This is a genomic window from Shewanella sp. Koi 1 (assembly GCF_052907445.1).
Genome location: NZ_JBREJM010000001.1, coordinates 1380424 through 1495766 on the forward strand (window position 1 = coordinate 1380424; position 115343 = coordinate 1495766).

90 protein-coding genes, 1 other RNA gene and 2 pseudogenes (2 of these 93 only partly in view) are annotated in these 115343 nt (G+C 47.6%); 56 read left to right on the top strand and 37 right to left on the bottom strand.

Annotation, left to right across the window (positions count from 1 at the left end; translation table 11 throughout):
* A protein-coding gene (locus ACUZ8J_RS06145; protein ID WP_446693350.1) for an HPP family protein crosses the window boundary here: on the bottom strand, positions 1–35 show its 5' end (the start). Its footprint begins 445 nt before the window's first position; only the first 35 of its 480 coding nucleotides appear in the window; it begins with the start codon at positions 33–35; its stop codon lies beyond the left edge, outside the window.
* Between the two features lie 251 nt (positions 36–286).
* Between ACUZ8J_RS06145 and ACUZ8J_RS06150 the strand changes: the two genes are divergently transcribed.
* Positions 287–895: a TetR/AcrR family transcriptional regulator gene (locus ACUZ8J_RS06150; RefSeq protein WP_446693351.1), complete on the top strand. Its 609-nt coding sequence runs from the start codon at positions 287–289 to the stop codon at positions 893–895.
* A gap of 8 nt (positions 896–903) precedes the next feature.
* Here ACUZ8J_RS06150 and ACUZ8J_RS06155 read toward each other — a convergent pair whose 3' ends face one another.
* The 4 genes from ACUZ8J_RS06155 to ACUZ8J_RS06170 all read right to left on the bottom strand — a co-directional run bounded on the left by ACUZ8J_RS06155 (position 904) and on the right by ACUZ8J_RS06170 (position 3791).
* Positions 904–1254: a DUF1294 domain-containing protein gene (locus ACUZ8J_RS06155; RefSeq protein ID WP_446693352.1), complete on the bottom strand. Its 351-nt coding sequence runs from the start codon at positions 1252–1254 to the stop codon at positions 904–906.
* 115 nt (positions 1255–1369) lie between these two features.
* The gene (locus ACUZ8J_RS06160; RefSeq protein WP_446693353.1) at positions 1370–2614 is read right to left on the bottom strand and encodes a DUF418 domain-containing protein; all 1245 of its coding nucleotides are present in this window, start codon (positions 2612–2614) and stop codon (positions 1370–1372) included.
* Positions 2615–2759: 145 nt separating this feature from the next.
* Positions 2760–3197, bottom strand: a complete 438-nt coding sequence (locus ACUZ8J_RS06165) for a nucleoside deaminase (RefSeq protein WP_023268173.1) — start codon at positions 3195–3197, stop codon at positions 2760–2762.
* A gap of 99 nt (positions 3198–3296) precedes the next feature.
* Positions 3297–3791, bottom strand: a complete 495-nt coding sequence (locus ACUZ8J_RS06170) for a hotdog fold domain-containing protein (RefSeq protein WP_011626844.1) — start codon at positions 3789–3791, stop codon at positions 3297–3299.
* 238 nt (positions 3792–4029) lie between these two features.
* Here ACUZ8J_RS06170 and ACUZ8J_RS06175 point away from each other — a divergent pair.
* Positions 4030–4943: pseudogene (locus ACUZ8J_RS06175) on the top strand (DUF368 domain-containing protein).
* A 200-nt stretch (positions 4944–5143) separates the two neighbouring features.
* Complete coding sequence (locus tag ACUZ8J_RS06180) at positions 5144–6742, top strand: hypothetical protein (RefSeq protein ID WP_446693354.1); 1599 nt, start codon at positions 5144–5146, stop codon at positions 6740–6742.
* 78 nt (positions 6743–6820) lie between these two features.
* On the opposite strand, the gene ACUZ8J_RS06185 is transcribed toward ACUZ8J_RS06180, so the two are convergent.
* Genes ACUZ8J_RS06185 through ACUZ8J_RS06195 form a run of 3 tightly spaced genes read right to left on the bottom strand, consistent with a single transcriptional unit; the run spans position 6821 to position 9221 of the window.
* Positions 6821–7501, bottom strand: coding sequence for a helix-turn-helix transcriptional regulator (locus ACUZ8J_RS06185; protein WP_086903341.1), 681 nt, complete (start codon positions 7499–7501; stop codon positions 6821–6823).
* Positions 7502–7542: 41 nt separating this feature from the next.
* Positions 7543–8817, bottom strand: coding sequence for an L-cysteine desulfidase family protein (locus ACUZ8J_RS06190; RefSeq protein WP_086903342.1), 1275 nt, complete (start codon positions 8815–8817; stop codon positions 7543–7545).
* Between the two features lie 20 nt (positions 8818–8837).
* Positions 8838–9221, bottom strand: coding sequence for a RidA family protein (locus ACUZ8J_RS06195; RefSeq protein WP_086903343.1), 384 nt, complete (start codon positions 9219–9221; stop codon positions 8838–8840).
* 255 nt (positions 9222–9476) lie between these two features.
* Here ACUZ8J_RS06195 and ACUZ8J_RS06200 point away from each other — a divergent pair, with 255 nt between their 5' ends.
* The 6 genes from ACUZ8J_RS06200 (at position 9477) to ACUZ8J_RS06225 (ending at position 17475) form a co-directional block, all read left to right on the top strand.
* Positions 9477–10748 carry an amino acid permease gene (locus tag ACUZ8J_RS06200; protein WP_133180958.1) on the top strand — a complete coding sequence of 424 codons (1272 nt, stop codon included), beginning with the start codon at positions 9477–9479 and terminating at the stop codon, positions 10746–10748.
* A 248-nt stretch (positions 10749–10996) separates the two neighbouring features.
* Complete coding sequence (locus tag ACUZ8J_RS06205) at positions 10997–12136, top strand: transglutaminase domain-containing protein (RefSeq protein ID WP_446693355.1); 1140 nt, start codon at positions 10997–10999, stop codon at positions 12134–12136.
* Positions 12137–12152: 16 nt separating this feature from the next.
* On the top strand, positions 12153–12470 hold the full coding sequence (locus ACUZ8J_RS06210) for a hypothetical protein (RefSeq protein ID WP_086904600.1): 318 nt from the start codon (positions 12153–12155) through the stop codon (positions 12468–12470).
* Positions 12467–12769 carry a heavy-metal-associated domain-containing protein gene (locus ACUZ8J_RS06215; protein WP_086904592.1) on the top strand — a complete coding sequence of 101 codons (303 nt, stop codon included), beginning with the start codon at positions 12467–12469 and terminating at the stop codon, positions 12767–12769. Before ACUZ8J_RS06210 ends, ACUZ8J_RS06215 begins: the two co-directional genes overlap by 4 nt.
* 761 nt (positions 12770–13530) lie before the next feature.
* Positions 13531–15765, top strand: coding sequence for a hypothetical protein (locus tag ACUZ8J_RS06220; RefSeq protein WP_446693356.1), 2235 nt, complete (start codon positions 13531–13533; stop codon positions 15763–15765).
* A gap of 9 nt (positions 15766–15774) precedes the next feature.
* Complete coding sequence (locus ACUZ8J_RS06225) at positions 15775–17475, top strand: toxin-antitoxin system YwqK family antitoxin (RefSeq protein ID WP_446693357.1); 1701 nt, start codon at positions 15775–15777, stop codon at positions 17473–17475.
* 357 nt (positions 17476–17832) lie between these two features.
* Here the strand turns inward: ACUZ8J_RS06225 and ssrA are convergent.
* Positions 17833–18187: a transfer-messenger RNA gene (gene ssrA / locus ACUZ8J_RS06230) on the bottom strand.
* A 72-nt stretch (positions 18188–18259) separates the two neighbouring features.
* A complete protein-coding gene (gene smpB, locus ACUZ8J_RS06235; protein ID WP_011071661.1) occupies positions 18260–18751 on the bottom strand; it encodes an SsrA-binding protein SmpB in 492 nt (163 codons plus the stop codon).
* 253 nt (positions 18752–19004) lie between these two features.
* Here smpB and ACUZ8J_RS06240 point away from each other — a divergent pair, with 253 nt between their 5' ends.
* Positions 19005–19442 carry a type II toxin-antitoxin system RatA family toxin gene (locus ACUZ8J_RS06240; protein WP_011623526.1) on the top strand — a complete coding sequence of 146 codons (438 nt, stop codon included), beginning with the start codon at positions 19005–19007 and terminating at the stop codon, positions 19440–19442.
* Complete coding sequence (locus ACUZ8J_RS06245) at positions 19432–19767, top strand: RnfH family protein (protein WP_011623525.1); 336 nt, start codon at positions 19432–19434, stop codon at positions 19765–19767. The genes ACUZ8J_RS06240 and ACUZ8J_RS06245 overlap by 11 nt, the downstream gene beginning before the upstream one ends.
* Positions 19768–19838: 71 nt before the next feature.
* Here ACUZ8J_RS06245 and ACUZ8J_RS06250 read toward each other — a convergent pair whose 3' ends face one another.
* Positions 19839–20330 (bottom strand): outer membrane protein assembly factor BamE, encoded by a 492-nt coding sequence (locus ACUZ8J_RS06250; protein WP_039978606.1) that lies wholly within the window; start codon positions 20328–20330, stop codon positions 19839–19841.
* Positions 20331–20733: 403 nt separating this feature from the next.
* On the opposite strand from ACUZ8J_RS06250, the gene ACUZ8J_RS06255 reads away from it, so the two are divergent.
* The 4 genes from ACUZ8J_RS06255 (at position 20734) to ACUZ8J_RS06270 (ending at position 25566) form a co-directional block, all read left to right on the top strand.
* Positions 20734–21525, top strand: coding sequence for an SAM-dependent methyltransferase (locus ACUZ8J_RS06255; protein WP_446693358.1), 792 nt, complete (start codon positions 20734–20736; stop codon positions 21523–21525).
* Positions 21526–21570: 45 nt separating this feature from the next.
* On the top strand, positions 21571–21783 hold the full coding sequence (locus ACUZ8J_RS06260; RefSeq protein ID WP_086904596.1) for a hypothetical protein: 213 nt from the start codon (positions 21571–21573) through the stop codon (positions 21781–21783).
* A gap of 63 nt (positions 21784–21846) precedes the next feature.
* Complete coding sequence (locus tag ACUZ8J_RS06265; protein ID WP_446693359.1) at positions 21847–23574, top strand: diguanylate cyclase; 1728 nt, start codon at positions 21847–21849, stop codon at positions 23572–23574.
* Between the two features lie 222 nt (positions 23575–23796).
* A complete protein-coding gene (locus ACUZ8J_RS06270; protein WP_446693360.1) occupies positions 23797–25566 on the top strand; it encodes a monovalent cation:proton antiporter-2 (CPA2) family protein in 1770 nt (589 codons plus the stop codon).
* Between the two features lie 68 nt (positions 25567–25634).
* Here ACUZ8J_RS06270 and ACUZ8J_RS06275 read toward each other — a convergent pair whose 3' ends face one another.
* The gene (locus tag ACUZ8J_RS06275; protein ID WP_446693361.1) at positions 25635–28082 is read right to left on the bottom strand and encodes a TonB-dependent receptor; all 2448 of its coding nucleotides are present in this window, start codon (positions 28080–28082) and stop codon (positions 25635–25637) included.
* Positions 28083–28917: 835 nt separating this feature from the next.
* Here ACUZ8J_RS06275 and aceB point away from each other — a divergent pair.
* From aceB to ACUZ8J_RS06290, 3 genes are all read left to right on the top strand, one after another.
* Positions 28918–30567: a malate synthase A gene (aceB, locus tag ACUZ8J_RS06280; protein WP_011626816.1), complete on the top strand. Its 1650-nt coding sequence runs from the start codon at positions 28918–28920 to the stop codon at positions 30565–30567.
* A 143-nt stretch (positions 30568–30710) separates the two neighbouring features.
* Positions 30711–32033 carry an isocitrate lyase gene (gene aceA / locus ACUZ8J_RS06285; protein ID WP_086904378.1) on the top strand — a complete coding sequence of 441 codons (1323 nt, stop codon included), beginning with the start codon at positions 30711–30713 and terminating at the stop codon, positions 32031–32033.
* Between the two features lie 374 nt (positions 32034–32407).
* Positions 32408–32776, top strand: a complete 369-nt coding sequence (locus ACUZ8J_RS06290) for an acyl-CoA thioesterase (RefSeq protein ID WP_011623516.1) — start codon at positions 32408–32410, stop codon at positions 32774–32776.
* A 37-nt stretch (positions 32777–32813) separates the two neighbouring features.
* Here ACUZ8J_RS06290 and ACUZ8J_RS06295 read toward each other — a convergent pair whose 3' ends face one another.
* The 3 genes from ACUZ8J_RS06295 to yiaY form a co-directional block, all read right to left on the bottom strand.
* Entirely contained in the window at positions 32814–33026 is a 213-nt protein-coding gene (locus ACUZ8J_RS06295; protein ID WP_446693362.1) for a hypothetical protein, read from the bottom strand.
* Between the two features lie 314 nt (positions 33027–33340).
* Complete coding sequence (locus ACUZ8J_RS06300) at positions 33341–33715, bottom strand: cytoplasmic protein (RefSeq protein ID WP_086904376.1); 375 nt, start codon at positions 33713–33715, stop codon at positions 33341–33343.
* A 691-nt stretch (positions 33716–34406) separates the two neighbouring features.
* On the bottom strand, positions 34407–35555 hold the full coding sequence (gene yiaY / locus ACUZ8J_RS06305) for an L-threonine dehydrogenase (RefSeq protein WP_088210573.1): 1149 nt from the start codon (positions 35553–35555) through the stop codon (positions 34407–34409).
* A gap of 327 nt (positions 35556–35882) precedes the next feature.
* Between yiaY and ACUZ8J_RS06310 the strand changes: the two genes are divergently transcribed.
* Positions 35883–36359 (top strand): MarR family winged helix-turn-helix transcriptional regulator, encoded by a 477-nt coding sequence (locus tag ACUZ8J_RS06310; protein WP_041408827.1) that lies wholly within the window; start codon positions 35883–35885, stop codon positions 36357–36359.
* 59 nt (positions 36360–36418) lie between these two features.
* On the opposite strand, the gene ACUZ8J_RS06315 is transcribed toward ACUZ8J_RS06310, so the two are convergent.
* Positions 36419–37054 carry a peptidylprolyl isomerase gene (locus tag ACUZ8J_RS06315; RefSeq protein ID WP_088210574.1) on the bottom strand — a complete coding sequence of 212 codons (636 nt, stop codon included), beginning with the start codon at positions 37052–37054 and terminating at the stop codon, positions 36419–36421.
* A gap of 509 nt (positions 37055–37563) precedes the next feature.
* Between ACUZ8J_RS06315 and malQ the strand changes: the two genes are divergently transcribed.
* The 14 genes from malQ (at position 37564) to ACUZ8J_RS06385 (ending at position 60190) form a co-directional block, all read left to right on the top strand.
* Positions 37564–39969 (top strand): 4-alpha-glucanotransferase, encoded by a 2406-nt coding sequence (gene malQ / locus ACUZ8J_RS06320; protein WP_446693363.1) that lies wholly within the window; start codon positions 37564–37566, stop codon positions 39967–39969.
* 17 nt (positions 39970–39986) lie between these two features.
* Positions 39987–42227 (top strand): 1,4-alpha-glucan branching protein GlgB, encoded by a 2241-nt coding sequence (gene glgB, locus ACUZ8J_RS06325; protein ID WP_446693364.1) that lies wholly within the window; start codon positions 39987–39989, stop codon positions 42225–42227.
* Entirely contained in the window at positions 42224–44482 is a 2259-nt protein-coding gene (gene glgX / locus ACUZ8J_RS06330) for a glycogen debranching protein GlgX (RefSeq protein WP_446693365.1), read from the top strand. The genes glgB and glgX overlap by 4 nt, the downstream gene beginning before the upstream one ends.
* Before the next feature lie 2 nt (positions 44483–44484).
* Entirely contained in the window at positions 44485–46998 is a 2514-nt protein-coding gene (locus ACUZ8J_RS06335) for a glycogen/starch/alpha-glucan phosphorylase (RefSeq protein WP_446693366.1), read from the top strand.
* 118 nt (positions 46999–47116) lie between these two features.
* Positions 47117–48379: a glucose-1-phosphate adenylyltransferase gene (gene glgC, locus ACUZ8J_RS06340; protein ID WP_011623506.1), complete on the top strand. Its 1263-nt coding sequence runs from the start codon at positions 47117–47119 to the stop codon at positions 48377–48379.
* 67 nt (positions 48380–48446) lie between these two features.
* Positions 48447–50033 carry a glycogen synthase gene (locus tag ACUZ8J_RS06345; RefSeq protein ID WP_446694907.1) on the top strand — a complete coding sequence of 529 codons (1587 nt, stop codon included), beginning with the start codon at positions 48447–48449 and terminating at the stop codon, positions 50031–50033.
* Positions 50034–50223: 190 nt separating this feature from the next.
* Complete coding sequence (locus tag ACUZ8J_RS06350; protein ID WP_446693367.1) at positions 50224–50763, top strand: curlin; 540 nt, start codon at positions 50224–50226, stop codon at positions 50761–50763.
* Between the two features lie 24 nt (positions 50764–50787).
* Positions 50788–52245: a beta strand repeat-containing protein gene (locus tag ACUZ8J_RS06355; protein ID WP_446693368.1), complete on the top strand. Its 1458-nt coding sequence runs from the start codon at positions 50788–50790 to the stop codon at positions 52243–52245.
* A gap of 82 nt (positions 52246–52327) precedes the next feature.
* Positions 52328–52831: a CsgE family curli-type amyloid fiber assembly protein gene (locus ACUZ8J_RS06360; RefSeq protein ID WP_446693369.1), complete on the top strand. Its 504-nt coding sequence runs from the start codon at positions 52328–52330 to the stop codon at positions 52829–52831.
* 11 nt (positions 52832–52842) lie between these two features.
* Positions 52843–53244: a curli assembly protein CsgF gene (locus tag ACUZ8J_RS06365; RefSeq protein ID WP_446693370.1), complete on the top strand. Its 402-nt coding sequence runs from the start codon at positions 52843–52845 to the stop codon at positions 53242–53244.
* A gap of 2 nt (positions 53245–53246) precedes the next feature.
* Positions 53247–54110, top strand: coding sequence for a CsgG/HfaB family protein (locus ACUZ8J_RS06370; RefSeq protein WP_446693371.1), 864 nt, complete (start codon positions 53247–53249; stop codon positions 54108–54110).
* Positions 54111–54337: 227 nt separating this feature from the next.
* A complete protein-coding gene (locus tag ACUZ8J_RS06375; protein ID WP_446693372.1) occupies positions 54338–57367 on the top strand; it encodes an EAL domain-containing protein in 3030 nt (1009 codons plus the stop codon).
* Between the two features lie 213 nt (positions 57368–57580).
* The gene (locus ACUZ8J_RS06380) at positions 57581–58969 is read left to right on the top strand and encodes a DEAD/DEAH box helicase (protein ID WP_446693373.1); all 1389 of its coding nucleotides are present in this window, start codon (positions 57581–57583) and stop codon (positions 58967–58969) included.
* A 123-nt stretch (positions 58970–59092) separates the two neighbouring features.
* Complete coding sequence (locus ACUZ8J_RS06385) at positions 59093–60190, top strand: CobW family GTP-binding protein (RefSeq protein ID WP_446693374.1); 1098 nt, start codon at positions 59093–59095, stop codon at positions 60188–60190.
* Positions 60191–60227: 37 nt separating this feature from the next.
* Here the strand turns inward: ACUZ8J_RS06385 and ACUZ8J_RS06390 are convergent, their stop codons facing one another.
* On the bottom strand, positions 60228–61004 hold the full coding sequence (locus ACUZ8J_RS06390) for a substrate-binding periplasmic protein (RefSeq protein WP_086904367.1): 777 nt from the start codon (positions 61002–61004) through the stop codon (positions 60228–60230).
* A gap of 335 nt (positions 61005–61339) precedes the next feature.
* On the opposite strand from ACUZ8J_RS06390, the gene ACUZ8J_RS06395 reads away from it, so the two are divergent.
* The gene (locus ACUZ8J_RS06395; RefSeq protein WP_446693375.1) at positions 61340–61861 is read left to right on the top strand and encodes a DUF3087 domain-containing protein; all 522 of its coding nucleotides are present in this window, start codon (positions 61340–61342) and stop codon (positions 61859–61861) included.
* Positions 61862–61977: 116 nt separating this feature from the next.
* Here the strand turns inward: ACUZ8J_RS06395 and ACUZ8J_RS06400 are convergent, their stop codons facing one another.
* Entirely contained in the window at positions 61978–63522 is a 1545-nt protein-coding gene (locus ACUZ8J_RS06400; RefSeq protein ID WP_446693376.1) for an MFS transporter, read from the bottom strand.
* A 418-nt stretch (positions 63523–63940) separates the two neighbouring features.
* On the opposite strand from ACUZ8J_RS06400, the gene ACUZ8J_RS06405 reads away from it, so the two are divergent.
* From ACUZ8J_RS06405 to ACUZ8J_RS06430, 6 genes and pseudogenes are all read left to right on the top strand, one after another.
* Positions 63941–65293, top strand: coding sequence for an MATE family efflux transporter (locus ACUZ8J_RS06405; RefSeq protein WP_109285424.1), 1353 nt, complete (start codon positions 63941–63943; stop codon positions 65291–65293).
* A 228-nt stretch (positions 65294–65521) separates the two neighbouring features.
* Positions 65522–67033, top strand: a complete 1512-nt coding sequence (bdpA, locus tag ACUZ8J_RS06410; RefSeq protein ID WP_011717784.1) for a BAR domain-like protein A BdpA — start codon at positions 65522–65524, stop codon at positions 67031–67033.
* Between the two features lie 1282 nt (positions 67034–68315).
* Positions 68316–68639 carry a DMP19 family protein gene (locus tag ACUZ8J_RS06415; protein ID WP_279769491.1) on the top strand — a complete coding sequence of 108 codons (324 nt, stop codon included), beginning with the start codon at positions 68316–68318 and terminating at the stop codon, positions 68637–68639.
* A gap of 83 nt (positions 68640–68722) precedes the next feature.
* Entirely contained in the window at positions 68723–69235 is a 513-nt protein-coding gene (locus tag ACUZ8J_RS06420; protein WP_037425858.1) for a hypothetical protein, read from the top strand.
* 121 nt (positions 69236–69356) lie between these two features.
* The gene (locus tag ACUZ8J_RS06425) at positions 69357–69788 is read left to right on the top strand and encodes a DUF2441 domain-containing protein (protein ID WP_446693377.1); all 432 of its coding nucleotides are present in this window, start codon (positions 69357–69359) and stop codon (positions 69786–69788) included.
* A 387-nt stretch (positions 69789–70175) separates the two neighbouring features.
* Positions 70176–70303: pseudogene (locus ACUZ8J_RS06430) on the top strand (transposase); the annotation flags it as partial.
* 100 nt (positions 70304–70403) lie between these two features.
* Here the strand turns inward: ACUZ8J_RS06430 and ACUZ8J_RS06435 are convergent.
* The 7 genes from ACUZ8J_RS06435 to nadK form a co-directional block, all read right to left on the bottom strand.
* Positions 70404–71582: an AAA family ATPase gene (locus ACUZ8J_RS06435; RefSeq protein ID WP_446693378.1), complete on the bottom strand. Its 1179-nt coding sequence runs from the start codon at positions 71580–71582 to the stop codon at positions 70404–70406.
* A gap of 514 nt (positions 71583–72096) precedes the next feature.
* The gene (locus ACUZ8J_RS06440) at positions 72097–72666 is read right to left on the bottom strand and encodes a LutC/YkgG family protein (protein WP_446693379.1); all 570 of its coding nucleotides are present in this window, start codon (positions 72664–72666) and stop codon (positions 72097–72099) included.
* 1 nt (position 72667) lies between these two features.
* Positions 72668–74062 (bottom strand): lactate utilization protein B, encoded by a 1395-nt coding sequence (locus ACUZ8J_RS06445; protein WP_446693380.1) that lies wholly within the window; start codon positions 74060–74062, stop codon positions 72668–72670.
* Positions 74063–74072: 10 nt separating this feature from the next.
* Positions 74073–74816 (bottom strand): (Fe-S)-binding protein, encoded by a 744-nt coding sequence (locus ACUZ8J_RS06450; protein WP_011623487.1) that lies wholly within the window; start codon positions 74814–74816, stop codon positions 74073–74075.
* Positions 74817–75118: 302 nt separating this feature from the next.
* Positions 75119–77923: an FAD-binding and (Fe-S)-binding domain-containing protein gene (locus ACUZ8J_RS06455; RefSeq protein ID WP_089067340.1), complete on the bottom strand. Its 2805-nt coding sequence runs from the start codon at positions 77921–77923 to the stop codon at positions 75119–75121.
* A 62-nt stretch (positions 77924–77985) separates the two neighbouring features.
* On the bottom strand, positions 77986–79632 hold the full coding sequence (locus ACUZ8J_RS06460) for an L-lactate permease (RefSeq protein WP_446693381.1): 1647 nt from the start codon (positions 79630–79632) through the stop codon (positions 77986–77988).
* Between the two features lie 748 nt (positions 79633–80380).
* A complete protein-coding gene (gene nadK, locus ACUZ8J_RS06465; RefSeq protein WP_084789193.1) occupies positions 80381–81259 on the bottom strand; it encodes an NAD(+) kinase in 879 nt (292 codons plus the stop codon).
* A gap of 99 nt (positions 81260–81358) precedes the next feature.
* Here nadK and grpE point away from each other — a divergent pair, with 99 nt between their 5' ends.
* A complete protein-coding gene (gene grpE / locus ACUZ8J_RS06470; protein WP_086902308.1) occupies positions 81359–81970 on the top strand; it encodes a nucleotide exchange factor GrpE in 612 nt (203 codons plus the stop codon).
* Between the two features lie 126 nt (positions 81971–82096).
* On the opposite strand, the gene dxs is transcribed toward grpE, so the two are convergent.
* Genes dxs through xseB form a run of 3 tightly spaced genes read right to left on the bottom strand, consistent with a single transcriptional unit; the run spans position 82097 to position 85110 of the window.
* Entirely contained in the window at positions 82097–83965 is a 1869-nt protein-coding gene (dxs, locus tag ACUZ8J_RS06475) for a 1-deoxy-D-xylulose-5-phosphate synthase (RefSeq protein WP_446693382.1), read from the bottom strand.
* 21 nt (positions 83966–83986) lie between these two features.
* The gene (ispA, locus tag ACUZ8J_RS06480) at positions 83987–84868 is read right to left on the bottom strand and encodes a (2E,6E)-farnesyl diphosphate synthase (protein ID WP_086902310.1); all 882 of its coding nucleotides are present in this window, start codon (positions 84866–84868) and stop codon (positions 83987–83989) included.
* 2 nt (positions 84869–84870) lie between these two features.
* On the bottom strand, positions 84871–85110 hold the full coding sequence (gene xseB, locus ACUZ8J_RS06485; protein WP_011623480.1) for an exodeoxyribonuclease VII small subunit: 240 nt from the start codon (positions 85108–85110) through the stop codon (positions 84871–84873).
* A gap of 314 nt (positions 85111–85424) precedes the next feature.
* Here xseB and pomA point away from each other — a divergent pair, with 314 nt between their 5' ends.
* The 3 genes from pomA to thiI all read left to right on the top strand — a co-directional run bounded on the left by pomA (position 85425) and on the right by thiI (position 88787).
* Positions 85425–86192: a flagellar motor protein PomA gene (pomA, locus tag ACUZ8J_RS06490; RefSeq protein ID WP_011717762.1), complete on the top strand. Its 768-nt coding sequence runs from the start codon at positions 85425–85427 to the stop codon at positions 86190–86192.
* A gap of 3 nt (positions 86193–86195) precedes the next feature.
* On the top strand, positions 86196–87116 hold the full coding sequence (locus ACUZ8J_RS06495; protein ID WP_011623478.1) for a flagellar motor protein MotB: 921 nt from the start codon (positions 86196–86198) through the stop codon (positions 87114–87116).
* A 216-nt stretch (positions 87117–87332) separates the two neighbouring features.
* Positions 87333–88787: a tRNA uracil 4-sulfurtransferase ThiI gene (gene thiI, locus ACUZ8J_RS06500; protein WP_011717761.1), complete on the top strand. Its 1455-nt coding sequence runs from the start codon at positions 87333–87335 to the stop codon at positions 88785–88787.
* 129 nt (positions 88788–88916) lie between these two features.
* Here thiI and ACUZ8J_RS06505 read toward each other — a convergent pair whose 3' ends face one another.
* Positions 88917–89150 (bottom strand): hypothetical protein, encoded by a 234-nt coding sequence (locus ACUZ8J_RS06505; protein ID WP_011717760.1) that lies wholly within the window; start codon positions 89148–89150, stop codon positions 88917–88919.
* A 176-nt stretch (positions 89151–89326) separates the two neighbouring features.
* On the opposite strand from ACUZ8J_RS06505, the gene ACUZ8J_RS06510 reads away from it, so the two are divergent.
* From ACUZ8J_RS06510 to rlmM, 4 genes are all read left to right on the top strand, one after another.
* Entirely contained in the window at positions 89327–90238 is a 912-nt protein-coding gene (locus tag ACUZ8J_RS06510; RefSeq protein ID WP_023268106.1) for a transcriptional regulator GcvA, read from the top strand.
* Entirely contained in the window at positions 90219–90890 is a 672-nt protein-coding gene (locus ACUZ8J_RS06515; protein ID WP_446693383.1) for an alpha/beta fold hydrolase, read from the top strand. Before ACUZ8J_RS06510 ends, ACUZ8J_RS06515 begins: the two co-directional genes overlap by 20 nt.
* Before the next feature lie 87 nt (positions 90891–90977).
* The gene (locus tag ACUZ8J_RS06520) at positions 90978–91370 is read left to right on the top strand and encodes a DUF423 domain-containing protein (RefSeq protein ID WP_446693384.1); all 393 of its coding nucleotides are present in this window, start codon (positions 90978–90980) and stop codon (positions 91368–91370) included.
* 153 nt (positions 91371–91523) lie between these two features.
* Complete coding sequence (gene rlmM, locus ACUZ8J_RS06525; protein ID WP_446693385.1) at positions 91524–92609, top strand: 23S rRNA (cytidine(2498)-2'-O)-methyltransferase RlmM; 1086 nt, start codon at positions 91524–91526, stop codon at positions 92607–92609.
* 134 nt (positions 92610–92743) lie between these two features.
* Here rlmM and ACUZ8J_RS06530 read toward each other — a convergent pair whose 3' ends face one another.
* Positions 92744–93754 (bottom strand): isocitrate dehydrogenase, encoded by a 1011-nt coding sequence (locus ACUZ8J_RS06530; protein WP_011623471.1) that lies wholly within the window; start codon positions 93752–93754, stop codon positions 92744–92746.
* Between the two features lie 254 nt (positions 93755–94008).
* On the opposite strand from ACUZ8J_RS06530, the gene ACUZ8J_RS06535 reads away from it, so the two are divergent.
* Positions 94009–96825, top strand: coding sequence for a prolyl oligopeptidase family serine peptidase (locus ACUZ8J_RS06535; protein WP_446693386.1), 2817 nt, complete (start codon positions 94009–94011; stop codon positions 96823–96825).
* A 926-nt stretch (positions 96826–97751) separates the two neighbouring features.
* On the opposite strand, the gene ACUZ8J_RS06540 is transcribed toward ACUZ8J_RS06535, so the two are convergent.
* Positions 97752–98474 carry a FadR/GntR family transcriptional regulator gene (locus ACUZ8J_RS06540; protein WP_374918601.1) on the bottom strand — a complete coding sequence of 241 codons (723 nt, stop codon included), beginning with the start codon at positions 98472–98474 and terminating at the stop codon, positions 97752–97754.
* 422 nt (positions 98475–98896) lie between these two features.
* Between ACUZ8J_RS06540 and ACUZ8J_RS06545 the strand changes: the two genes are divergently transcribed.
* The 3 genes from ACUZ8J_RS06545 to ACUZ8J_RS06555 all read left to right on the top strand — a co-directional run bounded on the left by ACUZ8J_RS06545 (position 98897) and on the right by ACUZ8J_RS06555 (position 102383).
* Positions 98897–100138 (top strand): OprD family outer membrane porin, encoded by a 1242-nt coding sequence (locus ACUZ8J_RS06545; RefSeq protein ID WP_446693387.1) that lies wholly within the window; start codon positions 98897–98899, stop codon positions 100136–100138.
* Positions 100139–100314: 176 nt separating this feature from the next.
* The gene (locus ACUZ8J_RS06550) at positions 100315–101976 is read left to right on the top strand and encodes an FAD-dependent oxidoreductase (protein WP_446693388.1); all 1662 of its coding nucleotides are present in this window, start codon (positions 100315–100317) and stop codon (positions 101974–101976) included.
* 65 nt (positions 101977–102041) lie between these two features.
* The gene (locus ACUZ8J_RS06555; RefSeq protein ID WP_109285411.1) at positions 102042–102383 is read left to right on the top strand and encodes a cytochrome c3 family protein; all 342 of its coding nucleotides are present in this window, start codon (positions 102042–102044) and stop codon (positions 102381–102383) included.
* A gap of 101 nt (positions 102384–102484) precedes the next feature.
* Here ACUZ8J_RS06555 and ACUZ8J_RS06560 read toward each other — a convergent pair whose 3' ends face one another.
* From ACUZ8J_RS06560 to ACUZ8J_RS06580, 5 genes are all read right to left on the bottom strand, one after another.
* Positions 102485–102913 (bottom strand): DUF3192 domain-containing protein, encoded by a 429-nt coding sequence (locus ACUZ8J_RS06560; RefSeq protein ID WP_089067348.1) that lies wholly within the window; start codon positions 102911–102913, stop codon positions 102485–102487.
* Between the two features lie 110 nt (positions 102914–103023).
* A complete protein-coding gene (gene xni, locus ACUZ8J_RS06565) occupies positions 103024–103806 on the bottom strand; it encodes a flap endonuclease Xni (RefSeq protein ID WP_446693389.1) in 783 nt (260 codons plus the stop codon).
* A 14-nt stretch (positions 103807–103820) separates the two neighbouring features.
* Positions 103821–105176 carry a nucleotide 5'-monophosphate nucleosidase PpnN gene (gene ppnN, locus ACUZ8J_RS06570; RefSeq protein ID WP_374916573.1) on the bottom strand — a complete coding sequence of 452 codons (1356 nt, stop codon included), beginning with the start codon at positions 105174–105176 and terminating at the stop codon, positions 103821–103823.
* A 56-nt stretch (positions 105177–105232) separates the two neighbouring features.
* A complete protein-coding gene (locus ACUZ8J_RS06575) occupies positions 105233–106789 on the bottom strand; it encodes a GGDEF domain-containing protein (protein WP_086902319.1) in 1557 nt (518 codons plus the stop codon).
* A gap of 149 nt (positions 106790–106938) precedes the next feature.
* On the bottom strand, positions 106939–109101 hold the full coding sequence (locus ACUZ8J_RS06580) for a tetratricopeptide repeat protein (RefSeq protein ID WP_446693390.1): 2163 nt from the start codon (positions 109099–109101) through the stop codon (positions 106939–106941).
* A gap of 140 nt (positions 109102–109241) precedes the next feature.
* Between ACUZ8J_RS06580 and ACUZ8J_RS06585 the strand changes: the two genes are divergently transcribed.
* On the top strand, positions 109242–111053 hold the full coding sequence (locus ACUZ8J_RS06585) for a M61 family metallopeptidase (RefSeq protein WP_446693391.1): 1812 nt from the start codon (positions 109242–109244) through the stop codon (positions 111051–111053).
* A gap of 221 nt (positions 111054–111274) precedes the next feature.
* Here ACUZ8J_RS06585 and rdgC read toward each other — a convergent pair whose 3' ends face one another.
* Entirely contained in the window at positions 111275–112189 is a 915-nt protein-coding gene (gene rdgC, locus ACUZ8J_RS06590) for a recombination-associated protein RdgC (RefSeq protein WP_011623462.1), read from the bottom strand.
* Between the two features lie 292 nt (positions 112190–112481).
* On the opposite strand from rdgC, the gene ACUZ8J_RS06595 reads away from it, so the two are divergent.
* The 3 genes from ACUZ8J_RS06595 to phoR form a co-directional block, all read left to right on the top strand.
* Entirely contained in the window at positions 112482–113426 is a 945-nt protein-coding gene (locus tag ACUZ8J_RS06595) for a porin (protein ID WP_164717875.1), read from the top strand.
* 185 nt (positions 113427–113611) lie between these two features.
* Positions 113612–114301, top strand: coding sequence for a phosphate regulon transcriptional regulator PhoB (gene phoB / locus ACUZ8J_RS06600; RefSeq protein WP_011623460.1), 690 nt, complete (start codon positions 113612–113614; stop codon positions 114299–114301).
* An 80-nt stretch (positions 114302–114381) separates the two neighbouring features.
* Positions 114382–115343: the 5' portion of a phosphate regulon sensor histidine kinase PhoR gene (phoR, locus tag ACUZ8J_RS06605; protein ID WP_446693392.1), read on the top strand. Its footprint extends 337 nt past the window's final position; the window shows 962 of its 1299 coding nt (coding positions 1–962); its start codon is at positions 114382–114384; its stop codon lies off the right edge, out of view.

The following is a 115343-nucleotide window of genomic DNA, read 5'->3' on the forward strand; positions in this document are numbered from 1 at the left end:
GCCGATTTTAATTGCTGTTGGCTTATCACTTTCATTATCTGTCCTTTGAGCCCAACTTGGCTATCGCGCAAGGGCTATGGTTTATATGGTGAATATCAATGGCTGCGGCTTTGGGAGGGCAGTGTTGAGTTGCCCGTTGACTCTATCCCAGTGGCCGCGTTGCACTTAATTGTGTTGAATCTTTAACGGGTAGACCAGTCTGTCTACTTGATATCATCGCATTGGTAGACTGAGTTGTCTACCTGTGAGAAGATACGTTTAAATCCTAATTGCAGAGGAAGGCGATATGCCGCAACCCGAAGTGTTGTCAGATATACCCTTAGATAAACGTCAACAGCTCATCAGCACTGCATTTAAACTGTTTTATTTTCAGAGCGTACATGGGGTAGGCATTAACCAGATTTTGCAGGAATCGGCGATTGCCAAAAAAACCTTGTACCATCATTTTGCCAGTAAGGATGAGTTGGTCGAAGCTGTGGTGCTGTACCGCGACCAAGTGTTTTATCAATGGTTAAGCGAGCGAGTGCAGGCGGCCGAGACGGGTAAGGCGGGGATCCGCGCGTTATTTATGGCGCTCGATGACTGGTTTAATCAAAGAGTGCCGCAGTTGTGTGAGTTTCGGGGCTGTTTTTTTATCAATGTGAGTGCCGAATTTACCGATGCCAGCCATCCAGTGCATCGTTTGTGCGCCGAGCATAAACAGCGGGTGGCAGATTTAATCGGTCAGCAAGTGGCGGCCTTGGGCTTGTCCGAGGCAAAAGCGGCTTATCTTGTCGATACCCTATGCCTATTGAAGGAAGGCGCCATAGTGTCGGCGCAGCTGCGCGGCGACACAGGTGCTGCTATGCAAGCGTTAAGAGTTGTCGAGCAATTGATTGAAATAGAAACGAATTAACGTGACGGTTAAATCAATCTATCCATGAAGCCCGTTTGGATCCCATAACCCAGCAGGGCTAAGTTGGTCACGACCGTAAGCCAAAACAGTTGGCGAAAGGCGGCTTTGACCGATTTATGCCGTAGTAGCTGCTGGGCAAACAGTGCGCCGGGCCAACCACCGAGGAGAGACATTAGATGCAGGGTGCTTTCCTTGGTGCGCCAGCGGCCTTTACGCGCCGCCGATTTGTCGAAGGCGTAGGCGATAAAGGTGCATAAACTCAGCAGCAGATATAAACCCACAATCGCGATGGGCAGCATGTGCCACCAAGCGGCGCCGATTAACATCGCCAGAAAAACCAGCGCTAATAACAAAGGCATCGAACTCTGACGCGAGCGCACGGCTCTGGGCTTAGCGGCTCTTGATTTTGTGGTTCTAGATTGAGTCACTCTTCTTTGAGTCGCTTTTCGTTCATGTACTGGAGCGGACGGCGTTTTATTGGCTCTTTTGTTGTTCATTGTTCGAGTTCAAATGGCTACTAGCGTTGATGGACTTAAAGGCGAGCTGGCGCCAGAGTTTTTCGAGTGGCCCTTGGTTAAAGTAGCGTAAATACAAGCTTGCGAGTAGTAATTGTAGCAGCGAGTAACCCAGCGCTATCGCAATATAGCCGCTTCTATCGAGTGTTAATAGTAACTCGGGGGCAAAGTGGCGAAAGATAAACACCCCGACAATGGATTGCAATATATACAGGCTAAAGGCGAGTTTGCCGACATTTTGCAAAGGCCTTAGCACCGCCGAGCGGTTTTGGCAGATTCTAACCAATATATGGATGTAAATCAGTGCCGTAGGGATAGCACTTAGCATGACTAAAATGTCCGAAAACATCACCAGTATCGGGTTTTGAGTTAAACTGAGCAGGGTATCTAGCGCTGAGAGCACTAAGCTGGCTAAAACCAGCTTGATTAAGGTGTTACGCTCAAACCCCTGCTCGAAGCTACCTTGTCCATAGAGCGCCATACCGAGTAGCATCAGGCCACCCGTGAACCACATTAGTGTAAAGGGAATAACCAGCGCCATGTAACCGACCTGCATCACATGCAGAAGCAATTGATTGCTATAACTCGATGTCCAAGCGCTGTATTGCTCGGCGAATAAGGGCGATTCGCGGGTAAATAGTTCGTCACTGCCCATGATGCTGATTAAGCAGATAACCACTAACGAGCTGAAAATAAAAATATTGGCCTTACGTTTTAACTCGGCGATGCTGGCATCTCGGTAGCAGAGTGCTAAAAAGCCGCTGATCCCATAGGTCAGTAAAATATCACCGGGCCAGATAATGATGCCGTGGATCAGGCCAAAGACAATCAACCATTTCAAGCGTGAACGCAGCAGCGAATAGGCCGCTAAGCCTTTATCGCTAAATCGTTGGTACTGAATATAAAGCCCGACACCAAATAAGATGGAAAACAGGCTGATAAAGCGCCCTTCAATAAAGAAATTGCTAAAGGCTTCGAGCACTTGGTCCGAGAGCAATGGGATTTGATGGGGCGCATAGCCATAAAAGCTGATCCCCATAAAATAGATATTCATAAAAAATATCCCCAATACCGCTAACCCTCGTATTGCATCGAGGTTGGCATTACGTCCAATTGGGATTGGTTGATGGGGCATGTGAGTCGCATCGACGGGATTTCCCCAAGGGTCCTTGGCTGCTTGAGTGATAGGTTTGATAGCAGTCATCCTTTTGCTATTGGGGAAAGTTAGCCGAGTCAGCTCGGCGTGATTCGAGTTGATAATACAAGGCGTTAGCTTAATAGGCGCTCAAACCAAGGAACACTCAACTAATTAAAACGTTAGGCGCGAGGATCGCTTTGAAAGATATTGGCTATTCACCAATATCTTCGTTCCATAGCTGTGGCTTGGCGGCGATAAAATCGCGCATTAACTGCTTGCACTCTTGATTGTCTACCACTGTCACCTCTACTCCGCGCGACTGTACATAGGCCTCCGGTCCTTGAAAGGTGACATTTTCACCGACCACTACCTTAGGAATACCGTAGAGTAAAATCGCGCCACTACACATATCGCAGGGTGAGAGGGTCGAATAGAGCGTGGCCTTTTGATAATCGGCGGCGGTCAATCTGCCAGCATTTTCAAGGCAATCCATCTCGGCATGCAGCACCGCGCTGCCTTGTTGCACGCGTTTGTTATGGCCGCGGGCGACAATTTTTCCGTCGATTACTAATACTGAACCAATGGGGATACCGCCTTCGGCTAATCCTTGTTTGGCTTCATCAATGGCGGCCTGTAAAAATTCATCCATTTCGCACCCCTATCTTAGGTTGTTTGGCTTAGCATAGCAGCCCGCAAGCATTGAGCAAGACAACCTAAGTGGTGATTTCGATTGATGATTAAGCCTGATTTACTTTTGCGGCTTTTCTGAAATCCATAACTTGATATGCCCCTTCACGACCACCACGCCTTGGGTGTCGTAGGCGGTAACGGGCACCAACATATCGCCGGGCGTCCACTGCTCTGGCGTGACTTCGGCAACACATAAAATATCACTGCCCGCCTTGGCGGTGTAATCGAGGCTCATGCCCTTAGGGATCCAACGCAGATGGGCTGGAATCGATGCTTCGGCCATCACGCCCATCGCCATTTCTAAGCCGTTACAGATGGCGATAACATGCACGGTTTTTATATGGTTATGAACGGCATGACGTTTTTTAATCAGGCAAGCGCAGCGGTTAAGGCGTAATTCAGTGATCAGTGGTTTGATGGTGCCAAAATAAGGCGCCATGCGTGATACCATGATGGAAAAGATTTTTTGGCCAAAGGGTAAGCCTTGGGTTTTATGGTAGAGCGCGAGAACCTTATTGGGCTTAGCGTTTGGGGTTTGTGCGTTAGGGCTCATGGTTATCCTTCATCGGAGTGCAAACTTAAGGTGTTAGTCTTGGGCCGCTGATATTTTTTAATGCTTAGCGGCGTGCCTGTTTCTTTCTGGTCGGATGAGTGTAACATTGGGATAACATTAAATGCCAGTCGGCCGAATTAAGTAAACTTCATTTCGCGGTTTTTACGCTAACACCGTATAATCACGACAAATTTGTCATCAATGACACGTCATAATGATTTAACTACAAGGACTCACAGTGAAATATTTGCTGACCTATTTTAAGGGAATGGCCATGGGGCCGCCGATGTGGTGCCTGGGGTTTCGGGTGGCACTATCGCCTTTATCACCGGTATTCTCGATACCCTGCTCGAAAGCGTTAAGCGTATTAATCCGTCACTTTGGGGCGTGATTAAGTCGCAGGGGATTAAAGGCGCGTTTGAACATATTAATGGTGGATTTTTACTGAGCCTATTAGCGGGCATCCTGACCAGTATTTTTACCTTCGCTAAACTGATTTCTTGGTTGCTGGTGGCACATCCCATTCCGATTTGGTCATTCTTCTTTGGCCTCATCATCATCTCTGTGGTGCACATGCTTAAACAGGTGAGTGGTTTTACGCTGGCGCGTTTGGGATTATTTGCCTTAGGGGTTCTGGCTGCTTGGGTGATCACTGTACTGAACCCTGTATCGGTCGAGGCCAGCTATTTAAATATTTTCTTCGGCGGTGCGATTGCCATTTGTGCCATGGTATTACCGGGGATTTCGGGCAGTTTTATCTTATTACTGCTCGGCTTATATCCAGTGGTACTCGCGGCGGCAAAAAATATCCAAATCGATATCTTGGCCTGTTTTGCCGTTGGCGCTTTGCTGGGGATTTTAAGCTTTAGCCATTTACTCTCGGCCTTGCTGCGTAAATACCATGATGCGACCGTAGTGTTTCTCACGGGCTTGATGCTCGGCACCTTAGGTAAAATTTGGCCTTGGAAACAAACCTTAACCTGGCGTACTAACTCCCACGGTGAACAAGTGCCGTTATTGGAGCAAAATATTTCGCCGCTGAATTTTGAACAAGTGACGGGCCAACCTTCACAGCTGATGTTAGCTGTTGTGTGTATGTTGGCGGCCATCGCCTTAGTTTGGGGTTTAGAGAAGGTCGGCAAACGGGATTAAGCCAATCCTGTGGATGATATAAATAAAAGCAGCGATATTCGCTGCTTTTATGTTTTAAGGCCGATGGAATGTACTCGACTTTTGGGCAATGTTATTTTGCTGGTCCGTTAAGTTACAATCGCGCCTCAGAGTGCACGCAGTCGATGTTGTGCATCCGTTTAAACTCAGTGAGAGTTTGCAGTTACGATAAGGATATAGTTGTGGAAAAAAAACAGGTCCCCTGGGTTGGCGTGGCGCTAGCCATTTTTGCCTTAGGTCATGTGGTTAACTTAATCATAGATAAGCAAGATTCTGAAATATCCCCAGAGTTAAAGCAGCAAATTTCTGACACTATTCAGGCTCACAGAACACCCGCTTTCGCGAATAATGTCTTGATTCATGAGCCAAACACCCCTGAGATTGCTGAGACTTCGTCCAAAATCCCTATGCCTGCAGAATTAGCCGATGTGAGTCAAATCTACAGCAATCTCAATGCATTTGCGGCGCTCAAACGAGACGGTACTGTAGTCACATGGGGTGATGGCGAGTGTGGTGGCGATAGCAATAACGCCGCCGAGCCTCTACTTAATGTCAAACAGCTGTATGCGGCAGAGGATACCTGCGGCTTTGCCGCGTTAACCCATGACCACAAACTGATCCCTTGGGGAATGGGGGATGAAACTATGCCTTGGACTCGAGGAGTGAGACCTGTACTGCATGATGTGCGCGATTTTGTTGTGGCTAAGGGGCTCTATGCCGCCATTAAGCAAGATGGAAGTGTCGTCAGTTGGTCTTTTGAAGATGCATCAACTGCCGAGCTAAGCTCTGGTAAGCACGCCGCGCCTGCGATGACTAACGTCGTGTCTGTATCTGTTAACTATCGGGCTTTTGCCGCCTTAAAACGGGATGGAACAGTAGTGACATGGGGGCAGGCTAATTATGGTGGCGATAGTCGCGAAGTCGCCTCAGAGCTTAACAATGTGAAACTACTCTATGCTAACGATGATGCTTTTACCGCGATGACTGCGACGGGCAGATTGGTGTCATGGGGGAAGGTAAGAGAGGATCAAAAAGTCCGTGAGCAAGTGGCAAAGCTTAGCCAGCTTGCGCCTGCCGTGAAAGTTGTTCCTTCTAAAAATGGCTTTGCGGCGTTACTGGCTGACGGTAGTGTTTATGCGTGGGGGGAAGGGGAGTTAACTGAGTATGATGTGCCATTCCCTGCTCGTTTATCTCGCCCAAATCGCGCCAATAAAGTGATTGATATTTTTGCCAATAATGACACGTTTGCCGCCTTAACCATAGGTCGTCAACTTATCGTTTGGGGCAGTAAATACCATGGTGCTGATACGACAGTCCTTAAGGATAAGTTACAAAGCGTGCATAAGGTTTATCCCATTGATGAAGGATTTGTCGCGCTACGTAGGGATAATACGGCTATCGCTTGGGAAGGATGGGAATTGGCAGAAAACCAGCCGCGTTATCAAGAGGTCACTCAGGTAAGCAAAGTGGTGACTTATGAACGTGAGTTTGCCTTTTTAAAGCAGGATGGCACTGTGGTTGATGGCCACTCTGGCCCCAAAACTGACATTACTCAAGCAACGGATATTTTCCCTACGGGGTTAGGCTTTACGGTTAAACGCCAAGATGGCTCGATTGCAGTATGGATGCGGGAAGATCCCGCGGTGACGCTAGATAAGCAAGCCGTTGATTTGAGTCACATGCGCGATATTCGCAGTAATTTACTGGATGTGATTGCCCTAATGGACGATGGCACGGTACAGGCTTGGGATGTAACAGGTAGAGCGAGTAATGTGCTCTAAGCCAATGAGCAATCCCATTTGAAGCTAGCAAGCTGATAAAAACAAAGGGCTAAGATGAACATCTTAGCCCTTTTGTTTTTAAGCGAGGCTTTTCTCGCTTTCCGCCTGATTGGCTTTAATTTCACGCAAATAGCGGTAAATGGAATGCACTGAAATCCCTAATCGCGTGGCGGCCACTTGGGCGCTATCCTTGAGTTCGAAAATCCCTAACTCATGGAGTTGATTGACAATTTCGCGACTCTTTTGTGAAGGGGAAATCGCAGGATTCGCACGCACCTCGTGGTTAACACTATCGATAGTGCTGTGCAGCGCCTCATCAATATTGCGCGCAAACACCTCGGGCGAACTGGTCAATTCGCTGCCGAGGAGCTGCTCTGGCATCATAGTGCGCAGCACAGATTGCAGCGGCGCATCCATATCGGTATTGATGCACAGCAACCCAATCGGCAGGTTTTTAGGATTACGGATCACTGTGGTTATCGAACGTAATGTCTTACCGTTGGCACACTTGGTAAGGTAAGAGTTGGAAATATCCTGACCCGTTTTGAGCTTAAGCAAGGCCAGGTTCGTGATGGGCGCACCGACCTCACGGCCAGTGACATGACCATTGGCAATTTTGATCACAGAAGGGTGCTTAGCATCTAAGCTGTGCAGCACAACCTCTGTATGTTGGCCATACATGGCGGCAATCCCATCGACGATATTTTCGATGGACTTGAGTATATCCAGATCGCTTTGGGTTAAGTCTTGCAATTTCACAATATTCGGCCTTTTTCAGCAGCTTATCAGGAATAACCGTCTTATTCAGACATGATGTTAATGATAGTGACATCCGTAGATGACATGCCATTTAGTACCATCTTGCCTATGTTCTTAATGGTTTTCTCAACATCTTTGGCGATGATACCTTGGCCTGAAACGTTTTGGCTGTTGAGCGCCATTAAGAAGGATCGCACCGCCGCACTCGATGAGGTACTGACCTTCATCGCGCAGGAGGCTTTGGCACCATCACAGACCATGCCTGAGCTATCGCTGATGACGTTTTGAATCGCAAAGCAGGATTGCTCGAAACTGCCGCCCGCTAAATACACCATGGCCATAGAGGCGGCGGCACTGGTGACCGTATTGCCACAGAATGCCGATAACGGCGGATAGTGGGACTTGATATAAATCGCCCCGAGGTGGCTCATGATCAGCGCGCGAGCTAGCTTCTCTTCGCTGACTTTATAACACTGGGCGGTGATCACTACAGGGATTGTCGCCGCAATCCCTTGGTTACCACTGCCTAAATTGCTCATGGCGGGCAGATTGGCACCGCCCATACGCGCATCCGAAGCCGCAGCGGTGAGCATCACAATCTTATTGAGTAAGTCCTCACCGATGATCCCTGCGGCAATGCCGTTCTTCATGGTTCGACCGACTTCCAAGCCATAGGGTTTGGACATGCCTTCATCGGATAATTTACTGTTTAATTCCGAGGCTTTAAGAATAAATTGGATTTCTTCGAAGGGCACTTCTTGGGCGAAGCGGTAAATCGATTCAATATTGATATCGACGCCGTCGCAGATTGAGCCTGTGGCCTTGGTTTGGGCGCTATCGGCGGTAAAGACTAACTCACCATTTAAGCGCTTCTCGGCAATTAAGGTATGGCCGCCGCAGATTTTCACCATGGCTTCTTGTTCGCCGGCGGTTAAGCTCACGCAGCAATAGATAAATTCGTCGGTCTCGGTACGTTCGACCTTCACTTTTCCCGCATCGATAAGGGTTTGCGCCTGTGCCACTTGTTCAGGTGTCACGTTGGCCAAGACTTCTAATCCCGCATCGGCATTGCCTGCAAGCGCGCCTGCGGCTGCGGCGATAGCAAGACCGATTTTACCTGTGCCTGGGACATAAACGCCCATCGAGTTTTTATACAAGTTATCAGAAACTTGCACCGCAATTGACTCGGGTTCTACCGGTAATAAGGTGCGTGCTACAGCCGCCGCATAGGCCGCGGCAATCGGCTCGGTACAGCCTAAGGCGGGTTTAACCACTTGGTTAATGATCTGAATGTATTGCTGCCATAGAGGTTTCATCGGGCTACAACCTTACCAATTTATGCGTGAACGTGGGCGATGGCTTCTACTTCCACTTTGACACCCAGTGGAAGATCTTTTACCGCAAAACAGCTACGGGCAGGGCAGTCGGTTTTGAAGTAGGTTTTATAGACTTCATTAAAGGCGGCAAAGTCACTGATCTCACTCAAGTAACAGGTGGTTTTAAGCACGGTTTCTAGGCTGCCACCACCGGCTTCAATCACGTATTTCAGATTCTCAAGGCATTGCACAGATTGTTCGCTGATCCCGCCATCGACAACGCCGCCTTTCTCTTTGCATACAGGCAGTTGTCCAGAGGTAAAAATCAGGTTGCCATAACTGGTGCCGTGGGAATAAGGGCCAATCGCGGCTGGGGCACGTTCTGCATGAATGATGCTTTTCATTATCTCTCCAATCTGCAAATAAAATTGAATGCTGTTGAATTTCTATGTGCAATATTATTTGCATATTTTGGTTTGGTTGCAATTATTTTTTAATGTTTCATGCCGTAAAGACGAGTTTATGCGTCTTTCGGCGGGTTTTGGACTGAATTGTGAGCGACGGCACTTTGTTCAACAAAAGTTGAGTATTTTGTTTGCTGAGTTTGTTTTGTTCAAATATATTTGCAAAAAATAACATCAACTCGGTTAGGATGAGATATGGATGCAAGGCTAACGGCGGCACAATGGAAAGAGGATACCCGCTTCGATAGTACGGATTGGGGCTGGATCATTATGAGTATTGGCATGGCGATTGGCGCCGGGATCGTATTTTTGCCAGTGCAGGTGGGGTTGATGGGCTTATGGGTATTTTTGCTCTCCAGCGTGATTGGTTATCCAGCCATGTATTTGTTTCAGCGATTATTTATCAATACCTTGGCCGAGTCGCCCGAATGTAAGGATTATCCGAGTGTGATTTCGGGGTATCTGGGCAAAAACTGGGGCATCTTACTCGGCGGCTTGTACTTCATTATGTTGGTGATTTGGGTGTTTGTGTATTCCACGGCCATCACTAATGATAGTGCCTCCTTTTTACAAAGCTTTGGCGCGACCACGTCATTGTTGTCTGAAAACCCCTTCTATGGTCTAGCGCTGATCTGCGGTTTAGTCGCATTGGCCTCCCGTGGTGAAAACCTGTTATTTAAGATCTCCACCTTTATGGTGCTGACTAAGCTTGGGGTAGTGGCGGTGCTGGGGCTGATGATGGTCGATAAGTGGGATATCAATAATATCGGTAGCGTACCCAGCGCCGGTGATTGGCTAAAGGATGCGATTGTGATGTTGCCCTTTACGCTGACATCGATTCTATTTATCCAAAGTTTAAGCCCTATGGTGATCTCATACCGCTCGCGGGAAAAATCCCTTGCCGTTGCCCGCTTTAAGGCGATGCGTGCGATGAACATTGCCTTTGGGGTGTTGTTTGTGGTGGTGTTTTTCTACGCTGTGTCTTTTACTCTCGCCATGGGGCATGAGCAGGCGGTGCGCGCTTCCCATGAAAATATCTCCGCTTTAGCCATGGTGGCCCAGGGCATGCCAGGACAAACCTTAAAACTGCTTAGCTTGACCTTAAATATCTTTGCGGTAATGACGGCTTATTTTGGTGTGTATTTAGGGTTTAGAGAGGCGTGTCAGGGATTGACCATGAATATGCTGCGCCGAGTGATGCCCGAAGAGCGGATCAATAAGTCGTTAGTGGGTTACGGCATTATGATCTTTACTATTTTGCTGTCGTGGGGCGCGATTGTATTAAATGCCCCTGTGCTGAGTTTTACCTCTATCTGTAGTCCAATCTTCGGTTTAGTGGGCTGTTTGATCCCGGCCTATTTGGTCTATCAAGTGCCTGCGCTGCATAAATATAAAGGGGTGTCGCTGTATATCATTATCGTCACCGGCTTGCTGTTATGCGTCTCTCCTCTGCTTGCCTTTAGTTAATGATTTACCTCCTTTACAAACAGGTATGGCAGTCGTGCTGTGCCTGTTTTTTTGTCTGGGATTGGGACAAATTGTCTTAGTTGTCCCCTTGGCAATGGGGGACTCTGTGCGCTGGTAGTGGTTTTTGTCATGCTGTTCGCGCTGGATGAAATTTGGTGATTGTGCCCGATCGATAACTTTCTATAATCCTTGGCAACTACTTTAGTGGTATCTTTTTTTCTAATGCTTATCAAACTAAGGAATGCCTAATGCAAAGACGTGATTTTTTAAAGGGTGCAGCCATTTTGTCGGCGGCAGGAACCGTGATGCCAGTGTTGGCGGCGTCGACGCAAGCCCATGCGATGGCCGATAAAACCTGTGGTCGCCGTCGTTTTACCTTAACCAATACCTATCAGCTCGTCGCGCCAGAAGGCTCTGCTGGCGTGGTGAAGTTATGGGTGCCACTTCCTGAAAACACGGCTTTCCAGCAGGTTGAAAAACTTAACTTTAGCGGGACTTATCAAGATGCCTATATCAGTGCCAATAACCACTATGGCGCTAAAACTCTGTTTGCCACTTGGCCCGATGCCAAGGGCAAGATGACCCTAACACTAGAATTAGTGATAGAAACCCAAGATTGGGAACCCGTTAAAAGTGGCGAGTTGACCCATTACCGTGCGCCAGCTAAGCCTGAGTATCCTGCCGACGTCGCCATTTATCTTAAGCCAACCAAGCATATGCCAGTAGACGGTATTGTGAAGCAAACGGCGGATAAGATTGTGGGCAAAGAAACCGAGCCGCTTAAGCAAGCACAGTTAATTTACAACTGGGTGAGCGCCAACATGTATCGTGATAACGATGTCATAGGTTGTGGCAGTGGCGATGTGGCCGCCATTCTTGAAAGTGGCAAACTCGGCGGTAAGTGTACCGATATCAACTCAGTATTTGTGGCGCTGATGCGCGCTGTCGGTGTGCCTGCCCGTGAAATGTTTGGTATTCGTCTAGGGCAAGCTATCAAAATGGGCCATTATTCCAAAAAAGCCTTTGGCAGCGCTGATGATAATGGCTTTGCCGATGTGACGGGTGGTCAACATTGCCGTGCCATGTTCTACTTAGCGGGTTATGGTTGGTTACCCGCCGACCCTGCAGATGTGACTAAAATGCGCCTCACTGAGAAGAAGGAACATAGCGACCCTGCGGTACAAGCGGTGAATGATTACCTGTTTGGTAACTGGGAAATGAATTGGGTTGGCTTTAACTATGGCCGCGACTTTGACTTATTCCCCGTGGCGGAGCAGACTCCACTGAACAATTTTGGTTATCCCTATGCCGAAGTGGACGGCGATCCTGTTAATTACTATGAGCCAAAAGTCTTTGCCTATGACTACAAGTCAAGCGAGCAGCGCTAAACCGCTGCTTGCCACCATGGCCGCCGCCGTTGTTGCGGCGGTTGCCTCTAGCCTTTGCTGCATCGCGCCCTTAATCTATTTAGTGTTTGGCGTGTCTGCGGCGGGGCTGTCGGGGTTATCGAGTTTAGCTTGGTTACAAGTACCCATGTTGCTCCTATCAACAGGGTTGATCTTGCTGGGTTTTTGGCGCTTGTACTTTGCGAAAAAGCCGCTCTGTACCGGTACATTTAGCCGAGGACAAATGCTATTAGCCTATTGGCTGACTGTGCCTATTGTGCTGGCGTTCCAACTGTATCCCTTTGTTTTACCTTGGCTACTTGAGGTGTTCGAATGAAGCCACTATCACGTATTGCACGACTTGTGCTCATCACATCGTTGGGGTTTACCCCATTCACTTGGGCGGATAACGTGCAGGTGACACTCGATGTTAAAGGCATGACCTGCCCACTGTGTGTTACCGTCGTTAATCAAGCGCTGCGCAAAACCGATGGGGTGATCAAAGCCAAGGCGAACCTGAAAACCGAGCAGGCTGTGGTCACAGTCGCCGATGATTTTAACCTCGATAAGTTGATTACCGCCGTCGATGCCACAGGTTATAAAGGTAGCATCAATAAGGTCGAAAAGCAGAGCTGATATTGGCTCAATATCGCTTCAGTATTTAATCTAAAAGGCACAACTTAATTGGGTTGTGCTTTTTTATTAGCGGCTATCAGGGCTGGGTTCTATCAAGCGGAATAATATTAATATTGAGCTATTTCGTTCATTCACACAGTCATGGTTAATATTAATTAAGTTAATACTTTTGACTGAATAAAATTTCTGGTTATTAATGTGGCTATTTTACTGCCAGCAATCATATGCGATATCGCCCATGGCCTGTTATTGACACCAATAAACAGCATTGCATTATGTTGAGCTAGAGGCTTATCGATGCTGCTTAGTAAATATACTTGGATGAGGAAAGAATCTAATAGCATGCTTACAAGATGAATATTTGCGATTGATAAGTATAATTTTGATTTTATAGTATTTTTGTCATATCTTGCTGCGGGTTGAGCTTGTGATGGATATTATTAAATAATTTCAAAAAATATATGTCATTATCTTTTTTACAACCTTTCTATTACCTTGTTCAATCGCTTTAGTCGCTAGCGTCGTCATCGAATATTATCTATAAGTTGTTGCAATCCTATTTTGGGATGCTTGGTATAGTTCTTTTTACCGTCGAATTCCTACCGCGGCACAGCGCAAATTGAATTCGAAATTGCGCCCACTATCCATCAATAATATGCTTCGCTCAAATAGAGAACCCGATAAAAATCGCCTCAAAAATGTATTTATGCCCAATTAACAGGCATAATGCGGCGTTTTAATATTCAGTACAGGGAATAACCATGAAGTATTTGGTTAGCGTAGTTACATGTTTTCTCTTATCAGCCTGCTCATTTGGCGATGCCGACGTGGAGTTTAAGCCACAAAAAGGCGATGAGCGCGCGTATCAAGTCTATAGCACTGCCCGCATCTCGGTCGAGGCCGGTGGCCGTAATGAAACGGTGGACAGCACATCCCATCAATTACTGCGTTATAAGGTGCTCGAGGCAGGTAAAAATAGTCGCTTCGAAGTGCATGTCGATTACATGAAAATGCAAGATGGCCAAGGGAGTGGCGTGAGCAGCGGCGAACGGGCTGACCTAAATCCCGAAATGCATGCCATTTTCTCTCAGGGCTTTGAATTTTCATTAGATTTAGACGATGGCAGCGTTAAAGAATTTAGCGCGTTAAATAAACCAGCCTGGCAAGCCATGCTGGCAGAGCGCGGCCTGGAGCTGGAACAGGAACTTAAAAAGCTTTTTAGCTCATCGGTTTTTATTAATTCGATACCCGCTGAAGTGGGGGCTGTGGTGATGCTTCCGGCCTATCAAGGCCATGCTAATTCAAAGCTTACCGTGTTAAAGGTCACTGACACCCATGTTCTGGCTCAGGTGGAAAGCGAAGGTGAGCAAGCCAAAATATACGGCCAACTGATGCTCGAGCGCGACCGAGGATGGCTTGTGCAGATGGGGCTAGTGGCTGAGGTGCCTTTTGAGCGTTACGGCTTTAAGGGGACGATGCGCAGCAATGTGATTATGGTGCCTAAGGAGCGTGAGCTGGGCGACCTGTCGCAGCGAGTGGCTTTTGATTATGACTTCCCACCGGGTGAGTATGAAAAACAGCCCGAATTATCACTTGAAGAGGCCAATAAATCTTTAACCCAAGAGGCGGTATTTGCCTACGATGCAGGTTACTTTGACCTTTATGATGACCAACTCAGCCTTACCTATCAACATGATTTTTCAGGTTTAAAAGCATCGGGAGAGTTTCATCTAACCGATATTACGGCGCACAGTGCAGATGGCAGTGTTTTACCGATACAACTCAGTAAGATTTATCGCTTTAATTTCGCTGAAAAGGATGGTTTTTATAAATCCGTAGAGCAACATTTACTCGTCGGTTGGAATGAACCCTCCGAGCTGTTTTCCCAAGTGACTGAGTTTCGTGCTAAGGCCCACTATCAGGGCGCTAAGCTGGTTAAACTGGCATTAACACCCGATCCAAACAAAACGGTGTCCTTGCAGTATAAAGATTTACAGCTGGAATTTGCTCCCATCCCCGATAAGCCCTTCTCTTATGTACTGACATCGCGCGACCCAACCCATAAATCTTGGTTAGCGGGGCGATTTGACGGTGCCGAAGGCGCCATGATGAAGTACCAATCACCGTCGGTAGCAGGGCCTGCTTGGTTAACCGCAGCCGAACGCAATATGTTGGGGTTAGCAGCATCGATGCAATTTGAACCCACCACCTTGTTTAGTTTTCCGGCCGAACCACAGGCGCTAACCATCTATGTGAATACACCGGATGAGAATAGCGAACTAACCCAAGATGTTCGTTTTATTCCAATGGGGGATTACATGAAGAACGTCGCTTATCCCCCCGTGGATCAGCGCACGCTTTACCGTGATGATATGTATGCGCGCTACGATAAGCCGCAAGAGACATTAGTCGCCGACCCCGCCTTACTCGAACCCCAAATGGTGGCTAAGTATGGCGTGAGCCTACAGTTAAGCGCCGAGCAAGCCGCCGTGTGCTCGCTAACTGTGCTGGACGCCCCCCAAGTTGACGGCCACAGCTTGCAATGGACGCAGATTAAATCCGACAACAGTATGGCGGAACATCTTGATAAGACGGTTCTATATCAACTCACCAGTGCCGATGGGATCCGTCGTAATTTTTACGATATTAAAGTCAGCAGTGCCTTGAGCTGTACGGGGACGCCCGAATGGCATGCGCTTGCGTATCAACCTAAGCAAGGTTGGCTGATTGATACCACTCAATTGCCAGAACTCGATACCACGCAAACCGTGGGTGAGGTGATGCGCCGTTATCGTTTTTTAAATGCGCAGAACATTCCTCTCGCGCCTTTTATGCCAGGGGAGCGCGACGATTTTTATCAACGGCCGTTACAGCAAGTGCTTCATCAAGACCGTTGGTTTGAGCTGCAAGGGCGAGTGCAGGCGATTGAATACCTGAAGGTTAGTGGCGAGCCCGTCAATAAACAGTGGGTTACTGCATTCCCAGCCTTACCTTAAGGAACTGATATGAGAGCCTTATTACTATTATCTACACTATTTCTATCGTTTAATGTGCTGGCTGAACGCATCTTACTCGACGAACAATGGCAGCCTAGCGCGGTGCCTAGTGAGGCAATTTACTACCAGAAACAGCTAGCGACTGAGCAAGAGGGCGTGTGGCCAGTAACGCTTTTTTATATAGAGACGGATAAACCGGTTTTTAAGGGGACTGTCAACGGCCCCAATTTAGCGGAGAGTGTTATCGTCGGTGATTTCGAATTTTATCACCCTAATGGTCAACTCTCTCGCAAGGGACGTAGCGATGCACAAGGGCGTTATCAGGGAACGCATCTGTATTATTGGGAAGATGGAACACGCTCGGGTGAGTACCAATATCTGAATGGCAGGCTCCACGGTGAGCAAAAACGTTACCACCTCAATGGTCAATTACGCGACCATCAACATTATGCGAATGGTGTGGAGTCTGGATTAGCGCAAAGTTATTTTGACAATGGCCAGCTGCAAACACGGGTAACCTATGGCGCTAAGGGAATGGAAGGCTTATATGAAAGCTTCCATAGCAATGGTCAGCCAGAGCAAACCGTGAATATGGTCGCGGGTAAAAGAGAAGGCGAGCGCCTTTACTGGACAAAAGAAGGCTGGTTATTCACTAAAGAGTTTTACATCAAAGGAAAATTACACGGTGAAGTGTTGGTTTACCAAGCCGCTGATATGCCTAGAGAAATTAAACATTATCAGCATGATAAGCAGGTAGGGATACAACAACGTTTTGATCCGCAAGGGCGGTTAGCCCAGCAGCAGAAATACGATGCAAAAGGCCGTGAAATTCAGGATATAACCTATGCGAGTGTGGGCCATGTAACCTCCCAAATTGACACTCAATATCTCGCGAAAGGCCATATAACCCACGAGCAGCGCTTCGATGAGAGTGGAAAGCTAACTTATCAATATCAGCGCGATACCGTAAAAGACTGGAGTCTGCGTCAGCGTTTTGATAGGACAGGCTCGCTGCTTGAACGAGAAGAGCGAGTTAAAGGCAGCTACGACGGGGTGTATGTCGGCGTAGGCTGGAATGGCTCTGTTAGGCGGATAAATTACAGTAAAGGCAAAATGCATGGTGCGTATCGTGAAGATAATGCCGAAAATGGCAGTTTTGTCACAGGGCAATATCAATCGGATCTAAAGGTCGGTAAGTGGGTCACCCAAAATCCTGATTCGACGCGTATCGAACAGTTTAATTCACAAGGACAGCTCAACGGCGAGCAGAGCGATATCGCCGCCGACGGCACGTTAATGTATCGAGCGTTTTATCAAAACGATAAGCTGCATGGCGCTTTTTTACAGCGAGGCTTCGATAAACAACTGCAAGCCCAAGGCCAGTACGTTAACGGCCAGCGTGAAGGCAAATGGTTAGTACAAGACGAGAGCAGCTACAGCGAGGTGAAGTTATGGCACGGCCAATACCAAGCGGGGCACGAAGTGGGACCGTGGCGAGCCATGTCCGCTAACGGCCACTTATTGGGTACGATGCAATACGATAACAAAGGCCTTTTGCAAGGGAAAAGCTACAGCTTCAATGAAGACGGCAGCCTGCAGCGAAGCGAAGAGTATGTCGATAACCAGTTACACGGCAAGTTGGTTTACTACTTCAACGGCGAAGTCTCATCTGAATACCATTATCAAAATGGTGTCGATGTGGGCCAATAATGTATCTGTACTCGCTCAGATCTAAACTGGCCGTTGCCCATTTTTTAGTGGGCCGCTGTCAGTTTGGATTTGAGCTAACCTCTTAAGCCTAAACAGTTTTCCCGTCGAAATATATCTCTTGAGTCGTCCCATTTGCGGCTATATTGGCCATATCTTGATGCATTTTTTTGGGGGGGGGCAAAATAAACAATCAAAGTGCATTAGTTAAACTAAAAAATGCACTAGGTCATCTTTTGGGTACAAGAAAATAATGAGCATTAAATCTTAAGAGCTAAGTGGGCAATATCTCGATGTAGCCATTTTGTCGCCACTGAAAAGAAAAAGGACTTAGCATTTCTGCTAAGTCCTTGTTTTATTTGGTGGAGGCGGCGGGACTTGAACCCGCGTCCAGAAAACCTACATCCAAGGCGCTACATGCTTAGTCTTTCTATTGTTTAACCGTTTGAACTCCGAAAGACAGGATCCCACACGGTGAGTCCGGTACTGTTTCGCGGTTCACCCCCGGACAGGGTTCCCTCGCTAGCACGATGTGAGATGACCATCAAATCCACTGCCCATGTGCGAAACGTGTGGTAGATGGCTAGCGGCATTAAGCGGCTAGAGCGTAGTTATCGTCGTTTGCAACTATAACTTTGCGGCTTTTAACGAGGCCAACCGCCCCTCGGCATGCTCCCAGGGTTTCGTGAATCCTGTCGAATCCAGAATCGCCCCCAAGAAAGTTGATTGTAACTCGTAGCGTGGCGATAACCTAGTATCATTTGCTGCAAGTTCAATCGTTTGTTCATTATCCGCGCGTTTTTTCCTTTTTCATTACGCGGGCTTTTTCCACTTCCCACTCACGCGCTTTAGTATCTTCACGCTTGTCGTGGTCTTTTTTACCTTTACCTAGGCCGATTTCCACTTTGACCCAAGCCCCTTTACGCCAGTACATGGAGATAGGGATAATCGAGTAGCCTTGGCGCTCAACAAGACCGGCTAGTTTGTCTAACTCTTTACGACTTAACAGTAATTTTTTGAGTCGTATAGGGTCGCACACCACATGGGTGGAGGCGGTATTGAGCGGAATAATGGTACAGCCGTGCATAAAGGCTTCGCCATTTTTTAAGAAAACGTAGCAGTCCGATAGGTTCACTTTACCCATGCGGATAGACTTCACTTCCCATCCCATGAGGGACAGGCCGGCTTCCATTTTTTCTTCGAAACGGTATTCGAAGGTTGCGCGCTTATTACGTGCGATCGTCGCAGGCGCGGCTTTTTTTGAGTTTTTCTTTACCATAGTGGCGCCATTATACGCACGGTGAATCAATTTGAAATGGATATAAGGGTTTATTTGAGCTATTTCAAGCCCTCATCAATTTATTGCTGTTTTTTTATGCGGTTTTGCTTAGTCATCATAGGGATATGTGAGGAGTGCGTTTTTTAAGTATCGTGGTAGAATCCAAACCAATTTTGTTCGCTTCCCTAGAGATTAGGGCGCGCGGAGTTCGCTTGAGACAGCGTGTTTACTTAGATTGAGAGTGCCAAGCCCTATGCCGCAAATTTCTCGGAGTGTGTTAGTTCGTTTTAGTGCGATGCAAATGTATGATTTAGTCAATGATGTTGAGTCGTACAAAGAGTTTTTACCCGGTTGTGTTGGCGGTAAAGTGCTTGAGTTTGATGGTAAAACCATGGTGGCCTCGGTCGATGTGAGTAAGGCGGGGATCCGTAAGACCTTTACCACGCGCAATCAGGTGGTGCCGGGAAAGAGTATCGAGTTAAGACTTGAAAATGGGCCTTTTAAACACTTATTCGGCCAGTGGCGTTTTACCGAGTTGACGGAAGATGCCTGTAAAGTGGAGTTTGACTTAAATTTCGAGTTTTCCAGCTCATTGGTCGATATGGCTTTTGGTAAAGTGTTTAATGATCTTATGGTGTCTATGGTGACGGCATTTACCAGCCGCGCTAAGGTAATTTACAGTGACAAATGAAGCAGATAAGTTCGTCGTCGATGTTATTTATGCGCTGCCGACTCAGCAAAAGGTGATTTCGGTTAGCGTATTGCCCGGCACGAGCGCGATTGACATAGTGCGTCAGAGCAATATGGTGAGTTTTTTCCCTGAGATTGATTTAGAAACGGTAAAGCTTGGGGTGTTTAGCAATGTGGTTAAGCATGACCAAGTGATTTTACCGGGGCAGCGAGTGGAGATTTATCGCCCGCTGATCGCCGATCCTAAGGATGTGCGCCGTCGCCGTGCCGATAAGGCCAAGGATGAAGGTCGTGCCAATAAAGTGACCGGTGGACGGGTGTCTTAATCTATCGGCAACACAAACAAAAAGCGCCATGGGCGCTTTTTGTGTTTAAGGCAAGTGTTAAACCAGTATGCTTACTTGATTGGCTTTTGAACTTGCGCTTCGGTTTGATTTTCTTTCACTAATGGCTTTTCATCTGGGCGCTGTGCTGGCACGAGCGGCGCAGACTCAGCGGTGTTGGCCATAGGTAACTTACTCTGCTCAAGCGGTGTATTAAACTCTGGGCTTAATTCATAGTCGCCCTTCACTAAGCTTAATTTGTTACCGGTAAAGTGCAGGATCAGTTCTTTGTGGGTAATGCTCGCATCACGGCCACTCTTATAGTGGTACACATAATACCAAGTGTCATCGGCAAAGCTGTCACGCAGTACTGGGCGACCAAGAATGTATTCGGCCTGCTCTTTGGTCATGTCGATACGCAACTTTTCAACCTGTTGCGGCTCCATGTAGTTGCCTTGCGGAATATCGGGCTTATAGATCAGCCAATCAAACACGCTACAGGCACTGAGCGAAACTGAGAGCGCAATGGCGCTCAGCAGGGTAAGACTTTGCTTTTTATTGATCATTGTATGCGCTACTTCTGAAAATCTGGCGGCCATCATACCCAAGCACTCCCCCTTATGACAAGGGTAATTGGGCGTTGCGGCGCTTATCGTTGCAATTGTGTGAGTTTTCGACCTAAGCGGCGCGTTTTAGTTCGCTGTGAGTGAAGATTTTTATGGTGATCATTGGGCTTAAATAAGCTGCCCCACGGTAAATTGCGCTGAAAAACCGTAAAGTTAAGCAAAGTCGAAATAGTCATGTAGCAATGTTGTGAAAACATGGGTAAAGTTGTGAAAATGTTTTACTTTGATGGTGTTAGCATTTTTTCGCTACTTTAGGGGGTAGCATAGGGTTTAGCGGTTGCTATCAAGGTGACGGTTTGAGTTCATCAATAAGCCTGCGACAGTGCATTTTTAGGAGAGACCATTGGGATCACTCGTTTGTGTGGGTACGGGGTTACTGCTCGCGGGGCAAATTAGCGTATTAAGCCGCAGCTATATTGAACATGCCGATATTGTATTTTCACTCTTACCCGACGGTTTTTCGCAGCGTTGGCTGACGAAGCTCAATCCCAATGTCATCAATTTGCAGCAGTTTTATGCGCAAAATGGTGAAGTTAAAAATCGCCGAGACACCTACGAGGAAATGGTCAATGCCATTCTAGATGCGGTGAGAGCGGGTAAAAAAACCGTGTGTGCACTCTATGGTCATCCGGGCGTGTTTGCCTGTGTATCCCATATGGCTATCACTCGCGCCAAGGCAGAAGGGTTTTCAGCCAAGATGGAGCCGGGGATTTCGGCCGAAGCTTGCTTGTGGGCCGACTTAGGGATTGACCCTGGCAACTCCGGGCATCAAAGCTTTGAAGCCAGCCAGTTTATGTTTTTCAACCATGTGCCCGATACCACCACCCACTTATTACTCTGGCAAATCGCGATTGCGGGCGAACATACCCTAACCCAATTTCATACCTCGAGTGATAGGTTGCAGATCCTCGTGGAGCAGTTGAATCAATGGTATCCCCTCGACCATGAGGTGGTCATCTACGAAGCGGCCAATTTGCCAATCCAAGCCCCCCGTATCGAGCGTTTACCCTTAGCGAATTTACCCCAAGCACACTTAACACCGATTAGTACGTTGTTAATTCCGCCAGCAAAAAAGCTAGAGTACAACTATGCTATTTTGGCTAAGTTAGGGATCGGTCCCGAAGATTTGGGCTAAATTGAAGTGTGATACTGAGTCATTATTAACAATAAGGAAAAAAACATGTCTGCATTATCGGATTTTTTTACCCAGTTAGGCCAAGATGCGCAGTTAATGGAAGATTATAAGCAGAATCCCGAGGCGGTGATGCGTGCCCACGGATTAACTGATGAAGAAATTAACGCTGTAATGACTGGGGATATGGAAAAGCTCAAAACCTTAAGTGGCGACCAAGACTATCAAGCCTTCTTATTAGTGAATCATGGTAATAATTAACTTATCTTGAAACGGTTACGTTGTGCCCTATTAGCCATCTTTGCTTTGTGTTCGACAGCATTGATGGCTAACTCTCTCGATTTTGATCAGGCACTCAATGAGCTTGATGTATTACTGCAATCTGATCTTAGCGCTGCGCAGAAAAAACTGGCCGAATATGAGACCGCATTTAGCAGCTTAACCCCGACACAAAAAGGCAGACTAAGAATTGACAGAGCCATTAGTTATATTTTTGTCAGTGAATATGCCAAAGCCTTAGACGATCTGCATCAGGCCGAAACCTTAATCACAAGTTCTGAATTATTAGCATCGGTTTATAGCTATCAAGCCACGGTATATATAGGGATGCGTGACTATGACAAAGCTTTGTCGGCAGTTGCCAAAGCATTAGCCCTAGTGGTGAATATCGATGATATTACGATTAAACGTCACTCCTATCTAAGAATTGCCAATATTTATTCTGAAATGGACGCTTATAGCGATATGGGTCTCTATGCCAATAAGGTGTTACAACTCGCTCAGGAAACCGATGTCCGCGATATTTGCCATGCCAAATTGCTGCGGGCGATTTACTTGCTCGGAGTGAAAAGTCCCGATGCCTTCGACGCCTTCGAAGATAGCCGTCAATATTGTGATGCGAAGCAATTTCCCCTTTTAGCTACGATGTCGATGAAAGGCAAAGGGATGGTTTTGCAGGAGCGGGGTGACTATTTAGGCGCGAGAGCGATTTTGCTATTAGCGTTAAAAGGGTATGAAGCTTTTCAATTTCAATTAGAAATCAGCCATGTGCATGCACTACTTGCCGAGAATTACTTTGCAACGGGTGAGCTGGTGCAAGCAAAAAGTCACGCTGTTAAAGTGCTCACATTTCCCGATGATAATAGTTATATCGAACATAAGCATATTGCCTACAAAGTGTTTGCCGAGTTGATGGCGGCGGACAAACAATTTGAGCAAGCCTATGAATACTCCAGAAAAGAGCAACATTATAATCAACTGATTTTTGATGAGTCGAAGATGAAAACCCTTGCTTATCAAGCGGCTAAGTTTAATGCTGATGAGCAGGCGCGTGAAATCAACTTGCTAAATAAAGAGCGCGAACTTTACATCGCCCAGCAAACGGTAAAGGAGCGTGAGTACACTAATATGCTGATGTTTATCACCATATTAGTGGGCGGGCTGTTTTTCCTCGCGATTTTGTTAGTCGTGGGCAATTTGCAAAAACGGCGTTTTATGCGTATGGCCAGAATGGATGCTTTGACGGGCGTGCTTAACCGTGGAGCAGGGCAAGATCTGGGGGAAAATCTATTTGTGCAAGCCGCTGCCCGAGGGGGCGATTTTTGCGTGATTTTATTCGACTTAGACCATTTTAAACGGATTAATGATTCCTACGGCCATGGTACGGGTGACTGGGCGCTGAAAAAAGTCGTTGAGGCGTTAAAACCCCATGTGCGCAATGGCGATGTATTTGCCCGGATTGGCGGTGAGGAATTTGCGCTATTCTTGCCTTACGCCAATGAATCTAAGGGGATGGAAGTTGCCGAACAATGCCGTAGTCGAATCGAAGCCATTGATACGCATCTGTCGGGGCATAAATTTACTATCACCGCGAGCTTTGGGGTTAGCGGTATGACAAAAGAAGACTTAAGCCTAGACCCTCTACTACACCGTGCCGATATGGCACTGTATGCCGCAAAATCGAATGGTCGTAACAGTGTATTCTGTTATGAGGACGCTTTAGCCTCCGATAAACGCGCCACCAATATTACCAGTCAGTTGGCAAGGCAGTAGGGTACGAGTTGTATTGTCTGTGTAACTGGCTGTTTAGGTTAATGTAACGCGGTTTTTTTCTTTCGCTTTTTCGCTTATTTCTTGCTTTTCTCGATGATTTTTAGGTCAATTTTTCACACTTTTTCCTGCCTAACTAGAGTATGATTGCCAGCGGTAGCCGAAGCTTTTTTCGCTTAAGGTCATACCCCTATTTTTGCCTTTCGCTAACGTTGTGGAGCCCTAATGGAAGAGTCGAGTCTGCTCACTTCTGTACTGTTATTTTTATTGGCCGCGGTGATTTTTGTACCCTTGGGCAAACGTTTTGGCGCAGGACCGATTCTGTCTTACCTCGCTGCTGGGGTGATTTTAGGGCCTGGCGGTATGGCGCTGGTGTCTGATCCCGCAGCCGTGTTGCATTTTGCCGAGCTGGGTGTGGTATTGATGCTGTTTGTGCTCGGGCTTGAACTCAATCCGAGCAAGTTATGGGAGCTGCGCAGCGCCATCTTTGGTCTCGGCAGTGGTCAGTTACTCCTTTCTTGGGCGGCAATTGGCGGTTTAGCTTGGGGATTTGGCTTATCCATTGAGGCTGCATTAGTGGTGGGCGCGGCGTTATCCTTGTCATCGACGGCTTTTGCGGTGCAGTTGATGAGCGAACATCGACTACTGACCACTCCGCTGGGTCGCGATGCCTTTGGGGTGTTGTTAATGCAAGACCTCGCCGTGATCCCCATGTTGCTATTAACCGCTTACCTTGCGCCTAATTCGGCCCAGATTGAGCACCATGCGGTACCTTGGTATTGGACCTGTGTGGCATTAGTGGGCTTTGTGTTGGTGGGCAAATATCTGTTGCCGCGGTTACTTAAACTCGTTGCCAGCAGCGGGGTTCGTGAAGTGTTAACCGCCTTTGCACTATTGCTGGTGATGGGCAGCGCCGAATTGATGGAGTGGCTGGGGCTATCGGCGGGTATGGGGGCATTTTTAGCCGGAATTATGCTGGCGAACTCCAGCTACCGACATCAGCTCGAAACCGATATCGAACCTTTTAAGGGCTTACTGCTTGGACTGTTTTTTATGGCGGTGGGCATGAGTATGGATCTCAAGCTGTTTTTAACCGATCCCTTACTTATCCTCGCGATTTTATTGGGCATGTTACTGATTAAGACCCTAGTGCTGATGCTCCTTGGCCGTTTACGACACCATACATGGCGCCCGAGTATTGCCCTAGGCCTTATCTTGGCCGAGGGTGGTGAGTTTGCCTTTGTGCTGTTGTCACAGGCGCAATTATCCAGCATAGTTGATGATAACATCGCCCAAATCTTAGTGCTCGCCATTGGCTTATCCATGGCTGTCACACCGATGATTTTCACACTATTTAGAGCCACTAAACCTAAGGTGGTGGATACACGTTTACCCGATACCATTAATGTGACTGAATCTGAGGTGGTGATCGCCGGATTTGGGCGGGTAGGGCAGATCACTGGGCGGATTTTAGCGTCATCGGGCATTCCGTTTGTGGCCTTAGATAAGGATGCCAGCCATGTGGATGTGATCCGCAAATACGGTGGTGAGGTCTATTTTGGCGATGCCAGACGTTTAGATATGTTGATGTCGGCGGGGATTGCACGCTCGCGCCTGTTGCTGCTGGCCGTTGATAATGTAGAGGATTCGATTGAAATTGCCCAGCAGGTGAAAACCCATTTCCCCCATATCAATATTGTCGCTCGGGCGCGTGACCGTAACCACGCGTATCGATTAATGAGCCTTGGGGTGACCGATGTGTTCCGTGAAACCTTTGGTTCGGCTTTGTCTGCCAGTGAGAAGATTTTGCAGGGCTTAGGCTTATCACAGGTACAAGCCAATGAAAGGGTGAAGATTTTTGCTGAGCACGATAAAAAGCTGGTGATCGCCAGTGCTGCCCATCAGCATGATTTAGCCAAGCTGATTGATTTATCCACTAAGGGGAAAGCCGAGTTGGAGTCGCTGATGCGTGGCGACCGGGAAAACGTCAGTTAAGTCTGTCAGCTAAAACAAACAAGAGATCCGATGGGCTCTCTTGTTGTTTATGGACTTAAGGAAACAGCTTAGAAGCTGTAGCTATATTGCAGCTTCACATTACGCTCTTCGCCCGGCATGCCTCCGAGGAACATTGCCTTGCTGTAATAGTCTTTATTGAATAGGTTATTGATATTCAATTGTAACTTCCAAGAGTCGGTGGCGTAGCTGATGGCAGAATCCACTAAGGTGTAGCTCGGCACATAACCATCTGGGATGCCAAATGAGCTTGAGTGTGTGCTTCTATCATCCACATACTTGGCGCCTAAACTCAGCTCAATAGGGCTTGTTAAGGCAAACCAGTCTGCACCATAGGTTACCCAAGCACTGGCGGTCACATAGGGCACACCTTTTTGACGGCTGTCGTAGTTGGCTTTGTCATTCGGGTTTTGTTTATCCCTAGCGTCTTGATACATGCCGTTCAGATTGATGCGCCAGTTATCGTTTAAGTGTGCATTGAGATCCAGCTCGACCCCTTGGGTATCTTCGCTGCCATCGTAAAAGTACACGGGCACCTCGGCACCTGACACGCCAGCGTTATAGTCTGGGTTGTTGTAAGGCACATTAGTGCGTGAGCTTTTAAAGAACACCAGCGATGCTAGCATCTGATCGTCAAAGGCTTTAAAGCGCATACCGAGATCGTTGCTAACGGATTCTGAGTCTTCGCGGTCGGTATTTTCCCCCGTGATTGAGCCTAAGATGCTATAGGCGGTGCGACCTTTTGAGTGATTGACGAAAAATGATAAATCATCAATGGGCATATAGGTTAAGCCCAAGTTGTAGGTCACACCGTTATCTTTGCTATCTTCCTCTGGAGTGGGGCTCGCTTGACTCGCGCTGTAGCGCTCATCCACACCTAAGTGCTCATAGCTCTGTTTGATTTCGTTAAAGGCCACGCCAACACGGGTGGTAAAGCCATAACCTAAATAACCCACATGTTGCACGCCTAAGCCCCAAGCGCTGACTTTTTTGTTGTAGTTGGCGGTTTTGAGTGGATCGTAGTCGGCAAATTTACCCGTTCCCCAGTTTGGATTGCGGATATCGTAAATGTACGGTAGCGAACCACGGTAAATCACTTCGCCTTGTTTGTTTTTAATGACTTGATCCGCATCGTAAATCGAGAATTGCTCGAGGCGAATATCGCGATCTTCGTAGTTAGCGTTCAGCAGTAATTCGTTGTCGATATTGCCGATTTGGAAGTCGTAACGTAGATCGGCAAAATACTGCCATGAGGTTTCTTCGGCATCGAGTTGGCGGTATTCCTGACGTCTGGCGGCAAACGGATAGAGCACACCATTTTCAACCAGTGGCGCGCGGGGAGCGGCGTTTATCTTGCCTTTGTTATTCCAGTACACATAGTTGTAAGCCCCTGTTTGACGGGCAAAACCTGTGGTGTAGTCGCGATATTGCAACTGCTGGTTGAGGAACAGATTATCGGTAAAGTAGATATTGTGGGTCAGCTTGAACCTTAATTCTTCACCTTCATTATCTTTTGCCATGGGAGAAATTAATCCCGCGTCACCAAAGGAATAAGGAGTTAAACCATCACCACTGGCGAGTGACGCCGCCAATTGCTGACGCTGCTCATCGGTTAGCTGTATGCCTAGACCCTTAGGATCGTTTATCAAATCTTGCCAAGTGACTTCGCCAGCGGTTTTGCCACCGACAGAATCGGCATTGTAGATACGGATTGGATGGCCGATGGAGTCAACGGCAATGGCGTCTTTGATATACGCGCCGGATAGCATCAGATCTTGGCTATCACTTAATACCCATTTGAGTGAGCCGAACACTTCATCACGGTCGGCGCCTAAATCACGGTAGCCTTCACTGCGGGCGGTTTTGGCGACTAAGCGGTAAGCAAGATCATCGGTAATTCCACCCGTACTGTCGATGGCGAGCGAGTAGGTATCCCACTGACCAACTTCTGTGGTGATTTTGTGTTTGGATTCAAATTGCGGTTTCTTTTCAATCAGGTTGATTACGCCGCCCGCGCTGCCCATGCCGTAGAGTCCAGTCGCTGGCCCTTTTAAAACCTCCACGGATTCCACATTGGTTAGGGAGCGAGTGGGGTTAAAGGTATTGCCAAGGCCGGCACCGCCATACATGCCGTCATAGGTGTAGTTTGCGCCGAGGCCGCGAATGACTAAGTTATCCCCAATGCCGTAGTTATTGCCCGCTTGAGTCACCCCGCTGATATTGCGAATCAAGTCCTGCAGATTGTCGACTCCTTGGCTGTTAATCAGCTCCTGGTCAACGATAACAACCGCCGCAGGGGTTTCCATTAAGGACATATCTGACTTAGTCGCAAGTCCTGAGTTTTTCACCACAGAGTTTTGTCTGCCATATACCGTTATACGCTCGACGTTTTCATCGCGAGCTGAAGGTGTGTCATCGGCGTAGGTTGTGTGTGGTAAAGCACTGAGGCAGGCGAGTGCAATAAGCGATAAGCGAAATACAGGCTGTAATACTGGCATTGAAAGTCCCCCAATCAGAAAGGTCGCGAATGATAATGATTTTCATCTAGTTTGCAACCCCTTGTTTGGCACTTAAAAGACCATGAAGCTTGGTTATCTTTACATATGAAATACGGTTAACTGTGTTGGGGATAAAGACCTTCACTATCACTTGCTGCCCTCATTTGAAGCAACACGTGGTCAGAATTCTAATTTGTTTCATTTTTTTTATAAAAAAGTGATTTATTTTTTGGGTTAACCATATCGACTCGGGTTTTTGATCGAGAAACATAACCCGTGATCCCTGTCACTCTTCCCTTACTCGCTTGACTGTTTACGTAAACGTAATAGTTAAACGGGTGTTTAAATTTTTAATCTGTTTCTATTTTGTTAATTGATTGGTTTTGTTGATTTTTTCCGCTTTCCTCCGGGTGGAGTTCAAAACGCGCACAGGTTTCTACTTAGGTCGAATAGGCTAAAAATGCTGTATAGTTAAATTTTCAGTTGGTAATTAAATTACGTGTAAAATTACATGGCGCTTGTAGTGGTAAAGTTGTCTGACAAATTTCACGATAAGAAAAATCTTATTTAGCTAACATTTTTAAATCTTTTGTTTATCAGTTGTTTGAGCTGGGTTTTGTGTCTTGGTCAGACCAATTTTGAGAGGTTTTTTGGTCAAATTTTTTAGCGGTTATGGCACTTTTGGATAGTTGCAAATACAAATGTTTGTCTGTAAGTTTTGGTTCTAAACGAACATTTGAATGTTTTATGGTGAATGTTTGTACATGTTACTCATGTCTTTGCTGGTAACGGGTCGTAAACGAGCAAAAGGTTAGCCTCTTGGGAGGGCGAGAAGATGACGGAACACACTTTAAGTGAACAGCAATTGAATTCGACACAGAATAAGGCCACTGCGAATGGCACTCTGGCCTTAGTGGGAAATACCATCCCGGGGCAGGAGGTGATTTTTACCGAAGGCGCGCTGGCGTTGCTTGAGTCACTTTGCCGTGAATTTGCGACAGAAGTGCCCACCTTACTCGCCAAACGTAAAGATAGACAGGCGCGTATCGATAAAGGGGCTTTGCCTGACTTTTTACCCGAGACTCGTGCAATTCGTGACGGCGCATGGAAGATCCGCGGCATTCCGAATGACTTACTCGATCGCCGTGTCGAAATCACCGGTCCCGTCGAACGTAAGATGGTGATCAATGCGCTTAATGCCAATGCCAAAGTGTTTATGGCGGATTTTGAAGACTCCTTAGCACCAAGCTGGCAGAAAGTCGTGGAAGGTCAGATTAACCTGCGTGATGCCGTGCGCGGTGAGATTGAATACACAGCGCCTGAAACCGGTAAACACTATAAGTTAGGCCCAAATCCTGCGGTATTAATCTGCCGTGTGCGTGGCCTGCACTTAAAAGAGAAGCACGTTGAATTTAACCAGCAGTCCATTCCCGGCGCGTTATTCGACTTTGCGATGTACTTTTACCATAACTATCGCCAATTGCTGGCGAAGGGCAGTGGTCCTTACTTCTATATTCCTAAACTTGAGAGCCATATTGAAGCGCGTTGGTGGGCAAAAGTGTTTGCTTTTGTTGAAGAAAGATTTTGCCTGCAGCCTGGGACAATCAAATGTACCTGTTTGATTGAGACCTTACCCGCGGTGTTTGAAATGGACGAAATTCTCTATGAATTACGCTCAAACATTGTCGCGCTGAACTGTGGTCGTTGGGACTATATCTTCAGCTATATCAAAACATTAAAGCGTCATAGCGACCGTGTATTACCGGATCGCCAAGCGGTGACCATGGATACGCCTTTCTTAAGCGCCTATTCAAGACTGCTGATCAAAACCTGCCATAAACGTGGCGCACTGGCTATGGGTGGCATGGCGGCCTTTATTCCAGCGAAGGATCCCGCTCAAAACGAAACCGTGTTGCAACGGGTACGTAAGGACAAAGAGCTTGAGGCTCGCAATGGCCACGATGGAACTTGGGTCGCTCACCCAGGGCTTGCGGATACGGCAATGGGGATCTTTAACGAATACATAGGCCAAGATCATCAAAATCAATTGCATATCACCCGTGATGTGGATGCACCGATCCTTGCCGCAGAGTTATTAAAACCCTGTGATGGTGAGCGCACTGAGCAAGGGATGCGCCTGAATATTCGCATCGCTCTGCAATACCTTGAGGCGTGGATCAGTGGTAACGGTTGTGTGCCGATTTACGGATTAATGGAAGATGCGGCAACGGCGGAAATCTCCCGCGCCTCGATTTGGCAATGGATCCAACATGGCAAGTCACTCTCAAACGGCAAACCCGTCACTAAACAATTGTTTAAGGACATGCTGGTGGAAGAGTTAGCAAATGTGAAAAAAGAAGTAGGCGGTGACAGATTCACCCACGGCAAATTTACCCAAGCGGCTGTATTGCTTGAGGATATTACCACTTCGGATGAGTTGGTCGATTTCTTAACCTTACCCGGTTACGAGATGCTAACGGCTTAATGATTAGCGTTTTAATGCTGTAACACTGAATGCGTTTACATGGAATGCGTTATGGCGGCCAAGCCGCCAATTAAACCAATGGGCAGGGTGAGGCTGTGGGGCAGCTTCACTTGCTACAACATCACAGAGAAAGGAGTGACACTATGACTAAGGCAACACAGACTTCACGTCAGGCACAGATTGACGCGATCAAAAAAGATTGGGCTGAGAATCCACGTTGGAAAAACGTACGTCGCCCATACACTGCAGAGGAAGTTGTGGCTCTTCGTGGTTCTATCGTACCCGAAAATACCATTGCCAAACGCGGTGCCGCTAAACTGTGGGATTTAGTCAACGGTGGCGCAAAAAAAGGTTATGTGAACTCGTTAGGAGCACTGACTGGCGGCCAAGCGGTACAACAGGCTAAAGCCGGTATCGAAGCGATTTACCTGTCTGGTTGGCAAGTGGCGGCCGACGCGAACTTAGCGGGCACTATGTACCCAGACCAATCTTTATACCCAGCAAACTCAGTGCCTGCTGTTGTAGCCCGTATTAACAACTCTTTCCGCCGTGCTGACCAAATTCAGTGGAGCAATGGGGTTAATCCGGAAGAAGAAAACTTTGTCGATTACTTCCTGCCGATTATTGCCGATGCGGAAGCGGGTTTTGGTGGCGTACTGAATGCGTTCGAGTTGATGAAGTCGATGATCGACGCGGGCGCCGCCGGTGTGCACTTTGAAGACCAATTAGCCTCAGTGAAAAAGTGTGGCCATATGGGCGGTAAAGTATTAGTGCCGACCCAAGAAGCGGTACAAAAGTTAGTTGCGGCGCGCCTTGCAGCCGACGTGAGCGGTGTTGAAACCTTAGTTATCGCTCGTACCGATGCGAACGCGGCGGATTTATTGACCTCCGATTGCGACCCATACGATCGTGACTTCGTGACTGGCGAGCGCACCAGTGAAGGTTTCTACCGCGTAAAAGCGGGTCTGGACCAAGCGATTTCTCGCGGTCTAGCCTACGCACCATATGCGGATTTAATTTGGTGTGAAACCGCTAAGCCTGACTTAGAAGAAGCACGTCGCTTTGCTGAGGCAATCCATGCTCAGTACCCAGACCAATTACTGGCCTACAACTGTTCACCTTCGTTCAACTGGAAGAAAAACTTGGACGACGCGACGATTGCGCGCTTCCAACAAGAGTTGTCGGACATGGGCTACAAGTATCAGTTCATCACTTTAGCGGGTATCCATAACATGTGGTACAACATGTTTGACCTGGCTTACGACTACGCTCGTGGTGAAGGTATGAAGCATTATGTTGAGAAAGTTCAAGAAGTTGAGTTTGCAGCAGCGAAGAAAGGCTATACCTTCGTCGCGCATCAACAGGAAGTAGGCACTGGTTACTTCGATCAAGTCACCACAGTGATCCAAGGCGGTCATTCATCGGTGACGGCGCTGACAGGCTCGACCGAAGAAGAGCAGTTTTAAGCGAAGTCTGTTGTATCGCGAATAGGTTCTACCCGTAAGATGTTGTACCCGTAAACCCTGTGTTTAGCTGCATTGCAGCTGTTGTCCCCCGTGCAGTTCGCCTACATGTGCTGCACGGGTTTTTAAGTCAAACCTTGTGACTTAACTTCCTACCCAGTCAATACATTGCTTGCCTGAGCTTGGCGACTCTCTGAGTCGCTATTTTTTTATCTAGTTGATTATTCTGGTGCAACTCTGACTCGAGTTGGTGCAATTTTTTAACTGTTTTACAAAGACTTAATGCTATCTCATTGTTATTCAATGGCTATTTATCTTGGCCTAAATAATGCTGTGAATTGGCTGTAAAACTTGGCATTCACAGTGAGGTCACCGTCATGAAATATTACAGTCGTCGTTTAGTCAAACCTGAACATTTAAATCCTGCAAATACCCTATTTGGCGGCCAGTTATTGAGTTGGATTGACGAGGAGGCGGCCATCTTTGCTGCGTGCCAGATGAAGAGCTCCAGCCATGTGACTAAGCTGATTTCTGAAATCAATTTTATGACGCCGGCGCGGCAGGGGGATGTGTTGGAATTTGGTTTGGAGCTTGTCAGCCTTGGGCACAGTTCCATTACGGTCAGTTGCCAAGTGCGTAATAAGATGACGCAAGCGCCAGTAGTTAGTATCGATAAGATGGTGTTTGTAAACGTGAATGCCCAGGGCTTACCCGTGCCCCATGGTATTCGAGCCAATGCGGCCTAAGGATTGAGCCCCGATAAAGCAGAGTGACGCATGGGCGTCACTCTGAATCTTCTGTCAGTTCTTCTTTAACCGATTTCACCGCATCCCGTGAGGCATGACCAATGGCTTTGGTGGTGTCGCGGGTGGCGTGACCAATCTCTTTTGTCACATCTTTAGTGGTGGTGCCAATGGCGCGACCCGCATCCTTTAAATCGGCGCAGGCAGTGGTGGCCAGTAGCAGTGGTAGTATTAACAGTATCGCTTTTTTCATTGTACTCATCCTGATAACGCACGTTTGTTAGGCAAGATACCAAATACTGCTGTACCGCGCCTTAATAATCTGAAAATCCAATTATCTGAGCTCCTATTTGTTAGATTAGGGATAATGCATCAGTTTGCTTGAGTGAAGATAAAATGTCTTCATCCAAGTTAACGGGGTGTGGTTCAGTGGCGGATGAGTGACGGTTTAGAATGAATTGATTAGCAAGGTGAGTAAAACAAAATGCCAGAGTATTAACTCTGGCATTGTTACTATTTCACTTAGCGATTAAGCACTTATGTGACATGTGACTCCCAAGCAAAAGATTATGAGGCTTGGTCGAGTTTCGCTAAACGCTGCTGATAGTCATCAATCAGGTGCTGCATAATTTCTTCTGGGGCGGCATCGTCGCAGCAGGTGTCGAGGAAGATTTTAAAGGTGACCAGCGCGTGCCCATCATTTTTCAGCCTATCGCTCTGCATCGAAAAGTAGGCTTCTTCATTGTCGGCTTTGCGGACGACAAACTTACTGGTTTCAAAGGATTTACTGCCTGAGAGTTCGTGCCATTTGGTGATACGGTTTAAGGCAATTTCACTGGATTGGTTTAATTCGATGTGGTTTAACCAACTCACTGGATGTTCGGGATCTTTGTAATGCGGACATCTAACTGTGTAGTTATATACATGAGTAATTGCTGTCATAGCGTACCTACCTGTTGAGGATGTTGCTGCCATCATAGGCATCGTTTTTGAATTCGGTCAATCATTAATTGCGCTGATATCGCCCGAGTTAAATCACAGTTTTTACAAGTATTTTTGGTTAAAAATGAGTCAGTTAATTCATTTCCATTCAGTGTTATTTAGCATGAGTTTTTAACGAATATCTATGTGCTATCTCTCAGTTTTGCACTCAAATTCGTTTTTGCTTAATTACTGCGCAATAAAGCAGCAAATAAGCGACAGGATCTACATGGTGCAGTGAGCCATTAAACAGTAGCAAATTATTGGGAAGGTGTAGGGGCGGGCGCTAAAAGGGACAGAGGCCCATTCCTTAGAATGGGCCTCTGAGCTGGCTTCATCTTTTGCAGGGAAAAAGCGAACTGGAGCCAGTCTAGCGGATTTGTAACAGCATGTAACCCACCAAGATCACGTTTTTACGCTATTGGGACGATTTTTCGATCTATGGGATCCCAACTGCCGAAGATTAAGTCGCTACGGCGGTTTTTTACATTATGGCGTAGTGCAAAATTGGCTGGTTCAGCCCAAAAGAAAGGCCCAAACAAGATCCCTTGTTTGGGCCGATTCTCATGTCGTTAGCTTGCGCTAGCCGAACAACATCCTGTCAATTGGCGCGCGACAGACGGCATTAATGCGAATGCTCTATAACGCGGGTTTATAACGCGTTAGTGAAGATCTGGCAGATCTCTTCATGGGTTGCCTGTTTAGGGTTAGTGAAACCACAGGCATCCTTTAAGGCGTTTTCGGCCAGCGTTGGAATATCTTCCGCTTTAACCCCGAGTAATGTCAGGTTTTCTGGAATGTTTACCGCAACGGATAGGGCCTTAATCGCGGCGATCGCCGCTGCTGCACCTTGTTCATCGGTCATATTGGCTACATCGACACCCATCGCTTTCGCAATATCTTTTAAGCGATCTGGTACCACTTTGGCGTTGTATTCTTGCACATGGGGCAATAACAGGGCGTTACATACACCGTGGGGCAGATCGTAGAAACCGCCTAATTGGTGTGCCATCGCATGCACATAACCTAAGCTGGCGTTGTTAAAGGCCATCCCCGCTAAGAATTGCGCATAGGCCATCTGCTCACGGGCTTCAATATCTTGGCCTTGTTTTACCGCATTCACTAAGTTGCCTTGGATAAGTTCAATGGCTTTAATGGCGCAGGCATCGGTAATAGGGTTCGCAGCGATAGACACATAGGCTTCAACCGCGTGGGTCAGTGCGTCCATACCTGTCGCAGCTGTGAGGCTAGCTGGTTTTTTCAGCATCAGCTCAGGGTCATTCACAGACAGTAATGGGGTGGTGTGTTTATCGACAATTGCCATTTTAATATGGCGAGCTTCGTCAGTGATGATACAAAAACGCGTCATTTCACTGGCGGTGCCAGCGGTAGTGTTAATGGCCACTAATGGCAGTTGTGGCTTAGCAGATTGGTCTAACCCTTCATAGTCTTTGATGCTGCCGCCGTTGGTGGCAACTAGGGCGATACCCTTAGCGCAATCGTGGGGTGAGCCACCGCCTAATGAAATCACAAAATCACATTGATTGGCTTTTAATAGCGCAAGACCGGCTTCGACGTTGCCGACGGTTGGGTTGGGTTGCACGCCATCGAACACGGTTGAAGTAATGCCATTTTGACCGAGTTTTTCGGCCACTTCACCGACCAGACCAATCTTGACGAGAGGCTTATCCGTCACGATTAACGCGCGTTTAAAGCCTAAGGTTTTGATATCTCCGATAGCATCATCGACGGCGCCTTTGCCTAATACGTTGACGGAAGGGATAAAAAATTTAGCAGCCATAAGTCCACCTATTTGCTTGTAAATTAAATTTGTTTCTTTCTGGTGACCAAGCTACCAATTAAGGGGTATGCAAGATGTGATCTAGATCGGCTTAGGCAGTTTATTGAGGTGAAATTCCCACTAAAGTTGGAACTAGATAACTAAATAATGAACTTTTATGACAGGGATCAGGCTTGATATACGCTATGTTTTTTAAGGTTTTTTTCAGCTTTTACTTGTTTAGTTAAACTCAGATTATTGCGCGATAAATTCGCCCGCCGAGGTGAGTTGTGGCTGAGTTTCTGGTAAGGTGCGGCCGTTGGGTTGATGAGGAGCACGCGAAGCACGATGGAAAAATACGAACAACTGCTGATTTCACTGCGCAGGGTGATCCGCGCTATCGACATTCATTCCCGGCAACTCAATAAACATTCAGGCCTGACGGGGCCGCAGTTGATGGTAATGCAGAAAATTGCCCAGCTCGGCGCTCCCTTAGCCAAGCAGGTGGCCGAAGAAATCACCCTCAGCCCTGCCACTGTGACGACAATTATTGATAGGCTCGAAGGGCGGGGATTAGTGATCCGCAAACGCAGCGAGTCCGATAAGCGTAAGGTGCATTTGCATTTAAGTGAGGCGGGGCGGGCATTATTGCAAGAGTCGCCTAAACCACTTCAAGAGCACTTTATAAAGCAATATCAAAACCTTGAAGAGTGGGAGCAGAGTCAGTTGCTCTCATCGGTGGAGCGTATTGCCGCCATGATGGACGCCGATAAAATTGATGCCGCGCCTATGCTGTTGGTGGGTAAAATTCAAGGGGACGAATAATCCCCTTTCGGTGCTAAATAATACAAAAGCACTGTATCTACAGTGCTTTGTTGTTTGTGCTAGGCGGCGGGACAGGTCGTTTCCGTCACGCTATTGATCAAAATTTCATTCACTGGTGTGTCGCTAAAACCGTTGCTGGTTTTGGTCGGCACAATGCTTATCTGATCGACCACATCCATTCCTTCGACGACTTTACCAAACACGGCATAACCATAGCTGCTCGCCGAAGCATCGAGCTGCGGATTATCTAACACATTAATAAAGAACTGTGATGTTGCGGAGTCTGGCACTGTGGTACGCGCCATCGCGATAGTGCCGCGTTTGTTGCTGATGCCGACGGCGGCCTCGTTTTTAATCGGCGCGCTGGTCGGCTTGCTTTGTAATCCCGTGGTGAAACCACCGCCTTGGATCACAAAGTTATTGATGGTTCTGTGGAATAAAGTGCCGTTATAGAATGACTTATCGACATATTGTTTAAAGTTCTTACCCGTGATCGGCATATTGGTGAGGTCGATGGCTAAGGTCAAATCCCCCTTAGTAGTGCTCATTAAATAACAGACATCGGCGCTTAAGTTCGGTGGGGTTGGATCGGGAGTTGGGATCGTTGGTGTTAATTCATCGTCGCCACTGCCGCCGCAGGCGCCAAGGGCTAAGCTCAAACTGCTGGCGAGTAAAAGTCCCGTGATTCTTTTCATATCAATTTCCTTATTTTGCGTCGTTCGCCATTCATCCCCGCCACTTTGAATGATGTAAGTCGCTATGGGGAAATGTTGCGATTAGGTGTTGTTTTTGTTTTGAACGCGCATAGTGACAGAGCGATGAACTGGAGTTCAAGATGAAAAACACAATTGATACAAAGTGTTGCAGCTAGTTGCTGATACGGGATTTGTTGTTTGTGCGGGGGATTCAACCGATGCGATGCTTCTGGAAATACTGCTCCAAGATAAGACGCTGTTTTACTTGCGCCATTTAAGCGCGTTGCACCTTTTTTAATCACTCCCTGCTTCAAACTAGTGCGTTTACGAGATGGCCCTGTGGGCTAAGGCTTGGGCGATAAAGACACGCATTTTATTCAAGATGCTGATTTATAAGTTGTCTTTGTTGTCATTTGGCTGACATAAATCTGTCTTCATGCTGTTATTTTGCGCTGGCATGGTTACTGCCTATCTAAGGCTATGGATGAGCAGTCGCGGGGGCGACAAATATGGGGCTGGAGAAGTTGCTGTATTTGCGGGGCGTAGGAGCAGACTTTACCGACTGCTTCGGCCAGTACATCCGCATTCCCGAGGCTGACAGGCAAGGGATTTTGACCTGTATGTTGCAGGAGAAAAATACTCAGGCCTGCGAGGCAAAGGATGAACCATTAACGAGTTTACCCAGTGGCGACGAGCTTGACGCTCAGGTGTATCAACTCGATGCACATCATTGGACACAAGTGTTGCCGGCGTTTCATTGGTGCTATGTCGACGAACCTTGGGTCTGTCTGTATTTACCTCAATCTTACCGTGGCGATCTGCTGCTCACCTTTACCTGTGAGCAAGGGGAGAGGGTTATCCTCGAAGTGCCGTTTTCGGCGCTAAAACCGATTGGGGATTATCGGATTCAGGCGCAGGAGTTGGCACAGTTTGGCAATAGTCTCTTTGCCAATGAGTGTCAGTTCCTGCAATACCGCCTCGACCTCTTAGGTCATGAGTTTCATTGCCGTGATGCGGGCGATGCCGCTGAGCAAGATAGCAAGGCTGAGCCGCGCCGTTCATGGGAAAATGTCAGCGCCGCGCCAAACACATCTAGCAATAAAGACAACTTAAGTGATTTATCTTGCTTGGGGCTGGGGTACCACACTCTGAGCGTCAGTTTGCTTGGGCTGGCAGATGATCATCAAGCTGTAGCATCGGCAAGCACCTCAGCAGCAAGCAACTCATCAGTAAGCATTTCTGCAGCAAGTAAGGCGACTGAGTTCCATGGCACTTTTATGGTGGCACCGAGAACCGCCTATCAAGGGGTGATGAGCGCTGTGGCTCAAGGAAAGCGCCATAAACCGTGGGGCGTGAGTCTTCAGCTCTATAGTCTGCGCAGCGAAAGCCAATGGGGCATGGGCGACTTTGGCGATTTAGAGCAACTTATCGGTTTAGTGGCCGAATATGGCGCCGATTTCATTCAACTTAATCCATTACATGCCTTAGATATTGCCGCGCCGGAACATCCGAGTCCCTATAGTCCCTGCGATCGTCGAAGGCTGAATCCGCTATATATTCATCTACTTAGCGTGCCTGAATTTGAGCCACTAAAAACGGAGTTTGCGGCGAAGGAATGGCAAGAAACCATTGCCCTACTCAACGCGGAGAACTGGCTCGATTACCCCAAGGTCAGCGAGCTTAAGTACCGCGCCTTTGCACGTTTATACACTGTCTTTTGCGAACACCATTTACAGCCCAACACACCCAGGGCGCAGCGATTTGAGGATTTTGTGGCAGAGCAGGGCGCGCCGCTCAGGGAATTTGCCCAAGCCGAATCGCTACGCAGTCCAAGGGCCATAGCGCAGGACGAAGGCTTTTATTTATATCTACAGTTTGTGGCCGAAGATCAACTGCAATTGTGCCAGCTCAAAGCCAAAGAAGCGGGAATGGGCATTGGGCTTATTCGTGATTTGGCCGTAGGCGCTGCGTTGCAAGGCGTTGAGGTTCAAGCCAATTCGCAGCAGTTCTGCTTAAACGCCAGCATAGGCGCGCCGCCGGATCCCTTTGCGCCGCAGGGGCAAAACTGGGGACTTACGCCCCTCGATCCCGTCAAGCTAAAACAGCATCAATATCGCCATTTTATTGAGCTGACTCGCGCCAACATGACCCACTGCGGTGCGCTGCGAATCGACCATGTGATGGGGCTGCTGCGACTCTGGTGGTGGCCTCTAGATAAGCGCCTCGGCCATGGCGCCTATGTGTATTACCCCGTCGAAACCCTGTTGGCGATTCTCTGCCTTGAGAGTCAACGCGCCCGCTGTGTGGTGATTGGTGAAGATTTGGGCCTAGTGCCGCCCGATATTATTCATCGCCTGTATCAGGCGGGGGTTTACTCCAACGAGTTGTTCTACTTCTGCAAAGACCATCAAGGCTTTAAGCCGCCGAGCCACTATAAGTTCCAGAGTTTGATGATGCTGGCAAACCACGATGTGCCAACGTTAGTCGCCTGGTGGACGGGCAGCGATTTGCACCTGAGGCGACAACTCGAACTGCTCAATACCGACGAGCAATTAGGTGAGGCTTTAGCCGGACGTGAGCAGGAAAAACACCAGCTCGCGCAGTGCTTAATCTCTCAGGGCTTATTGCCGGAGACAGATATTCAACAGATTGATATTGAAGATTTATTAACGGCGTGGATGCCATTTGGCGCCTCGGGCAACAGCGCACTTTACAGCGTGCAGTGGTGCGATCTGCTCGGGGACCGCCATGCGGTGAATATTCCCGGCACTTGGCTCGAGTACCCGAATTGGCAGCGGCGATTGCCCATCAGCCTAAGCGAAGCTGCAGCTAGGCCTGCGCTGGCTGAGCGTTTGCAACGCATTGCTGCGGCAAGGCATTTGCCAGAAACGGCTGCGCATACAGATACCCTTTGACTAAAAATGGAAGCCAAATGATGACTCAAGCCCAGACTTACTTCTATGACGGTAGCGATGTCGCACTGTTAAATGGTCAATATACGGATGTGTTTTCCCTGCTCGGTATGCACAGCATCAACGAGGGTAAGGCCTTGGTAGTGCGCTGTTTTTTACGCAATGCCCAAAAGGTTGATGTGATAAGCCTTAAGGATGGCCGTAAGGTAGCGAGCCTTGAGCGCGTCAATGAGGCGGGGCTGTTTGCGGGCACGCTTGGCAGACGGGTTAAGCCTTTTTTGTATGCGCTACGGGTGACTTATCCCCTTTGTGAGCAGGATATTATCGATCCCTATCAGTTTGGTTCTCTCCTCGATAGTCAGGACTTATACCTCTTCGGTGAGGGAAGCTCTGAACAGGCCTATCGCTTTTTAGGTGCGAACTGGCGCCAAGTCGATAACGTCGAAGGCGTGCATTTTTGCGTATGGGCGCCCAATGCTAAGCGGGTTTCTGTGGTGGGGGATTTTAACCACTGGGACGATACTCGCCATGTGATGCGTCAACATCTGGCCAACGGCTTATGGGAGATTTTTCTGCCTGATGTTGCCGAAGGCGCGCACTATAAGTTTGATTTGGTTTATCAAAATGGCGAGCGCCACGCGAAATCAGACCCCATGGCGACCCAAATGGAATGTGCACCGCACAATGCCTCCATAGTGCCGAAAAAACACCAACATCCTTGGGCGGATACACAATGGATGCACAAACGTGCGACCACGGCTTGGCATCGCGCCGCTATGTCTATCTACGAAGTGCAGTTAGGTTCTTGGCGCCGAAAAGGCGAGTTTGGTGAGCAATATTTTGATTATCAAGACTTAATCGAGCAGTTGATCCCCTATGTGAAAGAGCAAGGCTTTACCCATATCGAGTTGATGCCGATCAGTGAGTATCCCTTCGATGGCTCTTGGGGGTATCAACCCGTTGGTCTGTATGCGCCGACCCATCGTTTTGGTGATGCCAATGGCTTAAAGGCCTTTATCGATGCCTGCCATCAGGCCGACATTGGCGTGTTACTCGATTGGGTCGCGGCGCATTTCCCTAAGGATCCCCATGGGTTAGTGCGTTTTGATGGCACTTGCCTCTATGAACATGAGGATCCGCGCAAAGGCGCACACCCCGATTGGGATACGCTGATCTATAACTACGACCGCGGTGAGGTGCGCAGTTTTCTGCTCAGCAATGCCTGTTATTGGCTGCGGGAATTTCACCTCGATGGCCTAAGGCTCGATGCGGTGTCATCCATGTTGTACCTCGACTACAGCCGCGAACCTGGGCAATGGCTGCCCAATGCCTATGGCGGAAGGGAGAATTTAGAGGCGATTCATTTTCTGCAAATGTTGAATCAACGCTTGTATCAAGCCTTTCCCGGCATTTGCATGATAGCCGAAGAGTCAACCGCCTTTGCGGGGGTGACTAAGCCGACGGATAGCGGCGGGCTGGGGTTTGGTTTTAAGTGGAATATGGGCTGGATGAACGACAGCCTAAGTTACTTGGGCCGCGATCCCATCTATCGCCAATATCACCATAACCAGCTGACCTTTAGCCTGATTTATGCCTATTCGGAGCAATTTATGCTGTCGATAAGCCACGATGAAGTAGTGCACGGCAAGGGCTCTTTGCTGCATAAAATCCCCGGCGATGATTGGCAAAAATTCACTACCCTCAGGGCCTATTACGGCTTTATGTGGGGGCATCCGGGCAAAAAACTACTGTTTATGGGCAGCGAGTTCGCCCAGCGTGACGAATGGAACCATAACCATAGCCTCGATTGGCATTTGCTTGCTTTTGAGCCCCACCAAGGCGTGCAGCGCTGGCTTCGGGATCTGAATCAGCTTTATCGCCAATTCCCCGCCTTATCTGTGCTCGACTATGACTCGCAGGGTTTTCGCTGGCTCGATTGTGACAATGGCCGCGACAGTATTTTTAGCTTTGTTCGCTATGGCGAGGGCAGTGATGTGCCCTTAGTGTTTGTGGTGAATATGACACCAACCCTGCACCAAGGATTTCGTATTGGCTTGCCCCAAGGCGGGGATTTCTGTGAGTACCTCAATAGCGACAGTCATCTCTATGGTGGTAGCAATCAGGGGAATGCGGGCAAGGTAATTGCCGAAGATTTACCTTGGCAGGGCATGGCAACGAGCGCGTTGATCACTGTGCCGCCCCTGGGTTGCTTAATCCTCGGGCCTGCGACGGATGCGCCCGACAGAGATGTTAGCCTATGACGAATCCTGTGCCTGTAAATGCTGATGGCTCAACCGCCTTTAACCTAAGTGCGGGGCAGCCCTTTCCCTTGGGGGCGACGGTCGATGATGGCGGGGTGAATTTCGCCCTGTTTTCGGCCCATGCCACTGGGGTGGAGTTATGTCTGTTCGATGCCCAAGGCGAGGTGGAAATTCAGCGCATCGCCTTGACGGAGCAGACCCAGCAAATCTGGCATTTGTATGTGCATGGACTGAGTGCTGGTCAGCTTTATGGCTACCGTGTTTATGGTCCCTACGAACCGCAATTAGGCCACAGATTTAATCCGCATAAGTTGTTGTTAGACCCTTACGCGCGCCAGCTCGTGGGGCGTTATCACCACCATATCGCCAACTTTGGCTATGAGATTGATAGTCCTAATGAAGACTTATCTTTCAGTGCCTTAGATAATGCGGATTTTGTGCCAAAATGCAAAGTGGTTGATACTCGCCCTCTTTTGGATGCGGCTAAGGCGCATACTATTCGGCCACTCTCAAGTAAGCGTGAGCCATTGCCACTTGAGCAGTGCATTATCTATGAGATGCACTTAAAGGGATTTACCGCGCTGCATCCTGAGATAGATGCGCCGCTGCGTGGCACCTTTGCTGGGCTGGCATCGAATGCCGCGATAGATTACTTAGTCAAACTCGGAGTAAATTGCGTCGAGTTACTGCCGGTTCAGGCATTTTTCTCCGAGCCCTTTCTGCTTGAAAAACAGCTCTCTAACTATTGGGGTTATAACAGCATAGGCTTTTTTGCGCCTGAGCCGAGTTATCTCTCGAGTGAGGATATTGGCGAGTTTCGCACTATGGTGGATGCGCTACACGGCGCGGGTATCGAAGTCATTCTCGATGTGGTCTATAACCACAGCGCCGAGGGCAGTCGCCTCGGGCCGACCTTTAGCTTTCGCGGTATCGACAATCTGAGTTATTACCGCCTGCATCCAAATGATAAACGCTTTTATATCAACGATACCGGCTGCGGTAATACCTTAAACCTCAACCATCCGCGCATGTTGCAGTTGGTGTTAGATTCGCTGCGTTACTGGGTCGAAGTGATGGGCGTCGATGGTTTTCGTTTCGATTTAGCCGCCTGCCTTGGCCGCGAAGCCTATGGATTTGACCCAGGTAGCGGTTTTTTTGATGCGCTGCTGCAAGACCCAGTACTTTGCCGGGTGAAACTGATTGCCGAGCCTTGGGATATTGGCCCGGGTGGGTACCAACTGGGTAATTTCCCTGTAGCCTTTAGTGAGTGGAATGACAGATACCGCGACACTATGCGGCGTTTTTGGCGCGGCGATCATGGCATGTTGCCCGAGTTTGCGCGGCGTTTTCATGGCTCGGGGGATTTTTTTGAGCACAGTGGTAGGCCTCCCGCCGCCAGTATCAACTTTTTAACCAGTCACGATGGTTTTACCCTCAAAGATTTAGTGAGTTATTGCGAGCGGCATAATTGGGCCAACGGTGAAGAAAATCGCGACGGTCACCATGAGAACTTCAGCCATCACTACGGAGTAGAAGGCGACACTGACGACGCGATAATTCTTGCGCTGCGCGCCCGCCAGCAACGCAATCTATTGACCACATTATTCCTTTCCCAAGGGGTGCCCATGTTGCTCAGTGGTGATGAGATGGGCCGCACCCAAGGCGGGAATAACAACGCCTATTGCCAAGATAACCCCTTGAATTGGTTTGATTGGTCAGCGGATGGCATGGATAGCTCATTACTGAGTTTCACCTCACAGCTGATTTCCTTGCGTAAACGCTTCCCGCTGCTGTGTGCCAAACGTTTTATCCATGAGCAGCTAGTGGCCAATGCCTTCAATTGGTCGCCTGAGGCATCTTCACCCCAAGCATCAACCCCTGTCTCAACCCCATCGGGGGCAAGGCTGGATTGGTTTAGTCGTCAAGGTGAACCTATGAGCAAAAGCCTGTGGAGCGAGTCCATGGGGCGCAGTCTTAGTGTGGTGTTATCGGGCAATTTAACTGCCACTCAGCCGCAGACTCAGGGTGACAGCCTTCAAGCGCTGCTGTTGATGGTTAATGCCGATGAGCACCCCTTGGCCTTTACCCTGCCGGTTTTTGACGGTTTAGGGCCGTGGCAATGCCTGCTGCATACCCAAACTGACCCACAATTTTTAACTCACACTGAGCCGCTGGATGCTCAGTCCTCACCGACGCGGTACTTGTTACAGGATCGCAGTCTTATGCTGTTTCATGCTGATTTTATAAGGAATTAACTATGAGTCATAACAGTGAGCTGAGCCCAAATACCAGCGGCGTTACTCCCAAAAAACGTTCAACGAAGACGGGTGAAAGTAAGAGCAAAACCGCTCACGAACCCTGCGAGCCCTGTGATGCCTTGCCTGCTTCTTTTACTCGCCATGTTCGCTATGGATTAAGCCGCGGTGAAGGGGCGCGTGGTGAATTATTTCAAGCGCTGGCTCTGAGCGTAAAAGAGCAAATGCTGGATGATTGGCGTGAGACGCGCATCAAAGATAGCCGCTATGACAACAAACAAGTGGCCTATTTATCACTCGAATTTTTAATGGGCAGAACACTAGGCAATGCCTTGTTAAACTTAGAGTTAGAGCAAGATAGCCGCGAGGCATTAAGCCATTATTCTGTTTCCCTCGAGGAGATAGAAGAGGCCGAACATGACGCTGGCTTAGGCAATGGTGGCCTTGGGCGGCTTGCAGCTTGTTTTCTCGATAGTTGCGCCAGCATGGATTTATCCGTCACGGGTTATGGCATTCGTTATGAATACGGCATGTTCGCCCAAAAGATAGTTGATGGTTATCAGGTTGAGCGCCCTGATCGCTGGTTACGTGAGGGAAATCCATGGGAGGTACGTGTACCGCACCATAATGTGACGGTAAAGTTCTTTGGTCACACCGAATCCTATGTCGATAAACAAGGGCGCAGGCACATGATTTGGGTTGATACCCAAGATGTGCTCGCCGTGGCCTACGATATGCCCGTGCCCGGTTATCGCAATGGCCGAGTTAATAGCTTAAGACTTTGGAAGGCTGAAGCCACCGATGATTTTGACTTAGCAGAATTTAACCAAGGGGATTACACCGAGGCGGTGGCGCGCAAAAATCTCGCCGAGCAGATCACTATGGTGTTGTACCCCAACGATGCCAGCGAAAACGGTAAAGAGCTGCGGCTGCGTCAGCAATATTTTTTGTCTTCCGCTAGCTTACAGGCAATTTTAAAACGTTGGGTGCATCACCATGGCAATGATTTCACTCATTTTGCTGAAAAAAATGTGATGCAATTGAATGACACTCATCCAAGTATTGCGGTTCCCGAGTTAATGCGGCTGCTGGTGGATGAATATGGTCTTGAATGGGATGCTGCTTGGGCGATCACCAGTCAAACCATTGCTTATACCAACCATACGCTGTTACCCGAAGCATTAGAGCGCTGGCCTGTGCGTATGATGGCACTAATGTTGCCGCGGATTTTAGAAATCATCTATGAAATCAATGCCAGATACCTAGATTTAGTTGCCCATCACTGGCCAGGGGATAGTGCTAAGCTGGCCAGCATGTCGATTATTCAAGATGGTCCCGATCCACACGTTAGGATGGCCTATTTAGCCATAGTGGCCAGCTTTTCGGTGAACGGTGTCGCTGGATTACATACCCAATTGTTAAAGTCGGGCCTGTTTAAGGATTTTTATAGCCTGTGGCCGGAGAAATTTAACAATCGTACTAACGGAGTGACGCCAAGACGCTGGTTAGCCCACTGCAATCCTTCACTTGCCAAACTGTTAACCAACCATTTAGGCAACGGTTGGGTGACGGACTTAAGCCAACTGACGGCGCTCAATGCCTTAACCCAGGACGCTAGCTTTATCCAAAAGTGGCGTGAAGTGAAGCAAGCCAACAAGGTGCAACTCGCCAAGATGATCGCCAAGGAATGTGGCGTCGAGTTTGACCCTTCTATGTTGTTTGATGTGCAGGTTAAGCGGATCCACGAGTACAAGCGCCAGCTACTCAATATTCTGCATGTGATTCACCTTTACCATCAAATCCAGCAAGGGCATACAGAGCATCTGGTGCCACGCTGCGTACTGATCGGTGGTAAGGCAGCACCCGGTTACTTTATGGCCAAGCTCATTATCAAACTCGCGAGCAATGTTGCCCATATGGTCAACTGTGATCCTGTGGTAGCGCCTTATCTGCGTTTTGCGTTTCTGCCCAATTACAACGTCAGTGCCATGGAAAAAATTTGCCCCGGAACCGATGTCTCCGAACAAATCTCCACCGCGGGCAAGGAGGCCTCAGGCACGGGCAATATGAAGTTCATGATGAACGGCGCACTCACCATAGGCACCTTAGATGGCGCCAATATCGAGATGCTGGAAGAGGTGGGCGAGGATAACTTTTTCCTCTTTGGCCTCAATGCTGAGCAAGTGGCCCAAATGCGTTGTGATTACCAACCGCAGCGCATTATCGCCGAGTCACATGACTTATCTGAAGTCATGGCCTTACTGAAGAGCGGTCATTTTAACCTGCTCGAACCAGGGATTTTCGACCCCATTATTGCTTCGATTGAAAGCCCGGAGGATCAATGGATGACGGCGGCGGATTTCGATAGTTATCGCCTTGCTCAAGAGGCAGTGGCTAAGGCCTATAAAGATCCGAAAAAGTGGACGCAAATGAGTATTCGCAATACGGCGGCCAGTGGCCGCTTCTCCAGTGATGTGACGATTGCAGGCTACCGGGATGAAATTTGGAAACTGTAAGGGAGTCGTTAATGAGCGAAGGAATACGCTGTTGTATGCAATCCTGCGGCCTTAGGGCGGCAGGGAAGAGTGGTTGTGAAGCAATCGGCACTGATGTGCTATTTGGGGAGTAGAGCCTATGTCTAATGTACGTTATATCAGTAATTTAACTCGTGAAACCTATGCATTGATTCTGGCTGGTGGCCGAGGCTCGCGTTTACATGAACTCACCGACTGGCGCGCTAAACCCGCGTTGTATTTCGGTGGTAAGTTTAGGATCATCGATTTTCCACTGTCGAATTGCATCAACTCGGGGATCCGCCGCGTTGGGGTAGTGACCCAATATAAGTCGCATTCGTTAATTCGCCACGTGATGCGTGGTTGGGGCCACTTTAAAAAGGAATTAGGTGAGTCGGTGGAAATTTTACCTGCCTCACAACGTTACTCGGAGAATTGGTATCAGGGCACGGCCGATGCGGTATTTCAAAATATCGACATCATCCGCCATGAACTGCCCAAGTATGTGATGGTGCTCTCGGGTGACCATGTGTATCGCATGGATTACGCTGGCTTACTGGCGGCCCATGCCGAATCCGGCGCCGATATGACAGTCTCCTGCCTCGAGGTGCCCGTGGCCGAAGCGGCTGGCGCGTTTGGGGTGATGGAAGTCGATGACGAGATGCGCATTTTAGGATTTGAAGAAAAACCTAAGCATCCTAAACACTCCCCAGGCAATCCCGAGAAGTGCCTTGCCTCGATGGGCAACTATGTGTTTAACACAGAGTTTTTGTTCGATCAGTTGAAGAAAGACGCGCAAAATGCCAATTCCGATCGGGATTTTGGTAAAGATATTATTCCCTCGATCATCGAAAAACATAAAGTGTTTGCCTACCCCTTTAAGAGTGCTTTCCCCAACGAGCAAGCCTACTGGCGCGATGTGGGCACCTTGGATTCCTTCTGGCAGGCCAATATGGAATTGTTATCGCCCACGCCCGCCTTAAACCTCTACGATGCCAAATGGCCGATTTGGACCTATCAGGAGCAATTACCTCCCGCCAAGTTTGTGTTCGACGATGACGATAGACGCGGCATGGCGGTGGATTCGATTATATCCGGCGGCTGTATTATCTCGGGGGCAACCGTGCGCCGCAGCGTATTGTTTAACGAGGTGCGGGTTTGTTCCTACTCAGTGGTTGAGGACTCGGTTGTGCTACCCGATGTGGTGGTGCTGCGCCACTGTAAGATTAAAAACGCCATCATCGACAGGGGCTGCATCATCCCCGAAGGTACAGTGATTGGTTACAACCACGACCATGACAGGGCAAAGGGCTTTAGGGTGTCCGAGAAGGGCATCACCTTAGTCACCCGCGATATGTTAGGGCTGCCCGTGGGCTATGAGTAAGGCCAAGTTAATAATTTGCATGAATATTAACCCTGTTGGAGTATGAAGTTAGGTGAAACGCATATTAATGGTCGCGGCAGAAAATGGGGCGCTGAAAGGGGCGAAAGTGGGCGGGATGGCGGATGTGATCCGTGACTTGCCCCAAGCCCTCGCGGGTGTTGAGATCCAAGCTGATGTAATTATGCCAAGCTACGGATTTTTAACGGGCCTTGGGGCCAAACTTATCCATGAGTTTGAGGTGAGTTTTGCCGGGCGACAGGAGCCGATTAAGTTGTATTGGCTAGCGCACCCCAAGGTGCAGGGCGCCAATATTTACTTGCTCGAGCATGGGCTGTGGCAATCCTGCCCCGGGCAGATTTATAGCCAAGGCACGAGTGACCGCCCCTTCGCCGATGATGCGACTAAGTTTGCGCTTTTGTGTGCAAGCGTAGCCAAAGCCTTAGTGGCGGGGCTTGTGCCTATGCCTCAGCTTTTACATCTGCACGACTGGCACACGGGATGTTTAGCCATGCTACGGGCGCTGGCGCCCGAGTATCAAGCATTGCAAAGCATAGAATGTGTGTTTTCGATTCATAATCTTGCGCTGCAGGGGATAAGGCCGCTGAGCCATGATACCTCAAGCTTTGCGGCTTGGTTTCCTCACTTATTCGCCCAGTTGGATGAGGGCCAACGCGCCCTGATTATCGACCCCCGTTATCCCCATTGCATCAATCCGATGCGGATGGGAATTACGCTGGCGGGTAAGGTGCATCTCGTCTCACCCTCCTACGCCAAGGAGGTGTTGCTTCCCTCTCGCCCCGAGTTGGGGTTCTTCGGTGGTGAAGGTTTAGAGGCGGATTTACAACGCAAAGCCGAGCAGGGGCGAGTGCTTGGCATTTTAAACGGTTGCGAATACCCAGAGGCTTTAGCGCAAACCTCCCTCGAACGTATGGGGTTAACTGAGTTTAGGGCCTTACTGAGTTGCATCGAGTCGGCCCTAGTGCAGTGGCAGGGCGGGCGAAGTCAGGTCAGTGGCGTCGATATGATTGCCTTTACGCGGCTGCAAGTCCTGTGGCGCCAAGCCTCTGCGGGGGAGTTTCCGGATTTTCTGTTGACCTCGGTTGGCCGGCTTACCGATCAAAAAGTGCTGATCCTGCGCCATATTTTACCTTCTGGCTTATCGGTATTAGAGACATTACTGCAACAGTTGCAGCAAACGCAGCCTAAGGCACTGTTTGTACTATTAGGCAGCGGTGACCCTGAGATAGGGCAATTTTTTCAAACCCTTGCCGCTAAGTATGCCCATTTTGTATTTCTGCAGGGATACCATGAGGAGCTCTCCCAGTGTCTTTATCAAGTGGGTGATTTGTTCTTGATGCCAAGCTCCTTCGAACCCTGTGGTATTAGCCAAATGCTTGCCATGCGTAGTGGTCAACCTTGCCTTGTGCATGGGGTTGGCGGATTGCGGGATACGGTCGAGGATAATGTCGATGGCTTTGTGTTTTATGGCGACGATATTACCCTCCAAGGTGAAGCGTTGCTGATTAAGTTAAATGATGCAATGTTGTATTTTGAGCAAGGTGATTGGGCATCACTGCAGCGTAAGGCCAAAGCCCGGCGTTTTGATTGGCACAGTATCGCGTTTGATTACCTGAAACACCTGTATGGCCGCTAAACCACCTTTAACACCTTAGTCCTTTCTTGCTTCCTGCAGAATAATTGTTTATCTAGAATTTTTAAAATAAAGCAAAATCATGGCATTAGATAATAATGGCCATTTTTTTGATTTTTTTAAACCTTCAACTATACTTCTGTGTCAATAAGGTGACTCTGTCAAAATAATGGCGAATTCAATGGAGTGAGCGATGCAATTTTTCGGAATTAGGGATTATTCACCTTTGGCATTGCTGCATAATGCGTTATTGATCTTCATCACTTTATCCTCCTTCTCCCCCTCTTTGTCATGCGCTGGCGATTTGAGTCCTTTTGACGAGTTAGCACTTGGTGAAAATTATGTATCTGCAATTCAGACGGCCGATTTTGCAAATTTATCAGTTAAGCAACATGGATTGAGTAACCAGGTCGTAGCAATTCAAGTGGGCAATCGCATATCTGTTCTTCTTGAACAAGAGGGGGATTCAAATCGAGCATATTTAAATCAAGCTGGCGTGGACATTGATGTGACTCTTTTACAGCAAGGATTTAATAATCAGATTATTGCCAACCAAAGTGGATTTTCCCTTTCACTTTATATTGACCAAATAGGGATAGATAACCTCGCATTGATTAATCAAACAGGTTACGAAAATTCAATTTGGATCCAGCAGTATGGGTCCGGAAACGCGGTAAATGTGACCCAATGGGGACATTCACAAGCAGTCGTGATTACTCAGGGTCAGCACTGAAACTAAGGAAAGGAAGACACAGTAATGAAAAAGTCCAATATTGCTTTATTAGTCGCCGCAGCGTTTTTTACTTCGTCGGGAGTTTATGCTGCAAGTGAGAATAACCAAGCCACAGTTAGTCAACAAGGTAGTACTAACTCTGCAACAGTCAATCAAGTCGATGAAAGTAATAATAATCAGTCGACGATTAACCAGTATGGCTCTGAAAACACCGCCACGACCACGCAGGCCCGTACCGATAACACAACTGCTAATGTAGTTCAAAATGGTCGCCAAAATACTGCCACAGTGCTTCAGCAAGACTCGACAGCCACAGCCGGAGCAAACATCAACTCTGAAGGAGATTTAAATACCGCGACCATTACCCAGCAAATTTTTAATGGCGATGGCGCAGTTGCCGATATCGACCAAAATGGTGATAGTAATACCGCAACCATCACCCAAGACAATGGTGACGGGGCAAGTTCCAGTATTATCCAAAATGGTAATGGTGATACTGCGAATATTGACAATTATTGGTCAGATTATGCCAATGCTACCGTGACCCAAAATCTTGGTGCAGGCAATGATGCGCTTATTAAGCAAAATGCCTCCGATGCGGCTAGTGCAACACTGACGCAAACTGGCGCAAATAACACGGGTACCATTAGCCAATATACTCAAAATTTTGGTGGCGAAGCTTCAGACACCACTGAAGCCACATTGGTGCAAGAAGGTCATTCTAACATCGGTTACATTAGTCAAACTGCAGTAAGCAACAGTGCCACAGTAATGCAAACCCAAGATGCTAATGATGCCTATGTCGAGCAAAGCGGTGTGGGTAATACGGCATTGGTTACCCAAGATGGGTTAGGTAATGACGCTGATGTGGATCAGGCTGGCACGTCTGGTATGGCAACGGTTAGCCAAATGGGTGATAACGATACTGCCACCATTAATCAATTGAGTGGCGATGCTAATGTGGCGGTGATTTCGCAAATAGGCAATAGTTTTGGGAATGACGTGACTATTACCCAAAGTGGTAATGAAAACTATGCAGGTGCTAAAACGGAATTAGGTGATGGCAATAGCATTACCATCACTCAAGACGGTAACCGCAACCAAGTCACAAATAATCCAAACGCTATAAATTATTATGGAGTAGGGATCGGTGCTGGTACTTACGGTGTAGGTAACGTGGTCAAAATTTCTCAATTAGGTGCAGACAACTTGGCCTATGCCGATTCAGCTGATCATAATTCACTTGTTGATATCAGGCAGGATGGTGAGTTTAACAATGCAGCGGCTGAGTCGTGGGCTGGTACTGAGAATGAGATAAGTATTAGCCAAACCGGAAATGATCACACTGCTGATGTGTATGTTTCTGGTGGAAGTAATAACAGCGTCACTGTTACCCAGAATGATGCTTGGAATACCGCGAACGTGACCAGTTTGGGATCGAATAATACCGTCATTGTTAACCAAGGAACAGGTTCGATTTAACATTTATTATTGTTCAAGGGTGTTTAGGCACCCTTTTTTAATAATATGTTTTTCAAACTAATGTGGAACAAGGTGCATCTAGATGAGACGGATACATAATATTATTTCCACGCATTTAATGCTTTCAGCGATTTTTTCTACGTTTGCTATGGCTTCCGAGGCGCCATTTGACAAAGCTGTGTCGGAAGAAACATTTTCATTACAGCCGTTGACTGAGGGGAAAAACATTAATGAAAACAGCAACGATGAAAAACTAGCAGAAGGATTGATACTTAATCGCACAGTCACTCGATTAGGATATAATTTTTATCGTCAATTTGTGAGTACATATCGTGATATCGGCGGTGAGACTGAACATTCAGGATTAACAGTTGTCGAGCAGCCAACAGCAAGGAGTGGTAGTCGAATTACGATATTACACAATAGAAAACCTATATTCACTACCTTTGCATCTCCTGTTAGTCGTTATATATATTTACAGGCAGAATCAGCGGCTAAGCGAATAGATATTCAGCTTAAACAGATAAAAGAGGAAGCTAAATTTGTTGCTTTTGAAAACCCAGATCTAGCACCTGATGAATTTTAAACGGGATTTTTATGAAAAAGATATCGATTATTTTAATTTTATATTTTTTTTCAATAGCATGCAGCGCCACCGAATTAGTTTATAACCCAGTTAACCCTGCTTTTGGTGGAAATCCATTAAATGGCTCCTATTTATTATCAAATGCAGCTGCTCAAAATAGTTATAAAAGTGGCAGTGGATATACTCCTCCCTCAGCATTAGAAAGGCTTGCAAGTTCGCTTGAATCTCGTCTTATGAGTCAATTATTTAATGATGCGGCAAATGGAGGAGATGGCTACTTAAAAACGAATGATTTTGAAATTCAAGTTGTAAATGAAGATGGAACACTATTGGTGCACATTACAGATCTCGCCACTGGAGAAACAACGGTTATTGAAGTTGGTGGTTTGGTTGACGTGGCCGTGGGGGGGTAATAATGAAAACATGCTTATTAATGTTTGTGTTTTTGATATTATCCGGTTGTTCTTCAGTATCTGAATTTGATGATATTGAAGCATCGTCCAGTTTAATGCCAAAGGGAGAAACATATCGCGATCTTGTAAGCTTGCCTGCTCCTCAGGGCAGCATAGTAGCAGCTGTTTACGATTTTCGCGATCAAACTGGTCAATATAAGCCAATTCCAGCGAGCAATTTTTCAACCGCTGTTCCACAAAGTGGTACCGCGTTTTTAGCTCAAGCACTAAATGACTCGCAATGGTTTATTCCTGTTGAACGGGAAGGATTACAAAATTTACTAACTGAACGTAAAATTTTACGTGCGGGTTTGAATGGTGATGCGACTAAATTACCTCAATTGAGTGGTGCGCAGATTTTAATGGAAGGTGGTATTGTTGCCTATGATACTAATGTGAAAACAGGTGGTGCTGGTGCTCGATATTTAGGTATTGGAGCTTCCGGACAATATAGAGTAGATAGTATTACAATTAATTTGCGCGCAATTGATATTCGTACAGGTAGATTGCTCAGTAGTGTAACAACAACTAAATCTGTATTATCAATGGAATTAACTGCAGGTGTCTTTAAATTTATTGATGCTCAAAAATTATTAGAGGCAGAGGCTGGGATTACCTCTAATGAACCAGTTAGTTTGTGCGTTGTTGCGGCAATAGAGAGCGCGGTTGTTCATTTAATTGCAGATGGTCTATGGAAGGGAACCTGGAATTTAGCTGATGCTCGAACTGGAATAAACAATAAAATCTTGCAAAAGTACTGGTTAGAGGCTCACTCTGATTCAGAAGTGAGTGCCAAAATCAATCAAATTTTAGTAGTGGCGAAGTAAATTGTTTAACGAGCTTTGGCCATTAATTGTCAAATGACTCTTGGGCATCTAATGGCAATGCGCATGTTTAATTCGATAATTTAATGGCTAGTGCGTGGGTCTGATTTATGCGTTTTGTGAGCTATTACTGTAATTAGATCATGATTTGTAAGCAATTCTGCTACACTTGTGAGGGAGAGTTTTCGTAAGATAATCCGTTCCCTCATTTTGGAGTTGCTTCCACATCCATGGATAAAAGCATTTTCTTACCCTTAGTACAAAATGCGGCGTTACTGCTCGCCTTGGTATTTTTGTACGATGCGATTCCTAAAAAGCATCAGCGGCAGTATTTTCTTCTGTGGCGGCTGGGGATCGGATTACTCATAGGTGGCATAGGCGTCACGATTATGAGTACCCCATGGATGTACGAACCCGGCATTATCTTCGACACTCGCTCTGTGCTCTTATGTGTTACCGGCCTCTTTTTTGGTGGTTTGCCTACTGCGGTGGCGGTGATTATCACCGGAATTTATCGTTACAGTATTGGCGGCGCCGCCATGTGGGTGGGGTTAGGCGTGATTATGTCTTCGGGCTTGATTGGCGTGCTTTGGCGTCAACAGCGTAAATCTTACCTTGCCAATATCTCGGGCAGAGAAATCTTCAGTTTTGCCTTTGTTGTCCACATCGTTATGTTGTTGTGGTTCTTTTTGCTGCCGGACAAGGTTGCCATTCCCGTGCTGCAAAAAATCATGCTGCCCGTGCTAACCATTTATCCCCTTGCGACTTGGCTACTGAGCCGTTTGCTGTCCCGCCGTTTTGAGCTGGAACGTGACGAGCAGATCCGTTTGCAGGATGATTTTTTATTCCGCAGCCAATTTAACGTCGGCAATATAGGGATCGCTATTACCGGCGTTGACCAAAAGTGGATCAAGGTGAATCCAAGGCTGTGCCAGATGCTGAAATACTCAGAGGATGAGATGCTGCATATGACCTGGAAACAGCTCACCCATCCCGATGATGTCGAGGCTGATATCGTCAAGTTTGAACTCATGCTCGCGGGCAAGATTGATAACTATGAGATGGATAAGCGCTTTATCGCCAAAGATAATTCGATTGTGTATACCCATATGACGGTCGCCTGTAAGCGCGCGAACCATCAGGTGTTATTGGTGATTGCGGGCTACTTAGATGTCACCGCACAGACTCTAGCCGATAGGGAAGTGCTCGCCAGTCGTGAGCAACTTGAATTGGTGTTAAGCAGTAGCGATTTGGGCGTTTGGGACTGGGATATCCGTAATGACCATATCGAGCGTAACGCCCGCAGCGCCGATATCCTAGGTTGCGATATCGACATGCTCAATGCCAATAGCCGCCAATGGATGGACTCGATTGTCGCCGAAGATAGGCCCAAGGTGCTGCACTCCATCGAGGCCCATATTCGCGGAGAAACGCCGCAGCATAAGATGGAATATCGCTTAAAAACCCTCAACCGCGATATTCGCTGGATTTTAGATACGGGCAAAGTGGTGAGCCGTGATGCCAATAATAATGCCTTAAGGATGTGTGGTACCTATACGGATATCACCGAGGCCAAGCTTATCGAAGAATCTCTAAAGCTATCTGCACTGGTGTATGACAACAGCTCAGAGGCCATGAGCGTGCTCGATGAAACCGGTATTATCATCACAGTCAACGCCGCCTTTACCGCGATTACGGGTTACAGCGAGTCAGAAATTCGCGGCCAGCATATTCGCATGCTCTACTGCGACCTTAACGGTCACGGCTTTTATACCGAGATGAATAATGAAATTCGCGAAAAAGGCGAGTGGCAGGGGGAAATGCGCCAGCGACGTAAGAACAACGAAGAGTACGTTATTTGGCTCACCATCAACACCATCAAAGATAAAGATGGCCAACCTTATCGCCGTGTGGCGTTGTTTTCCGATATCACAGATAAAAAACAGAGCGAACATTTGATCTGGAAACAGGCCAATTATGACACGCTCACGGGCCTACCGAATCGGCGCATGTTGCTCGAATATTTGGGCGCCGAAATCAAGAGTGCCGATCGTAATCGCAATCACTTTGCCTTGATGTTCCTCGATCTGGATTACTTTAAAGAAGTGAACGACACCCTAGGACATGCCATGGGGGATCTATTGCTGATTGAAACTGCCAGTCGCTTAAAATCCTGTGTGCGGGATACCGATGTGGTGGCTCGCCTCGGTGGGGATGAGTTTACTGTGGTACTCAGCGCCATGGAGGATCACAAGGGCATTGAGCGGGTCGCCGAACATATTTTACGCCGCATTGCCGAGCCCTATGTGCTGGGGGAAGAAACCGCCTATATCAGCGCCAGTATTGGCATCACCCTTTATCCCGACGATGCGACAAGCATTGAAGGCTTGCTCAAACATGCGGATCAGGCCATGTATGCGGCGAAAGATCAGGGCCGCAATCGTTTCAATTATTTCACCCCTTCGATGCAGGAATACGCCAAATATCGGATGCGCTTAATCCAAGATTTGCGCCAAGCCGTGTTGAATAAAGAATTTGAACTGCACTACCAGCCGATAGTGACTATGACCACGGGCGAGGTGCTTAAGGCCGAAGCGCTATTGCGTTGGTTCCATCCGGAACGAGGTTATGTGTCCCCTGCGGAATTTATTCCGGTCGCCGAAGATACCGGACTGATTGTCGAGATTGGCAACTGGGTCTTTGAGCAGGCGGCGCGTCAAAGCGCTCAGTGGCGTAAGACTCTGGGGGTTGAAATTCAAATCAGCGTCAACAAATCACCGATCCAGTTTCGCGATGAAGGCACGCTGCTGCACAATTGGCTCGAGTTACTGCAGGAATTGGATGTGACAGGCACAGGGGTGTGCGTCGAGATCACTGAAGGGTTACTCCTCGATGCCAGTATGGGCGTGACCGAAAAACTCTTGGCCTATCGGGACGCGGGCGTACAAGTCTCCTTGGACGACTTTGGTACGGGTTATTCCTCCTTGGCGTATTTGAAGAAGTTCGATATCGATTATTTAAAAATCGATCAATCTTTTACCCGCAATATCGACACGGATGAAAGCGACCAGACCCTGTGCGAGGCGATTATCGTTATGGCCCATAAACTCGGAATGAAAGTGATCGCCGAAGGGGTCGAAACCGAGGCGCAGCGCCAAGTGCTGCTCAATGCGGGCTGCGACTATGGCCAAGGCTATTTATTTTCTAAGCCTGTGAGTGCCAGCGAATTTGCGCGTCAGCATTTGGTTAAAGAGGCTTAGGCGAGCATAGCGTGAACGCTGCCTTGAGTTTATGCCTATCTTTTGCCTATAAATGCGCCGCAAATTTTGCTAGACTCCGCGGCCCCGTAAAGGGCATATGGCGTCTGATTCGAATAGCAGTTGATAAAGCCTGCTAACGACGTCGCTCTTTATGGAACCAAGCTGCATTTATCGGTTTTGCATTAACACTTCGCACTCACAAAAAGAGCTTTTATGAAATTTGACACACTCGGCTTATCTTCCCCTATTTTGAATGCGATAGCTGAGTGTGGCTATCAGCAGCTCACGCAAGTGCAGCAGCAGGTTATCCCCCTCGCGCTAGAAGGAAAAGACATTATGGCCTGCGCCCAAACGGGCACGGGCAAAACCGCATCCTTTGCCTTACCTCTGCTTGAGCAGCTGTCAAAGCAGCTAAATGATAAGCCTTTGCTTAGGGCGTTGGTGATGACGCCGACCCGGGAGCTGGCGATTCAAGTTTGCGCTAACATTCAGAAATACAGTCAGTTTTTACCCCTGAAAACATTAGCCGTTTATGGCGGCGCGAACATGAATCCGCAGCGTAAAGGGGTGGAGCAGGGCGTGGATATTCTGGTTGCGACGCCGGGGCGACTCTTCGACATTATTGGCCAGTTCCATTTAGATCTCTCGAGTGTGACCACCTTAGTGATCGACGAAGCGGACCGCATGCTCGATTTAGGCTTTGTGCGCGACATTGAAAAGGTAAAACGCCTTATCGCCACTGAGCATCAAACCATGTTGTTTTCAGCCACCTACAGCGATGCGGTCAAGCAGCTTTCCCATAAGATGCTCAATCAACCCGAGTGGGTCAATGTGGCCGAAAATACCACGGCATCCACGGTTGAGCAGCTGGTCTATCGAGTCGATAAACGCCGCAAGGCCGAATTATTGTCAGAGCTCGTCGGGCGCAACAATTGGCGTCAGGTGCTGGTGTTTGCCAGCACTAAGGAATGCGCCGAACATCTATTGCAGGAACTCACCCTCGATGGGATCAGCGCGGGCGTATTCCACGGCGATAAAACCCAAGGCGCACGTAATCGCGTGCTCGATGATTTCAAAGCGGGCAAACTGCGAGTGCTGGTGGCGACCGATCTGGCGGCGCGCGGCTTAGATATTCAGGCGCTGCCCTTAGTGATTAACCTCGAATTGCCATTCCTTGCGGAAGACTATGTTCACCGTATTGGCCGCACCGGTCGTGCGGGGCTCTCGGGCCGCGCGATATCATTTGTGTCTCCAGCCGACGATGAGATGCTAGCTGAGATTGAGGCCCTGATTGGCCAAACTCTGCCAGTGACGGTACAGCCCGGTTACGAGGAAGGCACACCGCTGCCTGCGCGTTACCGTGAGGCGCCGACGGCAACCACTAAGACCGCTAAGTGGAATTACAAGAGCAGTCGCAATACGGGGGCTAAAGGCGCGGGCGGCAATGGCACTAAAGCGAATGGCGCGCGGGGGGGCAAGGGCGGCTTTGGCGGCAACGCCGGATTCGGTCAATCGAGCGAAAGCCAAGCACGGGCGCGTAAATCGCCAGCCCGTGAAGGTAAATACGCTAAAAATAAGCCAAATACTCAAAAGGGTAAATAATCCCTCTGTATCGGTTTATCCATTTATCAGCGCGCCATTGGCGCGCTTTTTGTTGAGCTTTAAAGGGATAATCCCTACACTCGAGTGCCCTCAATTCAGTTCGTTGCCATGAGAGTGTCGTCCATGATAGTCAAAGCCATTCCCACCAATATCATCACAGGTTTTTTAGGCGTAGGAAAAACTAGCCTAATTAAACAGCTGCTTAAGACCAAACCCGAAGGCGAAACCTGGGCGGTATTAGTGAATGAGTTTGGCGAAGTGGGGATTGACGCTGGGTTGATGGATGCTAGCGACAGCTGCGTACAAATTCGTGAGGTGGCGGGTGGCTGCATGTGCTGCGCCGCAGGTGTACCGACTCAAGTCGCCATTAATCAACTGATCGCCCGTGCTAAGCCCGATAGATTGTTAATTGAGCCGACGGGGCTTGGGCATCCCAACGAGATTATCAAAGTGCTTAGCGCGCCCCATTATCAAAATGTCATCAGTTTGCAGAGCACTTTATGCCTTATCGATGCCCGCAAATTACGGGATGAACGCTACCGTGGGCACGACAATTTTATCCAGCAGTTGCACGTCGCCGATGTGATAGTCACCACGAAAACCGATTTATACTTTGAGTTTGAAGCGGCAGAGGGCGGGCATTTGGCGGACGACTTAAACCAATATTTGAATGAGTTACAGCTGAGTGATACCCGTGTGATTGAACACAGTGCGACAAAGGGATTATCCGAAGCCTTGCTCGACGGCCTTAGACAGCCACGGCGTCAAAATGCCTCGAATGGCAAATCCGCCGCTTTTCGTCCCGTGACAACATCCACAAGTCTTTTGCGAAATACTCGCGACAGCTTAGGGTTGCAGGGCGTTTTTGCCGAGGATACGAGCGAGCAAACCTTTCAATTCGATGCGCGTGGCCTAGTGCGTAAGCACAATCAGGGTGAAGGCTGCTTTAGCTGCGGCTGGGTTATTGAGCCAATGCAAGATTTTGATTTCGATAAACTCATGCAGTTTATCTCGGCACAGACTCAAGGCCATTCTGCACTTTTGCGGCTAAAAGCTGTGATAATCACTAGCGATGGTATTGCCGGGATAAATTGGAGTGATGGCGATATGGCGGTGACTGAGCTGGACGATAGCCTAGATTCACGCTTAGAAATGATCTCGACCCAAGCGCTTAATTGGGATGAGATGGAGCAAGGTTTGTTGGGCTGTTTAGCGCGCTAGGCTAAGTGCGCCATTTTATCTGCAGTAGGGCGTTATGCTACTCGGTCAGCATAGTATCTGGGATAGACACGCCCCTCGCCTTGGCGAGGTTTGCTAATTCACCACTTTGCACCATGTCCTGCAGAAACAGATCAAAACTCTCCAGAAGCGGTTGAAATTGAGCGTATTTTGGAAAAGCCATAAAGCCATCTTGAGTATCAATCGCGGGCGAAAGTGGCATGATGTTCTGTGGAAGCTTGATTTGCGCCAGTAGCGACTCAGTGTTGCGGACATTGCTGGCGAGCAGGTCGAGATCGCCACGGGATAAGCGCTCTATACCACTCTTAAGATCGGCAAATTCATTGATGGTGAGCGACTTAGTGCGCTCATTAAACAGATAGCCGTAACTCCAACCCTGCATTTTACCAATTCTTAGGCCACGGATACTGGCGTAATTGCCATCCCAAGGCGTGGGATGATGGGTTCTGGCGTAAAAGACAATGTCGTCACGGTAAAAGGCGAGGGACGAAAAGGCTAAGACTTTCTGACGAGCTTCTGAAATGTAGGGGCCAATTAGGATATCCGCTTGCCCTCGTTCGACCATAGATTGGGCGCGGCGCCAGGGCGCAAGTTGATAGTGAATCGTCACTTTTTGGCGTTCGGCAAAGCGATTCAGAATATCCACAGCTAGACCGTTGTATTCGCCCTTAGCGTTTTGTTCAAAAATCTGGCTAAACGAGGTACCGACGGCAAGCAACTCCTCCGCCTGTGCGGGTGGGCACAGGCTCGAGAGGATAAAAAGGCTGCAAGCGATAAGCACTCTTTTACATGCCATTGACGGTTCCTTTATGACGACTATAGGAATTTAGTTCAATTTCGAGGTAGTTATTAGGTAAATGTTCTTTTTCCTCAATACTGGCAAATTGTACACCGATTTTTATGCTTACTCGCAGTTTACAAAGTGACGATACGGGATAAGAGTGTTTCTTTAAATGGAAGATAAGCGGATAAATTGATTGGCATTTTACTTATTTTGCTTATCTGGCTAAACCTGTTTCAATTTGTATCTTGCTAGATTGGCTAGGGATGAAAGACGCGGATATTCAGGCAGATTCAAGCAATCTGAGGTATGCTGCGCCGCCATGCGTTTTTTCGATAAGAAGTGAGCCGATGAAGTTACAGCAAGTAGATAAAACGATTTACCGCAGCAATATGAACCTGTTTATGGTGGCCTTGGTATTAGGCTTGATTGTGTTATCCCTCAGTTTTGGGGCGGGATTGATTGCGCTTTTTGGCGTAGAGGCTGTGCCCGGTGAGCCGACGGGGAATTTCCATTGGAATCTACTCGGGGTGATTCTGGCGGTGTTGCTCTGTAGCGCGATAGTGTATCAGCTTAAGACTCAGCCCTTTTTTAAAGAAATCTATTACGTGTGGCAGTTAAAGCAGCTGCAAAATCGCATTTACCGTAAGTTGAATAAGATCCGAGCAGCGGCGGCGACGAATGATGTAAATGCGTTGATTACATTGCTGTTTTACTTCACCAGTTTACGCCAAGTCTATCTGCTCGATGATAATACCTTGACCTTATCCAGCGTCGATAAGGAATTAAATCAACTGCAAGAGCAGTGCAACGCCTTCGGATTAACCCTGTCGGCCGAGCAATTCGAAGTCGAGCTGTTAGCGGGCTTTTAGTGACATTTCAGTCAAACATCCAATAAAAAAGTGAGTGCCTACACACTCACTTTTTACATAAGCCTATTGGAGCGAGAACTTACGCCTCATATTGCGCCCCTATAGATCTCGAACCATTAGTGCGCTGCTTGCTGCGCCCGTTGTAGCGCCAGTAACCACTTACCATAGATATAAATCCCCACCGCCGAAATGGTGCCGATCGCGGCGATAATATACCAAGCCATACCGATATTGTGGCTGTGGTAGAGCAGTTGAGTCAGGTCGTGGGCGTTTTCGCCAGTAAAGCTGACTAAGGTGGTAAAGGCTTCGCCTTGCGGGATGGCACTTACATCCGTTGAACTCATGCCGCGCTCGAGTAATAACTCGCGTGAGAACAACTCTTTAGAGGCGAAAATTTCATAGAGTTTAGGGCCAAAATAACCTTCTAAGCCCCAACCAATTCCTTGCGGTAGCATCACAAAGCCAAGGTACATGGCTTTTTTACCTTCGGGGGCAATGTTACCCATAAATTCGTTCTTCTTCGGGCTTATCATCATCTCGCCGATAGAGAACATGGTAATCGCGAGCACAATAAACCAGGCGGCATGGAAGGCGCCGATAAACACAAAGGCCAAGATACTGAGTAAACAGCCAATCAGCATCGCCGTGGTGATGCGGTATTTGGCGGTCAGCGCGGCAATTAAAAAGCAGCTGGTCATAATCAGGCCGGCGTTGAGGTTCAGCATGCCTTCTGGCATCACCTTAGTGCCTTCGTTATTTAACCCGAGCCAGAACTGTAAAATGCCGTTGCTGGTGCCTTCGCTACCAAACAGACTGGTGACAATCACGCTGGTATCGACCCACTCGGAGATGTGGATCGGCAGTACGTCGAACAGGGCGTTAAAGAGGAACCAAAAGCCTGAAAACACTAACATGTAATAAATCACGATAGGCTTTTTAAGCTCATGCCAGGCGTCGCGCCAGAGCGCTTCTTGCTTAATTTCGCCGGATTTAATTTGCTGATTGCGCGCAACGCGCTCGGCCTTACCCGGCTCGGTATAGGTTAATAAGAACAAGAAGTTTAGCGAGATAATCGCGGCGCAGGCATAAAACACATTATCCCAAGAAAGCTGGCGCATATGTACGGCAACCAATGGGCCTAAGAAGCCACCGATATTCACGACTTGGTAAAATATCCCCCAGGCCATGGAGGTGTTATTGCGATTGGTGGAGAGCACTAGGGTGCCTTGTATACCGGGTTTAAATATCCCAGTGCCGATGGCGAGTAACAGTGCCCCCGATAAGAAGCCCCAAAAAGTGGGGAAAAACGCCATGGTCAGGTAGCCCATGATTTTAATCACGGTTGAGCCGAAAATCGTTTCCTTGTAGCCGACTCTATCGGAAATCCCGCCGGTAAACACGGGCACAAAGGTCTGCATAATGGCCCAGAGCGAGATGATGATGCCATAGTCGCTGAGGCTGATCCCCAGACCGCCCGCCGACTCGGGGGCTTTGGCGTATAAGCCCGCACTGGCTTTGACACCGTAATAGGCGATACGCTCGACCAGCTCCATACCGCCCACTAACCAAAAAATATAACTTAGGCTAGTGATCGAGGCCCACATGCCTAACTGCTTGACTTCGCGCAGATCATTCTCTGCATTTGGACTGCTGTGACTCATGTCCTTCCCTTTATTATTGTTATTGAATTTAATTCCACTAATTCATTATTAATTAAATGGTTAACGCAATTGCTTGGGCAAATAACGCCGTAATAATTAACCGATTTCGGGCAATTTAAGCCTACACTTTACCTAATTAAGGGTTAAATACCAAAAAAGTAGTGAAAAATGATGACTTTCACCACATCTGTTATTAAGTGATGCTTGCTTGTTGCAATCACGGAATAAATATGTACTAGCAGTAAGGTATTGTGCTGATTAGTTTTTGTTACAAGTTTCTCCCGTTAAACGCGATTGGTATTAAGGTAAAATTTAGGTACAATCCACTGCCGCATTTTTGTTCATCCTTTATTTCTCTGTGTAATACCGCCAGAACAAGCTGAGTGCGCGCCCGCCTTTATTTTTGTGAGATTAGGTTATGACTGCTATTTCCGCTGCCGCAACGGACCAACGCCTGCTGCAAGAGCCGATTTCAAAGCTTTTTTGGCGCTACACCATTCCAACGATCGCCTCCATGCTGGTGACTGGGGTGTATGTCACCATTGATGGTATCTTCGTCGGTCATTATCTCGGTGAAACTGGATTGGCGGGCATGATGTTGGCCTATCCCGTGGGCGCGATTCTCTATGCAGTTGGCGCCATGATAGGCATGGGCAGCGCGGCGTTAGTCTCGATTAACTTAGGGCAAGGTAATGTCGCCAAGGCGCGCAAATTGCTCGGCAACGCCTTTAGCTTGTGTTTACTGGCAGGGGCATTTTTTGCCTTAGTGGGCGGGATCTTTTCTCGGGATATTTTAATTGCCCTCGGCGCCGAGGGGGAGATACTCGAAAACGCTAACGAATACCTGTTCTGGTATTTTGCCTTATGTCATTTCCCTATTATTTCAATGGCATTCACCACCTTACTGCGTAACGACGGTCGCCCATCTATGGTGACCTTTGTGCTGATTTTAGGTGGTGTGCTGAACACCTTTTTAGATTGGCTGTTTATTGTGGTGTTTCCCTTCGGCTTGGCTGGGGCGGCGATTGCCACCATGTTGTCCCAGGCCGTGACTGGTTTACTCTGCCTGCAGCATTTCTTTGGGGCGCGCACACAGCTCAAAATCAATCTTGAGCAGATGAAGCTAAAGCTCGACAACTGCCTCAATATTGCCCGTGTTGGCCTGCCAAGCTTTTTGATGAACCTGTATTTGTCGATTGTATTGACCCTGCATAACACCGCATTTTTATGGGTCGGTGGCCCTCTGCATGTGGCGGCATACGGGGTTGTGAGTTACACCGAAGCGTTTTTCTATCTGATTTTTGAAGGCATTGCCCTCGGTACTCAACCGATTTATAGCTTTAATGCGGGGGCAGGGCGCTTCGACAGAGTTAAGCAGGCACGCAATATCGCCTTTGGCATGACACTACTCACCGCAGCACTCGGCTTAGTGTTGATTTATTCCCGCCCCGAATGGTTGGTGTACCTGTTTGCCGGTGACAACCCAAGCTTAACGCCGGTCGCGATTGAAGGAATGCGCTGGTATTTCTGGGGCTTACCTATGGAAGGTTTGATTCTTGTGGGCGCCAGTTTCTTCCAGGCGATTAATTGTTCTAAGCAGGCATCGATACTCACTGGGGCGAAACTGCTGCTTATCGCCGCCATTATCTATTGTTTTGCCTGGGCCTTTGGCGTGATTGGCGTGTGGGTGTCGCTCGCGACCTGTAGCACTATGCTGGTGATTTGGATGTTTATCGCAATGGGGCGGCTTCAAGTGAACGCTAAAGTCTGATGTTGTTTACGCATTATCTTTTCCTTTGAAACCGACTTAGTACTGGCGTGTCGGCATGCGCTCTGTTACATTTCGCTGGTTTAATCCCAGCTTAAATTTAGCGCAGTTTTTAGCATGTTTTTTATCACTAAAATACGGCTGCCTACTGACGGTAAAAGCGTGCGGATAGGATAGAATTCTGGGCCTTTTCAGGCTCGTCGTTTGTTATTTATGTTTTATGAGGCTCTTATGCGCACCGCTGCAGTCATCTCTATGCTGTTGTTTGGCGTGTTAACCAGTGTTAATGCCAGTGCCAAGGATAATGAGCTAGTGTTTGCTAGCGATTTTGAGGGTAACCGCTTATCCCAACCTTGGTCTTGGATCATGGGCTGCCAATTTGAGGGCGCAGAGCCCCACAGTGGTGAGAGCGCATTGTTATGTGCCGAAGGCAATAGCAGTATTGTCAGTAAATTCCCCGTCTCCGAAGCGGGCCTATTGGAGTTCTGGGTCAAGACCCAAAATATCCAAACCCAATATCGGATTAATGTACTCACATCGCCGGTATTAAAGCTGGATGCCCAATGGCAGCATGTGGCGCTGATTGATATCACCCCAGCAACAACCGAATATTTGGCCCACAGGGTGTCGATTGACGATCCGAGCCGTCAATACATTCGCCTCGATATCGAAGCCATTAATGGCCCCATCAGTTTGGATGACTTAACCCTAGATAAAATTCGCCTCGATATCGCACTGCAAAAGAACGAGCAAAAAATCATTGGCGGTATTTTAGATAAGCTTAAAGAAGACAAAAACTACGAGGTTCAGGCCGAATCCTTTAGAACCCTAGGTAAAAACTACGCCGCCCAGCTCGAAAGCCAAAGACAGTACCTCGAATATTCCAATGCGATTTACTCGAGCATCACCTTTGTGTTGGCGACCTCTGAGCGTAACAAAATGTCTAACCCATTGGGTTATAACACCTTTAGGTCGGTCTTAACCGATGCTAAACGGGTGGCATCGCCGATCCAACAGGCGCGTTTAGGCTCTATGGTCAAACCCTTTGGTGACTTAGCCACCGCCACTTTAAATGTGGTGAGTGCGGGTGCTTATTCGGCATTTGCCGAACCCTTTAAATCCTTCCTCGCGGCCACCTTTGACCGCTCAAACTATGACAACAGCGACTTAAGCCGCAGTGATAAAAAGTTTGCCGAGGAAAATGGCCTTAAGATTTATCAGCAGGCCGAGCGTTTTATGGCTGAAATCGAAAAAGAGCTGCAACAGGTTACGGCGCTCGATAACGATTTAGTCAATATGCAGAAGAACTTAGATACTTTCCGCAAGGATTTAGATAAGCATCTGCGTAGCTACCTGCAACATGCTAGCATTGCCCGCACACCCGAAAATTACAGCAAGGTGATGAGTAAAGATGAGCAAACGCGGGCGCAGATTATGGCCGACGTGAATGCCAATATCAGCGCTAAGGCCGATGCCTTATTAGCCGCAAATAGCAATGCTGAATTAGTACAGTACATGATTAAAACCACTGAAAAGATGGATGAGTTTCAGGAGTTTAAAGAGCGTTTCAATCAAATCACTTCGGCGATGTTAACCTTCTACGATCGCTTCGAGCGCTCGATTGCCGCCGAACAAAACCCCTTCACCGACCCAAGCGATAGGGCGGTATGGGAACAACATGCCCAAAGTGCACGCAACTATATTCGCCAATCGAAAGAAGCCTTTACTAAGGCCTTTATGTAGCGGCTTGTTGTAGAGACATAGATTGAGCTTTTTCATAAAAATGGCGGAGAAAGAATTTTTCTCTGCCATTTTTATATGCGTAATTTACTGAAGTGATCGTTTAATCGGCTATGTTAATCTGACAGTGTTGTATGCACACAGAAAGTGTATTATCTACTTGATTTAAAATGAGTGGCTGAATTTACTAGTCGTCAGGTGTGTAGGATGAATTGCCACTGTTTCCCCAGTGACACATCACCCTTTAATTTAATAAAAACCGTCCCTGAGGCTCTACTAGAACATCCATGTTTTAGAAGGTCACTGGTACAACATTGCCAATCCTAAGTATCCCTCTAACTGTTCGTGTAACTAAAAAGCTTTTGCCCCAAAACAAGTCGGCTGAATCGGATATTGCGATATATGCATTGCCACTGTTTCCCCTGTGACACGCCGTGAATATATCCCTATAGGCTCGCCGGCGGCATCCATGCCGCCAACGGTCACAGTTGCAACAATGGCAATCTTTACGATCATTGAACTGTTCATTTGCCAAAAAAGCTAATGCCCCATTCCTTGTTTCGGCTCTTTAGCTCAACCGAAAATTCCCACACATGCAGCCATAAATATTCTTATCTATTTGCCTATGTTTGGCCTTACCAGAAATCGACTAACAATGTATGGGTATACAGTCGTATTTAAATTTAGGTATTTTTGTATGATTTTTAGACAAAATTAGTGCGCACTAATTCCATCCGAAATAAATAAAACTCTATAAAATCAGGTGAATATAGTAACTGAATTTTAGTTAATAGGTTTGGAAAACGCGCATGCGCGTTTTTCCAGATGGTGAATTCGGCTGAAAGCTGATAAGTTCTTTGCATACAGGTAGTTAACCGTGCGCGTTTTCACTGATCAAACGAGGTAAACGCGCATGCGCACTAATCAAATGTTATGTGGCTGGAGGTATCTTCTGAAACTCGGTAACTTCTTGCTGTATTGGAATAGTCATAGAATCGCAATTTTTACCATGCTATTCGTTGTTGCAGTGCCTGCGAGTTTGATTGCTTATAAACATGGGTTAATGAGAGGTGCTCTGTTCTTTATTGGAGTTGTCTGCATTTTTCTTGTGGCAACTCTCATACCTTTCAGGAGCTCTTTAAGGTCAAAGTATGGTAAAAGCCCATTTTATTAACAGCTCACATAACAAAGCGCATCACTCGTGGCCTGCGGCCACTGGGACGTCAAACGCTAACGCGTTTTTCCGCCCGTGTGCTTTGCGTTAACCTTCAAGGAGAGTTCGTGCATGCCAAATATTGAAGAGCTGATTGAGGTGCTTGAGGCTGAAATAAATAATGGCGGCTTTGATCAATTCTTTTTTAACTCGGCAGGTGATTACACCGAGGAAACGATCCAGGCTTTGGTGAAAATAGGAGCCAACCATACTGCTGACATCGTCAGGAGAGCGGCATCTAAATTCCCAAACGATATGCCACCAAAAGACCGTGGTGCCCGCCAAGAATTATTGGAGGATATTTCCCCTGATTCGGATGCCTTCGAAGAATTTGATGAAGAATTTTTAGCATACGAAGATGATTTAACTTCTTTGGTATCGAGCCATGAAGGTTAACAAGTCAATAAACTTCGCGCCTACGGCGCCGGACGCAGCAAAGCTGCGCCGGTTATTGAGGCGTTATGAATTATGGATGAACTGTGGAGTATTATTTAAAAAAGTATGGGGATTGGGCGTTTCTTGTATATATCTTAGTTGGAGTCGCTCCAACATTTATGTACGACACAATCCTAAATGAATCATACGATTGGGCATTTAAGTTCTTATCTCTTCCTATCGGCGCGCTTTGTTTTTATGTGTACCTTTTTAAAGTTCCAAAATATCGAAGGAAAGCAGGAAAAGTAAAAGGTTTTCTGTGGACTTCAATGATTGCAGCAATGCTTATTTTTATAAGTGGTGGCTATGTTATGGGACTAAACGCAATGGTTGGGGAACAGCAACAAGTTCAACTAACGGGTGAAATTGTCGAGCTAGACACATATGAAAGTACTAAGGGTGGTATGAGTTACTATGTTTATATTCAAACTACTCATACCAACGAGCCAACTAAACTTGATGTTTCAAAGAGGCATTTTGAATCACTAAAAGTTGGTGACTACTTTTCAGAGAGTTGGTCAAAAGGCTCATTTGGTCTGCTTTATAAGCGGAGATAATGCATAACAAAGCAATTATGAATGGGACGTCTAAAGCTTGGCTGGCGCTCATTCTTCGCTAATTTTAGCCTAGCTTAATACGCCCCATATTGCAGCGTCTATGCAAATACAGGAGGAACAATTGACTATTGCAGATACTGCACGTGATTATTTTCACATCAATAGACCTGCTCCTTGGTCTCCATTTGAAATGTGGAGAGAAGGACAGGAAATAGATATTGGTGGAGAGAGTAATCCATATTTCAAGTTTTTTGAGACTCAACGAAAAGAGTATTCAGTAAACACCAAATCAGGTTCTATCATGGTACCAGCTGCAAAGTTTGTTGGGAGTGTCGCTAGAGGTGAGATCAATTCTCCTCATGTGGCTGATATTGCTAGTGAGGTTATTAGGCATTTTGTTGCTTATGTTAGAGAGTTGATTTGGGAAGATATAAGAAAGCAAGAGTTTCCTCATTTGCCATCAAGGCAGCGGTGCATCTGGTTAATCCCAGAACGGGAAGGTGTCAGGTTCTGGCTTGAGCGTTTAGGGCTGAGGGACAAAGTTTTCAAATAGCGCGGGTTAGATTGCAAGGTCGTCTGCACACTGGTAGTGATGAGCACCTTTTAGGTGATAGCGAGCCAATGGAGATGACACTAAAACGTGCAAGACAATATTGGTTAGGAATCCATAATGATTCAGCGACTCAGGAAATCCTTTTTGAAGGACGCCTTCGAGTTATGGAGTTTCTGAGCCCTGAAGAATTTGCATAACAAATAAGGATAGGCCGCGCGTAGCCGCGACCCATTCTCAAAAGGCATGGCAAGTGTTGAGCAAGTCCGATGTTGGTTATTGACACTTTATTATGCAAATAGCTGATTGAGAATTTGAAGGTGCTAAGGTCGTATTTTGAAAGAGACTTTTGTGCAGATATGACCTGCCCTTAGAGAACAATTGGTAGAAGAGGATACTGGGCGAATCATTCGCAATGATAAACGTGGCGCCATCAGTGAAACTAGCACTAAGTTACTGACAAGATTAAATATCCCCATGAAAACTGGCTCAAACCCACTACTGAGTTTGGCAAGTTAAAGGGCCTGAGGAAAGTTAACTCAGACCCTATAAGTACTCGGTTAAAGCGCTGGCCAAATAGAGTTGACCATTGAATGAGTCCATTTAGGAGGAAGAGGGTTACACTGGCTTACAACACACTCCATATCTTAAGCTCGCTCTGCGATGGTGTTCATAGACTTCACAACCTAACAATGGCTCAGTTCTATTCAGTACTGCGCCAAAACGCTCAAAGTAGTCCTCATTAACTTGCTTTGCACTGATCAGTGGTACTTCCATACTGACATCTACACGACCTTTACGTATCAACGCTGGGTCAAGATGATCAAGATGATTTGTGGTCATTATGACTAGGCAGTCATCAAGAGGAATGATCCCGTCTAACGCGTTTAGTACGCCACCTAAAGTGAGTGGTGGGTTGTCTACATTGCTCTCAGCTGCACGTGATACCGTTGCCTTTACACAATCACAGTCCTCTATTAACAACATAGCTCCGGGCGCTACCTTTCTAATCGCCTTATGAATAGTGGCATCATTGACAGTCGATAGATTTAATATGTACAGATCGCGATGATACTCAACCGCTAAGGCCCTCGCGATACCCGTCTTACCCGTGCCCGTTTTTCCATGTAGCAGAATGGTTAGCTTACTGACAACCGATTTTCCCCGACTTGCGAAGTTATCAACTTCCCTCATCAACTCCTGCTTAAACCCTTCATCTAGCACTAAGTCACTAAACCCCGATGATTTTAATGTGCCATAGCGACACCATTCGGTTTCTTCGAAAATATTCACTTTCGGCTCAGTAGAGATGTCTCCACGAGTGTCTTCTAAAAAACTATGTAGTTTATCTTTTGCCCACCATGGTGCTCTTACAGTAATAGAATCGTATGCCATCGTACTATCGACCTTAGTGCGGGTTGCCAACATAAAACAACTATCGTACTTAAACAGGTGCATACCGTAGCCGATAGATTTAACACTGACACGCCCGTCGTAATTCACACCATAGTCAAAGTACACAGCCTCAGAGATAGAGCGTGAAAAAAACGGTATGGTAGTATTACTGATCAAAAAGGACAGCTTATTGAATATCTCTGTGCGTGCCTGATGGCTATCGTCTATAGTGAGCCGCACAAATAGCAGGCTACTGAGCCAACTTAACAGTTTCGCGGGAACATCTTTTAGTATGTAGCCTATGAGTCCAATTAACGTAAATGTTAATACTCCAACAATGACAGTCGTCAACAAAGGATCACTATTGGTTAGTGCCTTTATTTGTAGTAATACCTCGTTCATTTACTCACCTTTACTATAAATGCCTAATAGATATAGTCGAGAATACGACCAGCCGCGTAGAGGTTACTCGCAAGGAATCCTCAGTATTGCGCTATCGCACTTGGTTAAAGCGACTTGATAAAGATCCCTTACTTATCACTAGCTATTGCTTTGGCTGCGGCGCTTATCAAAGAGCAGGACGGCACGGCTTTGCATCCACTGATTGACTTGCACAACATCTGTGTTTAACAGCCGTTCGCTATCTTATAGGCAGGACGCCTGAATGTCGTACAATGCAGGGATACGTGATAACGACCATGGCTCTCGTTCATAAGCTTAGAAATCCTAGATTGCTCTATTCACCTAGTCGGCGAGCGAATGCCATGGCAAGCCTGTACCTGTAGGCTATTAACCCTTATAAATCAAATATCGTTATGCTAAATTTTAATAAGAAAGCCGCCAATGAAGGTCGGCTTTCTTGTTTCGATTGTCCCGTAACCTTTGCGTTTTCTTGGTTACATTAAATCTTGGGGCATTACAGCAAATACACGTTCAAGCTACAGGCACCGTGGGCACCGACGACTAAGGCTTGCTCGATATCGGCGGTTTTTGAGGGGCCCGCGATAAATACACCAAACTCACCCGCATCTAAGGTGATGTCCTTGGCGGCTTGATGCATGTTAGGCACAATCTTAGTGCTAGGTAGCGCTAAGATCAGGTTTTCACAGATAAAAGGCGTGACTCTGTGGCCGAGATTTTTGTTGTTGACCCAAATAGCGCCATTTTCGGCAACGCCAACATCCCCAGGAATGACCGCATAATCGATATCCCTGAGCTCGTGGGCCGTTGGTGGCACGTCACGGTTTGCCGTGATGCCTTCAACGAGTGAGATGACCTGCAAGCCTTGGGCGACAAGCTCATCTACTTTGGCTTGCAGTGCCGTGAGTCCGCCTTCGCGGTGCAGAGTGCCCGCCACGGTTTTTAGATTGGTTTCAAACTGACCAACCAGATCTTCTACCCGCGGGGCGACATCGATGCTTGGCATAGGATGGTTTGTTAAAGCCGACAGTTTGAGCGCATTGAGAATTTCGTGCTTACTAGACATCTTATAGGCTCCTGTGTTTCTTAAACCAAGCTTCGAAGCTGGAGTTGGGGGCGACGGGCAGTTCACGGTATTTACCCCAAGCGCCGCTAAATGGCTTGAGCAGACTGCCCGGCAGAATGCGCAGTGCGGTACGGGCCGCGCCCATTGAGCAATTGAGCATAGTCGGGCTTGCCATAAATTTACCCACTAATGGCATATAACTGTTTTTGCCGTAAGGGAGTTTTCCGGCTTCGGCCTTAAGGCGTCTGTGGTGGAAAATAATCTTATCGAGCGGCACCTTAGTCGGGCAGACATAGGTACAGCTACCACACAGGGTACAGGCCCAAGCGATGGAGTTAGTGTCATCGCTCTTGGCACCCACGGCAATCCCAATCGGGCCTGGGATGGTGTAGTTGTAGCTGTAACCACCGGAGCGGCGATACACAGGGCAAGTGTTTAGACAACCGCCGCAGCGAATACATTTCAATGATTCGGCAAGGATTTTATCCTTGAGCATCTCAGTGCGGCCGTTATCGACGATGATCACGTGCATCTCACCATCGACCTGTGGTCCACGGTAGAAGGCGCTATAGGTGGTAACGGGTTGGCCGGTTGCGTTACGGGCGAGGGTGCGCAGTAACACGGCGGCGCTGTCGATATCGGGGACAATTTTGTCGATACCCATTGAATGCAACTGCAACTTGGGCAAGTTCGCCCCCATGTCGGCGTTACCTTCGTTGGTACAAACGACCACTGCGCCCTTATCGGCAATCGCCATGTTTACCCCTGTCATCGCGGCATCGGCGCTGAGGAACTGCTCACGCAGGTGAGCACGGGCGGCACGGGTTAAATACAAGGGATCTGCTGCCCCCGCTTTAGTGCCGAGTTTCTCATGGAAGAGGTCACCGACTTCTTCTTTTTTCATGTGGATAGCGGGCACCACAATGTGCGAAGGCGGCATTTTCGCCAGCTGAATAATACGCTCGCCCAAGTCGGTGTCGATAACTTCAATCCCGTGTTGCTCTAAGTAAGGATTGAGGTGACATTCCTCGGTCAGCATGGATTTTGACTTAACTAACTTCTTCACCTGATGGCTGGCTAAGATGCCGTGTACGATACGGTTGTGCTCGGCGCCATCTTTTGCCCAGTGGACTTTGATACCGTTTGCTAGGCAATTTTGCTCAAAGGTTTCAAGATATTGCGCAAGATTAGTTAAGGTATGCAGCTTGATTTCGGAGCCTAACTGACGCAGTTGTTCCCACTCGGGTAAGCTGCCTGCGGCGCGGTCACGTTTTTCCCGCAGCACCCAAAGGGCCTTAGAGTGCCAGTCAACACGGGTTTCATCACGGCAGAAAATATCGGCCTTGTGGGCGTGAACCTGTGAACCCGTTGCCTCGTGATTATGTTGATATGCCATAGTGGGTCTCCTAGAGCGCGGCGTTAAGCACTTGCGCTATGTGGCGAATTTCAATTGGCAATTGTTGTCTGCGGATCATGCCATCGAGGTGTAATAGGCATGAAGGGTCGAAGCCAACCACATATTGCGCGCCTGTTGCCGCGTGGGCTTGGGCCTTGTCTTTACCCATCTTGGCTGATACAGCGCCTTCATCAACGGCAAAAGTACCACCAAAGCCACAGCATTCATCGCGACGGTCTGGATACACAATGTCGATTCCGGCGATATTGGCGAGCACGGCTTCAACCTTGTTGAATCGTGGGCCCATTTGCTCGCTTGGCGTGGCAAGGCTGAGCATACGAATGCCGTGACAGCTCAGTTGCAGGCTGATCTTATGGGCAAAAGGCTTGTTGAACGCTGGGATTGGAGCGACATCGTGGAGGAACTCGGTCAGCTCATAGAGTTTGTCGATAACGGCTTGGGCTTCTGGGCTGCTGTCAAACTCGTGGAAGTTTTCTTTGGCGGCCACTAAACAAGACGCGGCAGGGCAAACAATGGCATCACATTCCACACCCTTGAAAGCATTGAGTAATTTCAAGGTAGTACTGCGTGCTGCATCGAAGCAACCCGAGTTGGTCATAGGTTGGCCACAGCATGTTTGGCCTGCGGGTAGAATCACTTGGTGTCCGAGTTTTTCCAGTAATTCCAGGGTGGCAATCGCCACGTCTGGCATCATTTGGTTAACGAGACACGGGATGAAAAGAGCGATTTTCATTGTGTTTTTCTCTTTCTTGTTAGTGAACGACATTGCCTTGCACTGTGACCCCAAAGTCCACACAAATGCTAAGGTAGTTGATCAAATATAGGCTTATCTTAAGTAAATAAGTAGCGCTAATTTAGTAAATGATCTTGTTGATTTTTGCAAAAATGAGAATATTTTAATTAGTTGATTTTAATGTGTTAAATATGATTTATGTTTTGTGATTTACCTATCTGGTTAATAGCTTTTAACGATAAATGAGAATAGTTTTCTTCTGATAAAAAAACGGGGCCATTTCTAGCCCCGTTGAGTACTTTTTAGCGGCTGCACTCTTCGAGCAGATACGCTAAGTGGCGGTAGGAAATGCCACTGTGCTGCGTTAAGCCGACCTCACACATACGGTTGGCGTAATAGCCTTCCTTAATCTCGACAGGAATGAGCTTTTTAATATTACGCAGGGCGCTGGCGTTGATTTCTGGCTTATAAAGGCCTTTTTCACCGGCGTAACCACAGCAGTCAATGCCCGCAGGTTTGAGCACTTGGCTCGAACAAGCATCGGCAATGGCTTGCATCTTAGGCTCTAACTTCATCTTACGAGCGCTACAACCTAAGTGCAGAGCCACATTGACTTTTTTGTTGATGCTCAGCTTATCCAGCAGCTTGTCGTGCATAAACTCAACTAAGTCGGTGATTTGCACCTGAGGGTTACCCGTGAGGGTACGATAGGTACAAGACAGAGCGTCGACTAATACTGGGATTTTGCCGCCATTACTCATCTTGCTGACCACATCGATAAGCTCTTGGCGTTTGGCGTCGGCGTTTTTAAAGTCGCCTTTAGATTCCCACATTTGGCCGCAGCATAAATCGCGGGTCTTCTCTGGGGTAATAACGTTATAGCCCGCACGCTCGAGCAGGGTGACAACCACCTCTGGCAAGGTGCGATTATCGGGATCCTTAGGTGTTGGACCAAAGGTGCGGCCACCGCAGGCTGGGAAGTAAACCACAGTTTCTTGGCCCGCTTTGGCTGGTGATGGTTTAGGCAATTTGCCACCTTTGGGGAAGTCTGGATTCCAATAGGGCACTTCTTTGGAGAGTAAACGGCCAGTTTTCATCAGCGCGTTGGTGATACCATCGCCGGTGATTTTATGGATGACTCCCAATACGTCAAAGCCGGTGCTGATCACTTGGTTGACGGCGCCAAAGTGTTTGGCTTGGAAATCCAACACTTTTTGCTCTGTGGTGCTGATATAGGGCGTACGTAGCTTACGGACTAACTGACCCATGCTGTTATCGACTGGGCAGGCAATAGTACAGAGCTGACAAGCCGCGCAGGTATCAATCACATCATACTTGGCATCGGCACGCATTTTATCGGCGGCGGCTTTATCGCCAGATTGCTCCAAGCGCTCGATTTCACGCAGGGTGGCGATCCGCTGACGTGGCGAGAAGTTCAGTGCCGAAGTAGGACAGGTTTTTTCGCAGAAACCACACTCGATACACTTATCGACAAAATCATCGACAACAGGGCAAGGCTTGATGTTTTTCACGTGCACTGTGCTGTCGTCGTTTAAGATAACGCCGGGGTTGAGCAGACCTTCTGGATCGAAGATATGCTTGATGCGTTTCATGAGGGTGTAAGCATCTGCGCCCCATTCCATTTCAACGAAAGGTGCAACGGCGCGGCCAGTGCCGTGCTCGGCCTTCATCGAACCATCGTATTTATGGATCACCATCTCGGCCACATCTTGCATAAAGCCTTGGAAGCGCTCGATGTCGGCTTGGGAGGCGAAGGTCGGGGTGATAATAAAGTGGAAGTTACCCGCCAGCGCATGGCCGTAAATCACGCCTTCGGGATAGCCGTGCTTATGGAATAGCTCGGTTAAATCGGCGGCGGCCGCGGCTAAATGTTCGACGTTAAAGGCCACGTCTTCGATGATGACTGAGCTGCCCTTTGGTCGCTCACCACCGATAATCGGGAACAGACCAGAGCGCATTGCCCAGTATTTGCTGTACACATTGGCGTCGCTACTAAAGCTAATCGGACGCTCGGTTTTGATGTGCGCGAGCTTGGCAATCACATCTTGGGTATAGCTTTCTAAGGTTTGGGCATCGTTAGCGCGGGACTCAATCAATAGAATGGCCGCGCCTTCTGGCAGTTCATTGAGCCAATCTGGCATGCCTTTTTTACCAGTGACGGCCTTGATGGATGCCCAGTCGAGTAATTCGGCGGCGGCAACGCTATCGCCAATAATCGGTGGAATGGCACTCGCCGCATCCACCATATTGAAAAATACCGCCATGGCCGAGGCTTTAAATTTGGCTTCATCGACCGTGTGGTAAGTGACTTCTTCGACAAAGGCTAAGGTGCCTTCGGCGCCGACGATCAAGTGGTTAATCAGATCGAACGGGTCTTCAAAATCCACTAGAGCATTGATGCTATAACCCGTAGTGTTTTTGATGGAGTATTTTTTGCGAATACGCTGCGCGAGCACGTCATTGCTGCGGGTCAATTTAGCCAGAGAGGCCAGTGAGTCGAGCAACTCGCCGTGGCTTTGGGTGAAGGCGGCCTTAGACTTATCGCAACCTGTGTTGAGCTCGGTACCATCGGCAAACAGCAGTTTAGCCGAGGCGATGGTCTGGTAACTGTTTTGCGCCGTACCACAGCACATACCCGAGGCGTTGTTAGACACAATACCGCCGACCATGGCCGAGGCAAGGGTCGCCGGATCGGGACCGATTTTCTTATTGAGAGGCTTGAGCGCCGCGTTGGCATCGGCACCAATCACCGCCGCGCCTAAGGTGATCTTATTGCTGTCGGAACTGATTTCAATGGTTCTAAAACCGTCGTGGCCCAAGATCAATAAAATCCCTTCGCCAATGGCTTGTCCCGATAAACTGGTACCCGCCGCACGGAAGGTTACTGGCACTTTATGGGCACGGGCGATGGCTAAGGTCTGTTTGGCCTGTTCGAGGTTATCCGCGTGGACCACAATTTCAGGTACGATACGGAAATAACTGGCGTCGGTTGACCACGCAAAGCGGCGTACAGGGTCATTTGAGACGGCTGACTCACCGAGTTGTTGAATTAGCTCTTTATAAACAGCGTCATAATTAATAGACATAAGTTACTCTCTCAACGCTAAAAATGACTAAGGCCGCCAAGCGGCCTTAGGTTTCGATTGGCTTAGAAGCCACCCCAAAGAGTTGCGATGGTGCCTGCAAGTAGCGCATAACCAATCGCCACAGGCATAGTTTTACGAATAATTTCTGATTCTCTGCCCGCCATACCTACAACGGTCGCGGCGGCTACGACGTTCATCACACACATCATGTTACCGGCGTTCGCACCGATACCTTGTAGTGCTAATACTAGCGCGTGGTTCATGCCAATGTTGTCGGCCACACTATATTGCAGGCCGGAGAACATCATGTTGGAGAAGGTGGCCGAGCCTGAAAGGAAGGCGCCGAAGATCCCCACAATCGGTGCCATCCATGCCCACACAGCGCCCATCGAATGGGCCAGCATGTCGGCTAAGGCAACAGGCATAGACGCGAGGCCTGCACCATTAACGCCTGAGTTTAAGAAGATTTTCACCATAGGCACGGATGCGCCTAATGAGATGATAGTCGGTAACATCGACTTGCATGACACGCCGATAGATTGCTTAATCGCAGGGCTTTTCATCTTGAACAGGAAGAAACCTAAGATACACACGGCCACGAAGAAGGCGCCTGGTGCGTACAGGGTCGCAAAGCTGGCTTTAAGTTCAGTCCCCAATAAACCAGTCCAGCTGATGTTGAAACCCGATAACCAGGCTTTGAGTGGTGCAACGGTACGTGATAACACTAATAGCGCTGCCATGATGATATAAGGTGTCCAAGCAGCGATTTGTGAGAACTTAGTGGTGGTCTCAATTTTGGCGCTTTCTTCTTGGTTATCATTTTCGGCAAAATCATTCCAAGGCGTTTTTGGCAATAAGTAACCCTTACGTGCAACGGGGATAACCATCGCCATACCGATGAGAGAACCAATCACGGATGGGAACTCAGGGCCCGCAAGGTAGTTGATGATCCAAGCGGGAACAGTAAAGGCAAGACCCGCGAAAATCGCAAACTTCCAAATGGCTAAGCCTTCTTTAAATGACTTATTACGGCCGAAGAAGCCCGTCAGAATCGACACCATCACCAGTGGAATTAAGGTACCTGTGATTAAGTCGATAGTGATCATATGCATTGCAATGAACTGGGCAAAGTCAGGATAAGTGCCACCGTGCTCGGCAATTTGCGCCGCAGCCATGCTCACACCACCTTGGGTTAAACCTTGCTCCATACCAAATAGCACGGGTAAACCAATCGCACCGAAGGATACGCAGGCCGAATCGGCAATCAGCGCCACAACGGCGGCGGCAACGGGCGGAACCCCCAATAATACCAGCAGCGGCGCACCAATCGCGGCTGGCGTTCCAAAGCCCGCACTACCTTCGATAAAGGCACCGAATAACCAACAGATAATAATCACTTGCACACGGGCATCGGCACTGATGTTAGTGAAACCTGCGCGGATGGTATCCATGGCCCCTGAGTATTTCAGGGTGTTAAGCAGGAATACTGCGCCGAAGATGATGGTTAAGGGAGTGATGGCTGACAGCAGTCCTTCGAGAACCGATGCGGCTAACAGTGTGGTATCCATTTGCCAAATAAACACGGCGGCAAGCGCCGTAACTATCATGGAGATGGGCATAGCTTTGGACGCTGGCATTCTGAGTAATACGAGAAAGATCATTACACTGATTACTGGCGTCAAGCTGGCGAGGAGTTGAAGTATTGTCATGCTTGCCTCTACATAAAGTGGTCTGTCTTATTATTTATATTTGGATCTTGCTAGTGTTTTCCTGTTTAACCCTCGGCGGGTAAATCAGCAGTTTTGACTGCCAATGCCAAGAGTCACAACATTCTGTGGTGTGTACTAGACGCTATTCGGGGCTTAACTAATATGATCTAGATCATTTTGGCTGCTGTATAAAATGCTAATTTACAGTGCTGCGGGAGGCTTCTCTCAGAGGATTTTCCTAACTGTGATCCATGTCACTCGAAGGTGGTTTTTTATATTTCGATAATGGGATGATTCACTGATTTCTATTCCTTAGGGTTATAAAAATCGAGATATCCGCTAAATTAGCTATCAGTATTGCAATTAACTGATCCATTTATTTCATTAATGAGTACTTAATGGATTTTTAAGACAATATTAAGATGTGACTCACATCTCATTTTTATGTGGCGGTAAAAATCACTCTGCTAAATTGAATTGAGTAAGGTAATGAATAAATAGATTTTTATTGAGTTTTGCACCGCAGGGGATAATGAGCGCAAGATCAAATTTTAGTGATAACTAAATTTCGCGTGATGAATATCACTTAATGAATTTTGTTTTAATCTGAAATTTAATAACGGTTAATAAAGCTGTTTACAGCCGCGCAGCCGCAACACACCATTCTGTTAACAACTGGAGTGGAGATTAACCTGAGTGATTAATGATGGCGAGCCGTTGCGGCCATTATGCCTCGCCTAATGTGGGCTTAAAACAGCTTACTCCCCCAGCCGAGTTTACTGCGTAACACATGGAAGTAATTATGGCCTTTAGGGTGGATAAGCCTGAGCTGCTCAGAGCTGCGGCGCACTATGATTTCATCACCGGGTAAGACGGCTAAATGCACGTGACCATCACAACTTACTTCGAGATTTTCGCCATTTTCAGGGGAGACGACCATCTTAATGGTGCTGCAGGCATCGACCACTATGGGGCGACAGGACAGTGTATGCGGAAACATAGGCACTAGGATTAATGCCTGTAAATTGGGGGTTAGAATAGCGCCTCCTGCCGACAGGGCATAGGCGGTAGATCCCGTCGGAGTTGAGACTATCATGCCGTCGGCGCGTTGGCTGTACATGAATTGATTGTCTATATAGACTTCAAATTCAATCATATGGGCAATTTTACCCGGATGGAGTACCGCTTCATTAACGGCAGTATTGCTCGCTTTTAACATGCCATGGCGATAGACCTCGGCCTCGAGTAAAAAGCGGTGTTCGGTATCAAATTCACCATCGAGCACTTTGGCAAGGGCTTCTTCAAAGGCATCGGGCGGTAAATCCGTTAAAAAGCCAAGATTGCCACGGTTTACCCCAATCACGCCTACATCGAAGCGCGCCAGTACTCTGGCAGCACCGAGCATATTGCCATCACCACCCACGACTATGGCTAAATCGCAGCGTGCGCCAATCTCTAATAAATCGACCGCGACGATATTTGTCCCTAACTCGCTGGCAACACGCTCTTCCACGAGGACTTCATACCCTTGCACCGTCAGCCAGTGGTGCAGACGTTTGAGGGTTTGATTTGTCCCTGGGTGGTGTGGCTTGCCAATCAGGCCAATGGTGTGGAACTTTGTGGTCATATTTATGCTAGATCTGGCCTTAGGCCTTGAAACGTCAAAATTGATCCCCATAATATGCCCAGAGTATTTAGAAACAAAGCATTTTTAGCTGGAGTGAAAATGAGCAACGAGTCGATTAAAGCAGAACAGGATCTGATCCAAGAGGGTGTAGAGTCTGAAGTTTCTACCGAAGAAGCGAGTCTGATTGACGAGCTTACCCAAGCCAATTTCCGTATTGAAGAGCTGGAACAGTTACTCGCTGACGCTTTGGCGAAAGTTGAAGAGCAAAAAGATTCAGTTATCCGTGCTGCTGCCGAAGTAGACAATATTCGTCGCCGTGCGGCGATGGATGTGGAAAAGGCTAACAAATTTGCATTGGAAAAATTCGCCAACGAATTACTGCCAGTGTTAGACAATATGGAACGTGCGCTGCAAGGTACTAATCCACAGGATGAAACTACCAAAGCACTGTTCGAAGGTGTTGAGCTCACGCAAAAGAGCTTCTTAACCGCCGTGGCTAAGTTTGGGGTAAAACCTATCGATCCACAGGGTCAAGCCTTCAACCCAGACCAACATCAAGCCATTGGTATGCAGCCAAGTGCTGAGTATCCAGCCAATACTGTGATGTTAGTGATGCAAAAGGGTTATGAGCTAAACAGCCGTTTACTGCGTCCAGCCATGGTAATGGTGTCACAGGGCGGCCCTAGCCAAGAAATCAACATTGAAGCCTAAGCTAACGCTTAGCGCTAACTAATAAAAAGGACTGCCGATGCAGTCCTTTTTATTTGTCTGTTGTTTTTCTATTTGCCATTAATCGTGATTCATTACGATTAATGGGAGCTTAGCTCCCATCAACACTCAATCGGCAAGAAAGGCATTAATTTGCGCCAACATACCTTCGGCATCGAGTTGTAAATCATGGGTCACTTCTTCTGGAGAGCCATGTTTAATAAACTCATCGGGTAGGCCGATTTGCAGCACAGGTTTTGGCATTTTAAGCTTTTGCAGTAGCTCTAAAACGCCAGAGCCTGCGCCGCCCATAATGGCGTTTTCTTCCACTGTCACGAGCACATCGTGGGTTTGCGCCATTTCTTTAACCAAATCCACATCTAATGGCTTGACAAAGCGCATATCGACGACGGTGGCGTCTAAGCTTTCTGCGGCGGTTAAGGCGGCGGCTAAGGTGGTACCAAAGTTCAGCATGGCGATACGTTTGCCTAAACGCTTAATCACGCCTTTACCTATCGGCAATGCCGTCATGGCTTCTACCTGAGTCGCGCCAGTGGCGCTGCCCCTTGGATAACGCACCGCGCTCGGACCTGCATCATAGCAATAACCGGTATAGAGCATTTGGCGACATTCATTTTCATCCGATGGCGCCATGATCACCATATTCGGGATGCAGCGCATAAAGCTTAAATCGAATGCCCCTTGGTGAGTTGGGCCGTCGGCACCGACGATACCGCCACGGTCAATGGCGAACAATACAGGTAAACGCTGCAGTGCCACATCGTGGATCAGTTGATCATAACCCCGTTGCAGGAAGGTCGAATAAATGGCGACCACAGGCTTAAAGCCTTCACAGGCAAATCCGGCACCTAAAGTCACCGCATGTTGCTCGGCAATGGCGGCATCGAAATATTGTTTCGGGAAGCGCTGCGAAAATTCCACCATGCCCGAACCTTCACGCATGGCAGGGGTAATGCCTAAGACTTTTTCGTCCTGTTCGGCAGTATCACATAACCATTTGCCAAACACTTGGGAGAAGGTCGGCAGTCCCGGCTTAGTAGCTGGTTTCTTAAACTGTGACGGGTCAAATTTAGGTACCGCGTGCCAACCGATAGGATCTTTCTCGGCCGGTTCATAACCACGACCTTTTTTGGTCATGATGTGCAGCACTTGTGGCCCCTTTAGAGAGCGCATATTGCGCAGGGTTTCCACTAGGGCGTCGACATCGTGGCCATCGATCGGGCCGATATAGTTAAAGCCTAACTCTTCAAACAGAGTGCCAGGTACAACCATGCCCTTGAGGTGTTCTTCGGTGCGCTTGGCCATCTCTTTGATGACAGGCATGCCCTTGAGCACTTTCTTGCTGCTTTCACGAATCGTGGTGTAGAGGCGGCCCGACATCAGTTGCGCTAAATGATTATTGAGCGCGCCGACGTTTTCTGAAATCGACATTTCGTTATCGTTCAGCACCATCAGCATATCGTTGTGCAAATCACCCGCGTGATTCATGGCCTCGAACACCATACCGCCCGTCATGGCGCCATCGCCAATCACGGCAACCACTTTACGGCCTGCCTGCTCTTTTTCGGCGGCAACGGCCATGGCTAATGCGGCACTGATGGATGTGCCAGAGTGTCCGACGCTAAAGGTGTCGTATTCACTTTCTTCCCGCCAAGGGAAAGGGTGTAAACCGTTCTTTTGCCTAATGGTGTGCATTCTGTCGCGGCGACCGGTGAGGATTTTATGGGGGTAGGCTTGGTGGCCAACATCCCAAATCAAACGATCAAACGGGGTGTTATAGACATAATGAAGGGCAACAGTCAGTTCGACTGTGCCGAGTCCAGAGGCAAAATGTCCGCTGGACATGCCAACGGACTTAAGAAGAAACTCCCGCAACTCATCGGCCAATTGAGGTAACAGGGCCTGAGGAAGCTGGCGGAGTTCATTAGGAGTGTTGGCCTGAGCCAACACGGGAAACTGTGAAATGTCCAAACTCATAGCGAGATACTTCGTCTCTTATTATATTCTTCGCTCAATGATATAGCGGGCGAAGTCTGCGATTAACTGGCTATTGTATGGCAATTTAGCCAGCGCTGATAGTGCCTCTTGGATCAGTTGCGCGGCGGTATCTTTGGCGCCTTGCAGTCCAAGTAGTTGCGGAAAAGTACTCTTATTGGACTCGGCGTCTGAGCCTTGGGGTTTGCCGAGTTCTTCCGTGGTGGCAATGATGTCCAGAATATCGTCTTGCACTTGGAAGGCAAGTCCTACCGCATGGGCAAATTCCATCATAGTCTGATATTCATCTTTTGGCGCATTAGCGGCAATCAAGGCTAACTCAACGGCGCAGCTGATAAGGGCGCCCGTTTTCATATTGTGGAGTTGAGTTAGGGCCTTAAGGTCGATGAGCTTATCGGTTGAGGCTAAGTCAATCGCTTGGCCGCCACACATACCACGGTAGCCCGAGGCTTTCGCCAGCGCTCTCACCATAGCGATATGCTGCTCGCTGCTGATCCCTGGTACTGCTTCGGTAACAATTTCAAAGGCTAAGGTTTGCAGAGCATCCCCAGCAAGGATGGCGGTCGCCTCATCGAAGGCGATATGCACTGTGGGCTGACCACGACGAAGGTCGTCATCGTCCATGGCGGGTAAATCGTCATGGATTAACGAATAAGCATGAATACACTCAATGGCGGCGGCGCAGGCGTCGAGCTTTTCAAGCGACACGCCAAACATTTGCCCCACACTGTAAACCAAGAAGGGACGAATACGCTTACCGCCTAACAGCGCGCCGTGAGTCATGGCGGCCTTTAATTGTGGCGCAGTGTCTTCGAGTGTGCTGAAACGTTGTTTTAATTGGTCATCAACCCGTAGTTGATATTCTTTTATTGCATTGACTAACACGCTTATTCGCCCTCAACGGCATAGGGAGAGAGGGGCGCATTTTCATCCTGCTTGAGTAAAATGGCCACTTTTTGCTGAGCTTGCTCGAGTTTTGCTTGGCTGTTACGCACCAGATTGATGCCACGTTCAAATTGTTTTAACGCATCATCCAGAGAGACATCGCCCTGTTCTAATTCGGCAACGATGCGCTCGAGTTCACCAAGGGATTCTTCAAAACTGAGATTTTCGGGTTTCTTCGCCACGTTAATAATTCCTTTGAAAGAGCGGACACAAGGTATATCAGGGCGACTCAAGGGTCAAATTCAGTCGACGGATATTTGCTCAATAGCACGCTTTGTTGCTGAATTTTTTTCAGAAAATAGAAATTGTCGCTAAACTTGCTTAGTGCTTGTCCGATAAATGACAATAATAGCATTATGCTTATAATCATCCTTTGACATCATAGAGTAAGGCTCAGGTTAAAACCAAAGTGTAATCCCTATGCGGATGACATTTTGTATTATTTTGCGAATAGAGTCAGTATCATGTCGTTTATACCGAATATTGAGGAGCCGTTGTGGATTTAGCTACAGTTATAGGACTAGTCGGGGGCTTTGGTTTTATCCTTTGGGCTATGATGACCAGCGGCGGCCTGGCAATCTTTATCGACGTCCCCTCAGTGTTTATCGTGTTCGGTGGTTCATTCTTCGTTGTAATGATGAAATTCAATCTCAAACAGTTTTTGGGGGCGGTAAAAATCGCCGTCAAAGCCTTTATGTTTAAGATTGATAAGCCTGAAGATCTTATCGAGCAATCCGTGACTATGGCGGACGCCGCCCGTAAAGGCGGATTCCTTGCCCTCGAAGAAGCGCAAATTTCCAACAGTTTTATGCAAAAAGCCGTCGATATGTTGGTCGATGGTCACGATGGTGAAGTGGTGCGCGCCGCACTTGAAAAAGACATTGCCCTTACAGAAGAGCGCCATCGCAACGGCATTGCGATTTTTAGGGCCTTTGGTGACGTTGGCCCCGCGATGGGGATGATTGGTACCTTAGTGGGCTTGGTGGCCATGTTATCCAACATGTCGGATCCTAAATCGATTGGTCCATCGATGGCGGTGGCCTTGTTAACGACGCTGTACGGCGCCGTGGTCGCCAACATGGTGTGTATTCCCATTGCCGATAAACTCACCCTACGCATGGGTGAAGAAATGCTTAACCGCAACCTGATTATGGATGCGGTATTAGCCATTCAAGATGGCCAAAACCCACGGGTGATTGAAGGTTTCTTGAAGAATTATCTTGCTGAAAAACAGCGGAAAATCGATACAACGGACGGAGAGTAGCCCATGGCTAAGTGCAACTGTCCACCGCCCGGAGCGCCGCTCTGGTTGGCAACATTTGCCGATTTGATGTCCCTCTTGATGTGTTTCTTCGTGCTGCTGCTGTCATTCTCCGAAATGGACGTGATGAAGTTTAAGCAGATCGCAGGCTCGATGAAGTATGCCTTCGGGGTGCAAAACAAGGTCGAAGTCAAAGACATTCCTAAGGGGACGTCTGTGATTGCATTGGAGTTTCGCCCTGGTCGCCCCGATCCCACGCCGATTGAAATCATTAACCAACAAACCAACGAAATGACCGAGCCTGTATTGGATTATCAAGCGGGTGAAGACGATAGCGCGGGTGGTGTGCAGCAGCAAAATGGTTCACAGCGGGGCGGTGAAGCCTCGGCGACGGCCCAAGAAACGGCGGATGCGGTGAAGGCCGAAGCCGCGGCGGCGCAGGATAAAATCAATCAGCAAGTGAAGAAAATGGCACAGGAACTCAATAATGAGATCACCGATGGGGCGATCGAAATTGAGTCACTTGGGCAGCAAATCATTATCCGTATCCGTGAGAAGGGCTCATTTGCCTCAGGATCTGGCTTCCTGCAGCCGCGATTTAAACCCGTGGTGCGCTCGGTCGGTGAATTGCTAAAAGATGTGCCGGGGATCATCACGGTATCGGGTTACACTGATGATATGCAGATAAGTGATGAGCTCTATAGCTCGAACTGGGATCTCTCCAGTAAACGCGCTGTGGCGGTGGCCGATGTGCTGCTGCAAGTGAAGGGCTTCGATCCTAAGCGGATGAAAGTGGTCGGTATGGCGTCGAATAATCCAATCGTGCCCAATGACTCACCTGAAAACCGCGCACGAAATCGTCGAGTTGAGATCGCCATTGAACAGGGTAAAGCCAAAGAATCCGAAGAAATTCAAGTAGGTAAATAGCTTTTAAACCAAACCTGTGATTCGATAAAAACGCCGTGACTTGCTCACGGCTTTTTTATTTGTGATTTTTTGACTATAAGTTCAACTGTGCATAAGCGCACGCCACGAGCAGTCCGAGTGTGGAAACAGGTGCGCCAATCGCCGTGAGTTTGTTATAATCCGGCGATTATTCTTTTAACCAATTTTGCTGTTTACAAAATTGCCCGCGGAAATCCCATGAAGTTTATTGTAAAGCTGTACCCAGAAATCATGATGAAGAGCAAGCCCGTGCGCATGCGCTTCACCAAAATGCTTGAAACCAACATCCGTAACGTGCTCAAAAAAGTTGATGAAGATGCCAAAGTGCAACGTCAATGGGACCGTATTTGGGTAAAGGTGCCAAATGATAAACCTGAATTAGCTCAGGCCTTTGGTGAGCGTTTAGCCTGTATTCCTGGGATCGCCCATGTGGTGCAAGTGGATGAATACAGCTTTACCTCAGTTGATGATATCTACCAGCAAGTTTTACCCGTTTACCGTGACCAAATTGCCGGTAAAACCTTCTGTGTGCGCGTCAAACGTACTGGCTCCCACGATTTTAACTCTATCGAAGTCGAGCGTTATGTCGGTGGTGGTTTAAACCAGTTTACCGATGCGATTGGTGTTCGTTTAAAGAACCCAGAAGTGACAGTTAACCTCGAAATCGAGGGCGATAAACTGTATATGGTGACCAAGCGTATCGAAGGCTTAGGTGGCTTCCCAATGGCGACACAGGAAGATGTATTGTCGTTGATTTCGGGCGGTTTTGACTCAGGCGTGTCGAGCTACCAATTTATTAAGAAGGGCGCTCGTACCCACTACTGTTTCTTCAACCTCGGCGGCGCGCAGCATGAAATTGGCGTGAAACAAGTCGCTTACCATTTGTGGAAAACCTATGGTGAATCCCACAAGGTGAAGTTTGTATCTGTGCCGTTCGAGCCTGTAGTGGCCGAGATTTTAGAGAAAATCGACAACGGTCAAATGGGGGTGGTGCTCAAGCGTATGATGATGCGTACTGCAGCGCGTATCGCAGAGCGTATGGGCATTCAGGCGATTGTCACAGGTGAGAGTTTAGGCCAAGTATCGAGCCAAACCTTAACTAACTTAAACGTGATTGACCGCTGTACCGATATGTTGATCCTGCGCCCACTGATCGCCATGGACAAGCAGGACATCATCAACGAATGCCGCCGTATCGGCACTGAAGATTTTGCTAAATCCATGCCCGAGTATTGCGGTGTGATTTCGCAAAAGCCAACCGTGAAGGCGGTACTGGCCAAGGTTGAGGCCGAAGAGACCAAATTCTCTGAGGACTTGATTGACCGTATCGTTGAGCAGGCCGTGGCCATTGATATCAGGGAGATAGCAGAACAAATGAATACGCGTATCACTGAAACTGAAACCGTTGTTGCTATCGACACCAATGAAGTGGTGATTGATATTCGCGCTCCAGAGGAAGAAGAGAACAAGCCGCTGGAGATTGAAGGTGTGGAAATCAAGCGCATTCCTTTCTTCAAATTAGCGACTCAATTTGCCGATCTCGATAAGCAGAAGACTTACCTGTTGTACTGCGAGCGTGGGGTGATGAGTAAATTACAGGCGCTATACCTGATTGAGCAAGGTTATCACAATGTTAAGGTTTACCGCCCTTAAGCGATAGCCAGTAAAACGCGAGCTAAGGCCAAACATCAACTTTGGCCTTAATGCGCCAATTCGCAGGTAAACGAATACAAAAAAGCCGCATTGGAATGCGGCTTTTATTTTACGGATAAGCAGTGCAATTTATTCGGTCTTGACCACTTGCTGGGCCGGTAACACTTCATCGGCAAGCAATAAGGTAGGATCCTGCAGCGCTTCTTCATGCATTTTTTCCATCGTCGCAGTCAGTTCGGCATTGATGCTTGCCTGTAAATCACTGGTGTCGATGATAATTTCTGCATCGATAACATTTGCGCTGACATTGGCACTGAGTGCGCTGACTAACACTAACGCAAAAGCAGATTTTAAATTGAACATAGTCGCCTCCGGGCTGACAAAGTATTGCTGTCAGACATTCCCATCACCCGTTCGAGATTGTCCAACTCATGTGTTTCGTTGGCGCAAAATTTAATCAAAAACGCTGGCCTTTACAAACGATTAAATGTAACAATACGGATTAGAAAAACTAATTAAAAATTGAGATAGAGATCACTATGTCAAGACGCTTACCACCACTGAATGCGGTTAAAGCATTTGAGGCCGCCGCACGGCATTTGAGCTTTACTCGAGCGGCTGAAGAATTGTTTGTGACTCAGGCTGCGGTGAGTCACCAAATTAAAGCGCTGGAAGATTTTCTCGGATTAAAATTATTTCGCCGAAAGAATCGTTCGCTGCTATTGACCGAAGAAGGCCAGAGCTATTTTCTCGATATTAAAGATATCTTCACCCAACTGGCGGATGCGACCGACAGGCTGCTTGCGCGTAGCGCCATTGGTTCGTTAACCGTGAGCATGTCGCCAAGCTTTGCTATTCAGTGGCTGGTGCCGCGCCTGTCGAAGTTTAGTGAAAAAAATCCAGACATTGACGTACGAATTAAGGCGGTAGACACAGAGGCCAGCTCTTTAACCGACGATGTCGACGTTGCCATTTATTATGGTTTAGGTAATTGGCCTGGGCTTCGCGCCGATAAACTTCGTAATGAAGTGCTGATCCCTGTATGTTCGCCCATGCTGTTAAACGGCCCTAAGCCCTTGTCTAAGCCGGAAGATTTAAAGCACCACACCTTGCTGCATGATATGAGCCGTCACGATTGGCAGGCTTGGTTTAGACAATGTGGCATTCACGATATCAACGTCAACCAAGGGCCGATTTTCAGTCACTCTTCCCTCGTTTTGCAGGCGGCTGCCCATGGCCAAGGTGTGGCCTTAGGTTATAGCGTACTCGCTCGCCCCGATATTAAGGCGGGTCGACTGGTGTGCCCATTCCAAGAAGTGTTAGTGAGCAAAGATGCCTATTACCTCGTCTGCCAACAGAATCATGCCGAGCTGGGTAAAGTGGTTGCGTTCCGTGAGTGGATGTTAGATATGTTTGCCGAGGAGTCACGCAGTGAGTTGTTGCCCGGATAATCCTTTGGTCAACGAGGATGTGGTGCCTAGTGCCTATGTGTTAGAAGGTGAGCCATCAGAGACCTTGATTTTATTTGCCCACGGTGTTGGGGCGAATCGAGATTCAGACTTTATGTGCCAAATTGCAGCAGGTCTTGTCGCAAATGGATTTCAAGTGATGCGCTTTAACTTTCCCTATATGCAGGCCAATGCCGTGGATGGTAAAAAGCGCCCACCTGATAGAGCGCCAAAGTTACTTACCTGTTTTAGCGAGATGCTCGATGTGGCACATGCTCAGCCTGAGGTTAAGCGTGTGGTCTTGATGGGCAAATCTATGGGCGGACGCATGGCGGCGTTACTGGCCTGCGATAGTGTGCAAGCGAGCCGTATCGACAGAGTTATTTGTTTAGGTTATCCCTTTATTCCACTTAAGGGTGGTGAACCCAGGTTAGAACCCCTAAACGACTGCCAAGTGCCCGTGTTAGTGCTACAGGGTGAGCGGGATAAGTTTGGCGGTAAGATGCAAATCCCTAGCTGGCCGCTTAAGCGCGATATCCAAATTGAATACTTAGCCGATGGGGATCATAGTTTTGTCCCAAGAAAGTCGTCAGGCACGACCGAAGCGGCTAACCTTGCATTTGCTGTTGATTTATCGACAAAATTTATTGGTTAGTGCTTATTCTTAATGTGGCCTAAAGTGCTCAGGCATGATTGCTAGAGCGTCGTCTGTCGTAAAGCCTATTGGTTTTTGGAGGTAAAGATGCGTAAAGGATTGTTGTTACTCGCCGCGGTAAGCGGATTTTTTGCGGTCGCGCTAGGCGCCTTTGGCGCCCATGGGCTCAAGGCTGTCGCGCCGCCTGAGCTGATTGATGTGTTTAATCTGGGGGTGCAATATCACTTCTATCATACCTTTGCGCTGATTGCCGTGGCCTTTGCCGGGCAGTGGTTAACCTCGCGTTTGCTGGATTGGGCGGCGTATTTATTTATTGCGGGTATAGTGCTGTTTTCTGGCTCGCTCTACGGTTTGGCGCTGGTCGGCAGCAAATGGTTTGGCCCTATCACGCCGATGGGCGGCGGCTGTTTCCTCTTAGGTTGGTTATTGCTGGCCGCGGCCGTATGGCGCCATAAAGTGGTGGATGGTAACGAGTCATAATGCTTGTATGGCGCAGCCACTGCGCCGTGCGTCCACGCAGCCAATAGCACAAAAGCCCGATAGCAAATCGGGCTTTTGTGTATTGAAATTGCTATACTGGCGCCCAAATCGATAGTCGGCCATGTTTATGGCTTGGATTTCTTAAGGATCTCCATGAAAAACCTATTTTTATTTTGCCGTGCAGGCTATGAGAAAGAATGCGCAGCAGAAATCCAACAGCGAGCGGCTGAGCTCAATGTGGGTGGCTTTGTTAAGGCCAACAATAACGATGCCTATGTGGTATACCAATGTTTTGACGATGATGGCGGCGATACTTTGGCCAAGCAACTGTCGTTAGATTCGCTGATCTTTGCTCGTCAGATGTTTGCCGCGAGTGAACTGCTAGCCGATTTGCCCGAGTCTGACCGTGTCAGCCCGATTGTGGCAGCGCTCAGTGAGGTGAGTAAAGCGGGCGAGCTGAGGGTTGAAACCCCTGATACCAATGAAGCAAAAGAGCTGTCGGCATTTTGCCGTAAGTTTACTGTGCCTTTACGCCAGCATTTGAAAAAATCCGGTAGTTTACTTGCTCAGGAAAACCCTAAGCGTCCGATTATTCATGTGTGTTTTGTTGGCCCAGGACGCGCCTACGTTGGTTATTCCTTCAGCAACAACAGCTCACCCTATTTTATGGGGATCCCGCGCCTGAAAATGGCCGCCGATGCACCAAGTCGTTCAAGCCTGAAACTCGATGAAGCATTCGCGCAGTTTGTGCCTAAAGAAGCGCAGGAAGAGCGGGTTCGCAGCGGCATGAATGCGGTGGACTTAGGCGCTTGCCCAGGTGGCTGGACCTATCAGTTAGTGCGTCGTGGCATGATGGTCTCCGCGGTCGATAATGGCCCAATGAACGAAAAACTGATGGAAACCGGACAAGTGAAACATTTCCGTGAGGATGGTTTCCGCTTCGAGCCACAGCGTAAAAACATCTATTGGCTAGTGTGTGACATGGTTGAAAAACCCGCGCGCGTGGCTGAGCTGATTGAAGCTTGGGCCATCAATGGCTGGTTTAAAGAAGCGATTTTCAACCTCAAGCTGCCGATGAAGAGCCGTTATAAAGAAGTGATGGCGATTTTGAATACCATGCAGGAAATCCTCAAGGAAAACGGCATCAACGAGTTCCAGTTGCAGTGTAAGCACTTATACCATGACCGTGATGAAGTGACTGTTCATCTGTGGATTAGACCGAGCCAGGCTTGGAACTAATCAGCGGTTTTTCACCGTTCTTTTAATGAGTGAAGCCCTAAGTGATGTTTGGGGCTTTTTATTTGGCAATTCCGCTAAATGGCGGCCATAAAAAAACGCACCCCAAGGTGCGTTTTTTGTTTCGCGCAAAGCGATTATGACAAACGGTCAAGCACCGCTTGAGTGAAGTCAGTCGTGCCGTGGGTGCCGCCTAAATCGCGAGTCGTACGGTCGCCTTCTTCAATCACTGCCGATACGGCTTTACGGATCATGTCGGCTTTATCAGCCATGCCTAAGTATTCCAGCATTTGGATAGAGGCTAAGATCACTGAGGTTGGGTTCGCGAGGTTTTTACCTGCGATATCTGGCGCACTGCCGTGAACCGCTTCGAAAATCGCTGCATCACGGCCAATGTTGGCGCCGGGTGCCATACCTAAACCACCGACTAAACCAGCACACAGATCCGACAGAATGTCACCAAACAGGTTGGTGGTCACGATAACGTCGAAGTTTTCTGGGTTCATCACTAGCTTCATGCAAGTCGCATCGACGATCATTTCTTCGGTTTTGATGTCTGGGTAGCGTTGGCTCACTTCGCGGGCCACTTTCAGGAACAGACCTGAAGTTGACTTCATGATGTTTGCTTTGTGTACGATAGTGACTTTCTTACGGTTTTCTTTGCGGGCCAGTTCGTAGGCGAATGTCGCGATTTGCTCAGCGCCTTGACGAGTGACGATACTGGTCGCTTCTGCGGTGGTGCCGTCTTCAGACACTTTTTGACCGTGGCCTGAATACATGCCTTCAGTGTTTTCACGTACTGTGATGATATCAATGTTTTCATAACGGGCTTGAGTGCCTTTGAAAGACAACACTGGACGCACGTTAGCGTACAGGCCGAATTTCTTACGTAATGTCACGTTGATAGAGGTGAAGCCTTCGCCTACAGGTGTCGTCAGCGGGCCTTTCAGGGTGATGCGGTTTTTTTCGATCAGTTCTAAAGTACGCTGCGGAAGTAGTTCGCCCTGCTTCTCGAGAGCAGTTAAGCCGGCATCGGCAAATTCATATTCAAAATCACAACCTGCTTTATCAAGAATTTTTAAGGCTGAATCAATAATACTTGGGCCAATTCCATCACCTGGAATTACGGTTATCGTTCTTTTTGACATGGAGAAGTCCTTCCACGGTTCGTCGTTACTGCAATTGTCCGACCCGGGATTAGCCGGGTAACATGACTATGAATTTGGTGTTTTTTCTCCCCATTATTTTAACCGTCTTTGGTCAAACTTCACAGGAAATAGTGAGCAATATCACGATTTTTTATCGGGTATAACTTGTAAAAATACTGGGTTATAACGATGATGGAGGACCAATGGTTAAAAAAGTCTACTTTAGTCTAACAACTACATAAAAGAGGAAGACATTGAAGTTATTACCTATCACATCGCTAGTGCTTTTATCCCTCGGAATACTGCCCAATGCCCATGCAGAAACCAGCACTAAACCGCTTACCCTGACCGACATTATGCATTTTGAGTCCCTCGAAAAACCCGTTATCGCTGACAATGGTCAAGTGCTCGCGGTGGAGGTGGCACCGGATCGTGGCGATAGCCATGGTTTAATTAAGAATCTACAAACAGGTAAAGCGTTTCAGATTGAAGGTGGCTCGGACCCTATCGTGAGTCACACAGGCCGTTATGTAGCGATGGCGGTTAAACCCAGTTTACTCACCGTTGAAACCAGCGATGCTAAAGCGAAGAAAAAGCTTAAGGCCGATATGGTGCTGCTCGACACTGAAACGGGTACGCAAACCAAATTTGAACGGGTAAAAGAATTTGTCTTTAGCGACGATGGCGCGCATTTAGCCATTTGGTTTGAAGCCGACGAGGAGGCCAAGAAAGACGCCAAAGAGAAAACCGAAGGTGCCGATGATAAGCCCAAAGCCGAGAAGGTGAAGGTCGATAAGTTCGACCAAGGCCGTCGTTTGAGTTTAGTGAATTTGTCTTCACCATCGCAGCGGATGGATCTGAAGCATGTGACCGCCTATCAGTTTGATAAAGACAGTCGCCGCTTGGCCGTTGCGGTCAATGATATCGAGGCGAAACAACATCAACTGCAACTGATTGATTTGAAAGACTACAAAAAATCAACGGCATTTGAATCTCAAACTCAGCAAATTGGTGCGGTTTCACTGTCGAAAAATGGTCGCTGGCTGGCCTTTACTCAAGGGGATGCGAGTGAATTACCTTATGGCCGCAGCTATCAGCTAAGCCTAGTCGATATCGCTTCGGGCAAAATTCGCCCTGTGCCAAACACCAAAGAGTGGACGTTAAACCGTTACGCCAGTTTAAACTTCTCCCTAGACAGTGAGCGACTCTTCTTTGGCCGCGTGCCCGAGGTGAGCCAGCAGCTCAGCTTGAAGAAAATAGCTGAAGAAAAAGATCTTTACGACAAAGAGATTGTCACAGGCCTACGTGGGCTTAAGGTCTGGCATGGGGATGATCCGCGGATTAAACCCCATGAAATCAAACAATATGATAAAGAGCAAAAGCGCACTTACTTAGCCGTGCTGCATTTAGGCTCAAATAATGTGGTGCAGCTTGGCGATAAAACGGTGCCGGATGTGACTCTGTCGCAGCATAAGCGTTATATGCTGGCAAGCTCTGACTTACCCTATCGCAAGATGATCACTTGGGCGGGTTTTTATCAAGATTATTACTTGGTAGATATCAACACGGGGCGCAAGTTGCCGCTGTTAACCCAACAACCCAGCGATGCTGAACCGAGCTTATCGGGCGACGGTAAATATGTGGCCTATTATCAGCAAGGTAATGTGTATTTATACGATATTGCCGAAGGGCGCCGTACTAATCTGACCAAGTCTTTAAAGGTGAGTTTTGCCGATGAAGACCATGATTATCCCTCCAATGCGCCGGGTTATGGTTTTGGCCCTTGGCTGAAGGACGATGCTGGTTTCCTCGTCTACGACAAATACGATGTGTGGCAGTTTAATACCGCATCGAAAAGCGGATTTGCCTTAACCGCGGGGCAGGGCCGCGCCCAAAAAATCCAATATCGTGTTGAAGGTTTAGCCGATAATCCCGATGAGCCAACCACACTGGCCTACAATGCCACTGTGCTGCTGCATGGATACAGCGACAAGACAAAGGCCGATGGTTTTTATCAAGCGACCTTAGGCGAAGCGGGCGTTAAAACCTTGATGGAAGGTGAGTATAAATTAACTGTGCTTGGGCGCAGTAAAGATGCGGATACCTTAGTGTTTTCTAAGGAGCGCTTCGATCTGTTCCCTGACTTGTATACCGCAAGCTATCAGGCCCCGCAAAATGCCGTGAAGCAAACCGATTTAGATAAGCAGCGCCAAGCCTTTAATTGGAGCCAAGCCGAATTAGTGCATTGGACTAATGGTGATGGCAAGCCGCTCGATGGCGTGTTGATTAAGCCGACGAACTATCAAGCGGGCGAGCGTTATCCTGTGCTGGTTTACTACTATCGCTTTATGACCGATAGACTGCATGCCTTCCCGCAAATGAAGGTCAACCACAGACCAAACTTCGCTTGGTATGTGAATAACGGTTATGCGGTATTCTTGCCGGATATTCGTTTCGATATCGGTTATCCCGGTGCTAGTTCGGTTCAAGCACTGACCTCGGGCGTGCAAAAGCTTATCGACATGGGCGTTGCCGATGCTAACGCCATTGGTCTACAAGGACACTCTTGGAGCGGTTATCAAACGGCGTTTGCCATCACTCAAACCAAGATGTTTAAAGCTGCGGTGGCGGGTGCGCCAGTGGCCAACATGACCAGCGCATACAGCGGTATTCGCCATGGCACAGGGCTTGCGCGCCAATTCCAATACGAAACCGGCCAAAGCCGCATAGGTGAAAGCCTCTTTGCTGCGCCGCAAAAGTATATTGAGAACTCGCCGGTCTTCTATGCCGATCGCATTCAAACGCCATTGATGATCATGTTTGGCGATAAAGACGATGCGGTGCCTTGGGAGCAAGGTGTTGAAATGTACTTAGCGATGCGCCGTGCGGGCAAAGATGTGGTGTTTTTACAATATGAAGATGAACCCCATCATCTGAAGAAATACCCTAATAAGCTCGATTACAGCATTCGGATGATGGAATACTTCGACCATTATCTTAAAGGTAAACCCGCACCAACTTGGTTAAGCCAAGGCGAAGCTTATGTCGAATATAAAGCCGATGATGAGTAATCTTCTGTTTTAGGTTTATCCATTAAAAACGCCACCGAAAGGTGGCGTTTTTTTATATGGGAATGAGGAAAAACATTCGTCTATTAGTGTTCATGCGAGTTTTCCTTTGTTCAAATGATATTGCCGTTTTATTAATCTTCTTCAACATGGACTTTTATCTATCAAGTTCATCTAATCTCTTTTTAATGGCATTTTTGTCAAAGTATGATAGCAGTCTTTTTAATTTATTTTTGCTATCCCATTTGGCTGCGGCCATACTAAAGAAAAATAAGATAATAAAGCTGAAAGTGAGTACTTGCGGACCTAAGATATGCGGGATTAATAGCACGACCAAAGTGAGCAGCCAACTATCAAAGTGACGAAGCTGATACGTAAACGATGATATTTAAGCCGTTTATCACCATCATTGTAATAACGCTAAATGGCTTATAAATATTCCTTTTCTGTCACCTTAATCATCCTAATAACAATGCTGGTAATAACATCCTTGATGTATTCGTTGTTAAGGGCATGAAGACCTAATTCTCTTCATGGTTGGTCTTTGAGCTTTTTAATTGAGTTTTAAAATTATAACAAAAGAAATCTATCAGCATTTTTTACATTTTTTATGTAGGGAATCAGTATTTATTTGCCTTTGCTGTTAACGTTGGATTGGTTTTAATATATTGATTTTAATTGATTAGTAAAAGATTGTTGCTGTGTTTTTCTAAAAGACATTAAGATTGGAATAGGAGAGGATAATGTTATTTCTCTCTATTGCAGTCATTCCCATTAATTAGTCGTTATCAGCAATAAATACGGGAATTTAAATTGTTCTCATATCTCCATTAATGACTACAGTATCAAAGCGGCTGAAATGGCGTAAGTATTAAACTTACGCCTTCTGAACGTAGAGAAGTTAATTAATCAGCGGGAGAGGTTGTATTTTACTGACGTTTGCTTTCTTTGTATTTTCGCTCAACTTCGGCCACTCTGCTGCAAAAATCCTCCAAGTGAGCTCGCATTTCTGCTTCGGCTCTGTCTTCATCCCTATCAACGACAGCCTGAATTAATTTGTCATGTAAACCTGATGGGTGAATTTCATCCGTAGGGGGTTCGAATGATAAAGCATTCTGACGTAATAACAGCAGTAGTGACTTAGTTATTGCTTCTAAGAAACGATTACCGCAAATTTCGGCCAACACAAAATGCACTTGAGAGCGTAATAACACTGTGGTGGGATATTCAAGGGTGTCATCCTCATGTTGATTGGCATCATACAATTTTGCTGCATCTGCTGAGGTACAATTTTTCGCGGCTAAACGTGCTACCTGTGGTTCGAGCAACATCCTTACTTGAACGATTTCAGGCAACGACATTTTACCCATCATCAATAAATCTTGGCAGGCATCACTTAAGCGCTCGAAGTCGACCTGTTTAACGAAGGCGCCACCCATGGCACCCTGACGAATTTCCACTAAACCGCTCGCTTCGAGAATTTTTATCGCTTCTCTAACCACTGTGCGGCTTACCATAAACAGATCGATTAACTCCCGCTCCGAAGGCAGCTTATCGCCGGCTTTGTACCTGCCGTCAAAAATGGCCTCTTTTAATTGCTGGCCAACGTCGGTCGATGCTCTTAGCTGCTTAACGGGTTTAAAGGTGTTCAAATTGTCATCTCGAATCAAAACTAGGTTGAAATCTTAACATAAATCAAGCTGATGTCTGAATATTCATTAGCTAAACCCAGATATTCATTAACTTACTTAACGCCATCGTTTTCTGTGGGTGTGGTGTGATTTGTCTTGAGTGCAAGCTTTTGAATTTAAATGGTTCTTTATTTTTTAAACATTCCGTTAAGCCTATCTCTCTGTCGAATCAATTTCAGCAATCAACCAATAGCTACATTAGAGATTAAAAAACATTCATTTTTGTTGATCTAAGTTACATCTCCACGAATTTCGCAACTTAATTCTCATATCTCGAAACATCCCGTTGATGACATAAATCATACGTCATACATTTGACCAAAAGCTGCTTGCGGTTTTTGAACAGCCTGAGAATTGCTTCGGGCGACTAATAATAGGAAGAGATGATGATGAAAAAGTCTTATTTATCCTTGATAGTGTTGTCTGCACTAGCGATACCCGCAGTCGCCGACACCAGTATCGACAAGATGTTCAGTGAAGGCACAGTAAAAGGTGAATTACGTCTTTTAGATTTCACCAAAGATTTTGATGGGGACACCACGACCCAACACACCACATCACTTGGCGGATTGTTTTATTACAACACCGCAAAAGTGAATGGCTTGAGTATTGGGACGAGTTTTGCCTCTGCTAACCCCATTTGGGTTAACGATTCCGACGCGGTTTATAACTTAGTAGGTCGAGATGCGAATGGTGATCACCAGAGTGTCAACCGTATGCAGGAATATTATGTTCAAGGCGATTGGTGGAATACTCAATTTCGTTTAGGTGCTCAAGAGTTACGCACGCCAATGATGAACCCCCATGATATTCGCGCCATCCCGAAGACTTTCCGAGGTTTCTCCGCCGAAAACCACAGCATCGAAAATCTGACACTATCAGCACTCTATATCACCGATTCTATGGGATGGACCGATGAACGCTTTATCTCTGTGAGTGACGCGGTAAAAGCTGAAGTTAAACGCAATACCGGCAATGTAGTGGATGTAGAAGATAATCCTGTGTATGCCATAGGTGCTAAATATCAATTGCCCTTCGATACAGTCAAAACTCAAATCAACCTGTGGCAATACTATATGGAAGATGTGTTCCAACAGACCTATGCCAAGGTTAATCTCTCGACCCAGTTGGGTAGCACTAATCTGTACTTCATTCCTTCCTACCTCAATCAACAGGCCACAGGCAATAAATCTGCTGGTGAGCTGGATACTTACCAATATGGCTTCCACCTAGGCGCTAAATTTGCTGGTGCAGATGTGACTTATATGTACGCCAAAACCGGTGACGACACCATTCTGGCGCCATGGGGTGATGACAAGGTTGTGATTCAACAAGTGTATCAATCGGCACTGGCTCAAGAAGAAGTGAACGCCCTGAAACTGGAGTATGACTTTGGTCAAGTCGGCGCGAAGGGATTAAGCGCCTATGCCTTCTACGGCGATTATGACTCTCCCGAAAGTTTGAATGACTTTACCGAAACCAACTTCTCAGTGACCTATAAGTTTGGCGGTGTCTTTGAGGGCTTAGGTGTGAGAGCACGCTATGCCATCGTCGATTTCGCTCAGAAGGAAGACCTCAACGATCTCCGCTTCTACCTAACTTACAAGTTCGCTTTAGGTCACTAATACGCGCGCTCCCCTGCGCCTACTTGTTGGGTGTATTAACGTCATTTGAATACACCCTTTTTTAAATCTTTATCACTTGGCTAACAAGCCGTTCGTCAGCTTTGACGTTAGAGCAAATCTTATGTCGTTGTAGATGGTGCAGAGCACCAAACGATATAGTCAACGGAGTAATGAAAATGAGTAAAGAATCGAGAGAAATTGACCAATACACTGCGAATGTTCTGCAAAATGGTCTATCGCGTCGAAGTTTTTTAACCCGAGCGGCGATCGGGACTGGGGGCTTAGCCTTTGCTGGATTAACGGGTTCTGCTAGCGCATCTCCTGTTTCTACACAAGCGCAGGAATACGCCCAAATTGGCCATGCGACGTTGGAATTTATGCCAAAGCCAAGAGCCATTCCCGACAGTGAAATTGCATCGACCCAAACCTTCGATGTGGTTGTGGTCGGCGCGGGGGCATCGGGTGTTCCTGCTGCGCTTTCGGCGGCGGAAAATGGTGCTAAAGTCGCGGTATTGCAAAAACAGGCAATTCCCGTGGCTCAAGGTAACACTGGCTCTGGTCTAGATTTGAAGAAAAGCGATAAGGCGGGAATTGAAGCCTTGGTAAACCGCTTAATGGCCGACAACGCTCATCGTAGTCATCCAGCACTTCTCAGAAGCTGGGCCTATAACTCAGGCGAGGCGGTATCTTGGGTTATTGACCGGGCAAAACAAGGCGGTGCATCTGTTGTTGACCAAGGCACTAAGCCACAACACGGTATTAAAGGCATTACCGAATATCCATTGGAATTTGTGACGTCTTATTTTGGCCCTAAACCCTATACCGCCGGTGATGGCATGCGTGCACTGGCTAAAACTGCCGAAAAAGCTGGGGTGAAGTTCTTCTTTAACACACCCGCTAACCAACTCATCCAAGATGAGAGCGGTAAAGTGATTGGTGTCATCGCCCAAAATCGTGATGGTATATACCATAAGTTTATGGCTAAAAAGGGCGTGATTTTGGCCGCGGGTGACTACCAAAATAACAAAGCCATGTGTGACTTCTTCATTCCTGATCTGAAAAACTTCGAACGTAAGCAAATGGACCGCACGGGTGATGGTTTTGCGATGGCGTATTGGGCTGGTGGCGTCATTGAGCCTGCGGGGCACACTAAAATGCTCCACGACTTTGATGCGGGTCCCGCGGCTATGTGTGACATGCCATTCCTCGTGGTAAACCGTAAAGGGGAGCGTTTCGTCAACGAAGCCGTTGAAATGTCACTGATGAATAACTACCTACGCAGCGAAGCTGACCAAGGTTGTTACTCCCAGGTTTTTGATTCTGACTATATGGAGCAAGCTAAAAACTGGCCTGGTAAAGCCTACACACCTGAAGAATTGAAGAACTATATGCCGGAAGATCCTTCAGAGAAGAAAGGCGTATTCCCATCACAAATCAATACCTTTGTGGCTAACACGCTAGAAGAGCTCGCTGTGAAACTAGGTTGCGACCCTAAAACCTTTGTGAAAAATGTTAACCGTTACAACGAGCTATGCAAATCAGGTCGTGATGAGGACTTTGGTAAAGCGCCAAGCAAAATGGCTCCGGTGTTAAAGGCCCCATTCTATGGTATTCACCGCCGCATGCGTTTATCCGCGATCACCTCTGGTGTATTAGTTAACGAAAACCATCAAGCACTCGATGCCGATGGTAAGCCAATCGGTGGCTTGTTCATTGTCGGTAACATGGGGGGCGGTTTTTACGGTGGTGTTGACTATCCATTAACGGTATTTGGTCTATCCCTTGGTCGCTGTTACACCTTCGGTTATTTAACCGGTAAGTATGTCGCCAAGCTTTAGGCCATAACGTCATCAATTGTGGTGCCTTTATCGGCATCTTTCAAAATGAATAACGGAATCACACCATGAAGAACTTAACTATTATTCTCTCACTGGCATTAAGCCTGTTTGTAGGCAGTACTTTTGCCGCCGATCAACTACTTGATCAAACCCACATGGCCAAAGGCTTAAAATGTACTAGCTGCCACCAAGGGGAAACTCGCGAAGCTGTGCCTATGTTGAAGTGTGTGCAATGCCACAACACTGCGAAATTGGCGGTTAAAACGGAGAATTTTAAACCCACGAATCCTCATAACAACCGTCACTTCAGTACCGAAACTGACTGTGCTAAGTGTCACCATGTACACCAAAAGTCTGAAAATTATTGCCAAGGTTGCCATTTGAAGTTTGACTTTGTCACCCCATAATCAAACTATAAGCAACCATTAGTGACTGAAAAACCACCTTCCCTGCAGAGGTGGTTTTTTATATCTAGTATGGATGAGTGATGAGATGTGCCAGAACCAAATCAATTTTTACTTGAGCTTTCAGCTTCTTTGGCGGTGCGGTTAACGATATCGGTGCCAGCTTCGAGATACTGTTTATAGGTATCATCACCCCAGGCCACGAGTTTATCGTCTTTAAAAATCAGTGGAGTGCATTCTTCTTTGGTGGTCACGCCATCGGATTTTTCATGGTGAGTACGGTAAAAGAGCACTTGTAGCTGGCCATCCTTAAGGGATTTGGCTTCCGTAAAATCGGCTTTGCCAAATAGGGTTTTGACGGCGGAAATATCCTGCCCTAGGGTTAACTCGTTTAATTTCTGGCTGTTATAAACTTGCCTGTCTTCCCAATCCATTTCATCCGGGGTGGGCTCATATACCAGCACCACAACAGCGACGAAGGCGACATACGCGGCAAATATACTACCAATAATGACCGAAGTTTTTGATTTCATTGAATCTAATTCCTTTGCATATCCAATGTACTATCTGGCAAGTCAATAAAATACGCCTTTGGTGGCCTAAGGTAAACGGCTTTATTGCAACTTAGTGTTAACAATAGGCGCTAATCGACCTGCGGCGCATTGGTGGGGCCGTTGACCCTAAAATCCTTAAGGTTGATGTTTAAGGGTAAATCGATTTGTAATTGGGCTAATTTATAGCTGAGGCGAGCCATGTCTCGGCCTTCGGCGAGTTTCTTGGCTTGTTTAGCGCCAAGATTAGGTAGAGAAGAAAACAGCGCCGCTAGGGTTCTGAAGGTTCGCAGCAATTCTGCCGCCGATTTGGGGCCTATGCCTGCGATGCCGGGGATTTTATTGCCGCTATCACCAGCCAGTGCCATTAAATCAAGAAATTGGCTGCGATCGACCCCCAATTTTTGCTCAAGCTCAGCGATGTTGAGGTACTGCTGATTAAAATGATCCCATTGGCTGATACGCGGATGATTGAGTTGGCTAAAGCCTTTATCGGTTGACACGATAACGGCTTCACCTTGGGCTTTAGCGGTTTTCATCGCAAGGGTGGCGATAACATCATCGGCCTCGGCTGCGGCATAAATCGATTGGATTGGTAAGCTTTTTAGGTGTTCCTGCAGTGCCGGTAAGCCCGCAGCCAGAGGCTCGGGCATAGGTTTACGGCCCTTTTTATAATCGGGGTAAAGCTGTTTACGCCAGGAGATCTCATCACCATCCCAGACGATGGCGACATGGGTCGGGTGGTGAATGCGCAGCAGTTTAGTGCAGGCGACACTCACACGCTCCGTTAAACTGTCCATATCGTTCTCATCTGGGATCGCCGCATAAATCCGGCGAACTAAGTTGAGACCATCGATAATTAAAAACTTATTCATTGGCGGTTATTGTTTTATTTCACTATTTGATAGCAGGGAACATAAGCGCTACCCGGCAGTTTCATCCTATGTTGGGCGACAAAGGCGCCCAGCAAATTGTCCATCAGCTCCATTAAATGTGGATCCCCTTTAATGTGGAAGGGGCCTAGTTGTTCAATCTGCTTGATGGTGTCTGATTTTACATTACCCGCCACGATACCCGAAAACGCTTTACGCAAATTGGCGGCCAGCTCGGCTTTATTGGCTTGATAATGTAAATTCAAGTTGGCCATCACCTCGTGGCTAGGGATAAATGGCAATTGGAACTCCGGTTCTATCTTTAGTCCCCATTGATATTGATAGGCATCGCCGGTGGCGCGGCGATGGGTTTTCACTTGCTCCATGCCTTGCTTCATCACCCGCGCGACTTCGGCGGGATTATCTATGATGATTTGATATTTTTGCTGCGCCTGAGGCCCCAAGGTGGCGGCGATAAACTCATCAATTTTAATAAAATAATCCGCGCTCTCACTGGGTCCTGTGAGCACCAGTGGGAAGGGGGTTTCCTGATTTTCTTTATTGAGCAAAATGCCCAAAATATACAGTAACTCTTCGGCGGTACCCGCACCGCCGGGGAAAATAATAATGCCGTGGCCTAGACGCACAAAGGCTTCGAGGCGTTTTTCGATATCGGGTAAAATCACCAGCTCGTTAACAATTTGGTTAGGCGGCTCGGCGGCAATAATACTGGGCTCAGTGAGACCAATATAACGGGCATTCTTAATCCGCTGTTTCGCATGACCAATTGCCGCGCCCTTCATCGGGCCTTCCATCGCGCCAGGGCCACAGCCAGTGCAAATATCGAGTTCTCTTAGGCCAAGCTGATAGCCCACCTCGCGGGTGTATTGATATTCGACGGCATTAATACTGTGGCCACCCCAACAGACGACCACATTGGGGTCTTTCATCGGTGCGATGGCGCGGGCGTTACGCAAAATATCGAACACTACGTTAGTAATGTGGCTCGCGTTGGTGAGATTGATATGTTTAAGGGTGTCGTACTTGTCGCTGATATAAAGGATATCCCGCAGCACCGAAAACAAGTGTTCTTGGATCCCCGTGATAATTTGGCCGTCGACAAAGGCTTGCTCGGGGGGATTGATAAGCTCTAGTTTAACCCCACGTTCACGTTGCAACACATTGATATCGAAGCTTTGGTATTGCTCGAAAAGCGCTTTAGAGTTGTCGGTCTTGAGGCCTGCGGCGAGGACGGCGAGTGAGCAGTTACGATACAGTTGATATAGGGCGCTCTTGGCACTATTTTTGAGGCGATCAACTTCGAGTTGTGAAAGCTGATCCATGCTGCCCTTAGGGCTGACTTTTACTATCATTTATCACTCCTTCGTCTCGACAGGAGTGATAAGAGGCGACGTATAGGCGGACTTTGTTATACGTCAATCACAACCCTGTCTCTGCTTTCATGTTTTGCTTTGTAGAGTGCTGCATCGGCGCGCTCGAAGGTTTCATGTATGAGCTCGTTCCCCATAACCTGCGCAGCCCCTATAGATACTGTAACTGTAATTCGCTGATTTTTAAATTTAAATGGAATATTTTTTACTTTCTCACGGACTCTGTTTAAAAGTTGAGCAATATCACCACCGTCAATATCGGGCAGGATGAGCACAAACTCTTCACCGCCGTAGCGGGCGACAAACTCGGTATCCCGTAGGGAGTTCTTTAATGCCATGGCGATGACCTGCAGGGTTTTATCGCCCGTGCTGTGGCCAAAGCTGTCATTGATACTCTTAAAGTGGTCGATATCGGCTACCGCAATCCACAGTGGGCTTTTATGGCGCTGATAATTGCGATACTCAAGTTCCATGCGCTCTTCGAGGGCGGCACGGTTAGGGAGCTGGGTTAAGCTGTCCAATAGATTGAGTTTTTGTTGCTCGAAGAGTCGCTCTTTATAGGTGTTAGCCTCGTTGCTCAGCTCGTTAAGCTCTTTGCGCATGGTTTCCATCGACTTGCGCAGCAAGGCTTGTTCACGCTGCTCTAAGGCTTCTTTGCGGGCGAGCGCGGAGCGAATCGAGCTAAGCTGCTCGGTCAACTGGGCTTTAAGATCGACAATATCGTCGGTGTCGATAATGGCTTCACCCACATTATCGACGCGCGAATTGATTTCACGGTTGAGCTGGGTTTTTAGCTGAAAACTGCGCTGGTTGTGATTATAGGATTCACTCACCACTTCACGTACCGCGGCTAAAGCATCGTTTAGGGCGTACAAAAACTCTTGTGAGGCCGATTTTTCGCGGGCGATGTTATCGAGCAGCAGAGATAAAATGGTTTGATAGGCTTCGAGCAAGGTATCGATTTCGACTTCCGATGCCAGCAGCTCTTTAATCACCAGCACTTGGTCACGTTGATCTTTACGAAACTCGATTTCCGAAATCATCTGCGCCAGTTCGTGGGCGAGTTGCCTGTGCTTAGGCAAGACATCGAGCTTTTCAGTTTCGTTGAACTGCTGCTGCAGGATGGTATCGTAGAAGCCAATGATTTGTTTAACTTTAGGAATATATTCCCACACAGTGTGGAACGGTTTTGAGAGATCTTGCTTGAAGTAGTTAACTTCTTTTTTGAGTTTTTCTGGCGCCGAGTTAACCCGTTGGATTTGGCGAATGACTTGAGCAAGTCCTGTGCGGCTCTCTTCCAGTTGCACCATCACATGGTTGTACTGACCCTTTAAGAGGCGTTCAACATCAACCAACTCCGGCAATGCTTCATCGACTCGCTCAAAGGTATTTAGATTGTGGCGAAGTTTGGCAAGTTTATTATCCAGTTCTAAATTCTGCCCTTTGCAGGCAAGACTTAAATGGCCAATAAATTGGAGTAGTGTTTGTAACTTAGCATTCCTGTCTTCGTTTACTTCATCGAGGGCCAATTTTGCCGAGTGAAGTTTTTGCTGAAGCAATGCCAGCTGTGTCACTGTCGCGTTGGAATCCTTCATCCGGAGTATTTTCCTAACTCTGTAGGGCTAACAAGCATGACGTCCTCTGTCCAGATTAGCGGTAAACTCATATGCTTCTAATGTTATAACAATGGCGGTAGAGTGCAAATTGCTTTCCCCATGCCACGATGATTAATTGTCGATATTGATCAAATATTTTCTAATAAATGTCGATCTTGGTTATTTTCCCAGCAGGGCCAAATGATGTCGTCTTTGGTTGCGCTGGTGTCGACCCTTATCAGGCCGCGTTCAATCCCTTTTTCGAGGTGCAAAAATAGCGGATCGGCAAAGAGTGTCGGTGGCACAAAATCTAAGGCTCTAAGGCTCACATAATGGCTAGTGTCATTCGGTAAACTGCGCGCGCCTGCAAGTGCCATTTGCAGGGTTTCAAACAGTAATTTAGGGGCTATTTTGATTTCCGCTTTGGTCAATAGCGGTAAGCTAATCCAGCCTAAATTAAAATGATAGCCCATGCCTTTGGTATCCAGTTGTGCCCGCAGTGTTTGTAACACCCGCTGCGGTTCTTCTGCCTCGGTAAATCTTACGGCAAATAAGCCCTGACGGATCACATACACGGGCATCGACAATCCATTAGTGATATGGCCAGTTAATTGGCGTGTAATGGCATTGGCAAAATATTGGCCGTGATTCAGATCGGTACTGACATGCTCGCGAAATTCAATTAAGGCGAGGGCGGTTGTGGGCGCATTCGCTGTGCTTTGGGCGAGATCCTTTAATAGCGCGGCATATCCCTGATGGTGAGTAAAAGGCTCTTCGAGGCTTAACTGCTGCAGCATGGCGTTTTGGCGTTTGTGCTTAAGGCGCTGATTGAGCAGTATGATGATCCCCACTAAGAGTACAGTCGCAATCAGGCCACTAAAGGCCAGCAACTTGTTAGTATTTTTAGTGGTTTCAACCGCATCATTCAGTTTGCCTTGCAACATGCTGAGTTCGAGCTTGAGTTGCTGCTCGGCCAGCACTGAGGCGGAAACCGATGGATCTTTGGCTGTGCTTTCAAGTGCTTCGCTCAATTCGATAATGCGCTTTTGTGTGCTAATCACTTTAGCTTGGTCGTTGAGCTTTTCCGCAGACAGGGCGATTTGTGTCAGCGCCGATTTTTGCTCATCCTGCAGTTTTAAATCACTGGCGAGAGCCAAAGCATTCTCGGCGTGGCTCATCATCAGCGGCCAATCTTCCTTCGATTGGGCTATCTCACCGATAAGCAGTTCGTTATAGACTAAATAGTGATGGCTTTGTTTTTCTTGAAATATCTGATTCGCCATCAATAAGTATTTGAGAGCGTTTACCTCATCATGTAGGTGTGAATAGGCTTGGCCTAGATTATGAAAATTTAGCCCTTGCGCGATGTAGTTACCGCGTTTGGCGTCGAGCTGCTGGGCATTTAGGTAGTAATCGATGGCGCGGTTCCAATCACCTTGTTCGCCATACACCATGGCGATGACCGTCATACAGCTTGATAAATAAGTGTCGTTGCCCAGTTTTTTGAAACCTGCTGCAGCCTCATGGGCATTCTTTAAGGCTTCATCCCATTGTTTTAAATCCCGATACACCTTCGCCAGTTGCAGCTGCAGGTGGGTTTTCATCGAAGGATAATTGGAGCGATTAGACAGGCGAATCGCTTCGCTATAGTGTTGCAATGATTTAGTGAGTTGTTGATTTTTATTGTAATAATGTCCAAGTTTCGATTCGGCCGCCGCGATGAGGTAGTCGTTTCTAAGCTTGTAGGCGATATCGCGGTAGGTATGAAAATGCATTAACGCGGGCACATCTTGGCGGATGACGAGGTGCAATCCGCCTAAATGTTCATGAATGGTGTGCTTTAGCAGCATGGATTCCACATCATAACTGTCGTTAATCCGTGTTAGCGCCTCATTATAAAATGCGATGGCCTCTTGGTATTTTTGTTCGGTACGGCCGATATAACGCCCCTTGAGCATAGCGACTGTGGCTTGTTCGAAGGGACTCTGCGCTATGCTTGCCAGTAATTCAATCAGGCTATTGGCGTCTTGAAAGCCAACCTTGGATTTTACATTTGGCTCGAGATTTAACCGCGCAAGCAGTTGCAGAATATGCTCGAATTCATCACTACTGTAACCCTGCTCTTGGGCGGCACGTTCAAATTGTTCACGATTCTTAAAGGCAATAGGAAAAGAGATGGACTGGTTAAGTCTGTCGTACATCTTCTGCGGCGTTTCACGCAATTCTATTTCTTCGGCCTCAAGATCGGTAGCCTTTGTTTGAAAAGAAATAGACATCAACAAGGTCACGAAAATAACAATGAGTTTATGCATGTGTAGGTGGCCCTATATTCCCTAAGTCAAGGAACTTATTTTGTTAGCTTTTGTTAGCGCCTAATGAGGATGCTACATCGACTTGTTATACTTGGAAAAAATATAAGAAGCATAATAACAGAAGACGGAAGGAAGTCAGAGTGAAACCCAGTAGATTATCTATTTTGGTATTAAGTGTATTAGGGTCGGCTAACGTATTTGCCGATGTGGATTACAAAATTGATTTAAGCCAACCAGAACATCACCTTGCGAAGGTGAGTGTGACCTTCCCCGAGGCTAAAGCGGGTGAGTTGAATGTCAATCTTCCCGTGTGGCGTACGGGCAAATATCAAGTGTTACCTTTATCTGACGGTGTGCGTTTATTTAGCGCCACCGACGCACGAGGCAACGCGCTGCCATGGAAGCGCACCGCCAGTGGTGAATGGCAAATTGCCCTCGATAAACCCACAAGTGTGACAGTGAATTATCAGCTCTATGCCAATGAATTAGGTCAACGTGTGCGTCATATCGATGCTACCCACGCCTATTTAGATGCCAGTGGCGTATTTATGTATAGCCCGCAATTTCGAGCCGATGCTGTCGCAGTACAGTTAACGGTTCCCGAGAACTGGCAAAGTTATTCGGGTATGTCGTCAGGCAACGCGGCGCATTCCTTTGTGGCGCCTAATTATGATGTGTTGATTGATTCGCCCATCGAAACTGGCGTGAGCACCCACAAAACCTTCAGTGCCAATGGTAAAGACTATGAGTTAGTACTGTGGGGCGAAGGCAACTACGATGCCGACAAGGTGGTGAAAGATTTAACCGCGCTGAGTGGTCAAGCCAAGTCGATTTGGGATGGTTATCCCTTTGATCGTTATGTGTATATGGTACATGCCACTAGCGGCGCGAGTGGCGCAACCGAACATTTGAACTCGACGGTCATCCAACTGCCTCGGTTTAGTTTTCGCGAGCGTAAGGACTACCTACGCTTTATCAGCACAGCCTCCCATGAGTTTATCCATACCTGGAACGTTAAAGCCTATCGTCCAGCGGGTTTGGTCCCTTACGATTATCAGCATGAAAACATGACCGAACTTTTGTGGATTGCCGAGGGCTCGACCAGTTATTTCCAAGGTCAGTTACTGCTGCGTGCAGGAGTGATGACGCCTAAGGAGTTTTTAGAAGATCTCGCTAAACGCATTGAGAAGAGTGAGCTGACTCCCGGACGCGAAATTCAATCTGTGGCCGAGGCCAGTTTAGGAGAGTGGAGCAGCACGGGTGGTGATTATGCTATTAACCACAGTGTGAATATTTACTCTGAAGGTTATCTAGCCTCACTGGCGCTGGATTTCTCCCTGCTGACTGACTCGAATCTTGCCCACTCATATCGCGATGTTCATCGTAAACTCTATCAGGATTACCGCGTGCCTAAGGGTTACACTGTGGCCGATGTGCAGCAAATACTGAAGGACTTATCGGGTAAGGATTATGGCCCCTGGTGGCAGAGCCATGTGAATAGTCCGCTGAGTCTTGAGTTTTCAAGCCTGTTGTCTCAGGCGGGTTTAGTGATGTCCTATGGTAAAGACTCCAAAGCTGAGCCTTTTACGGGCATGACTTTAAGCAGCGAACATGGCTCTTTAGTGCTTTCTCAAGTCTTGCGTAATGGCCCCGCTTGGCAGGCCGGTATCGTGGCAGGGGATGAGATCCTCGCGATTAATGGCTTAAAGGTCACGGCACAAGGTTTTGATAAACGCATCAAAGACTTTAAAGTGGGTGATAAGGTCGAAATCACCTTATTTAACAACGACAAAATCAAGCAAGTGGCGTTAACCTTAGGTGAGAAACAAAGCGGTAAGCTAGTGCTAAAAGGCGATGCAAAGGCGACTAAGCAGCAAAAAGCCTTCTTCAAAGCCTGGCTTGGCATTGATTGGCCGTTCGATAATAAGGGTGAGCTGCTGATAAAAAGCTAGTTGGTTTGCGATTTGAGTGAGTGGCGGCAATTAAGGTTGGCTTACTTGAATCGCTCCCTCGAATCGCTGCCAATGTATTACTTCAGTCATCGAGACTAAAAAGGCGCCGCAGTGAACTAAGTTCAACTGCGGCGCCTTTATACATTATTTCGTTTGATTTAGCTTAAGCTCGGTTGGCGCTTTCGCTAAATATGGCGGTGTTTTATCAGCTTGCTTAAGCGTTAAGCTTGAGTCTCTTCAAGGCCACCTAATGCCGAAACCAGTGCGTGCATCAGCGCCACTAACTCACTGCCCATTAAGGCAAAGTCGGCATCGAGACGCGCCATTGGATCTTCATTCCCAAGCTCATCATTACCCGCTCTAAATTCTTCGGAGAATTTTAAGCGTTTTACGCTGGCATCGGATTGCAGCAGTAGCGCGATTGATTGGCCAAAGTGCAGGGCGAGCTTATGCACTTCTTTACCGGTTTCAAGGTGAGCAAGTACTTCATCTTCTTTAAGATCTTGCTGCTTAAAGCGTACTATACCGCCTTCATCGGCGGCCGATTTCAACTCGGCTTCATCTTGCATTTCAAAGGGTAATGGTGCGCTGCCATCCTTTAACCATTGAGTGAGGTTCGATTCAACAGGCGCTTTAAAGCTTAATGGGATCACAGGCAAGCTGCCTAAGGCCTTACGTAATAAGGCTAATAATTCTTCGGCCTTAGTGGCGCTAGAGCTATCAACGAGGATCATTTCCAGCTCAGGTAAAATCAGCGCGCGAGTTTGGCTGCGACGTGAAAAAGCGCGTGGCAATAGGCTAGTGATGATTTCATCTTTCAGCGCATCTTTTTCTTTTTTGGCGAGCTTACGATTTTCTTCGTCTTCAATTAGCGCCACTTTTTCTTCTAATGATTCTTTAATCACTTGGCCTGGCAGAATTTTTTCTTCTTTAGTGACACAGATAAGGTGACGATTGTTGGCGCTGTGCACTAAGGTGCTGCCCTGTTTACCTAAGGCATTAGAAAAACCAAATTTGCTGACGTCTTGGCTGCCGCACGGGGAAAATGTGAAATCGGCGAGTGCGGTTTCAAGTGCTTCTGTCTCGATGGAAAAAGGTTTATTGAAACGGTAAAGAGTAAGATTTTTAAACCACATAAGATGCGCTCATTGGAAAAATAAAGTCGCAGTTTACGGCATAGTTGCAGCGGGGTAAACCTACCTTAAATCGTTAAATTTTGCCCCGGTTGCAGAATTCATCAAAATGTAACATTGAAAAAAATCAGGCTGTAACCCTTGGTATGACTCGGTTTTATCTTTGAGGGGGAGTGCGGTTTCGTGGTGACTGACCCAAGTTGTCACAATTGAAATAAAACTGAAACAGATTCATTGCAAACTTTCGGTCGTTCCAAACCAATAACCAAGACGAACATAACGTCGAAAGGATTAAATGATGAACGTTTTTTGTAAAACTCTACTTGCTTCTGCGCTAGCTTCTGCAACTCTGGCTTCTGCTTATGCCGCTGAGCCACTGACTGTTTATGGTAAGTTGAACGTTACCGCTCAATCAAATGATGAGAAAGGTGATTCTACAACAACTATTCAAAGTAATGCTTCTCGTTTTGGTGTGAAGGGTGATTTCGAACTGTCTAGCTCGCTGGAAGCGTTCTATACAGTTGAGTACGAAGTTGATACTGGCGCTGCAACAAGCGACAACTTCAAAGCCCGTAACCAATTCGTTGGTTTAAAAGGTGCATTTGGTTCTTTCTCTGTTGGTCGTAACGACACTCTGTTAAAGATCTCTCAAGGTAACGTTGACCAGTTCAACGATTTATCAGGTGACTTAAAGAGCCTGTTCAAAGGTGAAAACCGTTTAGGCCAAACTGCAACTTACCTGTCACCTTCAATCGGTGGTTTCGTATTCGGTGCAACTTATGCCGCTGAAGGCGATGCTGACCAGCAAGCTCAAGACGGTTTCAGCTTAGCCGCTATGTACGGTGACGCTAAACTGAAAAAATCACCTTTCTACGCTGCTATCGCTTACGATTCTGACGTAAAAGGTTATGAAATCCTGCGTGCATCGGTACAAGGTAAAATCGCTGATTTAACCTTAGGTGGTATGTACCAACAACAGGAACAAACCTACAAAAACGCTTTACCTGTTAACACTGACAGCGTGAACGGTTACCTGTTAAGCGCAGCTTATGATATCAATGCTGTGACATTAAAAGCCCAATACCAAGACATGGAAGACTTAGGTGATTCATGGTCAGTGGGTGCGGACTACAGCTTAGGTAAGCCAACGAAAGTGTTTGCTTTCTATACTAACCGCTCTATGGAAGCGTCTAACGACGATGACAAATACATCGGTGTTGGCTTAGAACACAAGTTCTAATCTCAGTATTAAGGTTGAATTAAGGAGGCTTAGGCCTCCTTTTTTATTGCGATAAACAAACAGTTATATAAACTTAATATGACAATTATCGCGACTATATCGCTTAAGTAGCACGCTAATTCATAAATCTGTAATAAAAATGACTAATAATAGCCGTGTTGACATTCACTGACAGAAAATCACTTATGACTGCAAGGATATTGATAGTAGAAGACGAGTTAGCCATCCGTGAGATGCTGACTTTTGTAATGGAACAGCATGGGTTTACAACCTCTGCGGCGGAAGATTTTGATTCGGCCATTGCGCTGCTAAAGGAGCCTTACCCCGATCTGATTTTGTTGGATTGGATGTTTCCTGGTGGAAGTGGTATTCAATTGGCCAAACGCCTCAAGCAGGATGAGTTTACCCGTCAGATCCCCATTATTATGTTAACCGCTCGCGGTGAAGAGGAAGATAAGGTTAAGGGCCTCGAAGTGGGCGCCGATGACTATATCACTAAACCTTTCTCACCCAAGGAGTTGGTTGCGCGTATCAAGGCTGTGTTGCGCCGTAGCGCACCGACCCGCCTCGAAGAAACCATCGATGTACAAGGATTGTTACTCGACCCCGTGAGCCACAGGGTGAGTGTTGGCGATACCGTACTCGATATGGGGCCAACAGAATTCCGTTTATTACACTTCTTTATGACACACCCTGAACGTGTTTACAGCCGCGAACAGCTGCTCGATAACGTCTGGGGAACCAATGTGTATGTAGAAGACAGAACCGTCGATGTGCACATCCGTCGCCTGCGTAAAGCGGTCGAAGAGTCGGGTCATGACCGCCTCATTCAAACGGTTCGTGGGGCTGGTTATCGTTTCTCTACACGCATTTAGTGCCAAATAAGAGATAGGCACAGGTTAGCTTTTAAGCTATCTTGTGCTCCTCTTATTTAGCCTGATGTCTGGGTTTACTTATGTTCGACTCTTATTCAGGGTACCGGTTGTTTTCGCGCTTAGCGGTGTTCTTACTGCTTTGTTTGCTAATTGGTTTATTGGTAGGGAAACCCCTCTGGATACTTATCATTGGATTGCTAGGACTGGTGTTCTGGCATTACCGTCAGTTAGCTCGTCTCAATTTTTGGTTATGGCGTGATAGAAAATTAACACCTCCCCAGGGCAGTGGCAGTTGGGAAGGGGTGTTTAACGGCATATACCGTTTGCAGGGTAAAAATCGTCGCCGAGTCGGCCAATTAGCCGCATTACTCGGACGTTTTCGCCAAGGCGCCGAGGCCTTGCCCGATGCGGCAGTCGTGCTTGACTCAGAGCACAATATCTTATGGTGTAATAAGTTAGCGCAGCTGATTTTAGGCTTTGTCTGGCCACAGGATAATGGTCAACGGATTGATAACTTGATCCGCCACCCAGATTTTTCTGCCTACCTTAAGGCGGGGAAATATAAAGACCCGTTAGAGTTGGCCTCGCCCGTATCCGATAGAAGACTGCTCGAAATCCGTATTATGGCCTATGGCGATCGGCAGTTATTGCTCATTGCCCGCGATATTACACGGATAAGGCAACTCGAAGGCATGCGTAAAGAATTTGTCGCTAATGTGTCACACGAACTGAAAACCCCGCTCACAGTATTGCAGGGTTATTTAGAGATGATGCAAAGCATGGCGGAACCCGATTCGATGAACGCTAAGCCCTTAGCCTTAATGCAGCAGCAGACGCGGCGCATGCAGTCGATGGTGGAGCAGCTGTTGGTGTTATCGCGCATCGAAGATGCGGTCGATATTAACCTTGAGAATACGGTGAATATGGTTCAGTTGATGGAGGTCTTGAAGGAAGAGGCCAAGGCACTGGCGCAGGACAAGTACGAACTGAGTTTCCATTGCGAGGCGGGACTCAACTCCCATGGCAATGAGTTACAGCTTAG

Bases quoted from the DNA above. Each gene is read 5' to 3' on its own strand.
- ACUZ8J_RS06150 (WP_446693351.1), top strand. From the start codon at position 287: ATGCCGCAACCCGAAGTGTTGTCAGATATACCCTTAGATAAACGTCAA.
- ACUZ8J_RS06155 (WP_446693352.1), bottom strand. From the start codon at position 1,254: ATGCCTTTGTTATTAGCGCTGGTTTTTCTGGCGATGTTAATCGGCGCC.
- ACUZ8J_RS06160 (WP_446693353.1), bottom strand. From the start codon at position 2,614: ATGACTGCTATCAAACCTATCACTCAAGCAGCCAAGGACCCTTGGGGA.
- ACUZ8J_RS06165 (WP_023268173.1), bottom strand. From the start codon at position 3,197: ATGGATGAATTTTTACAGGCCGCCATTGATGAAGCCAAACAAGGATTA.
- ACUZ8J_RS06170 (WP_011626844.1), bottom strand. From the start codon at position 3,791: ATGAGCCCTAACGCACAAACCCCAAACGCTAAGCCCAATAAGGTTCTC.
- ACUZ8J_RS06190 (WP_086903342.1), bottom strand. From the start codon at position 8,817: ATGAAACCTCTATGGCAGCAATACATTCAGATCATTAACCAAGTGGTT.
- ACUZ8J_RS06195 (WP_086903343.1), bottom strand. From the start codon at position 9,221: ATGAAAAGCATCATTCATGCAGAACGTGCCCCAGCCGCGATTGGCCCT.
- ACUZ8J_RS06200 (WP_133180958.1), top strand. From the start codon at position 9,477: ATGGATGCAAGGCTAACGGCGGCACAATGGAAAGAGGATACCCGCTTC.
- ACUZ8J_RS06205 (WP_446693355.1), top strand. From the start codon at position 10,997: ATGCAAAGACGTGATTTTTTAAAGGGTGCAGCCATTTTGTCGGCGGCA.
- ACUZ8J_RS06210 (WP_086904600.1), top strand. From the start codon at position 12,153: ATGGCCGCCGCCGTTGTTGCGGCGGTTGCCTCTAGCCTTTGCTGCATC.
- ACUZ8J_RS06215 (WP_086904592.1), top strand. From the start codon at position 12,467: ATGAAGCCACTATCACGTATTGCACGACTTGTGCTCATCACATCGTTG.
- ACUZ8J_RS06220 (WP_446693356.1), top strand. From the start codon at position 13,531: ATGAAGTATTTGGTTAGCGTAGTTACATGTTTTCTCTTATCAGCCTGC.
- ACUZ8J_RS06225 (WP_446693357.1), top strand. From the start codon at position 15,775: ATGAGAGCCTTATTACTATTATCTACACTATTTCTATCGTTTAATGTG.
- smpB (WP_011071661.1), bottom strand. From the start codon at position 18,751: ATGGTAAAGAAAAACTCAAAAAAAGCCGCGCCTGCGACGATCGCACGT.
- ACUZ8J_RS06240 (WP_011623526.1), top strand. From the start codon at position 19,005: ATGCCGCAAATTTCTCGGAGTGTGTTAGTTCGTTTTAGTGCGATGCAA.
- ACUZ8J_RS06250 (WP_039978606.1), bottom strand. From the start codon at position 20,330: ATGATCAATAAAAAGCAAAGTCTTACCCTGCTGAGCGCCATTGCGCTC.
- ACUZ8J_RS06260 (WP_086904596.1), top strand. From the start codon at position 21,571: ATGTCTGCATTATCGGATTTTTTTACCCAGTTAGGCCAAGATGCGCAG.
- ACUZ8J_RS06265 (WP_446693359.1), top strand. From the start codon at position 21,847: ATGGCTAACTCTCTCGATTTTGATCAGGCACTCAATGAGCTTGATGTA.
- ACUZ8J_RS06270 (WP_446693360.1), top strand. From the start codon at position 23,797: ATGGAAGAGTCGAGTCTGCTCACTTCTGTACTGTTATTTTTATTGGCC.
- ACUZ8J_RS06275 (WP_446693361.1), bottom strand. From the start codon at position 28,082: ATGCCAGTATTACAGCCTGTATTTCGCTTATCGCTTATTGCACTCGCC.
- aceB (WP_011626816.1), top strand. From the start codon at position 28,918: ATGACGGAACACACTTTAAGTGAACAGCAATTGAATTCGACACAGAAT.
- aceA (WP_086904378.1), top strand. From the start codon at position 30,711: ATGACTAAGGCAACACAGACTTCACGTCAGGCACAGATTGACGCGATC.
- ACUZ8J_RS06290 (WP_011623516.1), top strand. From the start codon at position 32,408: ATGAAATATTACAGTCGTCGTTTAGTCAAACCTGAACATTTAAATCCT.
- ACUZ8J_RS06295 (WP_446693362.1), bottom strand. From the start codon at position 33,026: ATGAAAAAAGCGATACTGTTAATACTACCACTGCTACTGGCCACCACT.
- ACUZ8J_RS06300 (WP_086904376.1), bottom strand. From the start codon at position 33,715: ATGACAGCAATTACTCATGTATATAACTACACAGTTAGATGTCCGCAT.
- yiaY (WP_088210573.1), bottom strand. From the start codon at position 35,555: ATGGCTGCTAAATTTTTTATCCCTTCCGTCAACGTATTAGGCAAAGGC.
- ACUZ8J_RS06310 (WP_041408827.1), top strand. From the start codon at position 35,883: ATGGAAAAATACGAACAACTGCTGATTTCACTGCGCAGGGTGATCCGC.
- ACUZ8J_RS06315 (WP_088210574.1), bottom strand. From the start codon at position 37,054: ATGAAAAGAATCACGGGACTTTTACTCGCCAGCAGTTTGAGCTTAGCC.
- malQ (WP_446693363.1), top strand. From the start codon at position 37,564: ATGGGGCTGGAGAAGTTGCTGTATTTGCGGGGCGTAGGAGCAGACTTT.
- glgB (WP_446693364.1), top strand. From the start codon at position 39,987: ATGATGACTCAAGCCCAGACTTACTTCTATGACGGTAGCGATGTCGCA.
- glgX (WP_446693365.1), top strand. From the start codon at position 42,224: ATGACGAATCCTGTGCCTGTAAATGCTGATGGCTCAACCGCCTTTAAC.
- ACUZ8J_RS06335 (WP_446693366.1), top strand. From the start codon at position 44,485: ATGAGTCATAACAGTGAGCTGAGCCCAAATACCAGCGGCGTTACTCCC.
- glgC (WP_011623506.1), top strand. From the start codon at position 47,117: ATGTCTAATGTACGTTATATCAGTAATTTAACTCGTGAAACCTATGCA.
- ACUZ8J_RS06345 (WP_446694907.1), top strand. From the start codon at position 48,447: ATGGTCGCGGCAGAAAATGGGGCGCTGAAAGGGGCGAAAGTGGGCGGG.
- ACUZ8J_RS06350 (WP_446693367.1), top strand. From the start codon at position 50,224: ATGCAATTTTTCGGAATTAGGGATTATTCACCTTTGGCATTGCTGCAT.
- ACUZ8J_RS06355 (WP_446693368.1), top strand. From the start codon at position 50,788: ATGAAAAAGTCCAATATTGCTTTATTAGTCGCCGCAGCGTTTTTTACT.
- ACUZ8J_RS06360 (WP_446693369.1), top strand. From the start codon at position 52,328: ATGAGACGGATACATAATATTATTTCCACGCATTTAATGCTTTCAGCG.
- ACUZ8J_RS06365 (WP_446693370.1), top strand. From the start codon at position 52,843: ATGAAAAAGATATCGATTATTTTAATTTTATATTTTTTTTCAATAGCA.
- ACUZ8J_RS06370 (WP_446693371.1), top strand. From the start codon at position 53,247: ATGAAAACATGCTTATTAATGTTTGTGTTTTTGATATTATCCGGTTGT.
- ACUZ8J_RS06375 (WP_446693372.1), top strand. From the start codon at position 54,338: ATGGATAAAAGCATTTTCTTACCCTTAGTACAAAATGCGGCGTTACTG.
- ACUZ8J_RS06380 (WP_446693373.1), top strand. From the start codon at position 57,581: ATGAAATTTGACACACTCGGCTTATCTTCCCCTATTTTGAATGCGATA.
- ACUZ8J_RS06385 (WP_446693374.1), top strand. From the start codon at position 59,093: ATGATAGTCAAAGCCATTCCCACCAATATCATCACAGGTTTTTTAGGC.
- ACUZ8J_RS06390 (WP_086904367.1), bottom strand. From the start codon at position 61,004: ATGGCATGTAAAAGAGTGCTTATCGCTTGCAGCCTTTTTATCCTCTCG.
- ACUZ8J_RS06395 (WP_446693375.1), top strand. From the start codon at position 61,340: ATGAAGTTACAGCAAGTAGATAAAACGATTTACCGCAGCAATATGAAC.
- ACUZ8J_RS06400 (WP_446693376.1), bottom strand. From the start codon at position 63,522: ATGAGTCACAGCAGTCCAAATGCAGAGAATGATCTGCGCGAAGTCAAG.
- ACUZ8J_RS06405 (WP_109285424.1), top strand. From the start codon at position 63,941: ATGACTGCTATTTCCGCTGCCGCAACGGACCAACGCCTGCTGCAAGAG.
- bdpA (WP_011717784.1), top strand. From the start codon at position 65,522: ATGCGCACCGCTGCAGTCATCTCTATGCTGTTGTTTGGCGTGTTAACC.
- ACUZ8J_RS06415 (WP_279769491.1), top strand. From the start codon at position 68,316: ATGCCAAATATTGAAGAGCTGATTGAGGTGCTTGAGGCTGAAATAAAT.
- ACUZ8J_RS06435 (WP_446693378.1), bottom strand. From the start codon at position 71,582: ATGAACGAGGTATTACTACAAATAAAGGCACTAACCAATAGTGATCCT.
- ACUZ8J_RS06440 (WP_446693379.1), bottom strand. From the start codon at position 72,666: ATGTCTAGTAAGCACGAAATTCTCAATGCGCTCAAACTGTCGGCTTTA.
- ACUZ8J_RS06445 (WP_446693380.1), bottom strand. From the start codon at position 74,062: ATGGCATATCAACATAATCACGAGGCAACGGGTTCACAGGTTCACGCC.
- ACUZ8J_RS06450 (WP_011623487.1), bottom strand. From the start codon at position 74,816: ATGAAAATCGCTCTTTTCATCCCGTGTCTCGTTAACCAAATGATGCCA.
- ACUZ8J_RS06455 (WP_089067340.1), bottom strand. From the start codon at position 77,923: ATGTCTATTAATTATGACGCTGTTTATAAAGAGCTAATTCAACAACTC.
- ACUZ8J_RS06460 (WP_446693381.1), bottom strand. From the start codon at position 79,632: ATGACAATACTTCAACTCCTCGCCAGCTTGACGCCAGTAATCAGTGTA.
- nadK (WP_084789193.1), bottom strand. From the start codon at position 81,259: ATGACCACAAAGTTCCACACCATTGGCCTGATTGGCAAGCCACACCAC.
- grpE (WP_086902308.1), top strand. From the start codon at position 81,359: ATGAGCAACGAGTCGATTAAAGCAGAACAGGATCTGATCCAAGAGGGT.
- dxs (WP_446693382.1), bottom strand. From the start codon at position 83,965: ATGAGTTTGGACATTTCACAGTTTCCCGTGTTGGCTCAGGCCAACACT.
- ACUZ8J_RS06495 (WP_011623478.1), top strand. From the start codon at position 86,196: ATGGCTAAGTGCAACTGTCCACCGCCCGGAGCGCCGCTCTGGTTGGCA.
- thiI (WP_011717761.1), top strand. From the start codon at position 87,333: ATGAAGTTTATTGTAAAGCTGTACCCAGAAATCATGATGAAGAGCAAG.
- ACUZ8J_RS06505 (WP_011717760.1), bottom strand. From the start codon at position 89,150: ATGTTCAATTTAAAATCTGCTTTTGCGTTAGTGTTAGTCAGCGCACTC.
- ACUZ8J_RS06510 (WP_023268106.1), top strand. From the start codon at position 89,327: ATGTCAAGACGCTTACCACCACTGAATGCGGTTAAAGCATTTGAGGCC.
- ACUZ8J_RS06520 (WP_446693384.1), top strand. From the start codon at position 90,978: ATGCGTAAAGGATTGTTGTTACTCGCCGCGGTAAGCGGATTTTTTGCG.
- rlmM (WP_446693385.1), top strand. From the start codon at position 91,524: ATGAAAAACCTATTTTTATTTTGCCGTGCAGGCTATGAGAAAGAATGC.
- ACUZ8J_RS06530 (WP_011623471.1), bottom strand. From the start codon at position 93,754: ATGTCAAAAAGAACGATAACCGTAATTCCAGGTGATGGAATTGGCCCA.
- ACUZ8J_RS06545 (WP_446693387.1), top strand. From the start codon at position 98,897: ATGATGATGAAAAAGTCTTATTTATCCTTGATAGTGTTGTCTGCACTA.
- ACUZ8J_RS06550 (WP_446693388.1), top strand. From the start codon at position 100,315: ATGAGTAAAGAATCGAGAGAAATTGACCAATACACTGCGAATGTTCTG.
- ACUZ8J_RS06555 (WP_109285411.1), top strand. From the start codon at position 102,042: ATGAAGAACTTAACTATTATTCTCTCACTGGCATTAAGCCTGTTTGTA.
- ACUZ8J_RS06560 (WP_089067348.1), bottom strand. From the start codon at position 102,913: ATGAAATCAAAAACTTCGGTCATTATTGGTAGTATATTTGCCGCGTAT.
- xni (WP_446693389.1), bottom strand. From the start codon at position 103,806: ATGAATAAGTTTTTAATTATCGATGGTCTCAACTTAGTTCGCCGGATT.
- ppnN (WP_374916573.1), bottom strand. From the start codon at position 105,176: ATGATAGTAAAAGTCAGCCCTAAGGGCAGCATGGATCAGCTTTCACAA.
- ACUZ8J_RS06575 (WP_086902319.1), bottom strand. From the start codon at position 106,789: ATGAAGGATTCCAACGCGACAGTGACACAGCTGGCATTGCTTCAGCAA.
- ACUZ8J_RS06580 (WP_446693390.1), bottom strand. From the start codon at position 109,101: ATGCATAAACTCATTGTTATTTTCGTGACCTTGTTGATGTCTATTTCT.
- rdgC (WP_011623462.1), bottom strand. From the start codon at position 112,189: ATGTGGTTTAAAAATCTTACTCTTTACCGTTTCAATAAACCTTTTTCC.
- ACUZ8J_RS06595 (WP_164717875.1), top strand. From the start codon at position 112,482: ATGATGAACGTTTTTTGTAAAACTCTACTTGCTTCTGCGCTAGCTTCT.
- phoB (WP_011623460.1), top strand. From the start codon at position 113,612: ATGACTGCAAGGATATTGATAGTAGAAGACGAGTTAGCCATCCGTGAG.